Source organism: Paenibacillus sp. HB172176 (assembly GCF_011947265.1).
Classification (GTDB): Bacteria; Bacillota; Bacilli; order Paenibacillales; family Paenibacillaceae; genus Pristimantibacillus.
Genome location: NZ_JAATHD010000001.1, coordinates 115,343 through 230,685 on the forward strand (window position 1 = coordinate 115,343; position 115,343 = coordinate 230,685).

95 protein-coding genes (2 of these 95 running past the window's edge) are annotated in these 115,343 nt (G+C 52.2%); 77 read left to right on the forward strand and 18 right to left on the reverse strand.

Annotated features, from left to right (window positions below; translation table 11 throughout):
• Positions 1-571 carry the 5' portion of a TetR/AcrR family transcriptional regulator gene (locus HFP08_RS00505; protein ID WP_168118885.1) on the reverse strand. The gene continues 8 nt to the left of window position 1, outside the view, so 571 of the gene's 579 nt are visible here — the first part of the coding sequence; it begins with the start codon at positions 569-571; the stop codon falls past the left edge of the window.
• A gap of 171 nt (positions 572-742) precedes the next feature.
• On the opposite strand from HFP08_RS00505, the gene HFP08_RS00510 reads away from it, so the two are divergent.
• The 26 genes from HFP08_RS00510 to HFP08_RS00635 all read left to right on the forward strand — a co-directional run bounded on the left by HFP08_RS00510 (position 743) and on the right by HFP08_RS00635 (position 26,962).
• Positions 743-1,969 (forward strand): MFS transporter, encoded by a 1,227-nt coding sequence (locus HFP08_RS00510; RefSeq protein ID WP_168118559.1) that lies wholly within the window; start codon positions 743-745, stop codon positions 1,967-1,969.
• 315 nt (positions 1,970-2,284) lie between these two features.
• Complete coding sequence (locus tag HFP08_RS00515; protein ID WP_168118560.1) at positions 2,285-3,475, forward strand: MFS transporter; 1,191 nt, start codon at positions 2,285-2,287, stop codon at positions 3,473-3,475.
• A 31-nt stretch (positions 3,476-3,506) separates the two neighbouring features.
• Entirely contained in the window at positions 3,507-4,574 is a 1,068-nt protein-coding gene (locus tag HFP08_RS00520) for a serine hydrolase domain-containing protein (protein ID WP_168118561.1), read from the forward strand.
• Between the two features lie 150 nt (positions 4,575-4,724).
• Positions 4,725-5,435, forward strand: a complete 711-nt coding sequence (locus HFP08_RS00525) for a GntR family transcriptional regulator (RefSeq protein WP_240940980.1) — start codon at positions 4,725-4,727, stop codon at positions 5,433-5,435.
• A 134-nt stretch (positions 5,436-5,569) separates the two neighbouring features.
• Complete coding sequence (locus HFP08_RS00530; protein ID WP_168118563.1) at positions 5,570-6,316, forward strand: ABC transporter ATP-binding protein; 747 nt, start codon at positions 5,570-5,572, stop codon at positions 6,314-6,316.
• 14 nt (positions 6,317-6,330) lie between these two features.
• A complete protein-coding gene (locus HFP08_RS00535) occupies positions 6,331-7,224 on the forward strand; it encodes an ABC transporter permease (RefSeq protein WP_240940981.1) in 894 nt (297 codons plus the stop codon).
• A 48-nt stretch (positions 7,225-7,272) separates the two neighbouring features.
• A complete protein-coding gene (locus HFP08_RS00540; RefSeq protein ID WP_168118564.1) occupies positions 7,273-8,325 on the forward strand; it encodes an ABC transporter substrate-binding protein in 1,053 nt (350 codons plus the stop codon).
• A gap of 44 nt (positions 8,326-8,369) precedes the next feature.
• Complete coding sequence (gene allB / locus HFP08_RS00545) at positions 8,370-9,731, forward strand: allantoinase AllB (RefSeq protein ID WP_168118565.1); 1,362 nt, start codon at positions 8,370-8,372, stop codon at positions 9,729-9,731.
• Entirely contained in the window at positions 9,716-10,474 is a 759-nt protein-coding gene (locus tag HFP08_RS00550; RefSeq protein WP_168118566.1) for a maleate cis-trans isomerase family protein, read from the forward strand. Before allB ends, HFP08_RS00550 begins: the two co-directional genes overlap by 16 nt.
• Positions 10,475-10,791: 317 nt before the next feature.
• A complete protein-coding gene (locus HFP08_RS00555) occupies positions 10,792-11,862 on the forward strand; it encodes a HoxN/HupN/NixA family nickel/cobalt transporter (protein ID WP_168118567.1) in 1,071 nt (356 codons plus the stop codon).
• A gap of 216 nt (positions 11,863-12,078) precedes the next feature.
• A complete protein-coding gene (locus HFP08_RS00560) occupies positions 12,079-13,038 on the forward strand; it encodes a GNAT family N-acetyltransferase (protein WP_168118568.1) in 960 nt (319 codons plus the stop codon).
• Between the two features lie 160 nt (positions 13,039-13,198).
• Entirely contained in the window at positions 13,199-14,023 is an 825-nt protein-coding gene (locus HFP08_RS00565; protein ID WP_168118569.1) for a hypothetical protein, read from the forward strand.
• Positions 14,024-14,186: 163 nt separating this feature from the next.
• Positions 14,187-14,633 carry a plasmid pRiA4b ORF-3 family protein gene (locus HFP08_RS00570; protein ID WP_168118570.1) on the forward strand — a complete coding sequence of 149 codons (447 nt, stop codon included), beginning with the start codon at positions 14,187-14,189 and terminating at the stop codon, positions 14,631-14,633.
• A 91-nt stretch (positions 14,634-14,724) separates the two neighbouring features.
• A complete protein-coding gene (locus HFP08_RS00575) occupies positions 14,725-15,447 on the forward strand; it encodes a helix-turn-helix domain-containing protein (protein WP_168118571.1) in 723 nt (240 codons plus the stop codon).
• The gene (locus tag HFP08_RS00580; protein WP_168118572.1) at positions 15,444-15,755 is read left to right on the forward strand and encodes a hypothetical protein; all 312 of its coding nucleotides are present in this window, start codon (positions 15,444-15,446) and stop codon (positions 15,753-15,755) included. Before HFP08_RS00575 ends, HFP08_RS00580 begins: the two co-directional genes overlap by 4 nt.
• A 216-nt stretch (positions 15,756-15,971) precedes the next feature.
• Positions 15,972-16,160 carry a hypothetical protein gene (locus HFP08_RS00585; RefSeq protein WP_168118573.1) on the forward strand — a complete coding sequence of 63 codons (189 nt, stop codon included), beginning with the start codon at positions 15,972-15,974 and terminating at the stop codon, positions 16,158-16,160.
• 533 nt (positions 16,161-16,693) lie between these two features.
• A complete protein-coding gene (locus HFP08_RS00590; protein ID WP_168118574.1) occupies positions 16,694-17,419 on the forward strand; it encodes a Fic family protein in 726 nt (241 codons plus the stop codon).
• 281 nt (positions 17,420-17,700) lie between these two features.
• Positions 17,701-19,548: a sensor histidine kinase gene (locus HFP08_RS00595; RefSeq protein WP_168118575.1), complete on the forward strand. Its 1,848-nt coding sequence runs from the start codon at positions 17,701-17,703 to the stop codon at positions 19,546-19,548.
• On the forward strand, positions 19,526-21,019 hold the full coding sequence (locus HFP08_RS00600) for a response regulator transcription factor (protein ID WP_168118576.1): 1,494 nt from the start codon (positions 19,526-19,528) through the stop codon (positions 21,017-21,019). The genes HFP08_RS00595 and HFP08_RS00600 overlap by 23 nt, the downstream gene beginning before the upstream one ends.
• 117 nt (positions 21,020-21,136) lie before the next feature.
• Positions 21,137-22,495, forward strand: a complete 1,359-nt coding sequence (locus tag HFP08_RS00605) for an ABC transporter substrate-binding protein (RefSeq protein ID WP_240940982.1) — start codon at positions 21,137-21,139, stop codon at positions 22,493-22,495.
• An 85-nt stretch (positions 22,496-22,580) separates the two neighbouring features.
• Positions 22,581-23,462, forward strand: coding sequence for a carbohydrate ABC transporter permease (locus HFP08_RS00610; protein ID WP_168118577.1), 882 nt, complete (start codon positions 22,581-22,583; stop codon positions 23,460-23,462).
• A 69-nt stretch (positions 23,463-23,531) separates the two neighbouring features.
• A complete protein-coding gene (locus HFP08_RS00615) occupies positions 23,532-24,365 on the forward strand; it encodes a carbohydrate ABC transporter permease (RefSeq protein ID WP_168118888.1) in 834 nt (277 codons plus the stop codon).
• A gap of 152 nt (positions 24,366-24,517) precedes the next feature.
• Complete coding sequence (locus tag HFP08_RS00620; RefSeq protein ID WP_168118578.1) at positions 24,518-25,207, forward strand: 4'-phosphopantetheinyl transferase family protein; 690 nt, start codon at positions 24,518-24,520, stop codon at positions 25,205-25,207.
• Complete coding sequence (locus HFP08_RS00625) at positions 25,185-25,397, forward strand: hypothetical protein (RefSeq protein WP_168118579.1); 213 nt, start codon at positions 25,185-25,187, stop codon at positions 25,395-25,397. The genes HFP08_RS00620 and HFP08_RS00625 overlap by 23 nt, the downstream gene beginning before the upstream one ends.
• A gap of 18 nt (positions 25,398-25,415) precedes the next feature.
• A complete protein-coding gene (locus HFP08_RS00630; protein ID WP_168118580.1) occupies positions 25,416-26,252 on the forward strand; it encodes an HAD family hydrolase in 837 nt (278 codons plus the stop codon).
• A gap of 194 nt (positions 26,253-26,446) precedes the next feature.
• The gene (locus HFP08_RS00635) at positions 26,447-26,962 is read left to right on the forward strand and encodes a DinB family protein (RefSeq protein WP_168118581.1); all 516 of its coding nucleotides are present in this window, start codon (positions 26,447-26,449) and stop codon (positions 26,960-26,962) included.
• A 39-nt stretch (positions 26,963-27,001) separates the two neighbouring features.
• Here HFP08_RS00635 and HFP08_RS00640 read toward each other — a convergent pair whose 3' ends face one another.
• On the reverse strand, positions 27,002-27,805 hold the full coding sequence (locus HFP08_RS00640) for a WYL domain-containing protein (RefSeq protein WP_168118582.1): 804 nt from the start codon (positions 27,803-27,805) through the stop codon (positions 27,002-27,004).
• Entirely contained in the window at positions 27,792-29,105 is a 1,314-nt protein-coding gene (locus tag HFP08_RS00645) for a helix-turn-helix transcriptional regulator (protein WP_168118583.1), read from the reverse strand. Before HFP08_RS00645 ends, HFP08_RS00640 begins: the two co-directional genes overlap by 14 nt.
• A gap of 206 nt (positions 29,106-29,311) precedes the next feature.
• Here HFP08_RS00645 and HFP08_RS00650 point away from each other — a divergent pair, with 206 nt between their 5' ends.
• The 6 genes from HFP08_RS00650 to HFP08_RS00675 all read left to right on the forward strand — a co-directional run bounded on the left by HFP08_RS00650 (position 29,312) and on the right by HFP08_RS00675 (position 36,127).
• Positions 29,312-30,097, forward strand: coding sequence for a nucleotidyltransferase domain-containing protein (locus HFP08_RS00650; RefSeq protein ID WP_168118584.1), 786 nt, complete (start codon positions 29,312-29,314; stop codon positions 30,095-30,097).
• 228 nt (positions 30,098-30,325) lie between these two features.
• Positions 30,326-31,828 (forward strand): aminoacyl-histidine dipeptidase, encoded by a 1,503-nt coding sequence (locus HFP08_RS00655; protein WP_206109153.1) that lies wholly within the window; start codon positions 30,326-30,328, stop codon positions 31,826-31,828.
• A 13-nt stretch (positions 31,829-31,841) separates the two neighbouring features.
• A complete protein-coding gene (locus tag HFP08_RS00660) occupies positions 31,842-32,813 on the forward strand; it encodes an aldo/keto reductase (RefSeq protein ID WP_168118585.1) in 972 nt (323 codons plus the stop codon).
• A 337-nt stretch (positions 32,814-33,150) separates the two neighbouring features.
• A complete protein-coding gene (locus tag HFP08_RS00665) occupies positions 33,151-33,720 on the forward strand; it encodes a MarR family winged helix-turn-helix transcriptional regulator (RefSeq protein WP_240940983.1) in 570 nt (189 codons plus the stop codon).
• Positions 33,721-33,741: 21 nt separating this feature from the next.
• Positions 33,742-34,971 carry an MFS transporter gene (locus HFP08_RS00670; protein ID WP_168118586.1) on the forward strand — a complete coding sequence of 410 codons (1,230 nt, stop codon included), beginning with the start codon at positions 33,742-33,744 and terminating at the stop codon, positions 34,969-34,971.
• A 64-nt stretch (positions 34,972-35,035) separates the two neighbouring features.
• Positions 35,036-36,127, forward strand: a complete 1,092-nt coding sequence (locus tag HFP08_RS00675; protein WP_168118587.1) for an HD-GYP domain-containing protein — start codon at positions 35,036-35,038, stop codon at positions 36,125-36,127.
• Positions 36,128-36,176: 49 nt separating this feature from the next.
• On the opposite strand, the gene HFP08_RS00680 is transcribed toward HFP08_RS00675, so the two are convergent.
• A complete protein-coding gene (locus HFP08_RS00680) occupies positions 36,177-37,061 on the reverse strand; it encodes a TetR/AcrR family transcriptional regulator (protein ID WP_168118588.1) in 885 nt (294 codons plus the stop codon).
• Between the two features lie 155 nt (positions 37,062-37,216).
• Between HFP08_RS00680 and HFP08_RS00685 the strand changes: the two genes are divergently transcribed.
• The 3 genes from HFP08_RS00685 to HFP08_RS00695 all read left to right on the forward strand — a co-directional run bounded on the left by HFP08_RS00685 (position 37,217) and on the right by HFP08_RS00695 (position 42,374).
• Complete coding sequence (locus tag HFP08_RS00685; protein ID WP_168118589.1) at positions 37,217-37,960, forward strand: MBL fold metallo-hydrolase; 744 nt, start codon at positions 37,217-37,219, stop codon at positions 37,958-37,960.
• Positions 37,961-38,024: 64 nt separating this feature from the next.
• Positions 38,025-39,149: an AbrB family transcriptional regulator gene (locus tag HFP08_RS00690; protein WP_168118590.1), complete on the forward strand. Its 1,125-nt coding sequence runs from the start codon at positions 38,025-38,027 to the stop codon at positions 39,147-39,149.
• A gap of 45 nt (positions 39,150-39,194) precedes the next feature.
• Positions 39,195-42,374, forward strand: coding sequence for an ATP-binding response regulator (locus tag HFP08_RS00695; RefSeq protein WP_168118591.1), 3,180 nt, complete (start codon positions 39,195-39,197; stop codon positions 42,372-42,374).
• Here the strand turns inward: HFP08_RS00695 and HFP08_RS00700 are convergent.
• A complete protein-coding gene (locus tag HFP08_RS00700; protein ID WP_168118592.1) occupies positions 42,330-43,340 on the reverse strand; it encodes a bifunctional glycosyltransferase family 2/GtrA family protein in 1,011 nt (336 codons plus the stop codon). The genes HFP08_RS00695 and HFP08_RS00700 overlap by 45 nt on opposite strands.
• A 43-nt stretch (positions 43,341-43,383) precedes the next feature.
• Positions 43,384-44,379 (reverse strand): phosphodiester glycosidase family protein, encoded by a 996-nt coding sequence (locus HFP08_RS00705; RefSeq protein ID WP_168118593.1) that lies wholly within the window; start codon positions 44,377-44,379, stop codon positions 43,384-43,386.
• Between the two features lie 189 nt (positions 44,380-44,568).
• Between HFP08_RS00705 and HFP08_RS00710 the strand changes: the two genes are divergently transcribed.
• The 5 genes from HFP08_RS00710 to HFP08_RS00730 all read left to right on the forward strand — a co-directional run bounded on the left by HFP08_RS00710 (position 44,569) and on the right by HFP08_RS00730 (position 48,719).
• Positions 44,569-45,255, forward strand: a complete 687-nt coding sequence (locus HFP08_RS00710) for a response regulator transcription factor (protein ID WP_168118594.1) — start codon at positions 44,569-44,571, stop codon at positions 45,253-45,255.
• Positions 45,248-46,456, forward strand: coding sequence for a sensor histidine kinase (locus HFP08_RS00715; RefSeq protein ID WP_168118595.1), 1,209 nt, complete (start codon positions 45,248-45,250; stop codon positions 46,454-46,456). Before HFP08_RS00710 ends, HFP08_RS00715 begins: the two co-directional genes overlap by 8 nt.
• Before the next feature lie 259 nt (positions 46,457-46,715).
• Positions 46,716-47,129, forward strand: coding sequence for a hypothetical protein (locus tag HFP08_RS00720; RefSeq protein WP_168118596.1), 414 nt, complete (start codon positions 46,716-46,718; stop codon positions 47,127-47,129).
• An 8-nt stretch (positions 47,130-47,137) separates the two neighbouring features.
• A complete protein-coding gene (locus tag HFP08_RS00725) occupies positions 47,138-48,139 on the forward strand; it encodes an FAD:protein FMN transferase (RefSeq protein ID WP_168118597.1) in 1,002 nt (333 codons plus the stop codon).
• The gene (locus HFP08_RS00730) at positions 48,132-48,719 is read left to right on the forward strand and encodes a ferric reductase-like transmembrane domain-containing protein (RefSeq protein WP_168118598.1); all 588 of its coding nucleotides are present in this window, start codon (positions 48,132-48,134) and stop codon (positions 48,717-48,719) included. The genes HFP08_RS00725 and HFP08_RS00730 overlap by 8 nt, the downstream gene beginning before the upstream one ends.
• Before the next feature lie 115 nt (positions 48,720-48,834).
• Here HFP08_RS00730 and HFP08_RS00735 read toward each other — a convergent pair whose 3' ends face one another.
• Positions 48,835-49,014, reverse strand: a complete 180-nt coding sequence (locus HFP08_RS00735) for a hypothetical protein (RefSeq protein WP_168118599.1) — start codon at positions 49,012-49,014, stop codon at positions 48,835-48,837.
• Positions 49,015-49,124: 110 nt separating this feature from the next.
• On the opposite strand from HFP08_RS00735, the gene HFP08_RS00740 reads away from it, so the two are divergent.
• From HFP08_RS00740 to HFP08_RS00810, 15 genes are all read left to right on the forward strand, one after another.
• The gene (locus HFP08_RS00740; protein ID WP_168118600.1) at positions 49,125-50,912 is read left to right on the forward strand and encodes an SgrR family transcriptional regulator; all 1,788 of its coding nucleotides are present in this window, start codon (positions 49,125-49,127) and stop codon (positions 50,910-50,912) included.
• 1,059 nt (positions 50,913-51,971) lie between these two features.
• Positions 51,972-53,717, forward strand: a complete 1,746-nt coding sequence (locus tag HFP08_RS00745; protein ID WP_168118601.1) for a CocE/NonD family hydrolase — start codon at positions 51,972-51,974, stop codon at positions 53,715-53,717.
• Positions 53,678-54,457 (forward strand): cysteine hydrolase family protein, encoded by a 780-nt coding sequence (locus HFP08_RS00750; RefSeq protein WP_168118602.1) that lies wholly within the window; start codon positions 53,678-53,680, stop codon positions 54,455-54,457. The genes HFP08_RS00745 and HFP08_RS00750 overlap by 40 nt, the downstream gene beginning before the upstream one ends.
• 18 nt (positions 54,458-54,475) lie before the next feature.
• A complete protein-coding gene (locus HFP08_RS00755; RefSeq protein WP_168118603.1) occupies positions 54,476-54,910 on the forward strand; it encodes a cupin domain-containing protein in 435 nt (144 codons plus the stop codon).
• Between the two features lie 51 nt (positions 54,911-54,961).
• On the forward strand, positions 54,962-55,765 hold the full coding sequence (locus tag HFP08_RS00760) for a creatininase family protein (protein WP_240940984.1): 804 nt from the start codon (positions 54,962-54,964) through the stop codon (positions 55,763-55,765).
• A 130-nt stretch (positions 55,766-55,895) separates the two neighbouring features.
• Entirely contained in the window at positions 55,896-56,660 is a 765-nt protein-coding gene (locus HFP08_RS00765; protein WP_240941014.1) for an ABC transporter ATP-binding protein, read from the forward strand.
• A 70-nt stretch (positions 56,661-56,730) separates the two neighbouring features.
• Positions 56,731-58,089: an FAD-binding oxidoreductase gene (locus HFP08_RS00770; protein WP_168118605.1), complete on the forward strand. Its 1,359-nt coding sequence runs from the start codon at positions 56,731-56,733 to the stop codon at positions 58,087-58,089.
• Complete coding sequence (locus tag HFP08_RS00775; protein ID WP_168118606.1) at positions 58,082-58,948, forward strand: ABC transporter permease; 867 nt, start codon at positions 58,082-58,084, stop codon at positions 58,946-58,948. Before HFP08_RS00770 ends, HFP08_RS00775 begins: the two co-directional genes overlap by 8 nt.
• A 5-nt stretch (positions 58,949-58,953) precedes the next feature.
• Positions 58,954-60,264: an amidohydrolase family protein gene (locus tag HFP08_RS00780; RefSeq protein WP_168118607.1), complete on the forward strand. Its 1,311-nt coding sequence runs from the start codon at positions 58,954-58,956 to the stop codon at positions 60,262-60,264.
• A gap of 176 nt (positions 60,265-60,440) precedes the next feature.
• Positions 60,441-61,544 (forward strand): ABC transporter substrate-binding protein, encoded by a 1,104-nt coding sequence (locus tag HFP08_RS00785; RefSeq protein ID WP_168118608.1) that lies wholly within the window; start codon positions 60,441-60,443, stop codon positions 61,542-61,544.
• Between the two features lie 677 nt (positions 61,545-62,221).
• On the forward strand, positions 62,222-62,998 hold the full coding sequence (locus tag HFP08_RS00790; RefSeq protein ID WP_168118609.1) for a DeoR/GlpR family DNA-binding transcription regulator: 777 nt from the start codon (positions 62,222-62,224) through the stop codon (positions 62,996-62,998).
• Positions 62,999-63,155: 157 nt separating this feature from the next.
• Positions 63,156-66,194, forward strand: a complete 3,039-nt coding sequence (locus tag HFP08_RS00795; RefSeq protein ID WP_240941015.1) for an RCC1 domain-containing protein — start codon at positions 63,156-63,158, stop codon at positions 66,192-66,194.
• The gene (locus tag HFP08_RS00800) at positions 66,191-66,676 is read left to right on the forward strand and encodes a CcdC protein domain-containing protein (RefSeq protein ID WP_168118611.1); all 486 of its coding nucleotides are present in this window, start codon (positions 66,191-66,193) and stop codon (positions 66,674-66,676) included. The genes HFP08_RS00795 and HFP08_RS00800 overlap by 4 nt, the downstream gene beginning before the upstream one ends.
• 122 nt (positions 66,677-66,798) lie before the next feature.
• The gene (locus tag HFP08_RS00805) at positions 66,799-67,137 is read left to right on the forward strand and encodes a cupin domain-containing protein (RefSeq protein WP_168118612.1); all 339 of its coding nucleotides are present in this window, start codon (positions 66,799-66,801) and stop codon (positions 67,135-67,137) included.
• 391 nt (positions 67,138-67,528) lie between these two features.
• Positions 67,529-69,772, forward strand: a complete 2,244-nt coding sequence (locus HFP08_RS00810; protein ID WP_168118613.1) for an exo-rhamnogalacturonan lyase family protein — start codon at positions 67,529-67,531, stop codon at positions 69,770-69,772.
• Positions 69,773-69,809: 37 nt separating this feature from the next.
• Here HFP08_RS00810 and HFP08_RS00815 read toward each other — a convergent pair whose 3' ends face one another.
• The gene (locus HFP08_RS00815) at positions 69,810-70,688 is read right to left on the reverse strand and encodes an AraC family transcriptional regulator (RefSeq protein ID WP_168118614.1); all 879 of its coding nucleotides are present in this window, start codon (positions 70,686-70,688) and stop codon (positions 69,810-69,812) included.
• 133 nt (positions 70,689-70,821) lie between these two features.
• On the opposite strand from HFP08_RS00815, the gene HFP08_RS00820 reads away from it, so the two are divergent.
• Both HFP08_RS00820 and HFP08_RS00825 read left to right on the forward strand, forming a co-directional pair.
• A complete protein-coding gene (locus HFP08_RS00820) occupies positions 70,822-71,940 on the forward strand; it encodes a glycoside hydrolase family 88 protein (RefSeq protein WP_168118615.1) in 1,119 nt (372 codons plus the stop codon).
• Between the two features lie 168 nt (positions 71,941-72,108).
• On the forward strand, positions 72,109-74,049 hold the full coding sequence (locus HFP08_RS00825) for a PAS domain S-box protein (protein ID WP_168118616.1): 1,941 nt from the start codon (positions 72,109-72,111) through the stop codon (positions 74,047-74,049).
• Positions 74,050-74,057: 8 nt separating this feature from the next.
• Here the strand turns inward: HFP08_RS00825 and HFP08_RS00830 are convergent, their stop codons facing one another.
• Positions 74,058-75,515: a sensor histidine kinase gene (locus HFP08_RS00830; RefSeq protein ID WP_168118617.1), complete on the reverse strand. Its 1,458-nt coding sequence runs from the start codon at positions 75,513-75,515 to the stop codon at positions 74,058-74,060.
• Positions 75,512-76,201, reverse strand: coding sequence for a response regulator transcription factor (locus tag HFP08_RS00835; protein ID WP_168118618.1), 690 nt, complete (start codon positions 76,199-76,201; stop codon positions 75,512-75,514). The genes HFP08_RS00830 and HFP08_RS00835 overlap by 4 nt, the downstream gene beginning before the upstream one ends.
• A gap of 188 nt (positions 76,202-76,389) precedes the next feature.
• On the opposite strand from HFP08_RS00835, the gene HFP08_RS00840 reads away from it, so the two are divergent.
• Positions 76,390-81,159: an RCC1 domain-containing protein gene (locus HFP08_RS00840; protein WP_168118619.1), complete on the forward strand. Its 4,770-nt coding sequence runs from the start codon at positions 76,390-76,392 to the stop codon at positions 81,157-81,159.
• Positions 81,160-82,075: 916 nt separating this feature from the next.
• Here HFP08_RS00840 and HFP08_RS00845 read toward each other — a convergent pair.
• Positions 82,076-83,344 (reverse strand): carboxylate--amine ligase, encoded by a 1,269-nt coding sequence (locus HFP08_RS00845; protein WP_168118620.1) that lies wholly within the window; start codon positions 83,342-83,344, stop codon positions 82,076-82,078.
• A 150-nt stretch (positions 83,345-83,494) separates the two neighbouring features.
• Between HFP08_RS00845 and msrA the strand changes: the two genes are divergently transcribed.
• From msrA to HFP08_RS00860, 3 genes are all read left to right on the forward strand, one after another.
• Entirely contained in the window at positions 83,495-84,181 is a 687-nt protein-coding gene (msrA, locus tag HFP08_RS00850) for a peptide-methionine (S)-S-oxide reductase MsrA (protein WP_168118621.1), read from the forward strand.
• Between the two features lie 11 nt (positions 84,182-84,192).
• Positions 84,193-84,864, forward strand: a complete 672-nt coding sequence (locus HFP08_RS00855; protein ID WP_168118622.1) for a hypothetical protein — start codon at positions 84,193-84,195, stop codon at positions 84,862-84,864.
• A gap of 166 nt (positions 84,865-85,030) precedes the next feature.
• Entirely contained in the window at positions 85,031-86,482 is a 1,452-nt protein-coding gene (locus tag HFP08_RS00860) for an FAD/NAD(P)-binding protein (protein WP_168118623.1), read from the forward strand.
• Here the strand turns inward: HFP08_RS00860 and HFP08_RS00865 are convergent.
• Together HFP08_RS00865 and HFP08_RS00870 are read right to left on the reverse strand one after the other, a co-directional pair.
• Positions 86,479-87,006 carry a DinB family protein gene (locus HFP08_RS00865; protein ID WP_168118624.1) on the reverse strand — a complete coding sequence of 176 codons (528 nt, stop codon included), beginning with the start codon at positions 87,004-87,006 and terminating at the stop codon, positions 86,479-86,481. The genes HFP08_RS00860 and HFP08_RS00865 overlap by 4 nt on opposite strands.
• 70 nt (positions 87,007-87,076) lie before the next feature.
• Positions 87,077-88,024, reverse strand: a complete 948-nt coding sequence (locus HFP08_RS00870) for a helix-turn-helix transcriptional regulator (protein WP_168118625.1) — start codon at positions 88,022-88,024, stop codon at positions 87,077-87,079.
• 195 nt (positions 88,025-88,219) lie between these two features.
• Here HFP08_RS00870 and HFP08_RS00875 point away from each other — a divergent pair, with 195 nt between their 5' ends.
• The gene (locus HFP08_RS00875; RefSeq protein ID WP_168118626.1) at positions 88,220-90,535 is read left to right on the forward strand and encodes a carbohydrate-binding domain-containing protein; all 2,316 of its coding nucleotides are present in this window, start codon (positions 88,220-88,222) and stop codon (positions 90,533-90,535) included.
• Between the two features lie 134 nt (positions 90,536-90,669).
• Here the strand turns inward: HFP08_RS00875 and HFP08_RS00880 are convergent, their stop codons facing one another.
• Complete coding sequence (locus tag HFP08_RS00880; RefSeq protein ID WP_168118627.1) at positions 90,670-91,542, reverse strand: AraC family transcriptional regulator; 873 nt, start codon at positions 91,540-91,542, stop codon at positions 90,670-90,672.
• Between the two features lie 159 nt (positions 91,543-91,701).
• Here HFP08_RS00880 and HFP08_RS00885 point away from each other — a divergent pair, with 159 nt between their 5' ends.
• The 10 genes from HFP08_RS00885 (at position 91,702) to HFP08_RS00930 (ending at position 104,756) form a co-directional block, all read left to right on the forward strand.
• Positions 91,702-94,386, forward strand: coding sequence for an alpha-L-rhamnosidase (locus tag HFP08_RS00885; RefSeq protein ID WP_168118628.1), 2,685 nt, complete (start codon positions 91,702-91,704; stop codon positions 94,384-94,386).
• A gap of 341 nt (positions 94,387-94,727) precedes the next feature.
• Positions 94,728-96,044, forward strand: coding sequence for an extracellular solute-binding protein (locus HFP08_RS00890; protein WP_168118892.1), 1,317 nt, complete (start codon positions 94,728-94,730; stop codon positions 96,042-96,044).
• Between the two features lie 342 nt (positions 96,045-96,386).
• Positions 96,387-97,280, forward strand: coding sequence for a carbohydrate ABC transporter permease (locus HFP08_RS00895; protein WP_168118629.1), 894 nt, complete (start codon positions 96,387-96,389; stop codon positions 97,278-97,280).
• Positions 97,281-97,356: 76 nt separating this feature from the next.
• A complete protein-coding gene (locus tag HFP08_RS00900; protein WP_240941016.1) occupies positions 97,357-98,184 on the forward strand; it encodes a carbohydrate ABC transporter permease in 828 nt (275 codons plus the stop codon).
• A 9-nt stretch (positions 98,185-98,193) separates the two neighbouring features.
• Positions 98,194-99,990, forward strand: a complete 1,797-nt coding sequence (locus tag HFP08_RS00905; RefSeq protein ID WP_168118631.1) for a sensor histidine kinase — start codon at positions 98,194-98,196, stop codon at positions 99,988-99,990.
• Entirely contained in the window at positions 99,987-101,180 is a 1,194-nt protein-coding gene (locus HFP08_RS00910) for a response regulator (RefSeq protein ID WP_168118632.1), read from the forward strand. Before HFP08_RS00905 ends, HFP08_RS00910 begins: the two co-directional genes overlap by 4 nt.
• 538 nt (positions 101,181-101,718) lie before the next feature.
• Entirely contained in the window at positions 101,719-102,711 is a 993-nt protein-coding gene (locus HFP08_RS00915; RefSeq protein WP_168118893.1) for an alpha/beta hydrolase, read from the forward strand.
• A gap of 936 nt (positions 102,712-103,647) precedes the next feature.
• A complete protein-coding gene (locus HFP08_RS00920; RefSeq protein WP_168118633.1) occupies positions 103,648-103,878 on the forward strand; it encodes a hypothetical protein in 231 nt (76 codons plus the stop codon).
• A complete protein-coding gene (locus HFP08_RS00925; protein ID WP_168118634.1) occupies positions 103,878-104,171 on the forward strand; it encodes a hypothetical protein in 294 nt (97 codons plus the stop codon). Before HFP08_RS00920 ends, HFP08_RS00925 begins: the two co-directional genes overlap by 1 nt.
• Positions 104,172-104,219: 48 nt before the next feature.
• Entirely contained in the window at positions 104,220-104,756 is a 537-nt protein-coding gene (locus HFP08_RS00930) for a hypothetical protein (protein ID WP_168118635.1), read from the forward strand.
• 32 nt (positions 104,757-104,788) lie between these two features.
• On the opposite strand, the gene HFP08_RS00935 is transcribed toward HFP08_RS00930, so the two are convergent.
• The gene (locus tag HFP08_RS00935; RefSeq protein WP_168118636.1) at positions 104,789-105,217 is read right to left on the reverse strand and encodes a hypothetical protein; all 429 of its coding nucleotides are present in this window, start codon (positions 105,215-105,217) and stop codon (positions 104,789-104,791) included.
• Positions 105,218-105,313: 96 nt separating this feature from the next.
• Here HFP08_RS00935 and HFP08_RS00940 point away from each other — a divergent pair, with 96 nt between their 5' ends.
• The 4 genes from HFP08_RS00940 to HFP08_RS00955 all read left to right on the forward strand — a co-directional run bounded on the left by HFP08_RS00940 (position 105,314) and on the right by HFP08_RS00955 (position 110,258).
• On the forward strand, positions 105,314-106,396 hold the full coding sequence (locus HFP08_RS00940; protein WP_277345816.1) for a GerAB/ArcD/ProY family transporter: 1,083 nt from the start codon (positions 105,314-105,316) through the stop codon (positions 106,394-106,396).
• Positions 106,397-106,502: 106 nt separating this feature from the next.
• A complete protein-coding gene (locus tag HFP08_RS00945; protein WP_168118638.1) occupies positions 106,503-107,642 on the forward strand; it encodes a sugar ABC transporter substrate-binding protein in 1,140 nt (379 codons plus the stop codon).
• A gap of 94 nt (positions 107,643-107,736) precedes the next feature.
• Positions 107,737-109,269, forward strand: a complete 1,533-nt coding sequence (locus HFP08_RS00950; protein WP_240940987.1) for a sugar ABC transporter ATP-binding protein — start codon at positions 107,737-107,739, stop codon at positions 109,267-109,269.
• A complete protein-coding gene (locus tag HFP08_RS00955; protein ID WP_168118639.1) occupies positions 109,266-110,258 on the forward strand; it encodes an ABC transporter permease in 993 nt (330 codons plus the stop codon). The genes HFP08_RS00950 and HFP08_RS00955 overlap by 4 nt, the downstream gene beginning before the upstream one ends.
• Before the next feature lie 360 nt (positions 110,259-110,618).
• On the opposite strand, the gene HFP08_RS00960 is transcribed toward HFP08_RS00955, so the two are convergent.
• The 3 genes from HFP08_RS00960 to HFP08_RS00970 all read right to left on the reverse strand — a co-directional run bounded on the left by HFP08_RS00960 (position 110,619) and on the right by HFP08_RS00970 (position 113,266).
• Complete coding sequence (locus HFP08_RS00960) at positions 110,619-111,023, reverse strand: CHRD domain-containing protein (RefSeq protein ID WP_168118640.1); 405 nt, start codon at positions 111,021-111,023, stop codon at positions 110,619-110,621.
• A gap of 138 nt (positions 111,024-111,161) precedes the next feature.
• Complete coding sequence (locus HFP08_RS00965) at positions 111,162-112,565, reverse strand: HAMP domain-containing sensor histidine kinase (RefSeq protein ID WP_168118641.1); 1,404 nt, start codon at positions 112,563-112,565, stop codon at positions 111,162-111,164.
• Positions 112,562-113,266, reverse strand: a complete 705-nt coding sequence (locus HFP08_RS00970) for a response regulator transcription factor (protein ID WP_168118642.1) — start codon at positions 113,264-113,266, stop codon at positions 112,562-112,564. The genes HFP08_RS00965 and HFP08_RS00970 overlap by 4 nt, the downstream gene beginning before the upstream one ends.
• 229 nt (positions 113,267-113,495) lie before the next feature.
• Here HFP08_RS00970 and HFP08_RS00975 point away from each other — a divergent pair, with 229 nt between their 5' ends.
• A protein-coding gene (locus tag HFP08_RS00975; RefSeq protein WP_168118643.1) for an RCC1 domain-containing protein crosses the window boundary here: on the forward strand, positions 113,496-115,343 show its beginning. The gene runs 3,105 nt beyond the window's last position; the window shows 1,848 of its 4,953 coding nt (coding positions 1-1,848); it begins with the start codon at positions 113,496-113,498; the stop codon falls past the right edge of the window.

Below are 115,343 nucleotides of genomic sequence, written 5' to 3' on the forward strand. Positions count from 1 at the left end.
CTCGAATGCCCTCGAAAGCCGTATTCACAAGCTGCTCCATATAGGAGCGGTCAATAGTCTCTCCGGTTACTAGCATTCGATAGAAAATCGGACCGTAGATGAGATCGATGCAGACGGCAGGATCGACATCCGCCTTCAACTCTCCCCGCTGAATTCCCTGCTCCAGCAATCCCCTTGCTTCGACCCTTCTTGGCTGAAAATACCTTGTTCGATAAGCCTCCGCAAGTCCCGGGTCGAACTGACCTTCGCCGATAAGCTCCTTGATGACCATGCCTTCGCGGCTGTTGAGAAATAACGCGACATTCGTTGCATGAATAAGGATGTCCTCGTAGATAGATCCCGTATTCGGTACGGGCAGCCTCTCGGATGCGGCGCCGAGATATCCGTCCATGACGACCGCGGCCTTGTTGGGCCACCACTTGTAGATGGTCGCCTTGCTAACCTTGGCTTCTTCGGCTATTTTCTCCACCGTGACATTCCCAAAGCCTTCGCTGAGCAGCAGATCATACGCTGCTGTCAGTATCGCCTTCTGCGTCTCCATGTTGCGCGGTCTTCCTCGTTTGCCCATTATGCCACCTCCTGATACATAGATACGATACGTACAGTATACCTAAACCTGGATTCATTTGAAATTGCTTATTTACAAAACAATACGTTCAGTATATTATTAATTCATAATTACTGTCCGAAGCGTTCAGTAATTCACCCGAATGGTATTTTATTTTATGGAGGTTGTTAGCAGATGAGCGTACAAATAACGAAAGAAAGAGCGTTACCTCCCGGATTGACGTTGCTTCTTGCCGCCGCATGCGGAATGATCGCGGCCAATCTCTATTATGCGCAGCCATTGCTCGCTCTCATTAGCGAATCCATCGGCTTGTCTGCGGGGGGCTCGGGCTTGATTGTAACCTTAACTCAGCTGGGATATGTCATGGGATTATTATTCATCGTGCCGCTGGGAGATCGCGTGGAGAACCGCAGGCTAATCGTTGCGGCGCTGCTTCTCGATGCCGTGGCATTGGGCTTTGCCGCCTTCGCGCAGAACGCCGCATTCTTCCTGGCCGCCTCCTTCTTCATTGGCATCTGCTCGGTGGCCGCGCAAATTCTGGTGCCGTTTGCTTCCTATCTGGCAACGGATGCGACGCGCGGAGCGGTAGTCGGCAATGTGATGAGCGGACTTCTGCTTGGCATTATGCTCGCGAGACCCTTGTCGTCGCTTGTAGCCGATTGGCTGGGCTGGCAAGCGATGTTCGGGATATCCTCCGGAGCCATTATTGTACTGGCCTTCATGCTCAAGAGATCGCTTCCCGTCAGGAAGCCGCAGACTGGCACAACCTATGCAGCCTTGCTTGGATCGATGTGGCAGCTGCTGCGAGAGACGGCGATTCTTCGGCGCAGGGCCGCTTACCACGCATGTATGTTCGCGATGTTCAGCCTATTCTGGACCACAGTGCCGCTGCGATTATCGCAGCCGGACTATCATTTCTCGCAAACGGGAATTGCGCTGTTCGCTCTGGCGGGAGTCGCTGGCGCGATTGCCGCCCCCATCGCAGGCAGATTGGCGGATCGCGGATGGACGAAGGCCGCGACATGGATCTCGATGATTATCGTCATTGGATCAGGCTTGCTTCCGCTTATCTTTGAGAGCAGCTCGTCTGTCGGGATTGCGGTGCTGGTCGCCGCAGCCATTCTTATGGATGCGGGAGTTTCCGCGAATCTGGTGCTAAGTCAAAGAATGATTTACTCTCTGGGCACTGAGGCGCGCAGCAGGCTTAATGGCTTGTTCATGGCTATATTCTTCCTTGGAGGCGCGGTTGGATCGGCCGTTGGAGGATGGGTGTATGCCTCTGCGGGCTGGCATGAAACATTGGGAGTGGGAACAGCGTTTCCTGTCTTGGCACTGCTTTATTTTGCAACGGAGAGAAGAGCGGGGCGTCAGGAGGATCGCTTGACCGAATGCGAAGCATAAGGCAAGACTGGCTTGAGGATACAGATTGGAATTGGTCGAAGAGAGGCGCCCGGCGAGGCGTCTTTTTTTGCGAATGATCAATCCATGTCATTCTGTATGGAATCTGGAAGCTGTAAGCGTGAAAGGATAAAAGAAGGCTGCGCCGAAGCTAAATTCGGCGCAGCAGCTTTATTTCGTAAGCCCCAGCCTCCTTACTTAGCCGCTTGACTATTCATTCGGGCTGGTTTATTGTTAGGAATGTAAATTTACTAATTTACTAAATTACTAAGTTAGTAAACCAAAATTACATGATTCATGTGGAAATGAGGAATCAAAATGTGGTCAAACCGCTATGTGCGCGCGATTATGCTTTCAAGAACGCTGCTTCAGCTGGGCATATGGATTCGGAATTTTGCCGTTTTGCTATACGTAACCGACATTACGAATAATGATGCGTGGTATGTATCGCTTATTTCCGTGGCGGAATTCTCGCCAATATTCCTGTTCGCCTTAATAGGGGGGACGCTGGCAGACCGCTGGCAGCCGAAACGAACGATGACGGTTAGCGATCTCCTGTCGGGAATATCTGTTGCGGCAGTGCTTATCGCGGTGATGAACGGAGAATGGATCGCGCTTCTCATCGGTTCATTCGTCTCCGCTAGTCTATCTCAGTTGTCCCAGCCTTCGGCAATGAAGCTGTACAAGCGGCATGTGCCGGAAGAGCAGCTTCAGGGTGTAATGGCGATGTCCCAATCGCTCGTCGCCGTCTTCACTGTTCTCGGCCCGATGATTGGAACGTTTGTCTTCATGCAGCTTGGAATTCACAGCTCACTCATTCTGACGGGAATCATGTTTCTCGGCTCTTCGGTTGTTCTTGCGACGCTTCCGCGGGATGAGAAGGAAGCACGCTCCGGCGGCGGGGTCGGGTTCATGGCGGAATTGCTGGCCGGCATCCGTTATATCGGCTCGAACGCTTCCTTGAGCGCATTAAGTCGGGCCTTCGCGACGGCGGGGCTTGCTGCTGGCATGATTCAGCCGCTCGCCATCTTCATCGTGATCGAGAAGCTGGGACTCGACAAGCATGTCTTGCAATGGTTTCTAATGGCGAATGGAGCTGCGATGCTCGCGGGAGGAATGCTCGTTATGGGGATAGCGCGGAGAGTCAAACCTCAAGCGCTGCTCGCTGCCGGCTTGCTGGTAAGCGCCGTCTGCACGGCGGGAGTAGGCGCATCGTCGATCATAGGATTGACGGCGGCTCTGCAAGTGATCAGCGGATTGTTCTATCCGTGCATTCAGATTGGTATTCAAACGATGATTATGCGGGGCACGGAGGGCGCCTATATCGGCCGTGTCTCCGGAGCGATCACCCCTGTCTTCATGGGAATGATGGTTGCGGGAATGCTGATGTCGGGAGTGTTGAAGGAATTGCTTACCTTGACGGGAGTATATGCTTTAAGCGGCGGTCTGCTTATAGTCGGAGCGGCCCTTCTTGTCTGCAAGCCATCTTCAGCCTATACTAGCACCTAGACGAACAATCCAAGGGAAGGGGCTTGGCATCATGGGTACATGGCATCATGAGAAAATCAAGGCTTTCATTGAAGAGGAGATCGATCGGGGGCATCTGCCCGGAGCGGCGCTTCTTGTCTCCTGTGGCGGAGAGGAGCTGCTTCGGGAAGTCTACGGCAGCCGGGCGATATTCCCGGACAAAGCTCCTATGCGCATAGACACGGTGTTCGATCTTGCTTCGCTGACGAAGGTCGTCGCCACGCTGCCCGCGGCTCTTCGATTAATGGATCAGGGGAAAGTCACGCTCAGCGATGATATTTCAGCCTTCCTGAATGTGGATATGCAAATAGAGGGAGAACCGGTTCTTGTTCGCCACCTGCTCACGCATTCCTCAGGGCTGCGCGCGGATTTGCCGGGCATTCGTTCCGAGCCGGAGCTTTCAAGAGAGGAACTGCTGGGCCGAATAAGAAGCGAGCAGCTTGTTCATCGCCCTGGCACGAAGGTCGTTTACAGCGACATTGGCATGATTCTGCTTGGTCTTATTATTGAAGAGATAACGGGAGACACTCTCGATGCTTTCGTGAAGAAGGAACTTTACGAGCCTTTGGAGATGGCGGAAACAGGGTTTCGGCCCGCATTCGAGGAATCGCGTTATGCGGCAACCGAATATTCCGAGCTGCATAAGGCTTATAAGATAGGGCTTGTTCATGATGAGAAGGCGGGGATGATGGGCGGAGTCAGCGGTCATGCCGGTCTGTTCTCTACGATTGGAGATTTGGCGAATTACGCCGAGATGATTCGTCAGAAGGGTGAGTTCAAGGGCAGACGCGTTCTATCGCGAGCGGCGATCGAGCTGTCGTCTCGCTCCTTCACGCCTTCCGGGGAAGAAGGCCGGGGGCTTGGCTGGCAGCTCGCATCCGAAGCGGGCGGTTTCTTCTTCGGCGACTATGCTTCACGTCAAGCATTCGGACATACTGGTTTTACAGGGACCAGCCTGCTGTTCGATCCTGAGCGGGATGCGCAGATTATCCTTCTCACGAATCGCGTTCATTTCGGCAGAACGGATCATATCAGGCAATTCCGCCCTCGACTGCATAATTTGATTCTCTCGCAGCTATAGCTGCTGCAGCTCCCGATGCGGTTTTGTTCGAATTGCACAACGCTTGAAACGGCTCTTGTCATTACTGACGAAAATATAACGATCCATGTCATTATAGTTTACATGATTTAATCCGGACTATATAATGCAATTAGAATCGGGATGGAGGTCGTGAAATTGCAGCCAGCGAATGAAGTCGAAATCTACAATGCCATCAAGTCCGCAATCCTGGATGGGAAGCTAAGACCGAATATGCAATTGGTGGAGGAGGTTATCGCGGAATCGTTCGGGGTCAGCCGCACGCCGGTCAGACATGTGCTTCGAAAGCTGGCGGGGGAGAAGCTGCTTACGGTGATTCCTTATAAGGGAACCTTCGTCAGCCATCCGACCGTCGAGGAAGCCAAGCAGGTATTCGAGGCAAGGAGGCTGCTCGAGGTTTCCTCAATCAAGGAGGCTTGCCGGTATCGGAAGGTCGCCCAAATCGAGAAGCTTCGAGACATGCTGCGAGAGGAGAAGGAAGCCCACGGCAAGCAAGACGCGCTCGGCGTATTGCGGGTTACGGGCGATTTCCACGTAAAGCTTGCGGAGTTGACCGGAAATGGATTCATCGGCAAATATGTCGAGGAGCTTGTTTCCTTAACGTATGTCATTATCGCGCTTTACGGCGAGAAGTATCAGCGATGCTGTCACGATCATGAGCGGATTCTGACCGCTGTTGAGGAAGGCGACGCGGCCAAGGCTGCCTCATGGATGGAAGAGCATTTGAGGGAACTGGAAGCGGGCTTGAACTTTGCGGAGACGGGTTCGGCTGCGGCGCTTAGTGATATTTTCAAGCCGCGAGCGCCGCAAATGCAAATGCAAATGCAAATGCAAATGAAATAATTCTTTTTTTTACCCGTGGATTGTATACAATCTTGGATGCGATATGGAAGGCAATTCTTACGAGAGGAGCTGAGGCTGCAAGCAGAAGCTGGCATGGAAGAATGCGTTACATTTCTTGGATGGAGGTGCGCGGAATGTCGTTGGTCATTAACCATGTGTCAAAGTCTTACGGCGCGAAGCCGGTATTGAAGGATATCAGCTTCGCGGTGGAGCCGCATGAATTCGTATGCATTCTTGGTCACAGCGGTTGCGGGAAATCCACCTTGCTCAATCTGATCGCGGGGTATCTGAGGCCCGATGAAGGGACGATTCAGGTCAATGGGATGAATGTGTCGGGTCCGTCGAAGGAGAGAGGAGTGGTGTTCCAGGATCATGCGCTGTTCCCCTGGTACTCCGTTCTCGACAATGTGGCGTTCGGTCCCGAGGCGCAAGGAATTCCCAAGGAGGACGCGAAGCGCAAGGCGCGGCAGTATTTGAAGCTGGTTGGACTCGAGCGTTATGCGGAGCAATATCCTTCATCGCTGTCAGGCGGAATGAAGCAACGGGTCGGCATTGCCAGAGCTCTTGCCGGCGGACCGGACATTCTGCTGATGGATGAGCCGTTCGGCGCGCTCGATATATTGACAAGGGATACGATGAGACGGGAGCTGCAGCGGATATGGATGGAGCTGCGGACGATGGTCATCTTCATCACCCATAGCATCAGCGAAGCGATTCATCTCGGGAATAAGGTGATCGTGATGAAGGATGGCGATATCGCGGCGATGTATCAGCTCGATCTGCCGTTTCCCCGTTCGCATCAGGATTCCGAATTCTCGTCGCTGCTTGCCGAGATTGAAGCGATTCTGATCGAAGATTCCGTATCGGAACGTATAAGCTGAGGGGGGGGTCAAGCATGAATTCTTCGACGGGAAAAGGTTATGTCATGATTCACAAGCAGGCGCCCGAGATGGTCTCCGGCAACAGCAAGGCTCCTGCGACAGGAGCAGGAGGCCGCAATAAACGCGCCTACCCCTATATGTTCCCCTGGCTTCCCATCCTGTTGTTCTTCTTGTGTTGGGAAGGATTCAGCCGATGGAATGAAGGAGCGGAGTTCTTCAATCCGGTCTTCCTGCCGACGCCGTCAGCGACGATTGCGGAAGGCATCGAGCTGGCTAAGCAGGGCATTATTCTCAGCAGCGTCATTCACAGCACGGAGAGAATCTTAATCGGCTTTGTGATTGGCTGCGCGATTGCCATTCTGCTTGGCATGGTCATGAGCCGTTCGAGAGCTGTGGAGAATTGGATCAGTCCGATTTTGAATCTGGTGGGCCCCATTCCGGCGCTGGCGCTGCTGCCGTTCTTCATCATCTGGTTCGGCATAGGCGAATTCCCGAAAATTCTGCTCATCGCCTGGACCACCTTTATTCCGGTGCTCATGTATACGCTCGATGGACTGAAGTCGGTGAATGCGAATTATATTCGCTCCGCATTAAGTCTGGGAGCCTCGCAGGGCTTAATCTTCAGAAAGGTTATTCTGCCATCGGCGGTACCTCATATTTTGGTTGGCATGCAAGTCAGTCTCGGCCTTACGTTCTCTTCCCTGATTGTTTCCGAGATGATGGGGGCTCGCACGGGTCTGGGTTATATCATCGTGGATGCGAGGAATTACTTCAAGCTGACGAATATGTTCGTCGCCATCATCCTGATCGGGCTTGAATACAGCTTGTTTTCCTTATTGCTGAAGTGGGTGGAGAGGAGGCTTCTCTCGTGGAGAGAGAACGGGATTCACGGAGCTGTGGAGAAATAAAAGTCTGAATATTCTGTCATTACCTAAAAAGAGAGTGGAGGAGAAACGATGAAAACATGGAAAAGCATTGGCATTCTTTCTGTTATTCTACTTCTTGTGACGACAGCTCTGGGGGCTTGCAGCACGAATAATAAGGAGAACGACGAAGAGGGCGAGCTGGAGACAACGAAGCTTACGCTCGTAGGCGTACGCGACGCGCAAATTTCGTCCCAGCAAATTATTGCGGATAAGCTGGGCTATTTCAAGGACGAGGGGCTCGAGGTGACCAATCAGCTTATCGAGAGCGGTCCCGACATGCTCGGCATGATCGCGGGCGGAAGCGCGCCGGTCAGCTTCCAGACGAATTTCGGCGATTTCATTATGGCTTCGAACGGCGTGAAGGTGAAGATCGTTGCTCCTCTGGCGCAAATCGCGGGAACGCAGGCGGTTGTAGCCGGCAAGAACACGGTGGTGAACAGTCCGAAGGACTTTGAAGGGAAGACAATCGGTATCCCGAGCGGCGCCGACGTGATGATCGCCATCGATAATATGGCGAAGGAATACGGCGTGGATAAGGATAAAATCAAGCTGGTCAATATTGCGCCAAGCGATGCGGTTACTGCGCTCGACAAGGGACAGATCGACTTTATGGCATGCTGGGAGCCGTGGATTACGAAAGGGATCGCGATGGGCGGAAAATTCATGTTCAGCGGCACAAAAAGCGAGATTCCCGGCGCTGAGGGCGATGTGTCGTGGATGAGCGTGCATACGACGATTCAAGTGACCGACGATTATTTGAGCGAGAATCCAAATACGATCAAAGCTGTGCTGCGAGCGCTGGAGAAAGCGACGGATTACATTAACGAGCATCGGGAGGACGCGGTCAAGCTTCTGGCGCCTGAGCTGCATCTGGAGGAAGCCGAGTTGACGGAAATTATGAACCGAAATGCGTACAGCATGGAGGTTGACGACGCGTTCGTGAATCAGAGCAACGGGCAGGCGGTATTCGATTACGAGATGAAGCAGGGCAACATTAAGAGCATACCTCCATACAGCGATTATATCGATCTTAGCTTATTCAAGGAAATCAGTCCGGACAAGATTAAAGCGGAGTTCAAGTAATCGGAATGCGAGTTGAACTCGGGCTGGCAAAGGATGCGAACAAGATGAGCGAAACTTTCGATTTACTTGTAAAAGGCGGAGTTGTCGTCAGCGGCGGACAGGCGAGGGTGATGGATATCGGCGTTCGGAGCGGCGTAATCTGCGCGTTGGAAGATGAGCTTGCGTCCGAGGGAGCGGAAGAGCTGCTTCAGGCTGACGGAATGGTTGTCATGCCCGGCATGATCGATGTGCACACGCATTTCAACGAACCGGGCTTCGCGCATTGGGAAGGCTTCGCCTCCGGCTCGGCCTCCCTTGCCGCCGGCGGCGTGACGACCTATATTGACATGCCGCTTAACGGCGTTCCTCCGACGGTGAATGCGGATATTCTGATGCGCAAAGGGGAGCTCGGCGAGCGCGAGTCGATTGTCGACTTCCTGCTTTGGGGCGGACTTGTTCCCGGGAATGGAGAGCATCTGACTTCGCTCGCCGCAGGCGGCGTCGCGGGCTTCAAGGCGTTCATGTCCGCGCCAGCCTCTACCGGCGAGGACGAGTTTCGCAATGTGGAGGCGCTGGAGCTGTTTAACGGCATGAAGGAAATTGCGAAAACGGGCAAAATTCTGGCTTTGCACGCGGAGAAGCAGGAGCTGCTGGGGCCGCTCTATGAATTGAACTATGCGTACGGCTCGGCGCGGGCCTATTCGGAATCAAGACCGCCAATATGCGAGCTGGACGCGGTAGGTCAAGCGCTGCTCATGGCGGAACTAACCGGCTGCCGGCTTCATTTCGTTCATATCAGCACGGCGGAGGCTTGCGATATGATCATGCGCGCTCGCGAAAGGGGAATCGATGCTACGCTCGAGACCTGTCCGCATTATCTCGTTCTCAGCGAGGAGGATTTGGCGCGGCTCGGAGCTGTGGCCAAATGCGCTCCCCCGCTGCGCAGTTCCTCGGAGAGAGAGCGGCTTTGGGATGCTCTTGCCGCGGGGAAGATCGATATGATCAGCTCGGATCACTCGCCTTGTCCGATCGAGATGAAGCGGAAGGATAATATGTTCGATGCGTGGGGAGGGATAAGCGGCTGCCAGTTTTCTCTGGAGCTGATGCTTGATCACGGCCATATTCGCAGAGGCTTGCCGCTGTCGCGAATTGCCGAGTGGACAGCCGAGAATCCGGCCAAGCGCTTTGGGCTGTTTCCTCGAAAGGGTGTTATTGCGCTTGGCGGGGATGCGGATCTCGCTATCATAGATTTGAAGCATAAACGCAGCATTAGCGCGGAGGAGATTGCGTATAAGCATAAACACAGCCCCTATGTCGGGATGGAGGTTCAATCGCGCGTGATGGCTTCTGTCAGTCGGGGGCGAGTCGTCTATCGTCAATCGACGGGAGTGGAGCGGGAGGCTCGCGGCAAATGGATCAAGGTATAGAGACGCTGCTGAGGAGACGGCCGAAGCGAATCGGCTTGCTGCTTCCCTCCAGCAATACGGTGGCGGAGCCTCTGTTCGCTGCGATGCTCGCGCCGTACCGGGAGGAGCTTTGCCTGCATGTCAGCCGCTTCCGAGTGACGACCATAACATGGGATGCCGCAGATCAGTTCGACGAGAAGCCGATGCTTGAAGGCGCTTCGCTGCTGGCGGATGCCAAGGTGGATCTCATTCTGTACGCCGCGACTTCCGGAGCGTGGCTTCATGCAGAGGCGGATGCTCGCTTATGCGAGCGGATCGAGCAGGCGACGGGCATTGCCGCAACGACCTCGATCCTTGATCTTTATGCGGTATTGACCCGCTATAAGGCGCAACGGATTGCAATCCTTGCGGGCTATACGCCGGACTTGATGCACCGCGTGGAATCGGGCTTTCGCAAGAAGGGAATCGCTTGCGCAGGCTGGCGAACCTTTGCGATAGCGGACAATCATCAATTAAGCGGCATTACTCGCGAAGAGCTGCTGCGCGAAGCTCGATTGTTAGCGGGCGAATGGGAAGGTGAGTACGACGCCCTTGTCACGCTGGGTACGAATGTGCTGGCGGCGCCGCTAGCTGCCCGGCTTGAAGAGGAGGGTATTTCTCTCGTCATCGATACCGTATCGGCGTCGGTGCGGTCGCTTCTCGAGCGCTTCGGGCTGCCCCGGAGCTCCGGCATGGCTGCGAATTGGGGGCGGATATTCGACTAGTTCGTGTGAGCTTTATTCGGGCATGCAAGGTTGAGAGGAAGAGAATGCCGCACAGGTACAAAAGCATCAGAAGGCGACACAGGTACACGAGCGCCCATGGCTGAACACTTGAAGAAGTGTGCGGTCAGCGGGCGCTTTTTGCTTTGGCTGGAACGGCAACAAGGTCAGTAAGTCGTAAAAAGCGACTTGGAGCGTTCAATGTCATTTTCATAAAAAAAGATACACTTTGTCTCTGTAAAGTGCTACGATCATAAGCAAATGTGTTATGTAATTGGTGAGGCTTGCACAGATAAACAAAGGAGCGGGGGCTTGGGGAAATGAAAGAACAAGGCATAAGAAAACAAAGCAAGGGAGAACAAAGCAAGCGAGTACAGGATGCGAGGGTGAAAGGCAATTGGATAGGCTACGCGATCGCGGTCGCCGCGCTGCATATCGCCGGCATCCTGCTGTGGGTTATCTCGCTGCCAAGCTATCCGGAATTAATCGGACTAGGCATCGTTGCTTACACGCTGGGCATGAAGCATGCTTTCGATATTGATCATATCGCGGCGATCGACAACACGGTTCGGAAGCTTGTGCAGCAGAAAAGAAGCGCGACGGGAGTCGGCTTTTACTTTTCCTTGGGGCATTCCTCCGTCGTATTCTGCATGGCTGTTGCTACGGCATTCGCGGCCAAATGGGCGGCGGATAATCTGCCGATCATGGAGGAGATTGGCGGCGTAATCGGAGCATCGGTGTCAGGCGTATTCCTGGTGTTGATGGGAGTCTTGAATCTTGTCATCTTCATGAATATTTACAAAGTGTTTCGCGGCATGCGTCACAGCGAGCATAGCGAGGAGAAGCTGGAGGAGCTTCTGCATTCGCGCGGATTTTTCGCCCGCCTGCTGAGTCCGCTCTTCAAATTCGTTAACAAAAGCTGGCATGTGTATCCGATCGGCTTCCTGTTCGGGCTTGGCTTCGATACGGCCAGCGAGGTCGCGCTTATGGCGATTACGGCGGGCGCCGCGCAGAATGCCATACCAATCACGGGCATATTGGCGCTGCCGCTGCTGTTCACCGCGGGAATGAGCTTGTTCGATACCGCGGACGGCATCTTCATGACGACGGCATACAAGTGGGCGTTCCGCACGCCGCTTCGCAAGGTATACTATAACCTCAGCGTCACGGGCGTGTCCGTCATCGCCGCGCTGATCATCGGGGGAGTAGAGCTAGCTCAGGTGCTGTCGGAGAATTTTGATTTAAGCGGCGGCATTTGGAGCTGGGTGCAAGGCATTGATTTCGGCATTATCGGTTATTTGCTGGTTGGCGTATTCATGCTGTCATGGGCAGCTTCCTATGGCATCTGGAAATATATGAAGATCGAGACGAAGTGGACGCGTTCGGGATAAGTTTTCGATTGACGCGTTGAAGGGTTGAGGAGGGCCGGCTGCGGGGGTGCTTGGGCATCTGCTGGAGGCGGTCCTTTCATTGTAGTACAATGTTTCGTAGGCGCGTGAACGATGGCGTGTGGGAAATCGGCGTCTGTCTAGTGGCGCCAGAGAGAATTGCGTTAGCAAGAATAAACGACATCAAGAAGAATACGTATCATCAGGAGGAGATTTGCTATGCGTTATTTGCCATTGTCTCAAACGAAATTAACAGAAATTTGCGAGTTGTGGAATAAAGAGCTCGGAACCCAGTTCCCGATGCGCGAGCAATTATTCGAGCAAAACAGCTTCGAGGACAGCAATGTGCTGCAGGATGGCTCGTGGATGGCCGTCGATGAAGCGAGCGGCAAGCTCATCGGCTTTATCGTCGCAAAGCTGTGGCAAGAAGAGAGAGAGTTCGCTCTGGGAGCAGGCGCGGGATGGATTCAGGTGCTGCTGGTCGACCGCGATTATCGCGGTCGAGGCGTCGGAAGCGAGCTGCTGAAGCGGGCAGAGACGGCATTGAAGGAGCATGGCGCTGTCAAAATTCTGATCGGCCGCGATCCCTGGCATTATTTCCCCGGAGTGCCGACTGAATATGCGGATGTCAGCGACTGGCTGGAAGCTAAGGGGTATAAGAACGACGAACGCCTGGAGAACGATCTGCTTGCGGATTATGAGGAGAAGGAGGCAATCCAGCTCCCTGAGCATGAGGGCGTCATCTATCGCTTGCTGGAGAAAGAGGATAAGGACGGATTGCTGGAATTTCTGCATCGCTGCTTCCCCGGGCGCTGGGAATATGAGGCGATGTGTTACTTCGAACATGGAGGAACGGGGCGCGAATTCGCGGTTATTGAAGAGGAGGGCCGCATTATCGGCTTCTGCCGCATTAATGACGGCTCTTCGCCGGTTATTGCCCAGAACACCTATTGGGCGCCATTATTCGAGGAGGAGCTCGGGGGCGTCGGGCCGCTCGGCGTTGACCAGACCTGTCAAGGCAGGGGCTTCGGACTCGGCATCGTGCAAGCGGGCATTCATTTCCTCAGGGAGAGAGGCATTCGCCATATCGTCATTGACTGGACGACGCTGGTTGCTTTCTATGAGAAGCATGGATATCGCGTGTGGAAGTCGTATGAATCCTATTCGAAGGCGCTGTAAGCTTGCAGGGTAAACGGGCATAGCAGACCTGTTAATGGGATAGAGCTCGGTGAAGAAGCTTGTCACTATTTAATTGTGGCAGGCTTTTTCCGTTTGGGGATCCTGCGTCCCGAAGGCAGCTATGGTAAAATATGAAATAATGAAGAAAGGTGGTTTATGAATGGAACTCGCTTATGCTATAGAACCAATAGAATATACAGCCTTCGACACTGTCGAGGAACAAGTTGAAAAATGTCAGGCGTGGGGACTGCTGTCTCAGAAGGCAACCAAGTCGAAGACGTTCAGCTATAAGAAGGCAGGAGAAGCGCTTCCCTGCGAAATCGTTGGTTATGTGGATGGGGTGACGGCGGTCATTGCCTTCGAGAACGGCCAGCGGCATTGTATTCATCCCTCTTATTTGAAAGAGATGCAGGCCGCGGCCTTTGGGCGGCAATCGACGGATCCGTCGACTTCGGCGGCGGTATCGGAAGTTGCAGGCTCGGATGGGATTGAAGAGAAGTCCGGGGATGCCGGGCAGAAGAAGGAGGAGGCCGAGTCCGTGGCAAGCGCAGCGGCCGGCGCTTCGGTCGAGACCGCGGAGAAGAAAGAGGCTGAAGACGCAGCGGCGATGAGAACCGAAGCGAAGTCGGCGGCTAGTGCGGATACGGCTGCAAAGCCCAAGGCGGCGAAGAGCGGCAAGAAGCAGAAGCTCGAGCTTCCCGCGGATAAGGTTCGCATGACGGCTACCGTGAAGGAATTCACGAGTGTTCCTAATCATTTTACGGAGGAAGAGGATGAAGTGGTCATCTATGAAGCGGTCGCGATTGCGGACCCGGCCCTTGAAGTCGGCGTTGCCTGGTCGAGCCACAGCGCCACGCTTAAGAAGCTGGAGCTGGAGATCGGCGATACGCTGGAATTCGACGCCAAGATTGCAGCCAAGAAGCTGACGAAGCATCCGGTGCCTTACAAGATCAATAATCCGAGCAAGATACAGAAGCGGGATTGAAGGACGAATGCCCGGCGGAGGTCGTACAATGAAAACCGGATTGTATGAGCAAATCATGAATCATCTCACGCGCAGACAGCTTGCCGAGCTGGATCCTGCGTTATGCCACGGGGCATAGGTTAGAGATAGAATTGAGATTAGTCGAGAAGGAGGTTCAATCGAAATGGCAAAGCTATTTAAGGTTACAATGACAGATTGGAATGGAGGGGTGCGCGGCAAGCCTTACCGCAAGATTGCTATTGGAGAGCATGCGAGCTTGTATGATCTAGCGTCAATCGCATTGTCTGCGTTTGATTTTGGAATGGATCATTCCTTTGGCTTCTATGATAATTTGAAAGACTGGACTCGATCACAGGTTGGATACGAGCTGTTCGCTGATATGGGCGAAGAAATGAATTTTCCAGGCGTGAAGCAGGCGAAAGTAAGCAAAGTGTTTCATTCTACCAAGCAAAAGATGCTCCTGTTGTTCGATTATGGCGATGAGTGGAGATTTATCGTTCAATACTTGGAGGATAAAGACTTGGGAGGCAAGAAATTGCCTGTAATCTTGGAATCGAAAGGAGTTGCTCCTGATCAGTACGGTGGATTCGATGATGATGATGAGGATTGATGAACAGTCTGGATGTGACCATCCCGTCGCAGCAGTGCTGGGAGCAGACAGCAATTATTTATTGACTACTATTTTTTGAGGAATGTAGAACATGGCAGGAAGGAACGATCCTTGTCCTTGCGGAAGCGGGAAGAAATATAAGCAATGCTGTCTGGTGAAGCAATCGGAAGATCAGGCGAGACAGGTGAAGGAGCAGCATTTTTTCGATCGGAAATACAAATTGACAAGAGATCTGTATACGTTCTTGGCACAGAAAAATGGCGGAGAATGGGCTTTTGATCATCAAAAATATAACCTATTCGACTCTTCTATGGGCAATATGAAAGAAGGGCTCGGCAACATGAAAGAGTTTTTCTTCCGACAGTATGACAATGGTATGCGTGGAATTGACTGCTTTCTGGAAGAACGGGGCGCGAGGTATTCCGGCGCGGAGAGGGAAATGCTTGAAAAATGGAGCAAAATGAGGGTTTCATGCTTTCAGGTTGTCGATCTTTATGAGATGATTGAGCCATTCTTGGAGGACTGGTGCATACACGGGGCCATGATGTGGGGCCATCCGACTATTAAATTAATTGATATAGGTAAAGCGCTTGTTGCCTATAGAATTTATACTGGAATAAGCCAACAAGAGCTTGCCGCTCGATTAAATGTCTCTGAGGCTCAGGTTTCACGCGATGAACGTCATGAGTATTATGGTGCAACAAAGGAAAGGATACAAGAGGTCATGCAGGCGATGAATAGCCTTATGTGTCGGACGACATGGCGAAGGCGGAGCAAGCGCGGGATATGTGGACGGATCGCGCGGCCTAGATGATGCTGATGACGCATAAGCGGCAGCTTCGTCAGACGAGGATGTGGTCGGTGCTCATTCTTGACAATCCGTTCGAACAAGCGGTGTCGCCGCATATTCTCGATCCCATCTTCGCGATTGCCGAGAACCTGCATTTCCAGTGGATCGTGCTTGCGCCGCCGGAGCTGATCAAGCTGGATGTCAGCAGGCGGTTCCCGGTATTCTGGGAGCTGGAGCTGCAGCGGGAGCAGCAAGGCGAAAGGGCTGCTGAGCGGCTGCAGCACGTGGGCAGAACATTTGAAGGGGAGTTTGATCTATTTAGCTCATTCTAGGGTTTGCACAAATTCTGAAGGGAGCAGTTTGCATATAAGTCCTTGGCCTGGCCAAAGAAGTTAAAAACCGCAACCCCTGTCCGTCCTCTGCGTATTGAAGCGGTAGGAAGGAATTCGCAGGCGTGGGATGGTATACTGATAGAAAGCGATTGCAAGTAGATCGTAATTGGACAGTATCCAACAGCGTAGTGTGAATGGAAAGGGGTTTAATGGCATTTGAAAAGATATAATTTCATCCGTCCGATTTTGCTCATTGTCACGGCGTTTCTGGCCAAGAGCCTGGTGACCAATCTATGCATGGTCTTTGGCATGGAGAAGGCCTCGGCCGAGAATATCGGCTTCATCGCGATGATTCTTACCGCGCTGCTGATGTACACCCGCATCACCAAGAATCGCCGCAAGTAGGGAAAGCCGCCGTTGGCGGCTTTTTCTGCTTTCTTGCTGTTGCAGGGATTGCTGGATTGACGAATTGCTGAATTGCTGAATTGCTGGATTGACAAATTGCTGAATTGCTGAATTGCTGAATTGCCGATGACATTTGACCAGAATGCTAATGATGTTCATTTTTCAGCGAAAGGAACTGGAATTTCTCCAGCTTATTTCCTAGATCGAAGCCATTTTTACAAATGTACTGGAATTTGTCCTTCTTATTTCGTCTTACATGCCCAAATGATGTGATGAAGCAGCGATAAGCTGGAGTAATTCCAGTATAATTAAAAATTCAGCGAAATATTGAGGCATATACTGGAGAAAATCCAGTTCATCCACCGAAATTGAACTCTAAAGGAGAAAATCCTGCTCATACGAAGGTATCACACTCGCCCTCGAATGATGGATGCTTAGTTCTCAGGTGTTGTTCACATTTGAGAAGCCCTTCCTATGTGATATAATGGGCATTAATTCCAATAGTCTGACGTGAGAGGGACGGTGCAATCCCCATGTTCGATCCAATTGATAAGAAAAAGAGGATTCTTGACAGTAAGAGACCTTTCCCCGTACATACATTAAGAAGCATTCGCGAGAATTTGATTATTAACTGGACTTATCATTCCAATGCCATTGAAGGAAATACATTAACCTTATCTGAAACGAAAGTTGCGCTGGAAGGAATTACCGTAGGCGGAAAGACGATTGTTGAACATTTGGAAGCAATCAATCATAGAGAAGCTATTCTATATATTGAAGAAATCGTCAAGAATCAAGAACGTTTATCAGAGTGGCAAATTAAGAATATCCACCGGCTGATTCTGAAAGGCATTGCGGATGAATATGCGGGTGTTTATCGAAAAGAAAATGTGTTGATAAGCGGAGCTGTCCATGTCCCCCCCGATGCCATGCAGGTTGAGGTTGATATGGAGAAGTTAATGGCTTGGTACGAGGAAGAAGCTGAGCAGTTGCATCCAATTGAAAGAGCAGCTAGAGTTCATATTGAATTTGTGGGAATACATCCCTTTATTGACGGGAATGGAAGAACCTCGAGGTTATTGCTCAATTTCGAGCTTATGAAGAGCGGCTACCCGCCTATCGTCATTCGCAAAGAGAATCGCAGCGAATATTATACCGCCCTGGATCATGCGCACACAACTGGCGATCAACACTTGTTTGTCCAATTGATTGCCGAAACGATGGAACAGACGCTTGATCACTATTTGAAGCTCATCTAACATTCAGCCGCTTATTCGGAGAAATTTCACCTCATTTAGGGCAGAGAGATCTGCCCCTCAATCAGGAATGAAGGCAACTCTCGTCACCTGAGCTTCGCTGTTTTCTGCCTAGACAGTTCGCCAGCAGCCACTGCGCTTTACTTCTGTTCAGCACTTCCCCCAATAGAACAAATCTCCGCTCCCCTGTAACAAAACTACCCAATTCGAGCAAAGCCGTTTCCGCGCGAGGCGAGATGCTATAATGGAGACATTACATCACATCACGCAGCGGAGGTCATAGCATGAAGCCGATCTCGAGGAGCTTATTCCCTCAAACGCTTAGAAACCGATTATTCGCATCCTATATTTTGCTTATTCTCCTTCCCTTTGGCATTCTCAATATCTACTTGTTCCAGAAAATCGAGGTTATTATGCAGGACAAGATTGCCGAGCGCAGTCATGACCAGCTCGATCAAATGAATCAATCGCTGGAAGATATCATGGCGGTGGCGTTCAAGACACTGCTATGGCTGGAGCAGGATCAAGAAATTCAAACGATGCTGACACAGCCCCCGCCTCCGCAATCCTTGACCTATAAGCATCGCATGGAAGAGAAATTCCGAAGCATTACGAACAGCATGTTCATCACGGTTCCGCAGGTGTATTTCACCATGCTCGATTTTCAAGGGAATATCTATTCCTCCTTCATGCCGCGCGAGGGGCTGTCCTTCGAGAAGATAACGAGCGAGAGCTGGTACCAGGAGCTGATTCATGGCAATGTCAGCCGCAAGTGGGTTGATAATGATCCGAATTATGTGTCCCCGGATTTATCGACGAGTCCTTACTTTGTCTCGCTGTATGCGATTCTGTCCGACAGCGCCTACAAGCCCTATGGCGTCGCCCGCATCAGTCTGGATTATTCGCAGTGGCTGACGTCCATCGTACGCAGCAATCCAGAGGAGCAGAACTATACGCTGATCTCGAAGAGGGGCGAAGTGGTAGGCGGCACGGGCGGATCCGAGCTGTCGGAGAGAATCGTGAAGCGGGTCGCCTCCGAGGATAGCAGCGGCTTCTTCGTGGATCCGCAGAGCGAGACAATGATTAATTACAGCAAGATTGAGTCCGTCGATTGGTATATGGTGAAGCAGATTCCGCTTGATGTGCTCTATCATGAAATTAATGACCTTAAACAGCAGTTTTTCCTGATCTTCTGCGTGCTGACAGCAGCCTTTATCATGATTACCTTCATTATCTCCAAAAATATTACGAAGCCGCTCTCCCATCTGCAGACGAAGATGAGGGATGTAATATCGAAGAACTTCAAGGTGAAGGTTTCCGAAGGGAAGAAGCGGGGCGAGGTGCTGGAGCTGACCCGCACCTTCAATACGATGACTGATGATATGAACGATCTGCTGCAGCGGGTGAAGCAGGAGCAGCGCGAGCGTGAAGCCGTGCATGTGCAGATGCTGCTGTCGCAGCTTAATCCGCATTTTCTGTTAAACACATTAAATATTATTAAATGGCTGTCGATCCGCAAGGATGCGACGGATATCGCCGAAGTGTCGGTGGCGCTCGGCAGCTTGCTGGAAACGAGCCTGAATTCCGAGATCGATCTCATTCCGCTGCATGAGGAAATCAAGCTGATCGAGGCGTTCATGCATATTCAGAAGTATAAGCACAAGCAGCAGATTGAAGTGAATTACGCGTATTCCGAGTCGTTGCGCTATGCGCTCGTGCCGAAGCTCAGCCTGCAGCCGCTTGTTGAGAATGCGGTGAAGCATGCTTTTGCGAGTCTGAGCCCAGGTGCTGGCGTGAGCAATAGCGCCGGTTTCGGCGCAGACGGGAAGTCCAAGGGCGAGATTCAGATCCGAATTTCGGAAGGGAATGAACGTTTGCAGCTAATCGTCGCCGACAACGGTATGGGGATGGAGCAGTCTGCGATTCTGAAGAAGGGGAATCTGAAGCAGAAGTCGACGGGCATTGGCCTTCGCAACATTCGGGAGCGGCTGCAGCTTATTTATAAGGAGGACAGCAGCTTTGCGATTCAAAGCTCGGATAAGGGCACCCAGATCCGATTGGAAATTCCGCTGTTGATCGCAGAGCCATACGAGAAAGGGGGGACGCCTCATGTGGAAGGTGCTATTGGTTGAGGATGAGGTGTTCGTGCGAGAGTCGGTCAGGGAAACGATCAAATGGGAGGAATTCGGTTTTTCGGTTGTCGGCGAAGCGGGCGACGGAGCCGAAGCGCTGCCTCTCATGCATGAGCTTAAGCCCGATCTGGTTCTATGCGATATTATTATGCCGCAGATGGACGGCCTGACCCTGCTGAAGAAGGCCAGAGAAGACGGGCTGGACAGTCGGTTCGTCATGCTCACCTGCACGGGAGAATTCGATTATGTCCGACAAGCGATGGAATACGGCGCTTCGAATTATATCTTAAAGCTGTCCATGAGTCTTCAGACGTTGAAGGATACGCTGATGAAGGTCGATAAGGAGCTTCTGGAGCGCAGCGTCAAAACGATGCCGGCATTGGACGCCTACTATCAGGAGCAATGGGATCGGCTGTGGGGAGATGCTCCAGGCGTCGAAGAGCTCGCACCGCCATCTGAATATGGTCAATTGTCAGCGCGAATCACATGCTGCTTCGACAAAGAGGAGATCGCCGCCGCGGTTTCCGAAGCGAAACCCTCGGCGAAGGCGGTACACCGATGGAGCAAGCTGGGCCATACTTCGATCTTTCATTGGAACGCTGAACCTCATCCAGCCGAATCAGAAGCTCCTCTTTCCTTCGCGCAGAGCTGGCTAAAGGCGCTTCATGAGCTTGACTGCGAGTGGTATGAGGAGCGCTTCGAGCAAGGGGAGTATGGTCAAGCAGTAACCGAGCAAGCAGTAACCGAGCAAGCAGTGACCAAGCAAGCGGTGAGCGGTCAATCAGCGACTGAGCAAGCCATAAAGAAGCAAGCAGCGACCGAACCAGCGGGTTCCAGCCGCCGACAGGCCTCGGCCTACTGGAAGCAGGAACGCGAATGGCTGCGGCTAATCGATGCCGGCGATATGAGCCGGATCGAACGTTATGTGGACGAGACATGGGCGATGCTGGCGCGGGAGCGCGCGCCGATGCCGGTTGTCAAGCTGCTTACGGAGCGCTTCCTCCAGTTGTCGAGCACCGTGCTCGATCAGCCCTTCCCGAAAGCGTTCGTCGCCCAATCCAGGTATCACCGCGAGTTGAAGAGCCGTCTGAAGGACGCGATGCGCAAAGCGCTGAACCATTTCGAGCTGAAGGCCGTCAAGCAGACCGATCATCCCCAGGTGAACGCGATTATTACGTATCTTCACAAGCATTATCGCGAGGAAATTACGGTGAAAGCGATGGCGGATTACGTCATGATGCGAGAGAACTACGTCAGCGGCATCTTCAAGCGCAAGACGGGCGAGACCATGATTCACTATCTGCATCGCATACGCATTCAGAAGGCGCAGGAGCTGCTGGCGGACAAGGGCTTGTCCATATCCCAGATTGTGCAGCAGGTCGGCTTTGCGAACGATAATTATTTCAACAAAATTTTCAAAAGGGTAACAAATCTCACTCCCGGCGATTACCGCCGTTCGCTGCAGAAATAGAGCCGCGCAGATTTGTTCCACGAATCGGGGAGTTCTCTTCCTTATCAGAGGGAGGCTTCTTCATGTACGATGAAAGCGTCAACAAAAACAGAATTCATGAGGAGGTCGACAGATAAGATGAGAAAATGGACAGCAACAGCACTTATTCTTATGCTTTGCCTGCTGCTGGCGGCGGGCTGCGCAAGCAACGGCAACAATGGCAACAATGGAAATAAAGGAAGCTCGAATGCGACGAACGCGCCGAGCGAAGGAGCGGCAACCGATAAACCGGCGGATAAGCCCAAGGATCCCGTGAAATTGACGATGTGGGGCGGCGTTCCAGCCGAATCGGGACCGCAGGCGGTCGTGGATGCCTGGAATAAGGAGCATCCCGAGATTCAGGTGGAGTATGTTCGGTATGTGAACGATGACGCCGGCAATCTGAAGCTGGATACGGCGCTTATCTCCGGACAAAGCGCGGATCTGTTCGTCAACTATACGAGCACCGCGCTGCAGAAGCGTATTGAATCCGGCGCCGCGATGGACTTAAGCGTCTTCACCGATTACAGCATCGATGAGAAGATGGGCGCGGACGCGAAGGGTTGGCAGGTAGACGGCAAATATTACGGCGTTCCGACGACAAAGAGCGCGTTCTTCGTCGCCTTGAACAAGGAATTGCTGGATGAGGCGGGTCTTGAGATTCCGAAGTCCTGGACATGGGATGAGCTGCGCGAATATGCGAATAAGCTGAAGGGCGATGGACGTTACGGCTATGTGTCCCATATGGAACCGTTCTCCGACCCGCTCGACTCCGTGCTGGAGAAGGATGGTTACTTGAAGGCGGACGGGACATCGAATCTCGATGATCCGCTTGCCGTTGCATGGATGTCAACGATGAAAGCGATGATGGATGAGGATAAGAGCATGCCTAAGTACGGCGAGCAGCTTACCTCCAAGATGCCGGTCGACGCCGAGTTCCTGAAGGGCAACGCGGCAATCCTCAATATTGGCGCATGGCTGCTGAGAAGCTCGAACAACATGACAGACTATCCGCGCGACTTCACGATCGCATTCGCTCCGGTGCCGAGAATGACGGAGAATGAATCCGACTTTATCTCGCGCGGCGGCATTGGCGACATGATCTCGATCAATGCAAAGTCGAAGTATACGGCGGAAGCATGGGAATTCTTGAAATGGTACGCGGACGGCGGAATGGCGCCGATGGCGGCAGGCGGACGCTTGCCGGCGTCGAAGGATGCCGATGCGGATGCCGCGATGAAGGCGCTGCTGGGCGATCATGCCGATACCTATGATATTGATTCGCTTCAATACGTTCTGTTCGGCAACGACATTCCGACCTATGTCAGAAGCTTGCCGCAGCAAGTGATGGACATCCGCAGTGAGGAATACGAGAAATTCTTCCTCGGGGCTCAGACGGCTGAGCAGACGGCAGCGAACATGGTGAAGCGCCATAATGATTTCCTGAAGCAGAAGTAATCCGGCAGCGGAAGCAATAGCAACATCGCGGAAGGAGAAAGAGGCTCGCTCTTTCTCCTTCCGCCTTCAATAAGGAGTGAGACACTTGAAGAAGAGCTGGATGCAGAGACAGAGCTGGAATGGATATGTCTTTATTGCGCCGAATATGATTGGGGTACTGCTGTTTTTTATCCTGCCCGCCATTTATTCCTTCTATTTGATTTTTACGAACTATCAATTCTCGAAGCCGGATTATACCTTCGTCGGCTTGGATAATTTCACGCGGTTGTTCGACGATCCGACCTTCTACGCCTCGATCAAGAACACGCTGATCTTCCTGGCTTCCGTGCCGTTCTCCATCGGCCTTGCCTTTTTCGTGGCGGTGGCGCTGAACAAATCGGTTTATTTGAAAAGCTTGCTTCGTGCCTTCTATTTCATGCCTTACATTACAAGCGGAATCGCGATTGCGTTCGTCTGGATGCTGCTGTTTCAGCCAAGTCAAGGGCCGATCAACGGACTGCTGCGTTCTATTGGAATCGACAATCCGCCGGGCTGGCTGTCCTCGCTTGATACGTCGATGTACGCGATCGATATCATCTGGATCTGGTTCATGCTTGGCTACAATATGATTATTTACTTGGCGGCGTTGCAGGAAATCTCGCCGGAGCTTAGCGAAGCGGCGGAGATTGACGGGGCGAGAGCCTGGCATAAAATCAGACATGTCATCTGGCCGCTCGTCAGTCCGACCACCTTCCTGCTGCTCATTACAGGACTGATCATGACCATCAAGACCTTTGGCATTATTCAAGCGATTACGCAAGGCGGACCCGGCGACAGCACGACGATCATTTCCTTGTTCGTCTACAAGACGGCCTTCCGCTATTATGAGATGGGCTACGCTTCGGCGATTTCATGGGTATTGTTCGCGTTCGTCCTGGTCATTACGCTGCTGCAATGGTTTGGACAGAAGCGATGGGTTCATTATTAAGAGGAGGTGTTCCAATTGAACAGAACGACAACCGCACCGACACCGAAGCTTGGAGCATCCCCCAGGATCATGAAGGCGCCAATTCTCGACATTAAGAAGCTGCTGATGACGATCATGATGCTGTTCTTTGCAATCATCATGATCCTGCCGTTCCTATGGATGATCAGCACATCCTTCAAGACGCCTGCGGAGGTGTTCGTCTATCCGATCGAATGGATTCCGAAGCATTTCGTATGGGAGCATCATGTGAAGGTGTGGAGCGGCGAGAACAGCTTTGTGCATTATTACTGGAATTCGATCAAAATATCGCTAACATCCTCCATCTTCGCGACGCTGTTCGCTTCAATGGCGGGCTACGGCTTCTCCCGCATCGACTTCAAGGGGAAAAACGGATTATTCCTGCTCTACCTGTCGATGATGATGATTCCGCCTCAGGTGTTGTTCGTGCCCAAGTTCATCATGTTCAACTGGGCGGGCATCTACAATACGCATTGGGCGCTTATCCTGCCCGGCATGTTCACCATCTTCGGAGTGTTCATGATGCGGCAATTCCTGCTGCAGGTTCCGAAGGATATTTCTGAGTCGGCGTTCATTGACGGAGCGGGGCATTACCGCATCTTCTTCCGGTTGATGCTGCCTCTTGCCAAGCCTGCTCTTGCAACCCTGTTCATCATTGATTTCTCCTGGCATTGGAATGATTACGAGAACGCGCTCGTCCTCCTGCTGGATGATGATCTCTACACGGTTCCGCTCGGTTTGCAAAATTTTATTCTCGAATTCAACGTGGATTACAACGGCATGATGGCAGCCGCCACAGCCGGCATTCTGCCGATGCTGCTCATCTTCATCGTCGGTCAGCGCTTCATTATCGAAGGCGTGTCGAGCGCTGCGGTGAAGGGGTAGGACGGCGGATTAGAGGAGAAAATGTTCTTCTTTGCAGTGAATCAAAGGCATCTTATCTCGTATGAGATAGGATGCCTGTTTGCGCAGGCGCATGATACAATGGAGATGAATGCCATAGGTGAACGGCGATTAGAACGGTAGGATCGGGAGGAATGAACATCGAAATTCATACGGTTTGTTTGAAAGAGGGGCTGACGGAAGAGCAATTCGCGCGACTTTGCGGAAGCTTGCCGCTGGAGCGACAGCAGCGTCTGAAGAAATTCCGAAGGCGCGAGGACGCCGAGCGGACGCTGATAGGAGATATTCTCGTCCGGTATTTGCTGAGAGACAGATACGGAATTGATATGGCAGAGGTTGATTTCGCGCGAAACAGGTATGGAAAACCGTATGTGGACGGTCGGGAGGATGTACATTTTAACGTATCTCATTCGGGAGATTGGGTCGCTTGCGTTCTGCATAGCTCTGCTGCTGGCATTGATATTGAACAGATTAAGGCGATTAACCTTGATATTGCACAGCGTTATTTTGCCGAGGAAGAGGTTCAATTCTTATTCGGTCAGCCGGATGGGGAGCAGCTTGACTGGTTCTATCGGCTATGGACCTGCAAGGAAAGCGGCGTGAAGGAGGAAGGCATGGGCTTGTCGCGTTCGCTGCAATCATTCAGCATTGAATTTCACGGCGTTAATGAAGCTAGAGAAGCGGGGCGACGCTTCCGGTTATACCAGCCCGAAGAGGACTATGTCATGGCTGTATGCGCGAAGCAAGGCGACTTCCCGGATCGGCCGGAGCTCTGGACAGCCCAGGCGCTGGCGGAAGTCTATGCCGAATTTGCTGAAGGTTAACCTGTCGGAGCCGCATTATCCGTTCTCCGCAGAGCCGGAGAAGTTGCGTTATTATTTGAAACGCGTGAAGCCTAGAGGTATCCGGGCACAGCAAGCTCAGTCGGCGGCAGGCGAGGTCCGGAGTGGAAGCCTCCGAACGGGAAATTACGAGGGCGACCGCCGTTATTACGGAAGTGGATTTATTTTATAAAACGGGAGGGCTTAATGAGTGAAGACGCTTTATGTATCTGATCTGGACGGAACGCTGCTGAACAGCTCGTTGCGGGTGAGCGATGCGTCTGTGCAAATGATTAATGTTCTAATTGGCGAAGGTCTGCCTTTCACGATTGCAACTGCAAGATCCATCGAGTCTGCACGCGAACTGCTGTCTGGCATTCATCTGTCGCTGCCAGCCGTATTTATGAATGGCGTGTTTATTACGCATCCGCAGACCGGGGAGACAGTGAGGGAGCATTTCCTGCCCTGTTCAGTAGGTGAAGCTATAGTGGATGCTTATCTTCGGGAAGGTTTGAAGCCGGTTGTGTATACGATTGACGGGGAAGATGCGTCGCGCGTTTATTATCGCGGGGTGCATAATCGGAGCGAAGAGCTGTATATCGGGGATCGGCTTCAGACACAGAGCGAGCGTTTTAGAATAACCAGTGACTTCACAGCTTGTTTGCAAGAGAAGCTCATTACGGTGAATGCGATTGATCTGCCTGAGAAGCTGGAGCCTGTCTACAAGGCTTTCTCAGAACGAGAGGACTGCATCTGCCATTACGGTCCGGATGTGTATTGTCCAGGCTACTATTGGCTGGAGATTTCCAGCGCTCACGCAACCAAGAGCCGAGCGGTTCTGGAGGTGAAGGAGCGCTATGGCTATAATCGAGTGGTTGTATTCGGCGACAATCTCAATGATCTCTCCATGTTCGAGATTGCGGACGAGAGCTACGCGGTAGCAAATGCGCATGAGCTGGTGAAGCAGGCGGCTTCGCGGGTCATTGACAGCAACGACGATGATGGCGTTGCCAGGTTTCTCGCGGAGCGGAAGAGAAACGGAAAGTGAAGAGATATGTAATAAAGCTCCAGACGTTGATCGGGTATGCGATAGGCTGAAAGTGCGGGGAGTTAAGGTAGTGAATGGAGGGATAACGCGCCATTGGGAGGCGGTGGACGGCTTGTTTTGGGGATCCTGACGGGCATTTGTAGGAGATTTTGCAGGTGCTGTATTGAATGGAGATTAACGAGGAGGGAACTGTAATGGTGAACAATTCTTCGGCTGTTATTGAGCAATACATGCGGAACCTGGACAGCTATTCGATAGAGCAGCTGCGGTTTAAATGCAAAGATGACATATGGTCGGTCGGGCAAATGTATATCCACGTAATCGAAGTGGCGAAAGAGTACATCGGGCACATTGAAACATGCAGTAGGGCAACGGACGAAGAGCCTGAAGGCAAGACGGAAGACGGTACGAAGGCGCTTGGCGAAAATGAGTGGCCCAATATCCGCGTGAAACTTGAAGAATCGCCCAACGCGACAAGAAACCCCGAGAGCAAGGATGAAATTATAGCTGGCCTGGAGCAGGTGCTGGAGAAGTTAGACTACTGGGCGGGTTGCGTTGATGAGACGAATCCGGCTTGCAAAGTGCGCCATGGCTGGTTTGGCTGGCTGGACGCACGTGAGTGGTTTGAGTTGGTTGGCATGCACAGCAGACATCATTTGCGCCAGAAGGCGAGGCTGGACGAGAGTCTGGCGGAGGCTGGCATAAGATAGGCCGATGAAAGACTGTTGATAGTGATCTACGAATGCTCGTCATTCCTCTAAGGTGTACCTCGCCAGAGCCTTGGCTGCACTTTCACGCATGCGTCGCTTCAGCTTTTCGCCTTCGACAATCCTTACGCGCAAGCCGAGGAAGCGGATTTTGGATAGCAGAAATTCGCTTTCTCCCCCAAGATAAGTGACTCTAATTCGGTAAATCTCGGTTTCTTCATCGAAGCTAACCTTCTTATCAAAGCAAGAGAAGGCATACAGAATACGCGACAGCTCCTCGTTATAGCTCTTCACAATTTCAATGACGGCTTCTTCTTGCCGCTCTTTGAGAAGCCTCGCCACTCTGGCACGCAGCTTCTGGATACGATCGAGTGGAACCGCTATTTCTTCGAGGCTGATGATATGCGAGAGTCTCGTAGACATAAGGGCTCGGTTTCTTGTGTTGTACCACAGCAGATACCATTCACGCTTTACCATGCTGTATTCGAGCTTGATGGGAAGGCCGTTTTGATTTGACTTCGTTCCGCCATGCTTCAATCGAAGGGAGAGGCGAATGCCGCTATTATTCATAATCGCGCGTCGACATGGACGGATGAGAGGATGATAGACTTGCTTCTCTTTGCTTTTCGCTTTCTCTATGATGATCTCCTGACTCGAATGTGCTGCTTCCTGCTTCAGCATCGCTCGTAATTTGTTCAAGGTATCAGGTGTGAAAGCATCATTTGCTGCAGGATGCTCCAGCATGGTTCTAAGCCAAGCTCTCTCCCCGGAAGTAAGCGCAAGCGAATCCGTCTCTTCCAGGCGGTTCATCATCCCGACATTGAAGATTTTCTCAAATGGATTCATAATAGGTCGCAAGCTCCTTCCATTCTTCAATAAATTCCTTGCGAAGCCATGCGGGCTCGAGCACCTCGCAGCTTGAGCCGAAGCTGCGCAGCCAAGGCTTGATTTCATAAATGCCGTTGACATGTATTTCATAAAGGATGGTTTGCTCTGATTCTTCTGTGATTGTCCCCCATTGTCCTTGGGCTTCAACTCGCTCTCTAACGAAGTTAACGCCAGCGGGATCCGGGTGGAAGAAACGCGCAACTACCTTCAAGGGGCGCAGCGTGTCTATGACCCAGCTGTTCTGCAATTGCTGCTCTACCGAGCCCAGGCGCTGACCGAATTCCTCGACAGGAACCGATTCTCCCAGCTCAACTTGAGTCAAGCCCTCCATACGATATTTGATCATTCCCATCCTGGGATGGCTGCCGACCAAATACCATCTGCCATATTGATGATCATAAATGACGCGAAGAGGCAACGTCGTTTGCGCTTGTCCATTCGTTTCGCGCTCAAATAAGGGATTCGTGTTCTTCGAAGCGTAGTTCTTTCCCTTCTTGGGCGATAAGTAGAGAAATTCAATCTTTCTTCTCTCTCGAATGGCTTGAGATAGAATGGGGAGATGCGCTTCGTCGAGAATGCGTGAATGATAATGATATTTGTACGTCAAAACCTCGGTTGCTTCAAAATTCCATTGCCGTATTCGCAAAGCCTTCTTCAGCGTATCGCGCAGCAGATAGCCTTGGACGGACGGAACCTGCGTGTTCGCCATCACATCGACGAAATCATAAAGATCGAGCAGTTCGTCATCATATAATTCATTCATCAAATCATTGGCGGCTCGGTAGTGAATCGGCCTTGCTTCGCCGCAGCGCAGAATAACGCCGATTTCCTCCAAATACTTCAAATCTCCGCGCAATGTTTTCTCATCCGGACACGGGAAATCCGAGAGCATCTCGTCATTGCAGAGCTCGAGCAATTGCTTTACGGTCAGCTCTTGATCCTGCAATTGCATAATTAGGAACGATAAACGAGCGCACTCGGATTCCTTCATCGATTTCGTGCGAAAGAGAAAGAGGAGCAGCGGATCCGAGGATTCGTAATGATTGTAACGCAAGCCCTCTGACAGTTGAGATGCTTGCTCCGCAGCCAGCGCGAGCTGCAGATTGTTTCTCGTATCGTTCAAATATCGCAAGGTTTTGTCATAGGTATGAACGGAAATGCCGAGCCGCTCGGCGAACTGTTGCCGGTTATAGGCTCCGCCGGTAAGAGACAGCATGCGCAGGAATTGAATCTCTTTGTCAAAGCTTTCTTTTGCCATAGGGGATCGTCTCCTTGCCTTGTTGCATGGAATGGTTCCTCCTTATTGTACCAATTGTGAATGATGGAGAAAATGGGAAATAATCAAACTCGTCATACTTTCACCATGTTCGAATTGAGTTATATGAGCGAAGATAAGGGCAAGGAGTAGGCGGAATAAACCGGGAGCGAAGGCGTGGAGGGGAAGGGAAAGGGGGATATCCAGCGATGATACTAATCGATAAAGAAACGATAAGAGAGCAATTGGCAATTCTGGAGCAGGAGGAAGAGATACGAATCCTGTACGCTTGCGAATCAGGGAGCCGGGCGTGGGGGTTTCCTTCTCAGGACAGCGATTATGATGTGAGATTTATCTATATCCGAAAGCCGGAGTGGTATCTTTCCATTTTTGATAAGAGAGATGTCATAGAAAGGCCGATCAGCGATAGTCTGGACATAAGCGGCTGGGATTTGCGCAAGGCGCTGAAGCTGTATCGGAAGTCTAATCCCCCGTTGCTGGAGTGGCTGCAGTCGCCGATTCCTTATATGGAGAAGTTCAGTGTTGCCGAGCAGCTTCGAGCGATCTCTCCGTTGACCTTTTCTCCGAAAGCGTGCATGTTTCATTATTTGAATATGGCGCGAGGCAACTATCGGGACTATCTGCAAGGGGAGCGGGTGAGGATTAAGAAATACTTCTATGTGCTAAGGCCGGTGCTGGCATGCGAATGGATCGAGAGATACGGTGAGATGCCGCCGATGGCATTCGATGAGCTGGTTGAACGGTTGATTCCAGAATCGACTGAGCTTTGGGAGGTTGTCCAGCGTTTGCTTGCCCGGAAGAGAGCAGGCGAGGAACTGGATATGGAGCCTAAGCTAAACTCTATTAATGATTATCTCGAGGAACAATTAACGAGACTAAGCGAGGTTGCGAGTGTTCAGCAATCGGCCGGCGCGCGATTGGACGAACAATTAGATGATTTATTCCGTTCGGCTTTGAAGGAAGTATGGGGTTAGTTTTGTGGTAAAACTGAAATTTGGAAAGGAAGGTTAGCATGGCTATCATGCAAGTGAAATCAACAAATCCGCGATTTAGCTTTTTGATTTGAGGTTATGATGACAAAAGAAGACGAATTGCACGCTAATCCAGTCCCAGGGCTGGATTTTTTGTGTCCGCCATTTGGAATTCCCTCCCCTCATGCGATACACTGATTAGTAGAATATTGAATAGAGGAGGGCTTTACGATGAGCTTCGGCAACGACAATGTCTATATGGGAGATAATAAAGTGCTGCAGCATTTCGAGCAGCTGTCCAAGATTCCGCGGGGATCTGGCAATGAGAAGGCGGTCAGCGATTATGTGGCAGACTTCGCTAGAGCGCGAGGCTGCGAGGTGCTGCAGGACGAGCATGATAATCTCATCATACGCAAGCCTGCTTCGAAGGGCTGCGAAGCGGCTCCGACGGTTATTTTCCAGGGGCATCTGGATATGGTATGCGAGAAGAATAAGTCGACGGTGCATGATTTCACGAAGGACCCTATTCGCTTTCGTATCGAGGGAGATATAATCTATGCGGAAGGCACGACGCTTGGAGGCGATAACGGAATTGCCGTTGCAACGGCCTTGGCGATTATGGATTCCCCCGAGCTGCAGCATCCCGAGCTTGAGATTCTGATGACGACGGAGGAAGAGACGAGCATGGGAGGCGCGTTCCAGCTTGACGCCTCGCCGCTTAAGGGGAGAATGATGATTAATTTCGATTCCGATCGCGAAGGAATCCTGTTCGTGAGCAGCGCCGGCGGGGTGAATCTGTATCATGAGCTTCAGCTTGCTTGGGAGGGCAGGGAGGATGCGGAAAGCACCAGCCCGTATACCATCAGCGTGCAAGGCTTGATGGGCGGACATTCCGGCGACGACATTATTCATGAACGAGGCAACGCCAACAAGCTGCTGGGCAGAGTTCTCGATGATTTGCGCAGACATGTTGAATTCGAGCTTGCAGGCTTGACTGGTGGAATGAAGGTGAACGCGATTCCGCGCGAAGCGGAGGCGCTGGTCTACTTGAGCAAAGAGGGCAAGGAGACGGCGGCAGCAAGGATCGCGCAGTTAAATCACATTTTGCAGGATGAGTTTCAAGCAAGCGACCGTGATATCAAGGTCGTGCTTCAAGCAGGCTTTGAATCAGAAGGGGCAGCAGCGGAGGCGGCGCAAGCTAATGCAGGGAGACGATTGACGGAGGAGATCAAACAGAAGGTCATTTCCTTGCTGCTGCTCATTCCAAACGGCGTACTCAGCATGGACAAGCATATGGACAATTTGGTTCGGACATCGTCGAATCTCGGCGTTGTTGCGATGACGGAGAATCATATCGCGATGCGGAGTCTGGCAAGAAGCTCGGTTCGTTCGCAAATAGACGTAGTGGTGAATGAAATGGAGGCGCTGGCCGACGCTATAGGTTGCGAATTCCGGAAGGATCAATATTTCCCGGGCTGGCCTTATCGGGCGGAGTCCAGATTGCGCCCGATTTTCGAGGAGGTCTATGCCCGTCGCTTCGGCAAACCGCTTGAGATCAAGGCGATTCACGCGGGACTGGAATGCGGCGTGCTTATCGAGAAGCTGCCGGAGCTTGACGCGGTATCCTGCGGGCCCAATTTATTCGATATTCATACGCCGCAGGAGCATCTATCCATTTCTTCGGTGGAACGGACATGGGGGTTTCTCCAAGAGGTGCTTAAGGAGCTTAAATAAGGGAGATGGGGAAATGAGATTTCGTGAACTGCCTGGTACGGATTTGGAGTCTGCGGTCATCGGCCTCGGAACGGTTGGCTTTGGAAGCAAGCAGGATGAGGAATCCTCCTTTGCCTTGTTGGATCGGTATGTGGAGCTCGGAGGCAATTTCATTGATACGGCGAATATTTACGCCGATTTTCTTGGCGGAGAGAAAGGACTTAGCGAGAAGACGATTGGACGTTGGCTGAGCTCGCGCGGCTCGAGAAGTGATGTCATTCTATCGACCAAAGGAGCGCATCCTCCGTTCGACGGATCGAGCCGCAAACGGTTGGATGCAGCTTCAATAGCGAGTGATTTGCATGAAAGTTTGGAGAGGCTTCAGACGGATCGAATCGACCTGTATTTTCTGCATCGGGATGACCCGGATATGGAGGTGCGGAATATTATGGATGCTCTCCATGAGCATGTTGCAGCGGGGGAGATCCGCTATATCGGCGCTTCCAATTGGAAGCCTGCCCGAATCGAAGAGGCGAACCGGTATGCGCGAGAAATCGGCAAGACGCCCTTTGTTGCAAGCCAGCCCCATTGGAACCTGGCTTCCTTGAATCCGGGGGCGATGGCGGAGGACATGACTGCCGTAGATGATGAAGCGTACGCTTATTATGTGGGCGCGGGACTGGCGGTGTTCGCTTATTCCTCGCAAGCCGGAGGGTTTTTCAGCGGTCGTTACGGAAGGGGGACAAGACCGGATTCGGGCAGCGCGGGCCATGTGGAGAAGATGTATGCGAATGAGGAAAGCTACCGCAGGCTTGAACGGGTGCAGGAGCTGGCGGCAGAGCTGGGAGTGAGTCCATCTCAAGTTACGCTCGCCTATCTCACCTCGCAGCCTTTTCCGGTTATCGCGCTTGCCGGCGTGACGAAGCTTGCGTATCTCGAGGATAGCTGCAAGGCGGGGGATTTGAAGCTGACTGATGAGCAGTTATCTTATTTGGTCAATGGCTGAGGATTAATGCTCAATCAACGGGTAAGCAAACGATAGTCGGTTGAACTGCGTCGGAATTCCTATATGACGAATGCTCTTACGGACATTTTTGACTCTTACAGAGCGTAAAGCTAGAGTTTGAAATTGTAACGGACATTTTCGGCTGTTACAGATGATAGTAGTGGATGAAAAGGTAATTTTGTCGGTTTAAAGGTCAAAAATGTCCGCTAGAATCTGAAATCAGCTCAAACTTGCTTCTAAGGGTCGAAAATGTCCGTTGCGCTTCGTCATTGACATTTTTAGTTGTTGTGAATATAATTGCTTTAACAACTAAATTAACCTGAAGGAGATCATTCTGATGAATGAGAAGCATGACCAGCAGGAATCGCATGACCCGCAGATATCGCAGGAACCCCATGAACCGCAGGAATCGCATGCTCAACTAGATCAGCTAGATCAACATAATCAGCTTCGGCTCGCTGGGAAGCGGAAGTATAACGAAGTCATGGACAGCTCGGCAGGCTTTCTGATGGGCGTGACGTATCGCAAGATGTCGACCATGTTCATGCAGAAGCTGAAGCCGTTCAAGGTTACATCGGAGCAGTGGATCGTTTTGTATTGCATCAGCCAGAGGAATGGGATTATCCAGAAGGATATCGCGGAGCGGGTCGGGAAGGACCGGCCAACGGTCACGAGGATTCTGGATGTGCTCGCAGACAAAGGGCTTGTCTCCAAGAAAGCTGATGAAGCAGACAGAAGATCGTTCCTGGTGTATGCGACTGCGGAAGGCCGTCAACTGATCGAACAGACGATTGAACTGGAGCATCTCTCCATTGAAGAAGCGACGGCGGGAATAAGCCCGGAGGAGTATGATTTGCTGGTCAGACTTCTCAGGCGCATCGGCGATAATATCGACGGAAAATTTTGAGAGCGGAGGAATCCATGCATCATGACCAAACAGAATAAAACCATACAGCAGTCGCAATTACGACAAGATAATCGATTATGGACGAAATCGTTTATTATGATAACTTTATCCTATTTTCTCTTATTTCTAAGCTTGCAAATGCTGCTTTCGCCGTTTCCAAGCTACGCGAAGGATCGGTTCGATCCAAGCGACTTCATGGTGAGTTTAACGACAAGCTTGTTCGCGTTGTCGGCCATTGCAACAAGGTTCGCGACAGCCGCGCTGATGCGCAAGGTTCATCGCAATACGTTGCTGCTGATAGGACTGATGATTGCGACGGCGGCAACCTTGGCCTATTCCTATGTAGACAGCTTCGCAACTTTGCTTCTTCTGAGAGTATGCTTCGGAATCGGCTTCGGAATCGGGAGCACAGTAATGCCGACGATGGTTACGCAGCTTATTCCCGGCAGTCGTATCGGAGAAGGAATCGGTTATTTCGGTCTATCGACGAGCCTCGCGATGTCCTTCGGTCCGTTGATCGGACTCTCGATGCTGGAGCAATACGGCTTCGATCGCTTGACCTTCCTAGGGGCGGCGGCATCGATTCTGATCATTCCCTTGTTATTCGGCTCGCGTTCAATCCCGCCGCAGCCGATGAGAGCGGCGCATTCGACAGCAAGGGATGCAAAAGCGCCGTTTAATCGCAAGGTGTTCTTCCCTGCCTTGCTTAATGTTCTGCTTTCTGTCACTTACGGGGGGCTGCTCAGCTTTCTGGCCTTATTCGGAGAGGAAGAGCATCTGAAGCATGTAGGCTTATTCTTTCTCTTCAATGTGTTCTCCATTCTAATTATTCGTCCGATTTCAGGCAGATTGTTCGACAAGCATGGCCATGCGGCAGTACTGCTGCCGGGCGCAATATGCATCGTTGCGGGACTCACGCTTGTCTCTTATTCCACGCATTTGATTATGCTGCTTGCCGCCGCTTTATTGTATGGACTCGGCTTTGGCGCGATGCAGCCGACCCTCCAGGCGTGGATGCTCCGTGATTCGGCGCCTGTCCATCATGGCGCAGTGAATAGCTTGTTCTACAACTCGATTGATTTCGGCGTGGCGATAGGTTCGATGCTCCTTGGCATTATCGCCTCAATATACTCGTATGCCTTTATGTATCGCTGCTCTGTGGCCTTCATGCTGCTCTTCATTTTTGTTTACGGGCTGATGCTCGCGTCGAATAAAAAACGTCGAAATATACGTCCTGAGCTTGAGTATTGACAAAAAATAATAGGTTTTCAGATGGAAAGTAGCTATAATGAGTGTAAAACACTGCGAGGTAACGATGACAGAAAACACTCGGGATTGCATTCGCATCAAACGGTTGCTACTCATCGGACAGATTTCTGTATATTTCGGACTGCTTATTTTGACGCTGCGTCAACTATGGCTGTATCCGGCGCATCATTATCCATACGTTGTGGTCATTATGAGCATCGGTTTTTTGCCTTCGCTTCTTGCTCTGCGCTTCAAGCCGGCCGCTCAGCCTTATATTTTAGTCATTAACTCGCTTCTGCTCGTATCCTGCGTCTTTATCCTTTTGCAGGAATGGGCGTTGTCGGGGGTGTTTATCCTCGTACCCGTATACGCTTTGTTGTTCCAGCAACGACACATTTACCTGTTCTCCGCGATATGCTCCATTGTGTTGTACACGGCTTTGTCATCCCTAATTTTGTTCTCGGAAAATAAATCCAGCATGCAGTTTGTTGTTCTGCTCGATATGCTGACAATATTCCTTATTCTTGTCTTCATTATCTATTATGTATTCAAGGATCTGCGTTGGCGGAATATTCGGGAAGCCAGGCATGTGCAGACTATCTATACTTTATCTCTCAGTGTAGAGGCCAGGGACCCCTATACTCAGGGCCATTCCGAAAGAGTGGCGAGAATCGTAAGAATCATTGCGGATCGCTTGCCTCAACTGGATTCGGAGCTTGCCTATAACAGCGGTCTGGTGCATGATGTCGGCAAATTGTCCATTACGGATTCGGTTCTGCAGAAGGAGAATCGAATGACGGGGGGAGAATATGAGCTGATGAAGACCCATACGACAATCGGAGCCAAATTATGCAACAATCTGAATATTTCCGAGGAAATAGTCGAGGGTGTCCTTCATCATCATGAGCGATTCGACGGGACGGGCTATCCACATGGCCTTCAAGGGGAAGAAATTCCCTTGATCGCCAGAGTGCTCAGCATCGCGGACGCGATAGATGCAATGTGCTCGAATCGTTCCTACCGGAGCGCACTCGAGCTTAATCATGTGTACGCGGAGCTGGATCGTTGCAAAGGCTCGCAGTTCGATCCCGTGTTGGTCAAGCTCGTACAGGAGATATGGCGGGAAATTGAACTGCTGTACGAAGAAGAAGGCGAATAGCTGTCGGAACTTCAGCTCTCGCTCATCCGTCATTCATGTCTCGTGCCGGTCAGATCATGACTTGAAGCTGCTTCACATAGGATTGCAGTTCGGCATTTCTCTCCAAGAAGTTCTCATATACCCGCAGCAATGTCGGATTCGGTTCGGTTTTCATAAGCTCTTGCCGAAGCAAGGCGAAAACCTCCAGCAGTTGCTCGCGTTCTTTATTGGTCAGGTCGAGCTGTTCAATCTTGCGGGAGAAGGAGTCCAGATACTCGAAAAGCGTCTGCTTCTGCGTCTCCGGATCAGCTGGATTAATATGATTCGTGTAAATATTAACAGCATTCAGAACCGGCTTGGGCTGGCGGGCGAGCATATCCTTCACAATGGCATCCATGCGTTCCGCGATGAACGAGGCAAGCTCGGCCATCGGGAGCGAGACGGCTTTCTGAATGGCGTAGCCTGCATATTCCTTCATTATTCCTCTGTATATAGCCACAATATCCCAGATATATAGTCCAATGACATCTCCATACGCTTCGTCGAAGCATTCCCGATGCCAGGTTAGCAGCGCGGAGCGCTTCTTCTTCCATGCCACAATGAAGTTTTCGTTATGAGTAATGGGAAGCTCCTTGAATTCGCTTGCGAAATAATAATTTTCCAGCGTATGCTGCAGTTGAAACGCGATCTTGCGGCATAGTCTCTCCTTGGCAGAATGTTCCGAATGATGCTCGTCAAGCGCTCTGGCTTCTTCAAGCATCTTGCGATGAACATGAACGAATACGGCAGTGAATAAATCTTCTTTGGAAGGGAAGATCTTGTAGATGCTGCCCTTGGCCATGCCGCAAGCATCGGCGATATCCTTCATGGATGCGGCGAAATAACCTTTCTCGATAAAAACGGCCATTGCCGTTTGCAAAATTTGTTGTTTTCTCAACTCTTCCAGATCTTCCATTGCAATCACCCCCGTATATTCTGACATGCAAAAGGGAGGAGGTCAATATAGGATGAGATGCATGCGTTTGACAGTGAAAACTCACGGGTCATATAATGGACGTGAGGGTTTTGTTGAAAATAACGGGAGGTGACCAAAGCGTCAGCTTTGGAGAGATGAAAATTGCAGATGGAATTGAAGTGCTGGAAATCTCAATGGAAAAGCTCGGAAACCCAATGGTGCTCAACCTGACGGCGGTCTATGATGGGGATTCCGCCGTGTTGATTGATACGGCAATGCCTGGTTTTTATGGAGAAATTATGGCTTTGTTGCAGCAAATCGGCGTTCAGGAATCGGATCTGCGGGCAATTATTCTGACTCACCAGGATATCGATCATATCGGCGGTCTGCCGGAATTGCTTGCGGAGAGCGGCAATGAGTTGAAGATATACGCGCATGCGGAAGATAAACCTTATATCGACGGTGAAATTCCTTTCTTGAAATTCGGCGGAGAACGGAAAGAGGGGATGCTGCAAGCCATGCCGGAGAAGCGGCGCGAGCAATTCGTCGCGACATTCTCGGCCGACACGCCGTCGGTCATTACGGATGTTTTGAAGGATGGAGAAGAGCTGCCTTTCGGAGGAGGACTCTTAGTTGTTCATACCCCGGGCCATACGCCTGGTCATGCGTGTTTCTATCATAAGCGCAGCAAGACGCTTGTTGCGGCGGATGCGATGGTGGTCGCGAACGGCGAGCTGCACGGACCGAATCCGGCCAATACTCCGAACCGGGAGCAAGCGATCGAGTCGCTTAAGAAACTGAAAGCCTTTGATATCGATACCGTTATTTGCTATCACGGAGGCGTCTACAGAGGCGATGTGAGCAAACGCATAGATGAAATTATGGCAAGCACACCTTAGACGGCGAATCTTAGACGGCGAATGCTGATCGATGTACCCCAAGTGAAAGAAAAGAAGTGATGTTATGACAGCGATTTTCGGTTGGTTGAAAATAAATGGAGCAGCCTTTCTGTTTACAGCGGCGCTTGCTGTTGTCGGGGGACTGCTGTTCGAATGGATCGGCATTCCGATTCCTTGGCTGCTGGGGCCAATGATTCTCGTCCTGATCGGCTCAAAGCTGACCAAGAGCTTCCAGCCATGCTGGCCTTCCGAGCTGCGGAATACGGGGATGATCATTGTCGGATATATGATCGGGCTGTCATTCACGGCGAATACCTTCAAGGAGATCGGGAAGCAGCTTCCTTCCATGATGCTGCTTACGCTCCTGCTGCTGGTCTGTACGTATTTGATTGCTTTGCTGATTGCGAAGCTGTCAGGGATCGCCTTTCCGACAATATTGATGGGGAGCATCCCGGGCGGTCTAAGCCAGATGATTATTCTGGCTGAGGAGCTCAAGGGAATCGATCTGACAGTCGTCACCTTCCTGCAGGTTTCGCGGTTGATGATGATTATCTTCTTCGTTCCGATGCTTGTGTTCAGCCCGCTTGTCGGAGCTTCAATGGGAACGGAGCTGTCAGACTCAGCTGCGGCTGCGACGGCAATAGCTGCCGATTGGAGCGCCATGTTTCCGCATATCTGGCTTTATGCCGCCGCATGTCCGCTTCTTGCGCTTATTGGCAATCGCATCAAATTTCCAACGGCCTTCTTGCTTGGCCCGATGGTGGCGACCATTGTCATCCATCTGTCGGGATTTGCGGGACCGATGCTCCCGCCAGCGCTGGTTGATGTCTCGCAGCTGCTGATTGGCGGTTATCTGGGGCTGATGTTTAAGCCCGAGAAGCTGCAGAACAAGCTGAAAATCATCTCACTGGCTTGCTTAAGCGGAATCATTCTGATCCTTTGCTCTCTTGGACTCAGCTTGCTTCTGATGCATCTGCGAGATACGCCTCTGGCGACCAGCTTCCTCAGCCTGTCTCCAGGCGCAATGGATCAGATGGGCATTATCGCGCGAGAAGTCGATGCCGATCTCTCTTTCGTCATTTGCTATCAGTTGTTTCGAACGCTGTTCATCTTCCTTGTCGTGCCGCCATTGCTGAAGTTTCTGTTCCGTTCCATGCTGCGGAGGAAGGAAGAGAATCAAGCGGCGTAGAGGTTCGAGAGAGGGTTATGACGAAGTCTGTCGAATAGGAATGGTATGAAATATATAAAACCAATTGCGATTATGCTGTTCTTCTTAATGCTTCTGCTCTCACTGCGTTTGTTCTGGAACGAGCTGCATGCCGTTCCGGATCATCCTCGCGCCGTGCAAGGCGTTATCGACCTTAGAGGCTGGGATTTCGAGAGCTCGCATACCATTACTCTCGATGGAGAGTGGGCATTCTATCCTAATCAACTGCTAACAAATGAAGAGATAAACTCAGAGACGACCGCCGCCGCAGCATCTATTCAAGTGCCGGGAAATTGGGGGAATCCTTCCGGGAAGAGAGACGATAAGGCGATCGGCTACGGAACCTACCGGCTTCGTATTCTCGTCGATGGAGGGCTTGATCAGCCCTATGTCTTCTGGTTCCACCGAATCGAAAGCTCGTCGCTTGTTGAAATTAACGGCATTAAGGAGAAGCCGTTTGGCATTCCGGCAGAGGAAGAGAAAAATTACATGCCGCGGGTGAAGTCGTATACTGCCTCTTATCTGGATAGGGACGGGGATGTCCGCGAACTGGATTTGCTCATTCAAGCAGCCAATTATACGCATCCGTCCCAAGGAGGCATTCTAAGTCCGATTCGCTTCGGCTCGCAGGCTGCGGTCGATTCGGAGAGATGGTATTCCATCGGCTTTCAGTTTGTCGTGTTTACCATTCTTTTGCTGCATGCTCTTTATGCCTTGATTTTGTTTGTGTTCAGTCGCGGACAGAGCGTCTTTCTTGTCTTCTTCCTGCTGCTCCTGGCCGCAGGCTTAATTGTGGTTTCCGATCATGATCGTTTACTTCTGCAATGGCTGCCTTTGAATTATACCTGGGGGCTTAAAATCAGATTGCTGTCGTACATGTGGCTGTCCTTCTGGGTGCTGCAGCTCTCGAGAATGTTCTCGGGGCAATCGGGCCGGTCCAAGTGGTTCAATGCGTACGCGGCGGCGCACATCGGATACACGCTGTTTATTATCTCCGCTTCCGCCAAGCTTGTCTATTATAGCTACGACGGGCATATGTTTCTGTTGTTCTATGTGATGCCTTTTGCCGGTTTCCTTATTGTGCTCGGCAGAATGGTTCTGAGAAATCAGCAGGATGTATTCCTGCTTCTCTTCTCGGCTGCGAGCATTCTGTCGAGTGCGCTTGCGGGAATGTTCAATTCCCGCCAAGCTTACGGCAATGAATTTTATCCGATTGATATTCTGGCCGCGATTGTCGGTTTCTCCGCCTATTGGTTCAAGCGCTATTTCCGCAATGCGGCGGAGAGGGACGCTCTCAACGCCAGACTGGTAGAGACCGATCGATTGAAGGATCAATTCCTGGCCAATACTTCGCATGAGCTCCGAACGCCGCTTCATGGCATTATGAATATTGCGCTTGGATTGGCGGGGAATGAGACGGAACGGCTGGGCAGCGGGGGGAAGAAGGATCTCAACCTCTTAATTACAATCAGCCGGCGGATGTCCAGCATACTGGATGATCTTCTGGATTCAGCGCGGCTTCGGGAGAAGGGGATCGAGCTTAACAGAGAACCGGTCTTCTTGCAAGCCGTTGCCCAAGGCGTTATCGATATGCTTCGCTATATGCTCGAGGGTCGTTCCGTTCGCATGGAGATGCGAATTGCCGAGGATGCTCCGCCCGTCTGGGCCGATGAGAAGAGAATGGTGCAGATTCTTTACAACCTGCTGCATAACGCAGCCAAATTTACGGAGCGAGGCATTATTGCCGTATCGGCAGATGTGATGGATGAGTGGCTTATTGTTCGCGTAACGGATACTGGCCAGGGCATGGATGAGGCTGTGTTAGCCCGTGTATTCAAGCCTTATGAGCAAGGCGTGGAAGGCGCTCGGGACGGGCGAGGAATCGGGCTGGGTCTAAGTATCAGCAAGGAGCTGGCAGAGTTGCATGGAAGCGAATTGATGGTGAGCTCCAAACCGGGCCAGGGCTCCGAGTTCAGCCTCCTGTTGCCTCTTGCCGATACCGCGTCGCGTCAAGCTCCGCAAAAGACTGCCCTTGTGGAGCAGGAGCAGGAGATCGACAGTCTAGCCGCCTATGCCGCGGACCCAATCCATTCTGTTCATTCGGCGTTTCATCTCGACGCCTCTTCTTCCGACTTGTGGGATTCGATCCCGCTGCTTCATGGAAGCAAAGCGCGCATTCTCGCGGTGGACGACGATAGGGTCAATCTGACTGTGCTTGAAACCATCCTGTCCCGCACCGCTTACGAGCTTCATACGACCGCTACTGTCAAGGAAATGCTAGATTTGCTCGATCGGGAAGCATGGGATCTTCTTATCGTCGATGTGATGATGCCCGGCATGTCGGGCTACGAGTTGACCAAGCGGGTAAGGGAACGCTTCTCCTTGTCAGATTTGCCAATTTTGCTGCTGACGGCGCGGAGCCAACTGCAGGACATCTACATGGGCTTCTCCAGCGGCGCCAACGATTATGTTACCAAGCCGGTGGATGCTCTCGAGCTGCAATACCGCATCTGGTCGCTGACGACGCTTAAGCAATCTGTAGATGACGGTCTGCGCATGGAGGCCGCTTACCTGCAAGCGCAAATTCAGCCGCATTTTCTATTCAATGCGATGAATGCCATTCTGGCTTTGAGCAGTCTGGATACGGAACGGATGCATAAGCTTGGAGACGCCTTCACGACGTATCTTAGAATCAGCTATCATTTTCTTAACGCGGGCAAGCAGGTTATGCTCCATCATGAGCTCGAGCTGGTTCAAGCTTATCTCTATATCGAGCAAGAACGATTCGAGGACAGGCTGTCTGTCGTATGGGAAGGCGACCAAGCTCTGCAGGTGCTCATTCCGCCGCTGACGATTCAGCCAATTGTAGAGAACGCGGTGAAGCACGGGATATTAAGCCGCCAAATCGGCGGCACGGTCTATATCCGAACAGAGCGAAAGAACGAAGAGGTCTTGATAGAGGTGCGGGATAACGGACCGGGGATGAGCGAAGAGACAATTCGCCTGCTTCTGGAGCATCCCGGCCATCCGGAGAAGCAATCCGAGGGGATTGGATTGTACAATACGAACCGAAGACTGAAGCAAACGTATGGCCGAGGCTTGTCTATATGGAGTCGGCTCGGCGAAGGGTCGACGATATCGTTCGTTATTCCATTTCGGCAGTTAATAAACGAAGCGCCTCTGCATCCAGTAGCTGAACAGGAATAGAACGGCTTCCGTTGCAAGCTTGGTCGCAGCCAGCGGGATCCAGAGTCTCTCGTGCAGCGCGTACATGAGTCCATAATTCAGCATCATAATGATAGCTACCAATGTGAAATACCGGAGCAGCGAATTGCGATTGCCGCTGCTCTTCTTACTGTTGAAAACGAAGGTCCGATTCATCGTGTAGTTGAAGATGGAACTGGTGATCCTGGCCCCGAGCACAGAGACGAGCAGATTCCCGCAAAGCCATTGAAGCAGCAGCACCAGTACGAAATCAATAACGGCTGAGAAGCCGGAAGAGGTCATGAATTTCAGGAATGGCAGATAGATCAGGGCGGAATCGGCCAGCGGCCGGAAATGAGAGGATTTGTTGTCCTCAAGATAGACGGTGTCGATTTCGATTTCCAGAATTGGATAGCCGGCTGACTTGGCTTCGAGAAGCATGTTCATCTCATACTCGAAGCGCTCGCCCGGTATATCGCACAGCCAATTCAGCATATCTGCTGAATAGCCGCGAAGTCCGGTTTGCGTATCGCCGACTGTTTGGCCGGTAGCGTACGAATAGACAAGACGCGTTGCCGTGTTGCCGAACCGGCTTCGCATTGGAACCTTGCCGGTGAAGCGTCTGCTGCCGAGAACAATCGTATCGGGATGACCCTCTATGGCGTTAACGATTCGCATAATATCCTTGGGAAGATGCTGTCCGTCGCTGTCCGCACAGACGACTCCGCCCGTGTTCCCAAGCAGCTTCGCATGCATAAATCCAGTCTTCAGAGCCCGTCCCTTGCCCATATTCTTGCTGTGGGCAATGACGGTGCAGCCGGCTTCTTCCGCGGAATGGAAGATGGCGCGGTACGCTTCGCTGCTGCCGTCATCCACAACCAGTATGGAAGAGTTGCCGCTCTTCTTCAAATCATGAATTAACGCGATTAATCGTTCATCAGGTTCATAAGCGGGAATCAGAATCATCATCCTCGTCATCTGCCTTTCCATTGGGGTCATCGACTGCGATTCGTTATTCCGGGATGTAGATAATATCGCTGACACCGCGCTCCTGTCCTTTCCCCTGGGGATTATTGACGACTCTTCCATTGAAATACATCGTAGATGAACCTCCGCCGTCCAGGTTATAGGCTTCTGTCGCTCCCAAATCAACGAAGAGCTGAGAAAATTCAGTCAACGTCATGCCGCGGCTGTAACCGGTATCGCGTCCGTCCACGACGACGAATACATAATGATTCGGAGCGATCATGCCAATGCCCGTTCTGGGATTCGCGGCTTGAATGGACCGATTGCCGAAATTCGTGTCTATGGTGACTTTGCCGGTATAGGTGATTGCCTCTCCGTCCTGCACGAGCGCGGGGCCGAAAGAAAATGTGTTCGTCACGCCTGCCGCAATCAAATCAGATGTCGATTCCGTGTTCTCGTCATAGCTTCGCATCGTTCCGTCCTCGAAGGCAGCGAATCCCTCGCGAGCGGGTTCATCCCGGTAGACGGTGCCGTTCCGTACGACAACCCCGTCATCGCGGAAGCCGTAATAATCGCCATTGATGGCGAAAATCGCGTTATTGTTCTCGGCGATCGTCGAAGTGTCTTGCGTAATGTTCGTGCCGAAGGCGTTCTTGGCGAAGGCGGTGAGCAGGCTGGAGGCATCCTTCACCGTCACATCGGCGACAAAATAAGTAATCGTATCCTCTCCGGAGCCAGTCTGTTCCTTCTGGATGCTGATCGTCGCGTCCTCGCTCTTGTAATTCCAATCATCGGCGACAGCTTGACTATCGCTTCCGGCATCCTCCGATTGGTTGTCAGCACCCGCGCTTCCGCCGTCAGCCTCATTAACGGTAGAATCGGAAATCGAATCGTCTGACTTGTCGAGTGAGGGACTGGCGACAACCACCTCGACATGCTCGATCAGGTAGCGGTCGGCGAGCTTGTAGAGGACGGCGCCTATCAAAGCCAGGACAATGAAGGCTGCAAGGAATATTTTCTTCTTGCGGCTTAGTGATTGCATGGACTTCTCTCCTTGCTTAAACAATTTGTATGGCTGTTTTGCGATAGGCTTATTGTCGCTTGGTGAAATGAAATCGATATGAAAGTTATCTGAAAGTGTGCTGAATGGCAAGAAGCCTCGTTCCAAATGAATTCCAATAGAGATGTGTTAGAATAAGAGCCATAAGATTGCGGTTAGAGGTGGGGGACGATGAGATTATTGGTAGTGGAGGATGACCGGCATCTTCGCGAAGCGATCGTGGACGTGTTGGAGGATGAAGGCTATGAGACGGATTCGGAGGGTAATGGAGCGGACGGCTTACAGCAAGCGCAAGCGGAAATCTACGATTTGATCATTCTGGACATTATGCTTCCCGGTATGGACGGCATTTCGTTGCTTCGCAGCTTAAGGAAGGGGGGCAATGTGTCGCCGGTCATCTTTTTGACGGCGATGGATGAGGTCGCCTCCAGAATCAGCGGGTTGGACGCCGGCGGCGATGATTATCTCGTCAAACCGTTTGCGGTGGGCGAGTTGCTCGCGCGGGTCCGCGCATTGCTGAGGCGCAGCAAAGGCATTAATCCGGAAGGAGAGCTCGTATGCGGCGAAGTGGTCGTGCCCATTCAGGAGCATGAGGCTTACTGCAAGGGGCAGCCGCTTCATCTGACTGTGAAGGAGTATGAGTTGCTCCGTTATTTGATCGAGAATCAAGGCCGCATTCTGCAGCGGGAGCAGCTCTATGTCAGGGTGTGGGGACTTGATTCCGACGCGAGCGAATCCTCGGTGGATCTCTATGTCCATTATTTGCGCAAGAAGCTGGCTCCTTATGGGTGCGACGGCTATATTCGAACGATTCGCGGCGTCGGATACAAGGTGTCGGCGGAGCATGTCGATGTTTAGACGGACGCGGCTCCGCCTTGTGCTGTTGAACGCCGTCGTCTTCTTCGTCTTGTTCAATGCTTTCGGCGTAACGATCTACCTCTATACACAACATCGCTTATACGAGGATGCGGATCGAAAGCTTGATACGGATATGCAAAATTTGCTTTACCGCGGCAATCATGAATGGATGGAGCATCGCGAGCGGAATGGAAGCGACCTGATTCTATGGGATCGCGGCGGTAAAGCGTCAGCCCAGCTTCCCGATGTGCTGTTCGACTCGGACGAGCTTGAGAAGCTTTCGGCAGTCGTTGACAAACCAGGCTGCGTAACCGTTGAATTGAATGGTTCCACTTACCGTTCTTCATCGAAGAGCGTCGGCAACGGCGTTGTGCAATTGCTCTATAATCTGGATGCGGAACGATCGGTGCTGCGCAATTTGCTGATCATCCTGCTGTTATGTCTCGCGGGGAGTCTTATTCTTGCTGTGCTGGCGGGCTTCTTGCTCGCGGGAAGGGCTTTGGTGCCGATCCAGAGGGCATGGGACAAGCAGCAGCAATTCGTCTCTGACGCCTCGCATGAGCTAAGGACGCCGCTTGCGGTTATGCGGATTCATCTGGAGCGGTTCTTGCGCAATCCGGATCGTACGATCGAGAAAGAGAGCAAGAAGGTGGCGGTCATGCTTGACGAGACAGAACGGATGAGCCGTCTGGTGGCGAATCTGCTCACGCTTGCCCGCTCGGACACGCATGAGCTGCAATTAATGAAGGAAGATGTGAATTTAACCGAATGCATAGGTCGCATTACGGAATCGGCTGAGGGCTTGGCCGCGGCCAAGGGTTTAAGAGTCGAGGTGAGCGCTGAAGAAGAGTTGAAGCTGCAGGCGGATCGAGAGCGAATCAATCAATTGTTGCTAATCTTGCTGGATAATGCGATTCGGTATACGAGCGAAGGGGAGATTTCGTTGAGCGCGGAACGCAGAGGCCAGTCGATCAGGCTCTCCGTATCCGATACGGGAATCGGGATGAACGGAGAGGAGATGCCGCGGATCTTCGATCGCTTCTACCGCGCGGACAAAATGCGCAGTCGATCCGACGGGGGCGTAGGCCTCGGGCTTTCCATCGCGAAGTGGATTGTGGAAGCTCATGGCGGCGCGATTTCCGTGGAGAGCGAGCCGGGGAAGGGCTCGACCTTCCACGTCATGCTGCCTGTTTCTTCCTGAATGTCCGTCACGATCAGACAACGTCTCAGCAGCGCTGCTGCTCGTTCTTCTCGATCAGGCAACGTATCAATGGCGCTGATCCGCGCTGACCGTTATAAGGCTTTGTCAATAATGAGGGCTGTCTTGAGGTTGTTTTTCTTCAACCTTTCAGGACAGCTTTTTTTTTCTCCAATAAAAAACCAATCTTGATTTGTTTTAATGGATTTCAAGGGGAAGAAAACAAGGCAATTCCTCGAATTCGTACATTGAGGTGATAACTGTGAAGCCAACCAAAAAATCAAAATGGAATAAAAAAACGAAATGGACAAAATGGCAGATTGGCGCGGGGAGCGCTTTGCTGATCGCGTTGTTCTTCTCTCAGGTGAAGAGCAGCGATGCCTTTCAAGCCGCAACGGAAGGTGTTGCGGGCAATGATCAACCGCTGCCGGATCAGGAAAGCTCGCAATCCTACAACGATGATGAGCATGCCGATGCACCAAGCTTTGACGGCGAGGGCTTCACGGAACGGAGATCGCATGGAAGAGGGCGGCAGATGGAGCAAGGCTCCGAGGGTAGTCAATCGCAGGGCTCTGGCGGCAGTCAGTCTCAAGGATCCGGCGGTAGCCAGATGGCTCCCGAAGCGGGCGGAAACGGTTCCGGATCGAGCAGCCACTCCTCATCAGGCCGTTCTTAGAGGGCAGAATGATGAACAATCACATTCAATTTCGCGCGATGAATACGGATATATCGGCTATATTTCCCGCTATCGAGGAGAAACGCCTGGACAGCGTGCTGCGGGCGGCGAAGCAATTCTTCGAACGATCGGAGATTCAATTCAGCAGATTTCGGAAAACCAGCGAGCTATGCGATTTGAACCGAAAGGCCGGCAGCTTGTCCTTGATCAGCGATGACATGGCTGAAGTACTGGAGCTTGCGGAGCATTATTATGAGATGACAGAAGGCTGGTTCGATATTACGATTCTGAATGCGCTCGAAGCCGAAGGATACGATCAGACGTTTGAGCGACTGGCGTCGACATCGGCCAATGCGATTCAAGACAACGATGATAGCGATAGCGGCCGATCGGAAGCGACGCGCTCGACTCTTCATCTTTTCGCAGAAGATAACTGCCGGGAGACAAGCCCGAGCCTCTACCCGCTGAAGCTGAATCGCAGAATGCGATCCATGCAAATGCCGGAGGATTGCTCGATCGATCTGGGCGGACTCGTGAAGAGCTGGACGGTGAAGCGCTTGGCCGCGTATTTGCGCCGGGATTGGGGTGTGGCTCGAGGATTGATTAATGCGGGAGGCGATCTCATGGCATGGGGCGGCTATGGCGATGACGAGCCTTGGCGTGTTGGCTACGAGGATCCTTGGAATCCCGAGATGGAATTTGGGCAGGCGTCATTCCGCAACGGGGCCATGGCTACATCAAGCACGCTTGGCAGACGCTGGGCGACGGACGAGGGCGTGAAGCATCATCTGATTAATCCGCGAACGCGGTCATCCGGACAAAGCGATGTGGCGCAATGCACCGTAATCGGAGCCGACCCGGTAATATGCGAAGTGTGGGCGAAGACATTATGTCTCTGCGGCGGCGAGGCAGGAGCGGAGTTGCTCCTGAGGAATGCTCCTGATTACGAAGCGCAATTATTTACAAAATCGAAAGAAATGATTTGGTTGAGGAGGGCTGAATATGTTTGATTGGGTTATGGAGTGGCCGACGTGGTCGATAATTAGAGTGCTGGGCATCGTTTCCTATCTCTTGTTGGCGCTGGGTATGGCGCTTGGCATTACTTACAGCTACCGCTTCTGGACAAAGCCGCAGAAGCTGATGGTATACCGATGGCATTATCGATTGACGATCAGCGGGACGGCAATCGGCTTGCTGCACGGTGTTTTCCTCTACATTGACTCGTATATGCCGTTTTCGTGGAGGGAAATATTCGTGCCCTTCACGGCGAATGAGCATCCAGTATTGAACGGGATAGGCACAATTAGCGTATACGGAATGCTGCTGCTGATTTTAAGCACGGATCTTCGCAACAAATTGAACAAGGCGCTGTGGCTGGGCATTCATCTGCTTTCCTATCCCATATTCGTGTTATCTCTCATTCATGGGTTCTTTCTCGGGACGGACAGCAAGGCGGAGGGCATTCAATACATGTACGGGGGCACGGTGGTTGTCATTATCGTTCTTACTGCTTTGAGCTTCCTGCTGAAAGGAAATAAGGTGAAGAGTGCCAGACGAGTTGAAATCGTGGAAAGGGAAGTAAGGCAGTAGGGGTTGATCGGATGAATAAAATAGAACCGGCAGAGAATTGCTGAAACTGGAGAGGGTGCCCCGTATGTCATTTCAAATGACTGCAGAGCACCCTCAAGTTGGTTGTCGCCTCATATTATTTGACGATTCCTTTCATGATCCGAGCTGTTTGCAAGACCATCTGCGTCCAGAAGCCGAGCTTGCGCTTCCTGCTATCCTGAGCGAACTCTCCTCTGCGGTCTCGCTTGCTCCACTCGCGTTCTCTCTCTTCACGCATTTGCTGCATCACATAATGATCATCATACATGGTATTCATCTCCTTCTGTTCTCTTCCTTTATTATGCAGGGGAGAAAAGAGGATGAAAAGTGTATAATTCATTATAATCATTTCCCCTTTTAAAGAGGAGGGATATTGGAGGTGCGGACATGTTGAGCGATGAGCGATACCTGGCTCTCTATACGCGATTTGCCGAAGGCGAAGGAATTGATCTACCGATTGAGGTGACGCTGGAGCAGCTTGCGGAGGCGCTCTATTGCACCCAGCGGAATGTGAAGCTGATTCTGAGAAAGCTGGCAGAAGAGGGCGATATTCATTGGCAAGCCGGCCTGGGCCGAGGCAATCGATCCAGGCTGACATTCCTTGTCGCCAAGGAGAAAAAGCTGTTGGATATGGCGCAGCAGCATGCCCTCAAAGGAGAATATCAGTCGGCGTTCGAGCTTATCGGCCGCTATGGAGAGGGAACCTCCGCCCGTCAGCATTTCGTGGAATGGATGAACGGGCAATTCGGCTATCGCACGGTCAATATTAACGATATGGAAGCGGATGTGCTCCGGCTTCCCGTCTATCGGCCGATTCTCACCTTGGACCCGAAGGAGATCTATTATGCTTTCAGCGCCCATATGGTAAAGCAAATCTTTGATGGCCTCGTGCAATATGACCGGGAAACGCAGAGAGTCGTGCCGTCGCTTGCCCATGCATGGGAAGTGAATGATACGGGCATGGAATGGAGTTTCCATCTGCGCAGAGGCGTGCTCTTCCACCATGGCAGGGAGCTTGAAGCGGAGGATGTGCTGTATACATTCGAAAGGCTGCGAGGCAGCGCGGCATCGGGCTGGTTCGTCCGTCTGGTGGATCGCGTGGAGAAGCATGGTGCGAGGACGGTTGTTTTCCGATTGAAGCAGCCGAATTGGCTGTTCTTGCGATTTTTTTGTTCATCGGGTCTGGCGATCGTTCCTCATGAACTTGTCGAGCAGGATGAACACTTCTGGAGCCATCCGATTGGAACGGGGCCGTTCCGCTTTGTAGAGTGGTCCCAGAATCAATTCGTAATGGAGGCTAATCCTCATTATTTTCAAGGCAGGGCGCATCTGGACGGCGTTGTCATCGTCATGATGCCGGAGGATACGGCCATCTATTCGAAAACCTGGGAGCAACTGTTGGTTGATCACGATATGAAGGAGTTTTCGCTGGAGCAGGGCTGGCAGAAGATCGAATATGTATGCAAAGGCTGCAGTCTTCTAACCTGGAACCTGGGCAAGAGCGGACCTCAGCAGTCGGCCGCGTTCAGGAAGGCTGTCGATCTGCTGATTGATCGTGCGAGAATGATCAAGGAACTCGGCGAGGATCGCATCTTTCCCGCTAGAGGATTTTACCCTGATCAGCGCTCTCGGAATTATGAAGCGGATCGCGATGTTGAATCGGCTTTAGCGCTGCTTGCCGAATCCGGCTATAATGGCGAGCCCGTCAAGATTATCACTTACGGCATTCACGAGCATGACGCCAGGTGGCTGCAGAGGGAGCTTGCCGTTTATGGCATTGTGATCGAGCTGAATATTGAAACCTGGCTGACAATCAGGGAGCTTGAAGCGGTGCGGAGCTCCGACTGCATTCTGTACTGCGTTGTCTTCGCGGAGGATGAGGTCTGCATGATCGAGCTGTTCGAGCAAAGCGGCAACTTCCTGCGCGAGCATCTCGATCCCGGCTTGCTTGGCTGGGTGAAGGAGAGGATCGGCACCGCGCTGGGCTGTAAAGGGGAAGAGGATCGATGGCGGTATTTGATGGAAATCGAGAACAAGCTTCGCGATGAATGCCATGTTAGCTTTCTGCTGCATAAGAAGCTGAACACTTTCTATAACCCTAATATCAGGGGCGTCGGCATGAATTCGCTTGGTTGGATCGACTTCAAGGATATCTGGCTGGAGGCCAAAACTTAATTGTCGTCGGTCCAGTGGTGGCTGTTGGAGGCTAAATTGTAATTGTTTCGCGGTCCAGTGGCGGCTGCTGGAGTGTGACGGCGTGTTGTTTTGCGAAGAGTGAGCGAACCAGCGATGGTTCGCTTTATTTTGCATTATAGCGATTAATTTTGGAGGTGGGCCTCTTCCATCTAGCGTAGGTGACCAGCATTGGAGCGCGCTGCGGGTCAGTTTTCACTCTGCAGCGTAGGTGACCAGCATTGGAGTGCGCTGTGTGTCCGCTTTTCACTCTGCAACGTAGGTGAGCAGCGTTGGAGTGCGCTGTGTGTCCGCTTTTCAGTCTGCAGCGTTGGCGACCAGCGTTGGAGTGCGTTGTGTGTCCGCTTTTCACTCTGCAACGTAGGTGACCAGCTTTACAGCTTCCAAAACAGCACGTTCCGCGCTTATGCGCTGATTACCTTTGACAAGGACGCCGTTAGGCATCTTTCTCAATTTTGTTATCGCAACGGACCGTAGATGCACTATTTCGTCAATATGAGCCGTTTTTATGATTTCGCGGACAGAGATGACATTATTTTCGAAAAAGCGGCGTTTTTATTGGATTTTTGAGGAAATAGCGTCTCCAGTGTCCGCCAAAGTGAATAAACTCCGTATTTTTCTCTAATAGCGTCTCCTATGTCCTCTCACGCATAAAGTCGGATTTTATTATCTAATCGCGTCAATTGTATGTAACATAATAGTTAAATGTAACCGAAATCACAAAATGTTGTGCGTTTACATTATAAAAATAACACTAACAATCATAAAATCACATAATATTTGTTGACTAAATAACAAATGACGTTATAATAAGTGACATAAGCAAGGTGGTCTAGCACTAGCGCTTCACTCCTGTTTATGAGATGTCAGAAGGATTGATGAATTGCTCTAGTACTTTTAAGTCCGAATCAGAGTAAGTGATGGTAAATGTACAGTGGTTTTAAAATTCTGAATATTAAGTCTATTTAATGCTTATTTAGTCTATTCAATGCTTATTGAGTCAATTAAATGCTTGGAAATAATGACGAAGAGGGTGCATGCATGGGAATTATTCGATTTGGCGGTTGTACGGTCGAACGCAAACAAGCTTGTGTCATGCGCGACGGCGTTGTGTTATATGCGGATATTTATCGTCCCGGGGAAGCGGGCCTCTATCCTGTGCTGCTGATGAGACAGCCCTACGGCAGAATGATTGCTTCAACCATTACTCAGGCGCATCCGGTATGGTACGCGCGCCAAGGCTTCATTGTCATTATTCAGGATGTGAGAGGAAGAGGGGATTCCCAGGGCGAATTCGATCCCTTCATTCATGAAGCGGAGGACGGCTTCGATACGGTAGAATGGGCGGCCGCGCTTCCGCAATCAAACGGTCATGTAGGCATGTACGGGTTCTCCTACCAGGGCTGCACCCAATGGGCCGCGGCTTCGCAAAAGCCGCCTTCGCTCAAGGCGATCGCTCCCGGCATGTGCGGTGCGGATCTCTATCACGGAATGATCTATCCGCAAGGCCGTTTCGCGGCGGCCGAGCATGTGCCATGGGCTTTCCAACTGGCCCGAGACGCGGCAAGAAGAGCGGGAGATGCGGAGACGGAGAGATATTGCACGCTGGTTAGGAAACAAACGCCGGACGACCTCCTTTACCCGATAATGGAGAACGGTTCGCATCCGATCTTGCGAAAGTATTTTCCGGCTTATGAAGAATGGTTGCGGCATAGCGCTTACGATGAGTACTGGGAGAAGAGAAGCTGGGCCGAGAGCTTCCTGGAGCAGCCGATACCGGCTTTTCTGATCGGAGGCTGGTACGATGTGTTCCTGATGGGGACGCTCGGGGATTACGACATGCTGAAGAGTGTGCCGAGAACCGGAGATCTTGCTTTCAAGCTGAAGATTGGTCCATGGGATCATATTCCATGGGGCAGATATTCCGGTGGCGTCGATCACGGGGGCGAGGCGGACGGCAATATTCACGTAGAGCAGGCCGAATGGTTCAAATACTGGCTCGATCCGAAGCGCAAACCAATCGATGAAAGGAGTCGCGAGCCTGAGGTGAGCTATTACGAACGAGGCAGCTGCGAATGGATGACCTCCAGGCAGGGCTCGCCGCTCTCAAGCGCAGGCGAGCTTCGCGAGCAATGGTTGAACGGCTCGGAGAAGCCGGCGAACGGAAGCTCTGGCGGGGGAAGGTTGTTGGAGCATCGCTCTTCAGGCATCAACGCGATGCCCGATCTATTCGTCTACGATGCGCGGCTGCCGATGACTCTGGAGGGCTATCAGCCGAAGGATCGCAGAGTCGAGCAGGACCGGTATGAAGCGTTAGTCTACACAAGCGCACCGCTTGCTTATCCGACGAGCCTCTACGGCGCCCCGAAGGTGGCGGCTCAAGCCCAGACGATGGGCGGGCCGACAGATCTGGTAGCCATACTTAGCGTCGTCGGAGCGGATGGCGCAGTCACTTTCCTGACGGCGGGCGTCGCCGAGATAACGGCGGAGGCCGGCGAGCATGAGCTGTGGCAGAACCTGAGCATCGAGCTCAGACCGATTGCGATTGAATTGCAGGCCGGCGAAGCGATTCGCCTGGAATTGACGGGAAGCGCGTATCCCTTGTTCGCTCGTCACCCGAACGGTCGGAGCATCAGCAAGTCTGCTCAGGCCGGGCCGCAGGATCTGTTGATCGCCTCGGTAGCCGTCAACTACGAGAGCTCGAAGCTGCAGTTGCCTGTACGAGCGATTGAGAAGGAGGAGGATGTATGCATCGACTTGGCAATGGCCGAAATGACTGGTTTGTAAACGGAGTGGAAGCGAATCTGACGCGAAAGCATCATCAGAGCATCTTCATTACGCTTCAGGCGGAGCCGCAGCGCATCGCCATCAATCTGCATCGAACGGCGGTCATCGTCGTCGACATGCAGAATGATTTCTGCTCCGCCGGCGGCTGGGTGGACTATATCGGCGGCGATTACGCGACGCTCGGCGCGCTTGCGGACACGCAGAACGCCGCGCTGGAAGTTCTGAGAAGCGAAGGGGTCGCCGTCATCTGGCTGAACTGGGGCAATCGCGAGGATCGGCTTAATCTTAGTCCGTCCATCCTTCATGTCTACAATGGAGCAGGCACGGGAACGGGAATCGGCGAGCCGCTTCCGGAGAACGGGTCGAAGGTGCTCGAGAAGGGAAGCTGGGGAGCGGCGATTATCGATAACTTGAAGGTGGAGCCCTCGGACATTCATGTGGACAAATATCGGATGAGCGGCTTTTGGGATACGCCGCTGGATAGTATTCTGCGAAATTTGAGAGTGGACACGTTGTTGTTCATGGGCGTCAATCTGGATCAATGCGTCATGTCGACGCTGGAGGATGCGGTTCACGCCGGGTACGACGCCGTGCTCGTGAAGGATTGCTGCGCGACGAACTCTCCCCCTTATTGCATTGACGCAACTTACTATAATATCAAGCAATGCTACGGATTCATTACGGATTCTGGCGCGTTATATGAAGCGATTCAATCGAAGGAAATCATTTCATCCAACTAATCTATGGAGGTGCTTGTTATGACAAAGCCTGTATTGCTGGCAGGACGTTACGATCAAAGCCCGGTGTACAAAATTTCGCCAAAGGACAGCAACAAGTTCGTTCTCCTATGCGACGGGACGCAGGTTCCGTTCGTCTCGGTCGTCGAGATTTTCGACGTGGAGGGAAAGACGCCGCCGAATGAGCACGCGGAGGCGTTCGAATATTTCTACGTGCTGCATGGGGAAGGCATCGCCACCGTCGGCGACGAGAGCATGACGATCGGGCAAGGCGCTTATTTCATTGTCTATCCCGGACAGACGCACCAGGTCATCAATACGGGCAGCTCCAGATTGTATGTGCTGACGACGATGGTGCCGGACGAGAAGTTCTCCGATCTGATCAAATCCGGTATTGAAGCTTCGCTGGACGAAGAGGATTTGACGATTCTATCGTCGCTTTCCGCAGCGAGATAACGCGTGCAGCCAGCATAGAGAACGTTATTCATGGGATAGGGAGAGATGGAGATGAACAGATATACGGGCAAAGCATGGGATGCGCATTTCCTGCCCCGATTAAGCCGGAAGCAGGTAGTCGAGCTCGATAAGGAAAACGCTCTGGTCTTGCTTCCAGTCGCGGCCGTCGAACAGCATGGACCGCATTTGCCGACTTACACCGACACGCTCATTAATGAAACGATGCTGACGCACGCGTTCGAGCAGCTTCCCGACGACGCGCCGGTATGGCTCATACCGCCGCTAGCTTACGGGAAGAGCACCGAGCATTTGGGCATCCCGGGCACGATTACTTTATCGGCGACGACGCTCATGGCCGTGGTGATGGATATTGCGAGGAGCTTGCAAATCAGCGGCTTCAAGAAGCTGGCCTTCTATAATACGCATGGCGGCAATGTGGATCTGCTGTCGATGATGGCGAGGGAGATTCGAATCGAAACGGGGTTGGCCGTCTTCCAGGTGCAGTTCGACGGCTCCGCCGATCCCGAGGTGATCAAGCGGCAAGGCACGATCGATATTCATGGCGGCGATGTGGAGACATCCTTGATTCTCGCGTCGCGGGAGCATTGGGTCGATATGAAGGAAGCGCCGGATGAAATTCCGAATTTTCCTTCGTCGCCCAATCTGCAATTCAAGAATAAACCGTTCGCATGGGTGATGAACGACATTTCCGAATCCGGCATCGCGGGGAACGCGAAGCTTGCGTCGCTGGAGCTTGGCCGTCATCTGTACGAACGGGGCGGCAAGGCGATGGCGAGGACGCTGATGGAACTGGTCGAATTCGATATGGCGAGCTTGAAGAAGCGGCGGCAATAAGTCTTGGATGGTTCAGGGGTTAGGATGGTTTAGCGGCAATTAGATCAGGTCCGGAGCGAATGAGAAGGAGGCGGCTTTAATGGAAACGATGTGGAAAGAAGAGGTTGAGGCGGGCAAGGCTTGGGCTGACATGACGGATGACGCGGCATTCGTTCGTATGAATGGTCTATCAAAAACCTATCCGAACGGCACGGTCGCGTTAAGCGATGTGAACCTGACGATATCCGAAGGGGAATTCATCTCCTTCGTCGGTCCTTCGGGCTGCGGCAAGTCGACGATATTCAAGCTGATCACAGGTCTTAGCGGCCATACGTCCGGCGAGCTTACCGTGCTTGGCAAGACGCCGAAGGAAGCGCGCAAGGCGAACAACACCTCCTTCGTCTTCCAGGATCATACGCTGCTGCCATGGAGCTCGGTCATCGATAATGTGATGCTGCCGCTGTCGCTCCGGGGAGACTCGAAGAAGGAGAGCCGCAAGGAGGCGGAGCGCGTGCTCGAGATGGTCGGGCTGCGCGACTATACGAAGGCGCTGCCGAGAATGCTGTCAGGCGGAATGAAGATGCGCGTGTCGATTGCAAGGGCGCTGGTATCGAAGCCGAAGCTGCTTCTGATGGATGAGCCTTTCGCCGCTCTGGACGAAATTACGCGCCAGACGCTGCAGGATGAGCTGCTCTCGATCTGGCAGCAAGAGAAGAGGATGACGGTGCTGTTCGTCACTCACAATGTGTTCGAATCGGTATTCCTGTCGAGCAGGGTTGCCGTCATGACGCCGCGTCCGGGAAGGATTTCCGAGATTATCGACATCGACGTACCCTATCCGCGCAGTCAGGATTACCGCTCAACGGCGAAGTTCGGCGAGCTGGTGCGAAGCGTTTCGAACGTCTTGCAGCATTAATGCTTCACAGGATGAATCTGGCACAGGATTAGAGCCTTAACGATTTCATAATCAGGATGGAGGTGCAGCCATGAGCGCGGGGTGGCAAGCGGAGGTTGATGATTTGCTGGGGAAGGGCAAGGTTGTGGTGGAGCCTGCTGCAATCGAGAAGCTGTCGAAGGATTATTATTGGTATTCGCCGCTGCTGAAGGCGAAGCTGAAGGACAAGATCGCGGAAGGCGCGGTTAAGGTGCAGAGCGACGAGGATTTGCGGCAGACGTTGGCCTACGCTTATGCCCACAGCATTCCAGTCACGCCCAGAGGCGGCGGCACAGGCAATTATGGGCAGGCCGTTCCGCTTAGCGGCGGCATCGTTCTGGATTTGACGGGCATGAACGAGATTTTGGAGATCGGCGACGGTTATGCCAGATGTCAGGCGGGCGTGAAGCTTGGCGCGCTGGAGAAAGCGATTCGAGCTACGGGACAGGAGCTGAGAATTTATCCGAGCACGCTGATGATCGCCACTATCGGGGGCTTTATCGGAGGGGGCTCTGCCGGCATCGGCTCCATCACTTACGGCGGCCTATGGAACGGGAATGTGCTCGAGCTGGTGGTCTACACCATGGAAGAGCAGCCTCGGCGCTTGGTTATTCGGGGTGATGAGATGATTGACTATATTCACGGCTACGGCACGACCGGCATTGTGGCCGAGGTTGTTATTCCCTTGGCGCCGGCCAAGGAATGGCAGGAAGCGATCGGCCAATTCGAGAAGCTGGAGGATGCGCTGCGATTCGCCAATCGAGTGGCGGATGACCCGACTCTTGTCAAACGGGTCGTGAGTTTGCACGAGTGGCCGTTGCCGAGTTATTTTGCCCCCTTGGCTCGTCATCTTGAAGAAGGCTGTGCAGCGGTGCTGCTCGAGATGGAGAAGGGCTCGCTGGATAGGTTGCGGAAGATCGCCGGGGAAGAAGGCGGGCATATTGGCTATACGAAGGAGGATTCGCATACGCGAAAAGGCGTCAGCCTGACGGACTTCACCTTCAATCATACGACGCTGTGGGCGTTGAAGGCGGATGCCTCTTACACGTACCTGCAATGCGGCTTCTCTCCGACGGAGTATATAGCTCAGATCAGACAGGTGAAGGAGCGCTTCGGCGATGAGGTCATTATGCATATGGAATGGATGAAAGCGAGAGAAGGAAACGGCACGGTTCCCGCCAATCTGCCGCTGTTGAAATTCACTTCGGAGGAGCGGCTGAACGAAATTATCGACTTTCTTAATGAAATCGGCGTTCCCGTCAATAACCCGCATACCTGGAAGCTGGACAATAAGAACAAGACGTACGACGGCATGGTTGAACGAAAGAAGCTGAACGATCCCCGCAATTTGCTTAATCCAGGCAAGCTGTTCGGGGAACAAGAACAGGAAGAGGTGACTCAACATGAGTAAATCCTATGCGAGCGCAGGTACGCTCCCCGCGGAGAAAGCGGTTGTCGAAGGATCGTCCGTGTCGTTCGCGAAGAAGCTGAAGAAGCTAAGCGGCGTTTGGCCGCCGCTTGCCGCATTCGTCGTTGTGGTCGGCTTGTGGGAGCTGATCTGCCGACAGCTCGATGTGGCGATCTACCTGCTGCCGAAGCCATCGGATATTGTACAGGCCGCGGTAGAGAACGGGAGCTCTCTCTCCAATGCGCTGCTGACGACGGCAACGGAGACGGTTATCGGGTTCATCTTCAGCGTTCTGATCGGCGTAGGCTTCGCGATCATCCTCGCGAGCTCGAAGCTCGTAGAGAAAAGCGTCTACCCCTATGCCATCGTGCTGCAGACCATTCCGATTATCGCGATTGCTCCGATTATCGTCATCTGGTTCGGAGCGGGCACGAACGCTATTGTCTTCATTACCTTCCTGATCGGCTTCTTCCCGATGCTGTCGAATACGCTAATCGGACTCAACAGCACCGATCATAACATGAAGAATCTATTCTTCCTCTACAATGCGACGCCGCTGCAGACGATGTGGAGACTGCGCCTGCCGGCCGCGCTGCCCTATATTATCGCGGGCCTGAAAATCTCGGCCACGTTGTCCGTCATTGGCGCCATTGTCGGCGAATACATGGCGGGACTCGGCGGCGCGAACGGCGGTCTCGGCTATGCGATCACCGTTGCCGCCACTCGGCTGAGAACGCCGTATTTGTTCGCTTGCGGTCTGTCCGCTTCGATTCTCGGCATCGTGTTCTACTTGATTGTGAACAGGCTGTCGAGGCTTCTGCTCAGCTCCTGGCATGAATCCGAGCTGGCGAAGGAGAATTAGACGCAATGGCGAAGGGGGATTTGCATGTCATTAATGCAAAGCTGCCGCTGGGAGGCGACGCGGACAGCTGGCATGAGCTGATTGCGGAAGGCGGTTGCTGGAAGAGGATCATCGCTCATCCGCAGAGGCTGAGCCTGGACGACGCCGTCAGCATTAGGGATCGCCGTTCGCTCGAGCAAGGCGCGCCGGGCAGATTGCCGGCAATCGTTGATTTGGAAGGTAGAATCGCTTTGCCGGGCTTCGTGGATATGCATATGCATCTCGATAAGGCGCTTACGCTGGATCAAGTAGGCAATTCATCAGGCACCTTGCTTGAGGCGATAGCGAACTACAGCGGCAAGGCAGGAGAGTTCTCCAAGGCGAATATTCGCGAGCGGATGGTGAGAACGGCGCTGATGGGCCTTCGGCATGGGACGACCGCGATGCGGACGCATCTGGACATGCCGGCGCATCTCGGGCGCGAGGTGCTGTATCGCACGATCGAGGCTGCTCTCGAGGCCCGCGAGGAGTTGAAGGGCAGAGTGAAACTGCAGCTATTCCCGATGCTGAGCTTTGCGAGAGATCCTGAAGGCGCGAAGCGGCTGAGCACCGAGTTGATCGGACTCGGCATGGACGGAATCGGAGGTTGTCCCCATCTGATGGAGGATCCGTCGCTCGATGTCAAGCTGCTCTTCAAGCAAGCAGAGAAGCTTGGCGTGCCGGTCGATCTGCATGTCGACGAGACGGATAATCCGTCGATGCGCACAATCGAAACCATTTGCCATGCGACAATCGCGGCGGGCTATGAAGGAAAGGTGACCGCCGGCCATCTCTGCTCCTTGTCGAGCATGCCGAAGGATGAAGCTCGGCTGATTATCGAATTGATGGCGCAAGCGAAGGTAGGCGCGGTCACGCTGCCGGCAGTGAACTTGTATTTGCAGGGCAGGGGGGATGAAGGTCCGGTTCGCAGAGGCGTAACCCGAGTGAAAGAAATGCTGGAGGACGGCGTCGAAGTGGCGGCAGCGTCCGACAATATTCAAGATCCGTTCCATCCGTTTGGCAGAGGCGATCTGCTCCATATTGGGGCAATTGCCGCTTATGCCGCGCATATGGGCGCCGCGTCCGATGCCGAACGAATCTTGGACATGATCACGCAAACGCCGGCGGCGCTTATGGGACTTCGCGAATACGGGATGCGGCAAAATCATCAAGCGGATATCGTCGTCCTGGATGCAACGACTCCCGAGCAGCTTCTGCTCGAGGAATCGCCATCGCGCTGGGTGGCGGTGAACGGCACATGGGCAAGCGCCCATGTTCGGGAGGTCTGGCTGGATTAGATGATTTGCTTGGGCGACTGGCAAGAGAAAGAAGAGAAGAGAAGTCAAGTCAAGTGAAGTCAAGTGAAGTGAAGTGAAGTGGAGTGAGCCGCAAGTAATGAGCGTCAGCGACAGGTTGGTTAGCGAGAATTGCAGTCGAGAGAGTAACGAATAGAGACAAAGTGGAGGGAACAACCATGCCAATCCAAAAAAAGACAGTACGATTTAACGCCAAACGATCCGTTCTCATGCTTGCTATTATCGCCCTGATGGTTGTCGTGTCAGCCTGCTCTTCGGGCAATAATGCGAATAACAACGCGTCGTCTTCAACGCCAACGACTTCTTCGGACACTAGCGGAACAGCGACGGATGCTCCCCCGGCAACGGACGCTCCCAAGGAGCTGACGAAGATTACGCAAATAACGAACTGGTATGCGCAATCCGAGCATGGAGGCAATTATGCGGCGCTGGCGAAAGGCTACTATGAGGAAGCCGGTCTTGACATGACGATTACGCCGGGCGTCAACGTATCCGGCACGCAGCTGCTCGCATCCGGCAAAGCGCAATTCGCGATGAGCTCCAGCGACGAGGTGCTGGTCGCTCGCGAGAACGGCATTCCGTTGGTCGCGATTCTCGGAACCTTCCAAACGAGCCCGCAATCGCTGACCTTCCACAAGGGGCAGGATATTAAAGGAATCGAGGATTTGAACGGACGCGACGTGTATGTAAGCAGCGGCATCTCCTACTGGGAATATTTCAAGAAGGCTTACGATATCTCCAAAGCGCGCGAGCTGAAATATAACTATGAGCTCAGCAGCTTCATGGCAAACGAAACCTCGGTCGTGCAAAGCTATATTACCTCGGAGCCGTACACGCTCGGCCAACAAGGCATCGAAACCGAGAGCATGCTGATCGGCGACTTTGGCTATAACCCGTATGCGAATGTGATGGTGACAACGGAGGAGTATATCGAGAAGCATCCCGATATCGTGCAAGCGTTCGTCGAAGCGACGATGAAGGGTTGGTACTACTACAAGGACAACTATGAAGAGATCAATCCGACGATTCAAAAGGAAAATCCGGATGTTCCGCTTGACGCGTTCGCATACAGCGCGAAAGCCCTTCAGCCGCTTGTGTACGAGGGCGATGCGGCCGAGAACGGGGTTGGCCACATGCAGCAAGATCGCTGGGACGATATGAATAAGAAGCTGGTCGATCTAGGCGTGACGAAGAAGAGCCAGGACGTAACTGAAGCGTTCACGAACGAATTCGTAGACAAGGCTTTTGCTGATTTGAAGTAAGAAGTTTTGGGAAGATGGAAGGCATATAAGCAGGCATGGGGGGCGGCGATGCGAGCCGCTCTTTCATCCTGCAGGCGATATTAATCAAGGGATGAAAGCTAACGGCTGCCGATGAGGCTGTCGATTCATGGTGGAGCCATGAGCGAGTGGCCATTTGATCAAGGAGTGAAGCCTTACGGTCACAAGTGACCGTAAGAAGCCATTATTACTCCTTTCTCGGTTTTAACGGACACGGATGAGGCTGTCGATTAACTGTGGATCACCTACTTGTGGAACACCTCAGCCCGTTCCGCATTTGAAGCTCTAGCGCTGAAAATCAGCGCTAGAGCGCCAGTCGGAGCGACATCCAAAGCTGCAGCGCTGAAAATCAGCATTGCAGCCCAGTCCACAGTTAATCGACAGCCTCATCTGCGACCCTTGCATCCTGTAAATCGTTGATATCGTCGCGTAACGGTCGCGTTTGACCGTAAGGGAGGATAATGAAAGGCTTAATCCGTTATTTCTGTCTTTATAACAATAGCAAGAGCGCGGCTGGAGTTTTCACTTACCTCTTGGAGAGGGAGATAAATCGCAAAAGTAACCCAACGGAGCTTCGATTTGTGATACGATTGGAAAATAATGAGTGAGAAGCTTGTGGAGCTTGTAATTTGCGGAGCTTGTGATGGGGGAGAAGGCTTATGCTTGTAGGCACAAGACGGCATGAAATTATGAAGCTGCTCGATCAGAAGCAGCAAGTGACGATAAACGAATTGTCGGATTTGTTCAGCGTGTCGCAAATGACCATTCGAAGAGACTTGGATTTGCTGGAGTCGGAGGGGAAAATTCAGCGTTCCCACGGCGGAGCGGTGAAGGTTCAGCGTTATATGGGCGCGAACTACGAGCAGCGCTCCAGCGAGCATCCGGTTGAGAAAGCGGCGATCGCGAACGAAGCGGCGAAGCATATCCGCGATGGGATGAGCATTATTCTGGATGCGGGAACCACGACTGCGGCGATGGTGAACGAGCTTGAGCGTTTTCGCAATCTGAAGGTTATCACGCGGGATCTGCATATCGCGCTCCTGCTCTCCAACGAGGAGCGTTTCGGCAGTCTGGATGTGTATTGCACGGGAGGCCGAGTGAGCAAATGGGCTTACAGCATGGACGGCATCTACGCCGAACGCATGATGGCTTCGATCACGGTCGATATCGCCTTTATGACCTGCGAAGCCGTATCGCATGACAAAGGCGCGATGGCTTGGTCGCCCGTGCTCGTCGGAGCCAGACAGAATAGCATGAAGGCGGCGAACACGCGGATCTTGCTAGCCGATGCGACCAAATTCAGTTATACCTCGCTTGCGATATTTTCCGATCTGGAGGCGTTCGACGAGATCATTACGGATGATCGGATGGACCCGCGTGAGATAGAGATTTTCCGAAGCTCCGGTTATGCGTTGAACGTCGTTTCTGTCAAATAAGCCTTTGCGCACAAAATGCATACTATAGTAGAATCGCAGCTCTTCTTACACAGGCTGCGGTTTTTTGCGCTGTAAATCTACTATGCCAGGGACTATTGCACTATAATAGAGAAATGTGGAAAAGGAAAAAGCATACAAACAGGGAGCGATAGGATTGATGAATGCTAGAGTGACAGTCAGACTATTATTCAGTGTGATTGCGATTGTCGTATTATTTTCAAATTATGTGGTAGAGCTCGCATGGGGGGATGCAGCGGATAAAGAACCGTATATCGTAGCTGTAGAGCAGGGCAATGGGATTTCAGGTTATAATTTCATAAGCTTGTTAATGAGCGATGGAACGGTTCGAGCGACGGGGAATAATAGCCTCGGGCAATTAGGGAATGGAACAAGGGAATCAATCAGCTATCAACGTTCTACGGAAGTTCTTATCGATAGAGATACGCGGTTGAAGAATATTCAGGCAATCGCTGCGGGCGATAATTTCACCATCGCCTTGGATCATAATGGTCAAGTCTGGTCGTGGGGCTTCAACCAGTATGGCGCGCTTGGCCATAGAACGGAAAATACGGAGAGTGTCTATGCGACGATGATCAACGGCTTGAACGATATTCAATCGATCTCCGCCGATTATCAAAATGTTCTTGCTTTGGATAAGAGCGGTCAGGTCTGGCAATGGGGAACCTACGTCAGTCCTTATGCCGGCGTGGATTCAGAGGCAATCTCGTCTCCTATCAAAGTGCGAACAGAGGGAGCTCCCTTGAATCATATCGAGAAAATTTCGGCAGGCGCGTTGACGAATTTGGCTCTTGACGAGAACGGTAGAGTATGGGGATGGGGAATTAATCGATATGGGACATTAGGGTTTGGGGAAGAAGGATTAGTTGCGTACATGATGAAAGCCGCTCAAAAGGAGTCGCTGTCCGAGGATGAAATTGAAGAAGTTAAAGGTAATTTGAACCATATCAAATTTTGGGATTTCGTAGCCTTCACGCACGGACTGCGTGACGATGATCCCGATGTCTATGAATGGAAGCTTGCCAGGCCTGTGACGTCAGAAGACGAGAGCTATATCGCTATGGCGGCAGGAGTAGTGAATAGTTTGTTCGTGAAAGATAATAATGATATCTATGCGCGAGGTCTTGTGACCGAAATGGTAGATTCAAGTGCTGGTATGGATTGGGAAGCCGGGAAAGGCAAGTTTTTCGACAATGAAAAGCTGGAGCTGAGCGCGTCGACATCCATTGCGTCGGTATCTCTCGATTTATCAGGTTATATTAAACAAAGCGATGGTTCAACCTGGTGCTGGGGAGCGGCTTGCCTGGGGGCTCAGCCTGCTCAACAACCGGTTCGAATGAAGGAGCTGGATGATTTCCAGGCTTTGAACGGCAAAGAGGAGACCGTCGTTGGCTTGAAGGAGGACGGCACGGTATGGATTTGGGACAATTCTCTATCCCGTGCTTTCAGCGCTCCACAGAGATCATTGCTTGCTGATTCCAAGCAAGCTGCGTTAGGAAGCTTTTTTAGTGTTGTGCTGAAGAAGGACGGAACCGTATGGAGTGCCGGCGATAATGATTATGGTCAGTTAGGCGATAGGAGCAACGATGATAGAGATAAACCTGTGCAGGTTGTTGTCGGAGATGGCTCGGCTTTGACGAATATCGTGTCTGTTGCAAATGGAAAAACGCATGCTATAGCTCTGGGCCGAGATGGAACAGTTTGGGCATGGGGTTCTAATTTTCTCGGAGAATTGGGCAACGGGACGCGCGAAGAAGCCAATTATGCTGCACAAGTTCATACGAGCGATGGCATTTTGAACGATGTTATCGCAATAGCCGCGGGCGGCAATTATAGTCAGGCTTTGAAAAAGGATGGAACCGTATGGGAGTGGGGCGTCCATGATTTGTATTATACCGGCCCTTTGAATGCTGTGCAGGTCTTCAGGCGTAATGGTCCGTTAACCGGAATTGTCGCCATAGCAACGGGAGATTCGCATAGTCTTGCGGTCGACGGGAAAGGGGAGGTGTATTCCTGGGGGTCTAATGATGATGATCAGCTCGGAGTGGATACGCAATCGGTCAATTATGCTATTCCTGTAGATCTTGGAGCAATTTCTTCTCCAATCGTGTCTGTATCCGCGGGGGAAAGCCATAGTCTGGCACTCGCGCAAGACGGCACGGTTTGGGGCTGGGGGAGTAATCAATACGGACGATTGGGAGATGCGGACACAGCATATTCGACTCTATCGCCCGTTCAAGTTATGATAGAGAATGGCCAGCCATTAACGGGGATAACAACAATCGATGCCGGTTTGGGCCATAATCTTGCTATTGACGTCAATCATAAGGTTTGGGTCTGGGGAGACAACAGCTTCGGGGAGCTGGGAATCGCAGATGATTCCATAGCAGCTGTGCAGGCACGTATGCTGAACGGACTGTCAAATGTACAATCCGTATCAGCGGGCTTCTTCTCCAGTATGGTTGTGCAGAAGGACGGAACGGTATGGGGATTCGGATCTAATGAATATGGTCAACTGATGCTTTCGACGAAATATAGACCAATAAAGCAGGAGCAGCTAGTCCTTACTTTAGAGGAGAGAAGGGACGACGCGCTGGAGTTGCCAATAGAAAGCGCCGGAAATGACCAATTCAATGATAAAGTTGAGCGTTATTCGGATATCGAAGCGCATTGGGCTGAGCGGGCGATTATGGCTGCCGCCGACCTGGGCATTGTGACAGGCTACGAAGGAGGCAGTTTCAGGCCGGAGGCTGCTATAACCCGCGCTGAATTCACCGTCATGCTTATGCGCGCTTTGAAGCTTGAGGGAGAAGGAACTGTCCTCAGCTTCAACGATGCGATACCGACATGGGCGCAAGATTCGGTCGCGCAGGCGGTTAAGAACGGAATTGTTGCCGGCTATGAGGACGGGACGTTCCAGCCGGGAGCGAACATTACGCGCGCGGAGCTGGCGGTCATGGCCGCGAGAGCGGCGGGCGCGGATTTATCGATAAGGGAAGAGACGGATTTCAGGGATAATGGAGATATTCCAGTTTGGGCAAGAGGAGCTGTTGCCAATATGAAGCTCGCGGATATTATCCATGGTCGAGACAGCAACGAGTTCGCTCCCGGAGCCAAGACGACCAGAGCGGAAGCGGTGACGATTATTATGAACTTGTTGGGAGCGATATCGGAATGAAACCAGAAGCATTAATCGGCTATGCCTTTATGGCAGTGATTATTATCCTTGTTATTTGGCTGAGAACAAAGGGACGCCGCAGACCTATACGCAACAAAGGCTTCGGGATGCTCATCCCGGTCATGATTTTGCCGATCGTATTCGCGTTGACGATTTATTCACTGGCGATTGCACCCGATCAGGAATTTCATGTGCCTGTCTGGTGGGAGTTCCTCTGCGCGATCGTTCTAGGCGCCGGCCTCGGCAGCATTATGCTGTATCATACGGGCTATGAACGCCGCGAAGACGGACAGGTCTATTCCAAGCCGAACAAAAATTTCAAGTATGTGCTGATCGCGATTATCGTGCTGCGCGTTGGGCTATCCGAATATTTCAAGGGTCTGGATTATTCCGAATTTACGATACTTACAATGGTGCTCGCGTTTGTCTATATCGGTGTATGGCGGGTCGGCAGCTTTGTGAAGTACCGCAGAACGGTCTAGCGGCTTGCTCGGCAAGCTGCGATGATAAGAGATGGCACAAGACATGCGCCGTTTCGTCAATTGCCGTATACTGGAGACAGCACTCTAGTTGACTATATGAATGCATAGGAGGCAGACCCAAAATGACTGAACGTATTTGGCAGCCTGCGGAGCCGGGCGTGAAACGCAGAATTCTTCCTCCGGGGAAATCCGTCATGATGATGGAGGTTCAATTCGAGCAAGGCGCGGAGGGCTATGAGCATTCCCATGTGCATGAACAGATGAGCTATTGTCTGAAGGGACGGATCGCATTCCGCATTGAAGGGGAGGAAACGATTATCGAGCAAGGCGAGACGATCGTCATCCCGAGCGGGGCGCGCCACGGCGTGACGGCGCTTGAGGAAAGCGCGCTGCTGGATTGCTTTACCCCGCTGCGCGAGGACTTGCTGTCATCTTGGAGGGCGTTCGAAAACGAGCAGTAATGGTTGGGAGGGGGTGTGCGCATTATGGGCATGATGGGGCAGGCTCTCAAGCCTTTTGGAAAGAGAATTCGCACGCCGCAGAGCGGTCCCGGACTATTCCCGGTCGTGCAACGCAGATTTTCAGCGCTGCAGTTAGTCGACAGTCTTCGCAATGTCCGCTACTGCAGCTTGTTGACTTCATGGAGCCTTCAGTCAGGACCTTGTCGGTCTGACCAAAGGCTCTTTTTGCATTCCCTCATATACATCTCATGAAAGCTGAAATAGATCATTCCCTCCAAGGGGCAGTGGCGTTAGACTGGAAGCGTTATTTGTCGCGGTGACTGTTCTTAATAATCACCATCGTGCGCATTCATGCAAAATCTACTAACTCTCAACCTTGGAGGAGAATCAAATGAGACTGCCTGTTATATTCGAGAAGCTGTCCATGTTCGATAGATGGGAGGAGCCTTGCTCGATCGCATTGCCGTTTGCGGAAGGCGAGCTGAAGGACTCGAGCCGTATTACGATGCTTGATGCTGAGAAACCGATACCCTCCCAAACACAGATCACATCGCTCTGGCCGGACGGCTCAATCAAATGGCTGATGATGCATTTCCTGGCGGACCTGCCGGGCGGTGCGGGCAAAAGCTTCGAGTGCTGCACGGAAACGGCGAGCGTCGATCCCCGCCAGAAGATGACGGTGAAACTGGGCGACGGAGCCTGCTCTATCGATACTTCAGCTGTAACTGTTCATCTAAGCGCGCCGGGAGAGCGAGGCGTCTTCCGCTCCGTAGCCTCTTTGGAAGGCTTCAAGACCGATGAAGTGCGAGGCCCGGTCATACAGGACGAGTCTGGCATGGCGTTCGATTGCGTGATTGGTCCCGAGGGCTGGGAGGTGCTGGAGGAAGGTCCGATTCGCGCCGTTGTTCAGGCGAGGGGCAAGCATGCGGGCGAAAGCGGCGGAGAATGGTTCGATTATGTCGTCAGAGTATACGCCTATGCGGGCAAGCCTTGGATGCGCGTGGATTATCAGATCATTAACCGGGAGAAAGAAGCTGAGCAGCTCGTGAGCTCGCTAAACATGCAGATTGACACCACAGGCAACATGACCTCTGAGAAAGCTGTAGAAACGGGGATCGGCATATCCAACTACATTACAACCATGGAGCGGGGCGGCTACAACAAGTCGCTTGCTTACACAATTACGGCGGAGAAGCTGAAGCTGGAGGGAAATGAGCATTTTCCGGAAAGCTTCTATGGCACCTTCTTCGGCCATTGGTCGGATGCGGAGAAGGGCGGCGTTACGCTGACACTCTATCAGGCGCAGCAGAATTTCCCCAAGTCACTCCATGTGACGGGGCACTCCGTCACAGCCGGCATCATCCCGGAAGGAACAAACCTGGCTATGATTCAAGGCGTCGCGAAGACGCATCGCATGCTTCTCCATGTGCATGGCCCCAAAGAAAGCATTGAAGATGCGAATATTCGCAGCCTGCAATTCCAGATGCCGGATCGGCCGATATTGCCCGCAGCCTATTATGATCGAGCAGGCGTCATGGAGCCGCTGCATGTCGAGAACAAGCTCGGCAATGCGGAGCTTGGCTTCACGGTTCTGGCCGATTATCGGGCAAGAGCCTACGGCATTCTGCACTGGGGAGACGGCCCGGACCGGGGCTACTCCGAGCAAGGCAGAGGCAAGGGCGATTGGGTATGGACGAACAATGAATACGATATGCCCCATGCGCTCATGCATCTCTACGCGAGAAAGGGCCAGCGTCGGTTCATGGACTATCTGCTGGTTGCCGCGGAGCATTGGATGGATGTGGATATTTGTCATTACAGCGATAATCCGCTCCGCTTTCAAGGGCAGATTCCGCATTCGCCTCGTCATGTCACGGACAATCCGGTTGTCTGCCATGAATGGGTGGAGGGCCTGCTGGATTATTATCACCTGACCGGCGAGAGATGCGCGCTGGAGGCTGCTGTCGGCATTGGCGAGAATGTGCTTCGGTTGCTGGCGACGCCGCGCTATCAAGGCGCTCCCGGCGGCATTCAGGCGCGCGAAAGCGGCTGGGCGCTGCGCAGCTTGGGAGCTTTGTATGTGGAAACGGGAGACGGGAAATGGCTGGCTTACGCCGACCGAATTGTCGACCAGTTCGAGGAGTGGATGAACAAGTACGGCACATGGCTGTCGCCGTATACCGACCATACGGTCATCCGCGTGCCGTTCATGATTGCCATAGCGGTGAACTCGCTTATGCGTTATTACAAATTCAATCCTCAGGATCGAATCAAGAGAATGATCGTGCATGCGGTGAGCGATGCGCTCGAGCATACGTACATGGAGGATGAAGGAGTCTTCATGTACAAGGATCTGCCGAGCATTGTCAAGCTGGAAACCGGCAATCCGCTCATTCTTGAGGCGCTCTCGTATGCATATGAATTCACGGGAGAGAAGAAGTTCCTCCTCGCCGGACGCGTGCTGTTCAATCAAATTCTTGCGCGCATCGATAGAGAGAATGGCGGACAAGGGAAGGAAATATCCGGCGATGCGGTCATTCTGTGGCAAGGCATGGGACCGAAGATGCTCGCACAATATTACTATCCCATGTTCTATTATTACCGCACGGCCAGCGGCGCGGGAATTGAGCTGTAGGTGAAACGGCGAAAGCGGCGCGGGAATCGAACTGTAGTTAAAGCGCCGAATGCCATTTCCGGTATTGCAGAGGCGTGCTTCCGATCGATTTCTTGAACTGCTGAATGAAATGGGAAGGCAGGGGCCAGCCTACCCGGTGGCCGATCTCAGCGACGGGAAGATCGGTCGCGGTGAGCAGGAAGCAGGCTTCCTTCGCCCGCCGCGCCAGCAAATAATCGGTAATCGTGCTGCCGGTCTCCTGCTTGAAGAGATGGGACACATGATATTTCGATAGATGCATATCCTGTGCGAGCTGATCAAGCTCGAACGGCTCGGCGTAATGAGCTTCAATCCAGTTCATGACAAGCTCGATATGCGACAGTGTTCGCGGGAGCGAATGTTCCTCGTCGACTGAGACAGCCGCTTGGTAGCGATGCTGCAGAAATTGAAGCAATTGCATGATTAATTGCGCGAACAGCTCCAGCTTGACTACGGGTTTCTCCGCAGGAATTCGATAGTTGTAATACCGAAGCAGCGGCTCTATGGGATAATCGTCGCAGAATCGGGGAAATGACTGCATGCGCAACTGGTCCCTCCATGCCTGCCGAAAGAACGGACCCAGGCTCTTGCAAGGCGAGATGTAGGGCGTAAGCGCCTGCGGGTCGAAATGAATCGTGGAACGCACATAAGGCGTATTTTGGGATAATTTGCCTAGCACATGATGCAGTTGGAACGGCTGGAACAAGAACAGACTCCCCGCTTCGAGCGCATGAATCTGTCGGTCGATGACAACGGTGCCGCTGCCCTCGAACACATACAGAAGCTCCATCCCCTCATGGCAATGGAAATAGCCCTTGTAGTTTTCGTCGGCTACATCCACGAGCTTCGAGTGAAAGGGAGTCTTCCTGAAATTCATTGAATTCTGCAAACGCTTCATTTGTTGCTCCTCCTGATTTGGAAAACCGCAATATAATGATATTTTAGCACAAATCAGCTTTACTTCCATCACTGCAAAATTGTTACCCTATAGCTAGGACATTTCATTCTAAACAAGGGAGTGCGACGCGATCATGTGGAAACAAGCAATCGAAGACGCAGTAGCGAAAACAAGAGCGAATATTGAACGTTTCGGGGATCAGTTCCCCCATGTCAGCACGAATGATGTATACCACTTGAATCCGAACATGGATTGGACGGACGGCTTCTGGACAGGCATGCTGTGGCTTTGCTATGAATATACAGGCGATGATGTATTCAAAAGAGCGGCGGAAAACAACGTAGCAAGCTTCCGCAAGCGCCTCGATACGCTTGATCATCTGGATCATCACGACATCGGCTTCCTCTACTCCCTGTCCTCGAAGGCGCAGTGGATCATTGAGAAGGACGAAGCCGCGAAACAATTGACGCTGGAGGCGGCGAATGTGCTGCTGAAGCGTTGGAGACCGAAATCCGGCATCATTCAAGCCTGGGGCAAAGAGGGCGATGAGCATAACGGCGGACGTATCATTATCGATTGCCTGATGAATCTGCCGCTGCTCTACTGGGCGTACGAGACGACCGGCGACAAGAAGTATTACGACGTGGCCGTTCAGCATGCGGACAAGAGCCGCCGCTTTCTGGTCAGAGGCGACGATTCCTCCTATCATACCTTCTACTTCGATCCGGAGAACGGCAACGCGATCCGAGGGGGCACGCATCAAGGCTATGAGGACGGCTCGACATGGACGCGCGGCCAGGCTTGGGGCGTTTATGGCTTCGCGCTGTCCTATCGCTATACGAAGAACCCGCTTTATCTCGAAACATCGCTTAGAATGGCCCAATACTTCCTGGAGCGTCTTCCCGAGGATCATGTCGTATACTGGGATTTCGACGCGGAGATTAACGCCGATACGAAACGCGACAGCTCGGCGTCGGCTATTACGTCCTGCGGCATTCTGGAGCTGCTGAGTCACCTGCCGGAGGATCATGAGGATCGCGCCGAGCTTGAAGCGGGCTTGCAGCGCTCGATGAAAGGACTGGTAGCCTACTCGACCATGAACGAGCAGGATGCGCAGGGACTTATCAAGCGCGGTTCCTACAGCGTGCGCGCCGGCAATTCGCCCGACGATTTCGTCATCTGGGGCGACTACTACTACCTTGAGGCATTGATGCGCCTTGAGAAAGGCCACAAAGGCTATTGGTACGAGTAGAAGGATAAGCAAGAATAGAGCAGCGAATGAAGAGCCTTCCCGCATGGGGAGGCTCTTTCCTTGTTCTGCGTCACAAATGGACAGGCTTTGTGGTAAGATAGCTGTAATTGCCTAACGAGAAGTAAGTGAAGTTGCTTTCGCGTTAATTCAGAAGGAGGAACGGGTGGGATGCAGAATTTAAAGCTATTTGACTCCGAAGCTTTATTTGAACATATATACATGAACGCGCCGATCGGAATCGCTCTGGTCACCCTGGACCGGAAGTGGATGAATGTGAATCCGGCCATTTGCAGGATTTTCGGTTACTCCGAAGAGGAATTGAAAAGCTTGACTATAGATGAAATGCGTCATCCCGATGACCGGGACAATTCCAGCGTTCTGCTGGAAAATTTATTGGAGGGCGTCATCCCGTCATTTGAATTGGAAAATCGATATTTTAATAAGAACGGCCATGTCGTCTGGACTTCCGTTCATGTGTCGTTGGCTCGCGACGAAAATGATGGAAAGCCCTTGTATTTTATTTGCCAATTCATCGATGTAACCAAGAACAAGCTTGCCGAGCTGAGGCTGCAGGAAAGCATCGAACGTTATACATCGCTCAAAAAGTACAATCATGACGCCATTATTTCGTTCGGTCTGGACGGCATTATTATCAATGGCAACAATATGGTGCGGCAGATGACCGGATATCTTATCGAGGAGCTGATCGGAAGCGACATGTCTGTCTTGATCGGCGAACAGAAAGCAAAAGTTTTGCTGTCGGCTTTAAACAATGATGGCGCAATTGACAAGGTTGAAAAGGATATCTCGTTCATTCGGCATAAGGATGGTCGTTTCGTTGAAGTCTTGGTTACGCTGGCACCCATTATTATCCAATCCAAGACAATGGGCTTCTACATTATCGCCAAGGATATGACGGAGCAGAAGAAGCTCATAATCGAGAAAGAAGCCGCGGAGAAAACGAATAAGGCGAAGAGCGATTTTCTCGCGATGATGAGCCATGAGATTCGTACGCCCATGAATGGAGTAGTAGGCATGACGGACGTGCTTCTGGAGACGGAGCTCGATGCCGAGCAGATGGAATACGTGCAAATTATTAAGAAGAGCGGAGATACGCTTCTCGCCATCATTAACGATATTCTGGATTTCTCCAAAATCGAATCCGGAAAAACCGAGTTGATGGAAGAGCTGCTGAATGTGCGGATCTTGTTGTCGGAAACGCTCTATATGATTATGCCCAAAGCGCTTGAGAAGGATTTGGAAATTACGACATCCGTCTCTCCTCAGGTCCCGAACCTGGTGCACGGAGACAGTACGAAGCTAAGGCAGATTCTAATGAATTTGCTCAGCAATGCCATCAAATTTACTTCGAGCGGAGCGATTTCGATCGCCGTCGACACCATTTCGCAGGAAGAGGAGAAGATGCGCCTTCAATTCGCCGTTCGGGATACGGGATCGGGGGTGCCGAAGGAACAAGCGAAGCATTTGTTCGAGCCCTTCTATCAAGTCGATCATTTTATGACGAGGAAAACAGAAGGCACGGGCCTTGGACTCGCAATCTGCAAGAAGCTTGTCGAGCTTATGGACGGCCAAATCTGGCATGAAACCCCTGAGAATCAAACAGGGTCGGCTTTCTTGTTCACAGCCAGCTTTCGCGTCGAACCGACTGATTCGGACTCCTCTGGATATGAAATAGGATTCGATTCGGACAATAGCGAGGAGCATTCGTCCCAGCCACTGCTGAAGCTCCTTATTGCCGAGGACAATGAAGTGAATCAACTCGTATTGAAGAAAATGATAGAGAAGCTGGGACATCAAGCCACCGTGGTGAGAAACGGTATTGAGGCCGTGGAGGCGGCCAAGCGCGAGCCTTACGATATTATCTTCATGGATATCCAGATGCCCGAAATGGACGGCTTGACGGCTGCGGAATTCATTCATGAAATGTCGGATGGAGAGAATCGGCCTTATATTGTTGCCGTCACGGCTAATGCTATTAAAGGCGACAGGGAGAAATATTTGTCCGAGGGCATGGACGCCTATATCAGCAAGCCGATCAGCTTGAACGAGGTAGCAGAGATCTTGGAGAAATTCGAAAAGACAAGCTGAACGACTGATCAGGCAGGATGATCAGCAAGAAATTTCGGAATTACGATTGTAAACTTCGTTTGAACGCCAGGCCTGCTCTCCAGCCGTACGCTTCCCTTATGAATAGCGGCCACCTCCTTCACGATGGATAATCCGATGCCGAGCCCCTCCCCTTCTCTTGCGTCGGATCCCCGGATAAAGCGCTCGAAGACGACCTCTTGCTTCTCGACAGGAATGCCGGGACCGTGATCCGTAACGCTAATCTCAATTACCGCACCTCCCTCCGCCGCACTGAGCATGCGCAAGGCAAGTCCAAGGTATCCGCCAGCACGGCCGTATTGAATCGCATTCTCTATCAGATTGCGGACAGCTCGTTCAATCAGAGGGGGGTCGATCAGGGCCGTAATGGATGTATCGGGAATTTCAATATCAAAGGACATGCAATGATTTTCCAGTATCGAAATGTAATCCGCCGCCAATTTTCGGAGCTGCTCGGACAGGTTGGTCTCTTGCATACGGATAGGAGCAGGATGCATGTCCAAGCGGGATATCTCCAGGAGCTTTTGCAGCAGGTCATTCATATAGCGGGAGCGGCGCAATACAATTTCGGTATACATCCGCATTTCTTTTTCATTCTGATATAATCCGTCGTGAAGCGTCTCCGCATACCCTTGAATCATGGTAAGGGGCGTTCTCAGATCATGGGAAAGATTCGCAATCAGCGTCTGCCGCTTGCGCTCATTGTCTTGAATTTGCGCCACTTGATTCAGAATGCGCTCAGACATGTGATTAAGATGGCGATTCAACTGCATGATTTCATCGTTACCGCGATCCTCAAGCACGATTCGGGTACTTCGCGCGTCGAATTCCTGCACAGCTATGTTCATCGCCTTCAGCCTGCGATTAATGCGGGTGAAAAAGATCAGCGAGAAAAAAATCGGCGTAATAAAAAAGATGCCGAGCGGAATTAACAAGGTAAAGAGCAGCCAGGAATTTCGTACGTAGATAAAAAGTTGAGTTCCCCGCATTTCCGTGCTCGGCACAGATAGAATCAGATACTGGGAATCGTTGTCGAGCGCCCATTGATACACTAAAGTCACCTCTTCGTTATCAAAGCCCCAGAGCTTTTCAGGCATGCCCGAAAATCTTCTCATCATCTCGTCAAACGAATAGGCTTTCTTTCGATGATCGGTTGCATAAAGCAACGCGCCGTCCTTGGAAAACCACTCGAATCTCATTTTCGGATGTTCATTCCGAGTGAGGTTCATAAGCGTTTCGACTCGCGTTTTCGCCTGTTCGGGACCGCCGGCTTCCTCTGCCTGTTGGCCCGCTTCTTCTGCCAATTGAGACCCTATTTGATTCAGCATTTCATGGGTATAACCGCGCGCGTTCATTGAACCCATGATTGCCAGACTGGCAACAAACAAGACAAGTCCGGTAAAGCTGGCCGTAAAGACCATGAGCCATAATTTTGTCCTGAGATTCATGCTGTCTCCTCCACAAATCGGTAGCCAACGCCGCGTATCGTTTCAATATAACGGGGGTTGGCGGGGTCCTCCTCTATTTTTTTGCGCAGGAAATTGATATACACATTGACGGAATTGGCATCGAATTGATTCAGCTTCCAGACATACTTGAACAGCTCTTGCTTGGTAAATATGCGACCAGGCTCGCGCATGAACAGCTCCAGCATAGTGCCTTCTATTGGCGAGAGGGAAATCGCTCCGGTTGATTTCTCGAGCTGCTGGGCGGCTCGATCGTAGATGAGCCCGCCGCAGCAAATTCTGTTCCCGTGCATAGCGGGCTTGTAACGGCGCAGCAAGGCTTTGATTCGAGCGGTCAGTTCTCCCGGACTGAACGGTTTGGTGACATAATCGTCTGCGCCCAGGCCGAGCGTTTCGATTTTATCTTCCTCCAGGTGTCTGGCGCTAAGGATAATGACGGGCGTATCCAACTGGCGGGACTGCAAATGGCGCAACACCTCCCAGCCATTCCCGTTCTCCATCATCAAGTCCAGCACGATCAGATCGATCGTGTAATGCTCCAGGATGGCAACGGCTTCTCGCCCGGAATAGGCTTCAGAAGTATACATCTCCGCATTACGCAGATGCAGCTTGACCAGCCCTGCAATTTCTGGCTCGTTATCGACAATCAATACGTGTGGTTTGTTCATATTCACGGCACTCTCTCTTCTGGTGATGTTTGTTTCCTTATTCCATGCGGCCAAGTGTTTTTCCTTCCTTGCATCAAATCCTTTAATAATCCTTTAAGACAATAGCCCTATCACCGGTGATAGGATGAAAAATGGAATAGAATGTCGATGAATAGGATCAGTTGGCAAAGGAAAGGGATGTTCTGAATATGTTCAAAAATAGACTGTATTCAAAAAAATGCTCGCAGCTGATGACGGTTGCTCTGGCGCTCCTTCTACTCTGGACATGCGCGGTCCCTGCTGTCGCATTGGCGGCAGAGCGGTCCTCGGGCAGCAGCGGGAGCGTGGGATCGTTCCAGATGATCGCTGCCGGACGCAACCATTCTCTGGCGTTGAAATCGGATGGCAGCGTAGTGGCTTGGGGTTCTAACAATAAGAACCAATTGGATGTTCCTGAAGCTGCCCAAAGCGGCGTGGTGTCCATAGCTGCTGGATCTTATCATTCCTTGGCGCTGAAAGCGGACGGCAGCGTAGTGGCATGGGGAAATAATGATTACGGTCAAACGACGTTGCCGGCAGCTGCTCAAAGCGGAGTGGTGGCGATTGCTGCGGGAAAAAATCATTCTCTTGCCTTGAAAGCGGACGGCAGCGTCGTCGCATGGGGTCTTAATACGAACGGTCAATCAACCGTTCCGGCAGAGGCCCAAAGCGACGTGACGGCTATCGCTGGCGGATATCTTCATTCGCTTGCCTTGAAAGCGGATGGAGGCGTAGTGGCATGGGGGTCGAATAGCAAGGATCAAACGACAGTGCCGACAGCCGCCCAAAGCAGAGTTGTGGCCATAGCTGCGGGAGATACGCATTCGCTCGCCCTGAAAGTGGATGGCAGCGTCGTCGCATGGGGATCCAATACGAACGGTGAAGGGAATGTTCCGGTTGAGGCGCAAAGCGGTGTCGTGTCCATTGCCGCAACCGATTATAATTCTCTTGCCTTGAAGGCGGACGGAGGCGTCATCGCATGGGGAGCGAATAGTCAAGGTCAAAGGGATGTGCCCCAGGAGGCGCAAAGCGGCGTGGTGTCCATTGCTGCGGGGAGTTCTCATGCCTTGGCGCTGAAAGCGGACGGGAGCGTCATTTCGTGGGGGTTGTACGATCAATCGACCGTGCCGGCAGAGCTGAATTCGCCCACCAAAGCGATTGCCGTTGCTGCGGGATATAGTCATTCGCTGGCGCTGAAAGCGGACGGAGGCGTAGTCGCATGGGGCAGGAACAATTACAATCAAATCAATGTGCCGGAAGCAGCCCAAAGCGGCGTGGTGTCCATTTCAACAGGATGGCATCATTCGCTGGCGCTGAAAGCGGACGGCAGTGTCGTCGCATGGGGGAAGAATGATAAAGGTCAAACGAATGTCCCCGTTGAAGCGCAGAGCGGCATCGTAGCCATAGCGGCTGGAGCCAACCACTCCATGGCGCTGAAATCGGATGGCAGCGTCGTAGCTTGGGGATACAATTATTGGGGACAATCGGACGTCCCACTCGATGCGCAGAGCGGCATCGTAGCCATAGCGGCAGGATACGGCCATTCCTTGGCATTGAAGTCGGATGGCAGCGTCGTAGCTTGGGGAAATAATGCTGACGGTGAAGCGACCGTCCCAACCGCAGCGCAAAGCGGTGTTGTGGCGATTGCGGCTGGAGGCTATCATTCCCTGGCGTTAAAGGCAGACGGCAGCGTCGTGGCATGGGGATATAATTTAGATGGTCAGGTCTCCGTACCAACCGCAGCGCAAAATGGGATCGTGGCGATTGAAGGGGGAACACATTTCTCTATGGCATTGAAAATGGACGGCACAGTCGTTTCTTGGGGGAGAAGCAGTGAAGGTCAAAGGAGTATCCCCGCCAATGCGCAGAGCGGCGTCGTATCTCTTGCAGGAGGGGAGCTCCATTCGGAAGCGTTGAAGGCGGACGGCAGCATCGTCGCATGGGGAAATAATAAATACGGTCAATCGACCGTACCGGGGAGCACGGATCTGATCACTCTTGCGATCGATGCCGGCGATCTGAGCCCTTCCTTTGAATCTTCCGTTACGGCTTATACCTATGAGCTTGTGGGTTCGACTGCTGCGAGCCTCGATATAACGGCGACGTTGACCGATGGGGATAACGCCGTATTGCTGGTAAATGCCGAGGAGCAGCCAAGCGGCGCGCCTGTTGCCGTTGGATTAACCGGAGACATGACGGAGATCTTGATCAGGGTAGAGCCGTATTTCTTGCCGGGCAAGACGTATACAATCAATGTGTCGCAGCGTTATAACGTCACGTATGACGGTAATGGCAGCGATGGCGGCAGCGCGCCGGCAGACGGGCAAGCGTATAGCCCGGATGACAGTGTGGAGGTGTTAGGCAATACGGGCAGCCTGAGGAAGACCGGCTATACGTTCGCGGGCTGGAACACGGCAGTGGACGGCAGCGGCACAAGCTGCACGCCGGGCGAAGCCGTCACGATAGGCATGGACAATGTGACGTTATATGCGCAGTGGCTGGACAACATCAATCCAGAGGTTACCGTGCAGATGAAAGACGAGGATGAATCGCCGTACGCGAACGATACGTGGACGAATCGAAGCGTGACAGTCCATGCAAGTGCAACGGATGATGGCAGCGGGCTGGCAACGTTCCAGTACTCGGAAGACGGGGGGAATTCCTGGCTGCCGGTTACCGGAGCGTTGACCTATAGCGAGGAAGGCGTTCATACCTTGACTTTTAGAGCAATCGATGAGAAAGGGAATGAAGAGCAAGAATCCAGAATCGTGAAAATCAATCAAAATGGGCTGGTTGTCACAATTAACGCAAGCAAACAGGATGGAGCTCCGTACGTTTCCGGAGACTGGACGAACCAGCCCGTGAGGGCGGAGATATCTGCCTCCCATCTCCAAGAGCTTACGGTCACCTCTGTAACCTACTCGTTGGACGACGGTGCGCATTGGTTCACTTACACGGAACCGCTTGCCGTTTCGGCAGCGGGAACGCAGTTCGTCAAGGTCAAGGCCGCAGATGAAGCGGGCAATGAATTGGAGGATGCTCTGACGGTTAAGATCGATCGAACCAGCCCGAGCATCGACTTTGACACGAACGGCAATGAAACGTGGAGCGCAGGCGGCACGACTGTCGTAACGGCGAACGATGCGGAGAGCGGCTTGTCGACAGCTTCTCTTGCTTACGCATGGTCGCAAAGCGACACGACGCCGGCAGAAGGCTGGTCACCGTTCACGAGCGGTGATAATCTGGCAAAAAGCGGAGTGGACGGGGACTGGTACTTGCACGTTCGGGCGCAGGATACGGTCGGCAATGCGGCGGGCGCTGTATCCCAGCGGTATAGACTGGATACGTCTGCGGCGGAATTGAACGGACTTGCGCTTTCGGCGGGAATGCTGAATAGCGAGTTCAACGCCTCCACTATGGCTTATAGGGTAAACGTTGCGAACAGTGTAAAGAGCATCGCTATAACGCCGGCTGCCCAGGACAAAACGGATCTCATCACCGTAAGCGTCAACGGAGGAACGCCGTTATCAGTGACCACCGGCATGGCGAGCGAAGCGCTTGCGTTGCATACAGGAGAGAATCTGATCGAGATTGGGGTAACAGCGTTGAACGGGGCAAGGAAGACCTATACCGTCTATGTGCAGCGTGCTCCTGGCTACTCACCTGAGCCGCAGAGACATGCGAGCTTGTTAATCGGTTCGATGGTCATGAGTAGCGTGGCGGTTGAGAAAGCAGCCCGACCGGACGGTACTGTCATGGAGCAAGTCATGCTCGATCAAGCGACGCTGGATGGCGCGCTGACGCGATTGGCAGAGGCAGGGCAATCGATTCTTACGATTCAAGTGGACGATTCCGAGCGCGTCGTGCGAGTGCAGCTTCCCGCAGCTTCGATTGCTGCGGCTGCTGAATTGATGCCGAATGCGATTATCGAGGCGCAACTGAACGGGGCCAGCTATCAGCTCGTCATTAGCGTGCTTGATCTTGCGGGCTTGGCGGAGGAGCTCGGCGTCGACCTGCAAGACCTGAAGGTGAACATCATCCTGGAGCGTGCGGACGAAGCGGTTGAGACACAGGTTCTGCAGCTCGCGGTAAGCAAAGGGTTTGATCTGGCTAGTGCGGTCATCGATTTCAAAGTGACGGTAGAAGCGAACGGTCAAACGGTGGAGATTCGTGATTTCGGTGGAACCTATATGGCGAGGGCAATTGTAACGGGGGAAGACGCCGTGAATCGTAACCTGACAGGCGTTTTATATGATCAGGGGGACATGAGGTTCACGTTTGTGCCTTCGCAAGCGGGCAGCCGTCCGGATGGTACGCCGGAGACTGTGATTAAGGTGCCGCATAACAGCATGTACGCTGTCCTGGCATCAGCGGGCAAGACATTCGACGATCTGGAAGGGCATTGGGCACAGGGGAATGTGGAGCTGTTGGCGTCGAAGCTGATCGTCAATGGCGTCACAGACACCCTCTTCATGCCGGACGCGGACATTACGCGCGCCGAGTTTACAGCGCTGCTCGTTCGCGCGCTGGGGCTATCGTTGAACGCTGACGATCAAGCTTCCGGCTTCCCAGATGTGGCGGCGGATGCGTGGTACAGGCCTGTCATACAGGCAGCGGTGAATGCGGGACTGGCGAGCGGTATGACGCAGGAGCGATTTGCGCCGGATGAGCCAATGACTCGCGAGCAAATGGCTGTGATGCTTGCGTCGGCGATGGTTTTCGCAGGGGACCGGGATGAAGGAAGTTTGCAATCGTTAACGAAGCTCTCCGATCGATGGACCATTTCTAGTTGGGCGACAGCTTCGGTTGCCAAGGTCGTGGCTGCAGGTATTATTGAGGGAATGCCTGGCAGTATGTTTATGCCTTTCGAACACGCGACCCGCGCTCAAGCGACGGCTATGCTGGCACGCTTTCTTCGAGAAGTTGGATTTATCGACTAGCAAATGCAATAGAATTTGGCGTTAAACCTAACGAAACGGGATAACGTTAAGGGCATAAAAAGGCATTCTAATCGAATCTAACGAAGATTGATCGTCTTATTTCATGGTTATGGGTTGCTTTTATGCTCAATTTGATGAAATAACGATGTGATTCTTCGTTAGATTCACGCAGGCCTGAGATTCAGGCGTTTAACGTTTTGAGTCTTCGTTAGGATCTGATGGTCGGAGAGAAGCAAATGTGATTAAGGAAACGGAATGAGCGAGAGGCTACTCAGCTTGCAACTGTAACGGACTTTTTCGATCCCTAGAAGCTCCTTTTAGCTAAACCGGATTTTTAACGGACCTTTTCGCTTCTTAGCTGGTTAATCCTGTTGTTTTTTCACTCGTATGGTTGGCTAAGGTTCAGGAGTGTATCTGAAATTGCACACTAAAAAAGGCCATCCTCGGATGACCAGCAATTTAGGTGCAATTTCTTGAAGTGAGCCGCGTTCTGCACGCTCTATGGGATTCAATCTTTTCGGCCCCCTTATGGGTATTCATTCGCTCTAAGCAACTCTCATTAACATACAGATTTAACCAGTTAGCTCGAACAATAAACCTGTATATTGTGTTTGGGGGCCAATTATTTTATACAACCGCGGCTTGCGGTTTAGTTCAAGAGGACAATATGAGGCTGTCGATTAACTGTGAACTGCTAATTTCAGCATAAGACCCGACAACGCGCTGCAACGTGGAAAATCCGCTTTAAAGGACTGAAAAGAGCTCGACAACGCGCTGCAACGCTGGAAACAAGGGTTGCAGCCTCGGTCGCCCTGTCGACTGAGTTATTCTATGCGTTGGTAATCCACAGTTAATTGACAGCCTCCAAAAAGTCCGTTAGAGGAGCTGCTTTTAAAGGACGCCGCAAGGCGTTTTCTTAATTCTCAGAGCTTTGCGCCTCCGCAAACGATCCCTGCCCCTTGTCGAAATAGAAGCGGCGATAGTTGTTGACATGGCCGAAGAAATAGCGCGATACGCGAAGAAGCCGTTTCACGTTCAAATCCTTCTTGTAATAGAGCGAGCGTATTACTTTCTTCTGCTTATAGAGTTGATTGATCTCGGCTGACAGAGCCGGTTCGGTAACATAACGCTTCAGCACCATGCGGGGCACATTCGTCCACAGCGCGGTAGAGCTGCCGTAAACGCAAGGCTTGTCCTTGCCGTATACGACCCGATCGATGAGCGCCGCGATCAGATTCAGACCCGCCGCCCGGACGAACAAGCTGCTTCTGCCCATTCGCGGATTAATCTCGAACATCATGTATTTGCCCGATCTGCTGTCGAATTTCATGTCAATGTTGGAATAACCCACATAACCGATATTCTCGAGAAAGGCTTGCACCTTCTCGTAGATAGCTTTGTCTGACCGGCTGATGATGGCGGCATAGTTGCCGAGCGTCTTCGGCGCGTATTCTTCGAGCACAGGCTGGCCAAGACACATCAGACTTACCTTGCCCTGATCGTCGGAATAGCTGTTCATAACGCGCATCGCGCTGTCGCCGCCCGGTATGAACTCCTGCAGAATCAGCTTGCCCTTATAATCGGAAGCGTTCATACTGCGAACCATAGCGAGATATTGTTCCCGAGTATCGAAGAAGAATACCTTCTTCTTGCCTTCGAAGTCGCAATGCAGATACTCGTAGGCGTTGCTGTTCTCGGGCTTGACGACAATCGGGAACTGGAAGGCCATGCGTTCCACGGCGATTTCTCTCTCATGGGGCTCGCATACGAGCGTCTTCGGATAGTCCAGACCGAAGCGTTCGCACAGCTCATAGAACTTGTCCTTCGTGTCGAGCGTATCCAGCAAGGCATCCGAGATGAAATGGTTGGCGATCAATCCATTGAATTTCTCATAGTGACGCGAAAGCAAGCCTGCATAATAATCCGAGCACGGAATGACGATGAGCTTCTTGCCCGGAGCGGCTTGTTGCTCGAGAACCGACATTAAGGCCCCGGGAAATACGTCATCATGGTCGAAGCGGTCGATCTGTACGAGGTCGAACAATTTGCTGTGCATCGTTGGAATGAGCAGTCTGGTGCACAGCAGAAGCGGTCTGATTCCGTAGGTTTCATGAATAATTCTGACATTGCCGTAGGCGTTCTCGTCGCTGCCAAGTATGATGGGTACAAAATCGTTAGGGTCCATACAATCTCCTTTGGTTATTCGACAATCGAAGTCTATTATAGTTATTATAGTCGTGAAGATCCTTTTCGTAAAATGGCGAATGCAAACCGCAGCGGCAGCGGGAAGCTGATAAACTGCGGAGCATGTTTCCGAATGGAAGGAGCAACAGCAATGAAGCTTGAGCGAGAAACAAACAAAGGGCCGGCCTCAAAGCCGATAACAGCGTTTGACCTGGTCAGCAAGACGGCCACCTTCGGCATGGGCTGCTTCTGGGGACCGGAAGCGTTGTTCGGACAACTTCCCGGCGTCATTCGAACGCGAACCGGCTATGCGGGCGGAACAACCGGGCAGCCGACTTATCGCGAGCTGGGCGATCATACGGAGACCGTGCAGATTGACTATAACGAGAAGCTGATTGCCTATGACGAAATCCTTGCGATGTTTTGGGACAATCATAATCCCTATAATATAAACGGCTACAAAGGCAGGCAGTATCAATCGCTGCTCTTCTTCCACGACGAGGCGCAGGAAGCGGGGATTCATGCCTTTCTCGCGGAGCGGGAGGCAAGCGGATTGCCGGCGCCGGATACGGAAGTTGCGGCTTTTGACGGGTTTTATCCCGCCGAGGCCAGACATCAGAAGTATTATTTGAAGCGATACCCGGATGCGCTGGAGAAGCTAATGACGCTGTTCGATTCGAAGGAAGAGTTGGAGCAGTCGACGATTGCGGCAAGGCTGAACGGGCTTGCGAAGGGGTATACGAGCCTGGAGCGCATCAAGAACGAGCTGGACAGATGGACAATAAGTGCGGAAGAGCGCTTTGAGCTCGGGCGTGTGCTGACCGCAATAAAGTGGTAGGAGGGAATGGGATGCGACTCTTTCAGATGAAGGCGGAAGTGCACGGGCGGAACCGGATTGAGGATTTTCTTGAACATAACTATGTCTGTCTCGGACCTGCCGGTATTGGGGATCTGGAGCGGCTCAGCGAGACGGATTTGATGCGCAGGCTTGCGGCAATCGAGCGCAATGAACAACTGGCCGAACTGTATAAGGAAATGCATCTATTCGTGCTGGAGATGCGGGATGGCGATTATATTCTGCTGCAAGATAATGGAACGGTATATCTCGGCGATCTTGGCGACTATTATTATGTCGAGAGCTATGATTCGGAGGAGGAGGCGAGCTCCCATCGTCGCGGAGTGACGTGGCTGACGGCTGTCCCTGAAGCAGGAATCAGCAATGAACTGCGAAGCCTGCTGGAAACAAGTGACAGCGTATCCATGTTGGAGAAGCAGATTACCCGTGCCGAGCTTGAGCGAACACTATTGGCGGGAGACGCTCCTAACATTGGATCAAATGATGCAAACGTAAAGGTTGAAGCGGATTTCAGCGATGCCTGCCTCGTTCCAAAAGCGATGATTCTTGAAGCTCTCTCGATTCTGCAAGAGGCGATGCGCAGCAATGATGCGGAGCGCAGGGAGCGCGCCGCCATTGCGGTGCTGGGGTATGTTAGCGGCAGAGGAAATATGCCAATTTCATAATTCGAATACTTACTCAGCCTGGAGAGATGTTCTCTGCAGGCTATTTGGTTATGTTGCACATACCCTTTCGAATCGATTAGTCGCAATGCCAGTTTTGATGGGAGCGGCTAGGAATGGCAGGCGGATCGCGTTAGAATAAACTTAAAAATCGAAAGGTATGATCTCCATGAGTATAGAGATGTTGAACGAGCGAGTGATGACGGATTTGGCTTATCTGGCTTACGGAGGGGCGGATTGGGTGAGTCCGAGGAAGCATCCCGACGGGCATGTCTACGATGCAGTCATCGTCGGCGGAGGACAGAGCGGGCTCGGACTTGCGTTCGGTCTGCTTCGCGAGCGAATATCGAATATTCTCGTGATCGACGAGAATCCGGAGGGCTTCGAGGGTCCGTGGGATACTTACGCCCGTATGATGACGCTTCGTACGCCGAAGCATCTGATTTCGGTTGATCTTGGCGTTCCTTCGCTGACATTCCGTTCATGGTGGGAAGCGCAATTCGGACAGGAAGGCTGGGAGGCTCTTGACAAAATACCGCGAGGAGACTGGATGAATTATCTCCGCTGGTATCGCAAAGCGCTGAAGCTCCCTGTTGTTAACGAGGTTAAGCTTAAGCTGATCGAGCCTGCTGCGGATGGCATTCATAAGCTGCATATTGAGGGAGCAAGAGCGAAGGTAGGCGAGCTGCGGGCTCGGAAGATCGTACTTGCTACGGGCATTCAGGGAGGAGGAGAGTGGTATGTGCCGCCAATGATTAAAGAGAAGCTGACCCGGCAATTCTATGCGCATACCTCTGAGCGGATCGACTTTAACCGGTTGAAAGGGAAGAGGGTTGCCGTGCTCGGAGGCGGCGCTTCCGCTTTTGATAATGCCAACTTTGCGTTGTCGGAAGGCGTAGCTGAAGCGCATGTTTTCGTCAGACGCAAGGAGCTGCCACGCGTCAATCCGATTCGACAGATGGAGAGCTCGGGCATGATCGAGAGATACCCCGCTTTGTCGGACGCGGACAAATACGCGGTCATGTCTCATTTTTTTGCTTTCAATCAGCCGCCGACGAATGATACGTTCGCGAGGGCGGCGGAGCGGTCCGGCTTTCGGCTGCATTTGGGCTCATCTTGGCTCGATGTGGAGGCGCGTGGAGATCAGGCCGTTGTCACGACCGGGAAGGGAAGCTTCGAGTTCGATTTTCTTATTATCAGCACGGGGCTCGTGTCCGATCCCGCACTTCGGCCGGAATTGCGCCTGTTGGAGTCCGACATTGTCAGATGGTCGGATCGCTACACGGCTCCCGCAGAGCTCGCCAATCCCTTGCTGGACGCTCATCCTTATCTGACACCCGGCTTTGCCTTCACCGGCAGGAATGAAGAGGGAGAGAGACGGCTGCACGGGCTGTTCGCCTTCAATTATTCGGTCATGGTAAGCTGCGGCTTGTCCGCTTCGGCCATCTCGGGAATGCGCTTCGCGGTTCCGAGGCTGGCTGCCGCGATCGCGGATCAGCTGTTCATGGATGACCGCGAGGCGATCTTAAGCGGCTTCTTCGCGTACGATGAGCCGGAATTCGTCGGAGAATGGAATCCGGCGGACCGAGGTCGGAAGGATTCGAAAAGCGTGACGGGTTAACCGTTTTTCAATCGCTCGAGCTGTGATAAATGATGTCTGTAATGCATTTCGATAAGCAAAAACCACTCTTGGGCATTTAGCGCTCCAAATCCGGGATGAACCATTTTCCTGCTTACGGGCACTTTACTCACAGCGGCTTCGGTGCGCTTCATCCGCTCCACGACACGGAGGAAACCATCCGTCAGCTGCTTCTTGCTCTCCGGCTGTTTCGGAGTATATTGCGGTGAAGCGGGAACTCGAATCCGCACGGGAGGAAAGCTTCCCAGCTCGAAAGCCCCCTTGCCCCTCTCCGTTTTTTCCTCCGCAGCGTCTACTGTTACTTCGCTTCCTGCCAAGCATTGATCAACATTGTGCAAATGCAGGAATTGCGCGGATTGAATGAGATGCATATACATTTGACCGATCGACCAGTCCTCCTCGTTCGGCTTTTTCATCAGCCGCTCCATATCAAAGCTTTCCAATTCGATTGAATAACGTTCTACTACTGTCTCAAATGCTTGTAATGCTTCTGCTGTATTTCGCATGAATGAAACAACTCCTCATTGTTTTTTGGATCTAATCGCACTATAACAAAACGCTGCTGACAATAGCATGTCAGCAGCGTTTTAATATTTTTTCGGCCTCTTCCCGAATTCGCTGTCGGAGAGACTGAGGTTCCAGCACCTCGACATCCCCACCCCAGCTGAGAATAGATGACAACAGCTCCTCCGGCCGTCGTACAACAAAGGTGACGATAAGTCCATCCTTGGAGTCGCTAGTCGATTCCATATAAAAATGACAGGTTTCGGCGATTTTGTCCGCAATTTCAGGATTCGCCAGAACCAGCACCCGTTCGTTGCGGTCGTCCGACGGACGGTAGCTGTTAAGGTTAAATTCGTCTGGAATGAGAAAGCGATCTTCCAATACAATTAGACCCGTCATCCTCGATAGTCGGAAATGCCGAATATCTTGACGCAGGTCGCAACGCGCAATCAAAACCCAATTTCCCTGAATAAACGCCAATCCATATGGAGCGACCTCACGCGCGCTCTTCCGATTGCCGTCCGGTTCCGGCATCTTTTTCAGATACGTCATACGTAATTTGCGGCGCTCCATAATGGCTCGCCGCGCTTGTCCGAGATATTCCTTTTCTCTCAAGCCGGTTACAGGCTCCCCGACCCCGAGAATCCGCATCGTTTCCCGAACGCGCGCCGACTCGTCACGTACGGCTTCAGGCAGTATCGCTTCAATTTTGCGTCGGGCCGCCTTTGCTTTGTGTGCATAATCGCCATCCAGCCTCTGTTCGATAAAGTCAGCTCCCATAAGCAGCGCTACTGCCTCTTCAGCGGAAAAACCGATCGGCGGAAGAAAATAGCCTTCCATTAGGGAATAACCATGCCCGGGAGCTCCAATAATCGGAACGCCCATCTCACTAAGCGCTTGTATGTCCCGATAGATGGTCCGCACGCTGGTCTCGAATAGAGATGCCAGATCTTCTGCTCTCAACACTTTACTCCGTTGCAGCTCAAGCATGATGGCGAGCTGACGATCGGTCTTGTTCATTTAGCTTCCCCCGCTATCCTGTTATTTCGTCTGCTTATTCTATCACAGAAAACGATGCGCCAGCCGTCCCGCACATTCAGAAAAGATTCAGATAAGTTTCAGAGATCGTTAAGGTAGGGTTGTTACAGTAGGGATGTGGATATGAAGGGTTTGTAAAGAAGAAAATTCAAGGTGGATAAGGGAGAGGATTCCAAGATGAATAAGGACAAGCTGACCAGCTCGCATAGAAGCAAGAAAAACGCAAAGAGGCAATTTAAAATAGCGGTTGTGGCGCTCAGCACAGTATGGCTTGCGGCGTGCACCAATAATAATGGCGCGGTTAATAGCAATGCTGCGGCGACTGCAGCGGCGAATAATGCGGTGGAAACCGCTAACTTGTCAACTACGAGCGATAGCGATGTTGCACTGAACACTGCAACATATGCCGAGGAGGACGCCTACTCGGACTGGAAGAATGAGAATCCGAATTATATTGCATTGACCGGAACGTCTGCAACGCTAGACGGAACTGGAGCGGAAATAGAGGACAGCCTCATTACCATCGTATCTCCCGGCGTCTACGTGATTAGCGGTAAGCTGGATGAAGGGCAATTGAAAGTTGATCTGGCGGAAGAGGGCAATGTTCGCATTGTGATGAACGGAGCGGAAATTTACAATTCAAACGAAGCGGCGATCTATGTTTCGAATGCGGATAAAGTGATTCTATCCTTGGAAGAGGGCACGGAGAATATCATCTCTGACGGAGAGCACGAAGTGAATGATGAGGCAGACGAGACGAAGACGGCAATCTACGTGAAGAATGACTTGACAATTAACGGAACAGGGAAGCTGACGGTTACCGGTAACACGGGCGACGCCATTACGGCGAAGGATGATCTGATCATTACAGGAGGCACTCTGGCTGTTCAAGCCGTGGATGACGGCATTGTGGGCAAGGACATGGTTGCGGTGCAGATGACGGACCTTACCGTTGAAGCGGGAGGCGACGGCGTGAAGTCCACTAACGACACGGATGCCGCGAAGGGGTTTATCGAGATTGATGGAGGTACGTTCAATATTAAAGCTGGAGCAGACGGCATCCAGGCAGAGACAACGCTGCTTGTGAAGGACGGCGAGTTCAACATTGTGACGGGAGGCGGCAGCGCGAACGCGCCGGTGAAGACGGATAATGGCGGCTTTGGAGGCGGCATGGGCGGTATGCAAGGCGGCGGCTTCGGCAGAGGCGGCGCAGATGAATCAACAGGAACTGCGCCGACAGATGGCGCGACGAGCGGTGCTGACAGTGGCGCATCCAGCACATCCAGCGCAGCAGCAGGCTCAAGCGCGGCTAACGCCGGAATAACGGCTGCTGCAGCTGACGCGAAGAGTGACTCGGCGATCGTAACGGCTGCGGCAACGACAGATGACACGACAACGGAATCAGACAGCGCGAAAGCATTGAAGGCAGGAAGCTATATCCAAGTTGACGGGGGCATGATTGCCATCGACTCCATGGATGACGGGGTGCACAGCAACAACGCCGTAACGATTGCGGGCGGCACGTTGTCAATCTCCGCAGGAGACGACGGCATGCATGCGGACAATGCGATGACCATTGACGGAGGAACAATCGATATTGCGAAGTCCTATGAAGGCATTGAAGGCAAAGTAATTACAATTAATGACGGAGAGGTGCACGTGACAGCATCCGATGATGGCATTAATGTTTCGGATGGCAGTGGAGAATCGGGATTTGGCGGAGGACAGCCAGGACAGGCTGCTAGTACGGATAACGGTCTGGCTATGCATATTAACGGCGGTTATGTCTATGTGGATGCGAGAGGAGACGGACTTGATTCGAATGGTTCGATTTACATCACTGGCGGAACTGTGCTGGTGAACGGACCGACGGAGAACATGAACGGAGCGCTGGACTATGACGGCGTATTCGAAAACAGCGGCGGATTGCTGATCGCGGCGGGCAGCGCGGGCATGGCTCAAGCTCCATCCGACAGCTCCTCGCAGAATTCGATTCATATGCAGTTTCCTTCGACGCAATCGGCGAATACGATTGTGCATGTCGAGGACAGCGACGGCAACGAGATTGCGACCTTCGCGCCGAATCACGAATTCCAGACCATTGTCGTCTCTTCGCCGGATCTGAGCAAGGATAAGGAATATGCCATCTATACCGGCGGCAACTATACAGGCGAAGAGAAAGACGGATTGTATACCGGCGGCGAGTATACCGGAGGAACGAAGGTTGTCAGCGCAACAATCTCGGATACGATTACGTACCTGAATGAATCCGGTATTACAACCGGCCAGACAGAAGGTCCTGGCGGTATGGGCGGAGGTCAAGGAGGCTTTGGCGGCGGAGGCCGCGGTCAAGGCGGGCGTCCCGGCGGCCAAGGTATGGAAGACGGACAGGCGCCTCCGGACGGATTCACGCCGCCGGATGGACAGACGTCGCCGCAGATGCCGGAAGGCGGGCAGGGGCAAGGACAAGGCACAACATCAGATAGTCAATAATGCGGCGCAGTAGTTGACTTGCAGCCCCGGTACAGTTGAACTGTGCCGGGGCTGCCATTGTTACAGCGCTGGAAATCAGCGCTGCAAGTCGCCCGTCCGCCGAAATTGGAGCTGCAGCGCTGGAAATCAGCTCCTCAACTCCGACTCCGTTTGCGGAATTGACCGGGCGGACAGCCGATGATTCGTTTGAAGATGCGGCTGAAGGAGCCAAGATCCTGATAGCCGACCTGCTCCGCCACGCAGCTAAGCTTCATGCTAGTCGTCGCCAGCAACTGGCAGCTTCTCTCAATGCGAGCATGCTGCAGATAAGCGGTGAAGGATTGCTCCGTATGGGCCTTCAGCAAGCGATGCAGATGTCGCTCGCTCAGGCCGCTTTTTGCGGCGAGAGCGTGCAGAGTTATATTTTCGCCCAAATTCCGATTCATATAGTCTAACACTTCATCCAGTTGTTCCGCGCCATTGCCTCGGTGATGAGGCTCGGCGAGTCTCATTCGATCAATGCGGGCGAGAAGCTGAAGAAACTGCGCGAACAGCATGAGAGGCATATGCGGATCATCCCGGCGGTTATATTCGTAGTGCATTTGCCTGAACAAATAATCTAATTCGCCATACTGATCGACCATCTTGAACCACTCCGGGCGACGCAACGTCTCGATGAAATAGAACATTTCCTCAGAAATGAGCGACTTGTCCGCCAGGAGAGCCATCGTGTTCAGCATCTCTTCGCGGAACAAGCAGTTGTACACAATCAGCCCATGATTTTTCGCGTCCGAGGGGCGGAACACATGGGATACGCCGACAGGCAGCACGAACAGATCGCCTTTGGATACGGGAAGCGTCTCCGAGCCTACATGGTGATACCCCTTGCCCTCGGCCACATACGCGATTTCATAGAAGTCATGCGAATGATAGGACATGCCGAAGCTCTCCTCGCTTCTGTTCACGTATACATCCATCTTCTCGCTGAAAAACCATTCTCCCGTCAACTCTTCGCTTCGTTGCTTCATCGTCTTGCTAGCACGCTCCTCTCGTATAGATTATTCGTTGTTCGCTCCAAATTCCCTGCCGAAATTGTCTGATTCAACTATGGATTAAGTCATATTCACCTATATTCCCCTGCTTCGAAAGCGGATACACTGAATGCAAATGATGAAGGAGGCAGAGCAATGGGAAGCATGCAAGCAACGCAAATCACGGTAGAATACCGCAGCCTCGGCAACGCGCTGGGTCTTGATGTGAAAAGGCCGAGAATCAGCTGGAAGCTGCAAGGAGAAGGAAGAGGGATAAGACAGCAAGCGTATCAGATTCAAGTCGCGCCGTCGGAGGCAGGCTTTGATGGCAGCTTAAGCTGGGATACAGGGAAGATCCTCTCGGAGAAATCCGTCCATATTGCTTACGAAGGAGCAGAGCTGTTGCCGCGCACCGCCTACGCGGTTCGAGTGAAGGTATGGGATCGTCTGGGCGCCGAAGGCGATTGGAGCGAGACTGGCGGCTGGGAAACCGGGCTGATGATGCCCGAGAACTGGACGGCGTCGTGGATCAGCGCGCATAAGCCTGCGAGCGAATGGAGCGAGGAGTCGGCGCATTATATGCGCACGGAATTCCCGGTGAACGGCGAAATCCGCAGAGCGAGAATCTATGCGACCGCTCAGGGCGTCTATGAGCTGAGCTTGAACGGCGCGCGGGTAGGCGATCTCTATCTCACGCCGGGCTGGACCTCCTATGAGACGCGTCTCCAGTATCAGACCTATGATGTGACGCATTCGCTTCGGAACGGGAATAATGCGCTCGGAATGACGCTTGGCAACGGATGGTTCAAGGGCAACCTGGGCTGGGAGAACAGTCGGAATCATTACGGCAACCAGCTTGCTGGCCTGCTGCAGCTGCATATTGATTATGCTGACGGACGCAGCGAGGTCATAACGTCAGACGGGAGCTGGAAGGCGTCGATAGCCGGGCCTATCATTATGAATGAGCTCTATCATGGCGAAACCTACGACGCGCAGCTCGCAATGGACGGCTGGAACAAGCCGGACTTCGAGGATAGCGCCTGGCGGAATGTCCAGACGCTTGACATTGGCAAGGAAGCGCTGATCGCTCAAGAGAACGAGGGCACGCAGGTGATGGAAGAGCTTGATCCGATTGCGGTATTCAAGACGCCTCGCGGCGAAACCGTGCTTGATTTTGGCCAAAATATGGTCGGTTGGGTTCGCTTTGAGGTGGAAGGCGCGAAACGGGGACAGGTGATTCGTCTCCTTCATGCCGAGGTGCTGGACGGCAAGGGCAACTTCTATATCGGCAATCTTCGCCGTGCGAAGCAGACGATTACGTATGTGTGCAAGGGCGATACGAAGGAGCAATTCGAGCCCCATTTCACCTTCCAAGGGTTCCGCTATGTGAAGGTTGAAGGATATCCGGGAGAGCTTGATTTGTCGCGCTTTAAAGGCAGAGTGCTGTTCACCGGCATGGAGACGACCGGTCGCTTCGAATGCTCGAATCCGCTCTTGAATAAGCTGCAGGACAATATTGTATGGGGGCAGCGAGGCAATTTCCTTGATGTGCCGACAGATTGCCCGCAGCGCGATGAACGGCTGGGCTGGACGGGCGACGCGCAGGTGTTCATTCGTACGGCGAACTTCAATATGGGAACGGCAAGCTTTTTTACCAAATGGCTCAAAGATTTGAAGGCTGATCAGCGGGAGGACGGAGCGGTTCCGCATGTTATTCCGAATGTTCTCGGCGAGGGCTCGGCGGGTTCGGCGGCTTGGGGCGACGCTTCCACGGTATGTCCTTGGACGGTGTATCTCAGCTATGGGGATACCCTTATTCTGGAGGAGCAGTTCGAGAGCATGAAAGCCTGGGTCGGCTATATGCGGAGCCAGGGCGAGAATGAATTCCTGTGGAATACCGGCTTTCACTTCGGCGACTGGCTGGGCCTGGACGCCAAGGAGAACAGCTATATCGGAGCGACGCCGCGCGATCTGATCGCGACCGCCTTCTACGCCTATTCGACAGAGCTGGTGGCGAAGGCCGCCGAGGTGCTTGGCCGGGAGGGGGATCGGGCAACCTACAGCGAGCTCTATTCAAGCGTTAAGAAGCATTTCCAGGATGAGTTCGTGACGAAGACCGGAAGAGTGGCAGCTACAACTCAAACGGCGCAAATTCTGGCGCTTATGTTCGGTTTGATCGAAGGAGACGCAGCCGAGCGGGCTGCGAAGACATTGGCGAATTCGATTGAGGAAGAGCGAATTCACTTGACGACGGGCTTTGTCGGCACGCCATATATCGCTCATGTGCTTACGAAATACGGCTACAATGAACTTGCTTATCGATTGCTGCAGCAGACAAGTTATCCTTCCTGGCTGTATTCGGTCGAGAAGGGAGCGACGACGATCTGGGAGCACTGGGACGGCATCAAGGAGGACGGAACGTTCTGGAGCGACGATATGAACTCCTTCAATCACTATGCATACGGGGCGATTGGCGATTGGATGTATCGGGTAATGGCCGGGCTGGATCTGGATGAAGAGAGCGGCGCAGGCTATCGCAAGCTTCGCATCGCACCGCAGCCGGGACCGGGCATCTCGCATGCTTCCGCTTCTTACGAATCGATGTATGGCAAATGCGCTTCCGGCTGGAAGCTGGGGGAGGGCCGCATCGAGATTACGGCCACGGTTGCGCCGAACACGACGGCATCCATTACGCTGCCGAAGGCGAGAGTTGACGATTTGCTCCTGGATGGGGTGTCAGCCGCTGAGGGCGACGGCGTACTCCGCATCGAACAAAGCTCGGATACAGTCGTATTCGAGGTTGAATCCGGCACGTACAGCTTCAGTTATCCTTGGAGCTGAAGCTTTACGCCATAATTCGACAAGAACTAGAGTCGTATTCCCGTTGATCAAGCGGGAGAATAAGCAGTGCAACGCGCGGGAATCGGCCTCCTCCTTATCATGAAAAGGAGGGGGCCTTTCTTTGTATTGAAAGGGTGGAAGATGAGGAAGCGGCACCTGAGCCCATCCTCTAATCTAAAGAAAATAAACCCCGAATATTGAAAAATTCTACCTAGAAAAAACAAACATCACCCCTTAAGAAATTTTATTGTTCGCTCCCTTAATGTGGCGCATAATAAGCCCATATCCAATTAAGGGGGACGCACAAAGTGGCTAAAACAACGAAAATACTTAGCACGGTCATGGTCGGAGCGCTGGCGGTAAGCTTGGCGGCTTGCGGCAACAACAGCAACGGCAACACTTCCAATAACACGAACAACAACACAGGCGGCAATGCCAATTCCGGGAGCGGCGCAGAGAAGGTAACGATTACCTTCCAGAACATCTATCCTGACTCTACAGATCCGAAATACGGCATGCTTCACAAAATCGTGGACGATTACGAAAACGCGCATCCAAATGTGCATATCGAGCTGGATTCCTTGAATACGGACCAGCAGAAGCAGAAGCTGAAGACGCAAGCGGCTTCCAACGAAGTGCCGGATATTACAATCGTTAACCCGGCCGCGCAAATGCAGCCATTCGTTGACGCGGACCTGTTCGCTCCGCTGAATGACATGGTTGAAAAAAATGGGCTGAAGGATTCGTTCCAAGAAGGCATTCTGGACTATTACACCTTTGATAATAACTTGTACGCATTGCCAGACGGCAACAACATCGGTCTTGTCTACTATAACAAAGCATTATTCGCTCAAGCGGGTGTAGAGGTCCCGACAACCTTCGAGGAAATGGTTGATGCATCGAAGAAGCTGCGCGCGGCCGGAATTACGCCAATCGCGATCGGCGAGAAGGACTCTTGGACCGGTTCATTCCTGTTCATGAACATTCTGCTTCGGACGAACGAAGGTCCCGGCTTCCTGCAGGATGTCGTAGACGGCAACAAAACATTCGAAGATCCGGCGTTCAAGGAAGCTGTTGACGCGTTCGAGAAGCTGGTTGACGCGAAAGCCTTCCAGGACGGAGCGACATCCTTCGACTACAACTCCGGCGAGAATCTGTTCAAGACAGGTCAATCCGCCATGTACTACATGGGAAGCTGGGCAACGGGCGGCATCGAAACCTCCGATGCGAACAAAGACGACAACATTGGTGTATTCAAGTTCCCTACCGTTAACGGAAAAGGCGATCCAAACGAATTCATGCTTGCTCCAGGCAGCGCGTTCGCGGTATCCAAGAACAGCAAGCACCTGGACGAAACACTCGATTTCTTGAACTACTTCATGATTAACTATCCGAAGGAAGCGTTCGCGGTGAAAGGCGCGGTCGGCGTAGCGCAAACGGTTGACGGCGACTTCGCGGCAGCGGGCTACTCCAACATGGCGATGCAAGTTCTGGATATGTTCAAGGATGTGAAGGGCGGAGACATCTCCTTCGACAACACCATGAACCCCGGCACAGCTCAAGTTCACTTGTCCAGCATTCAAAGCTTGTTCGTATCGAAGAAGAGCGCGGACGCTATTGCCAAAGAGCATCAAACGGCGTACGAAGAGAATAAATAAAAGCGGTTGAAGAGGATGAGGGGAAGCCTGTCGCTTCCCCTGCCCTCATCTCTGACTGCGTTTTTAATGAAAGTTCAAGTGGTCCGGTTTTCAGCACAATAGCAAATGCTTACGAAGCAGCGTTTTTCCAAAACGCTTCAGAAGGTTGCATAAAGCTAGAAAGTGAGTAGCGGAGCGTAGTGAATGCTACGTGAGCAACTGAAATGTTTCCGTAGGAAACATCGCTTCGAAAGCATACGCTCATTTCGGCTGAATGCAAGATTCGATGTCGAATAAGCTTCTTGGAATACTTCGTGATCAAAAGTGGACTTCTTGAACAACCTCTTTAAGGAGTGGGATGCCATGAACGTATTGAAAGTATCGAAATGGACTATTACGGCATTCGTGCTGCCTTGTTTGCTGCTCTACACTTGTTTGGTTTTCGTTCCGATACTCGTTTCGGTTTACAGCGGCATGCTGGAGTGGAACGGCTTCGGAGCCTCCACCTTTATCGGTCTTGATAATTTCACGAAAATGCTTACGAATGATCCCGAATTCTGGCCTTCTGTAGGCAGAACCTTCATGCTGTCGGGCTTCTCCATGTTCGTGCAGTTGCCGGTCGCGTTGTTCGTGGCCATCTTGATCAGCCGCTACATCAAGAAGCCAAGCTTCCTCGTTTCAAGTTATTTCTTGCCCGTTATCCTGTCGGTTGTTATTATCGGACAGCTATGGAAGACGATCTACAATCCGGCCTCGATGGGCGGGATGATTAATCAGCTCTTGATCAAGCTGGGACAGGGCAGTTGGTCCCATGCATGGCTCTCTGAACCGAAATATGCGATGTACGCCGTTATTCTCGTCAGCCTGTGGCAGTATGTCGGCTATCACATTCTCATTCAGTTCACAGGAATTCAGAACATTCCGGCCGATATTTATGAAGCAGCCAAGATTGACGGCGCCAGTGGCTTTAAGGCCGATCGATATATAACCTTACCGATGATTGTTCCTATCTTCAAAATATCCGTTGTGCTTTCCTTCATCGGCTCCTTGCAATCCTTCGACCTGATTATGGTTATGACGGGCGGCGGCCCTGCGCATGCAACGGATGTTATTTCGAGCTACATGTACAATATGTCGTTCTTATCCCAGAAATACGGCTACGGCAGCGCCATCGCAACCTTCCTGGTTGTTGTTTGCTTGCTCGCTACCGTTATCATCAACTTTATCTTCAACCGCATAGAGAAGAGATACAGCTAAGAAAGGAGGAGGCCTCATGAGCAGATCCGCTACCTTGCATGCCGCGACGCAGCCTGCTGCTGCGAAGAAAACGCGAATGCGCGTCTCGATACCGCAGCTCATCATCTATATCATTCTTGCCGCGCTCCTGATTACGCAGCTCTACCCGCTGCTGTGGCTATTGTTTTACTCCTTCAAGACGAACGAGGAAATCCTGTCCGGAAACTTCTTCGCGCTGCCGGCGCATTGGCAATGGCATAACTATTCATCCGCAGTAGACGGAGGTCATTACTGGAAGTATCTGTCGAACAGCTTGATCGTGACCTCGATTACGATGGCGGGTATCATCCTGCTGTCCTCCTTGACGGCATTCGCGATAACGCGTTTTCGCTGGAAATACGGGCAGTTGGTGCTTCTCGTCTTCTTGCTCGGCATGATGATTCCGATGCAGGGGACGCTGCTTCCGCTTATGATTATTTTCAAGAACATTCATATTCTGAACACGCATCTGTCGCTGATTCTGCCTTATATCGCGTTCCAAACGCCAATCGCCGTATTCATTCTTAGCGGCTTTATGAAGACTATTCCTGCCGAGATCGAGGAGTCGGCAATTATGGACGGCGCGAACGTATTCCGCATTTTCTGGAATATTATCCTGCCTGTCTCCGTTCCTCCGATCGTAACGGTCTGTATCCTCACCTTCATTAATATCTGGAATGAATACATTCTGGCGGCAACGTTCATCTCATCTACCAACCTGAAGACATTGCCGTTCGGCGTATACAGCTTCGTCAGCCAGTATTCGGTCAATTACGGCTCCATCGGCGCATTCTTGGTGCTCGGCGCATTGCCGGTTATTCTCGTCTACTTCCTGCTTGCCGGCAAGATTACGAAGGGTATGGTAGCAGGGGCGGTTAAAGGGTAAGATGTAAGAATGAAAACCTTACAGACGATACCGGGCCGCCTGTTCCTGATCTTCCTGCTCAGCATGGTTTTGCTTCTCATTATCGTGAATGTGGTGTATTACAACCGTGCGGCAGATCAGATCAGGGACAAGGTCGGCGTTATTTCGGAAAAAAATATTTCACAAACAGTCGGCTTGTTCGACTTGCTCCTTCAAGGCTATGACAGCGTCACGAAGACGCTGAACAGCAATGTGGAGCTCGTGCGGCTTCTTCAGCAGCATGCCGCCGCAGACTCGGCTGCGAAGCCGGATATCGAACGGCGCATCTCAGAGAGCCTGGGCGCGATCTTCTATTCGCGAAGAGACATCGTCGGCATCCATATTGTATCCAACAATGGCAAGGTGTTCGGCTTCGATCGATCCTCCGGCGCAACGACGAGCAATTATACGCCTTCCGATTGGCTTATGACCTTAATGCAATCGACCGGCGAGATGAAATGGTTAGGTGTATTCCCGCAATCGTTGATCAGCAAGGGAATTAACCAGCCTGTTTTTGCATTCGGAAGGCAATTGTTCGAGCTGCAGACCCTGAAGTCGACGGGAATTGTGTACATAGAGACGGACGCCAATGCGATTGTGTCGGCCCTGTCTAACGCAAGCCTGGGGCCGGGCAGTCTGGTCATGATCAGGGACAATAACGGCGAGGAGATTGTACGCACCAATACGAATGTGGAAGGCCTGCCCGCAGTGCCAAAGGATTGGGCCGACAATTTGCGTCCGAATGAAGTGTTCGTGCGGAAGCTGGATAATACAATGGTGACGGCGGCGCGAATCGGAATGGCGGATTGGACGATGATCAGCGTGACGCCGAACCGGGAGCTGCAGCTTGAGCTTAAGGAAACGCAGCAGTTCCTTGCGACCTTCATACTCATTCTGGTCGCTGTCGCAATCATCATCGCAACGCTGGTATCGCGCTCATTTTCCAAGCCGTTCAAGCGATTGATTCAACAGATGAAGCAAGTGGAGCTTGGCAACTTCAAAGGCGAGGTGAAGGTGCAGTCTTATCAGGAGCTGAATGTGCTGGTCAATTCCTTCAACCGCATGGTGCTGCAGATGGATGATCTCATCGAGCGAATCAAGCTGGCTTCGATCAGCGAGAAGCAGGCGCAGCTTCAAGCGCTGCAATCGCAGGTGAATCCGCATTTCCTGTTCAACACGCTCGATATGATCTATTGGATGCTGGATGAGCGAGAGAATGATCGGCTTGGCGGCGTTATCCTGGCGCTGTCCCGTATCTTCCGCTACAGCAGCGATTGGGAAGAAGCCTCTCTGGCGGCGCTTGAGCTGGAGCTGGAGCAGTTCAGGCATTATTTTACGATCATTGAAACCAGGCTTGGCGGCCGCGTGAGCACCTCGATCGAAGTGGGGAAGCGCTGGCTGGATGTGCAGGTGCCGAAGATGATTCTTCAGCCCATCGTGGAGAATGCGGTGAAATACGGGCTTGAGCCGATGAATCGACCAGGCACTTTGCGGGTATATTCACAAGAGGCGGCAGGCAAGCTCGAGATCGTGGTGGAAGACGACGGTGTCGGTGTTGATGAGGACACGCTGCAACGCATTCAAAGTGTATTGCAGAGCAACGAGGATGCAGGGCTTGCGGTGCCGGATTTGAAGGGTCGCAGGGGTATCGGCCTCCTGAATGTGCATCGGCGGATAAAGCTGATGTTCGGCGATGGATACGGCTTGCGTTTTGAAAGCAGGCAGAATGAAGGGACGAAGGTTATCGCATCATTTCCCATCCAGCATAGAGAGGATGAGCAGGCGTGAATATACTTGTCGTGGATGATGAAGCCGTCATTCGGAACGGAATTGAACGAACGATCCGAGTGAATTTCCCCCAGCACCAGGTCTATACGGCTGCGAGTCCGGAGGAAGCGGTCGAGCTTCTGAGACAGAAGGCGATCGACCTGGTGCTGACGGATGTGCTAATGCCGGGAATGACGGGACTTGAGTTGATTGAGTTTTCCCAGAGGAGCCATTCGCATATCAGATGGGTCGTTATTTCGGCTCATTCGGAGTTCGCTTATGCGCAGGAGGCGCTTAGGCTTGGAGCGAAGGATTATTTGCTCAAGCCGATCGGCAAGGAAATTCTGATCGGGAAGCTTCAAGCGCTTTGCGATGAAATTTCCGAAGAAGCGGCTCAGGAGAATGAGCGTACGAAGGAAGCGCGGTTGCTTGCTGGCAACCTGCGCTTTCTGCGTGAGGCGGTGGTGGCAAGATGGGCTTCGGATCTTGATCTGGGCGGCATTGATCTGAAGCCGTTTATCGGCAATTATCCGCATTTTCATCTGCTGCTGCTTTGCATGGAGAGCGATTCGGATTTGCGATTGGAGCATTTCATTATCGAGAATGTGATGTCGGAGCTGATTGAGACGGAAGGCAAGGGCTTCGTCGCAAGCGTGGACGCCAAGAGTCTGCTTGGACTAGTCACGCTGCAGGAGGAGGAGGGGCTTGGACGGCTCATCTCCCAGCTGCGCACGCATCTCAAGCGGTATTTGAAAATTCCGTTCCAAATTCTGCATACGGATCGCATCACCGATGTCGAATCGGTTCCCGAGCAGGTGAGGCGCATGAGAAAGTCGTCTGAGTCGCAGGTGTTCGACCATTATTCGAGCGGCGGCGAGAAGGCAGTCGAGGTGGCTATGCAATATATTCAGGCCAATCTGGGCTCGGAGCTGACGCTCGAGAAGGTGGCATCGGTCGTGTTTCTTAACCCGGTGTATTTCAGCCAGTTGTTCAAGCAGAAGACCGGCAACGGCTTCAAGGAAAGCATCACCCAGCTCCGATTGGAGCGCGCGATGGAGCTGCTTGTGAAATCTGAGCTGAAGATTGGGGAGATCTCCGAGCGGGTGGGTTATCCCGATGTGCGGCATTTTTCACAGATTTTCAGGAAGAAGACTGGCTGCACGCCGTCCGAGTATCGGCTGAAGGAAGCTGCGGCTATGGGCAAGTCGTAGAAGGCTCTGGACAGATCTTGACGGACTTAAGATCATAGCCGGCTGAGATTGAATTGTAATGGCAGAGTGTGAGTGGCTTGAAGTGGATTGGAATAGGAATCAGAATAGGAATCAGCTATGCCGGGCATTTGCACCTCGTTCAGGGACGGGTGCGGTTGCCCGTTTTTTTGCTGCAGGGTTGGGAAATTGCGTCTGCAGGGTTACTTTTTACGCTTGCAGCGGGGTAGGAGCGTGAAATTGGGTTAGCAGATTTACTATTTACGCTTGGCGCGGGGGAGGATCGAATTAGTTGCTATTCAGTCCAGGAGTTGTGTTAACAAACCTTCAATTAGGGGTATAAGAACAATATAACCGACGGAGTTAGGAGAAGAACTCTACCCTCGGCCTTCCCAAGGTGAACGACCAAAGCTTTGTTGGGCAAATCAGCTTTGGAAGCAAGAGGGAGGTTGTAACGCCTATAAGTATTTTAAATTTAGAATCATCGTAATTTTAAAATACTTATTCGGCAACAAAAACGAAAAGGAGGGGTGAATTTATGATGAATCATAGGCTAGGCGTGAAGCTGGAGAAAGCGGCGCAGGAGTTTGTAGAAGCAACTGCTAAGCCGCCATATCTGCATGAGCTTGGACCGGAGAAGGGCAGAGCCGAAGTGGACAAGACGCAGGCAGGCGATGTCGACAAACCGGACGCGGATATCGAGACGAAGAAAGTGACTGGCAGCCCCGGCGGCCCTTTGACTGTGCGAATTGTCCGTCCGAAGCATGCTTCAGAGCAACTTCCCGTCATTCTGTACACTCATGGAGCAGGATGGGTATTTGGCAACGCGCACACGCATGATCGGTTGATTCGCGAGCTTGCCGTACGTACCGGAGCGGTCGTTGTATTCCCGGAATACAGCCTGTCGCCGGAAGCGAAGTACCCGGTTGCAATTGAAGAAATCTACGCCGTGTTGAAGTGGATATCGGACAAGGGGAGCTATTACGGACTCGATTCGACGCGAATTGCCGTTGCGGGCGACAGTGTAGGAGGCAACATGACGGCGGCGATTACGCTTATGGCGAAGGAACGCGAAGGTCCGAAAATCACGAGACAGCTTCTATTCTACCCGGTGACGAATGCATCGTTCGACACTGATTCCTATCATCAGTTTGCGGAGGGTTACTTCCTGCGCAGGGATGCGATGAAATGGTTCTGGAATCAGTACACAAGTGACGAGAAGGAACGGGCGGAGATTACAGCGTCGCCGCTGCGAGCGACGAAGAATCAGCTAAGCGGCTTGCCGCAAGCCATGGTTATAACGGCGGAAGCGGATGTACTGCGCGATGAAGGCGAGGCTTATGCAGCCAAGCTGCAGGAAGCGGGGGTGCAGGTTGCGACGGCGAGATACAACGGTATCATTCATGATTTTTTGATGCTGAACGCGCTTAAGGATACGGAAGCTGCTAAGAGCGCGCTCGCTCTCGCCAGCTCATGGCTGAAGGTGGGCTTCCATCAGAAGCTGGAGGATATCGACATCGCAGCACAGGGGTAAGCTGCTTGAATGGCCTCTTACTTGCGTGTATTTGGTCAGATGGCAGGAGCTTGCAATGAGGAAAAGTTTGGAGACAAGGCTGCCGGGATGTTCTCGGCAGTCTTTGTTGTGCGGCGTGAATCCTCTGCGCGGTTACTTCTAAGTCGATAATATCGACTTGGGGAGCGCGAAGTGAGCGGATAGTCAGCTGCAAGTCGATAATATCGACTTGGGGAGCGCGAAGTGAGCGGAGAGACAGCTGTAAGTCGATAATATCGACTTGGGGAGCACGAAGTGAGCGGAGAGGCAGCTGCAAGTCGATAATATCGACTTGGGGAGCACGAAGTGAGCGGATAGTCAGCTGTAAGTCGATAATATCGACTTGGAGAGCGCGAAGTGAGCGGATAGTCAGCTGCAAGTCGATAATATCGACTTGGGGAGCGCGAAGTGAGCGGAGAGGCAGTTGCAAGTCGATAATATCGACTTGGGGAGCGCGAAGTGAGCGGAGAGACAGCTGTAAGTCGATAATATCGACTTGGGGAGCGCGAAGTGAGCGGAGAGGCAGCTGTAAGTCGATAATATCGACTTGGGGAGCGCGAAGTGAGCGGGGAGGCAACTGTAAGTCGATAATATCGACTTGGGGAGCGCGAAGTGAGCGGAGAGGCAGCTGTAAGTCGATAATATCGACTTGGGGAGCGCGAAGTGAGCGGAGAGGCAGCTGTAAGTCGATAATATCGACTTGGGGAGCGCGAAGTGAGCGGATAGGCAGCTGTATGTCGATAATATCGACTTGGGGAGCGCGAAGTGAGCGGAGAGGCAGCTGTAAGTCGATAATATCGACTTGGAGAGCGCGAACCGAGCTTTCCGAACTGGTGCAACAAAACGCAATGAGGCTTCGTTTATAATATGGGAAATTGTGTAACAAGAAACAATTTTAACTCAGAAGGAGAGGCGCATATGGAAAACAAGAATCACAAGAATCTACCGTTTAGAATCACATGGATTATCCCGAATGTATTCATGTATACGCTCTTCATTTGGGTTGCGTTCTTCATCTTCCGGAACATCGATGGCCTGAGAGATATTAATCGATTGGGCATTTACGTCCTATTTTGGATGCTTACATTAGGTGTGGCGCTGTTCGGTTCCTATCGAATTTGGTCATGGATTAAGCAGGGGAGGCTGTAATGAGGAGAAAGCGAGTATGGATTCCATTGCTGGTTGTCGCACTCTTGACCATCGTAAACATGTCAACGAACTATGTGGAGAAAAAAGCAGCCATTATCTCGTCTTATATGTACGTTCAATTGCATTACTCCGATAAACATCTTAGCTATGAGACTATAGAATACAGTCCGCAATTCGGCAATTATTTCGTGAGATACAGGGGAAATGACGGCAAGGCTGTGAGCTTGGAAATGACGCCAAAACCATTTCCCGTGCTGGTGGTAGACGATCCTCTTGACGAGGACCGACTGTAGCGGATTGTTCAACCAAGGAAGTAGATCATTCCTCCAGGAGGGTTGATATTGAAGCGTTTTAGTAAATTTGCATGGATAGCATTGGCGGCGGTTTGTGTTGTGTTGGTTCTCGGCGTGATAGCGGCAATCCTATGGTATCAACGCGCTGATCCCTTGCTCAACAATGGATTGACCACATTTAGCAGTCCAGAGGGCAAGAAGATATATACCATTGAATTGGTCAATGCCAGCGACTCGGATATCGATATTCGAAGCATATCGGTTAACGGAGGCAAGCAACCTGATTTCGCGAAGCTGGGCATTACATATGACTCGGAGCAAACTGTGCAATATTTTGGTGATCAAACGGATCCGGCTACAGAAATCATGGAGTTACATGAAGCAGCCATCGAACCACAATTGTCACGAGAAGAGAAACAAGCAGTGTTTGCAAGCAACGCTACTTCTAAGCAACACACACCTATCCATTATGGAGTCGTCGTTCAGTACGACAAAGAACCGATTAGGGAAGTGACCATTCGGTATACGTATTTAGGATTTACCAAAGAGAAACGAATTACAAATTGGTTTGATTCCGATAGGTAGGTAAAGTGAAAAACCATAAGTATATATGAAGTTCAACCCGCATCGTTAAAATAACGTCTCCTCAGGAATAGCTCATAAACGCCAACAAAAATAATGCATCCCGATAACGGAAGCCATAAGGAATATGATGCTGAATGGCGGCTGCTGAACAGAAAATCAGCGGCCATTTCATAAAGCCAAACAAAGGCTGCCGAATAGGCGATATAGAGGATAGCGACTCCATAACCATTGGCCAACTTTGATCGAATCCACAGAAAGAGTGTATTTACCGAGAGAATACCAACGTAGATAAAGACAGCATACATGAGCAGCAATAGCGCAATTTCAAAGGAAGACAGCTTCATCTCATCCTCAGGTTTATTCTGATACAGTCCCGCCTCCAAAACGACGAAATATAGCATAATGAATGCGTTAAGCAGCAAATAGGATAGAAATCCTGTGCCCGCGTATCTCCTCGTCATAAACCCGCCCCCTTTGTTTACAGCCATCCCTTGCAGGCAATACTTTTACCATACTAACATTGCAAGAAGGGATTTGGCGACATCGATAAGCAAACCATCAGTTCAACGCAATTGAGCGTGCTGTTCTTTGTCTATATGACGGGCTCCGCGATCATCTTCAACCCGACACCGTTGATCGAGCGATCCGGGAACGCGGCGTGGCTGTCACTTCTGCTAGCTGGAGCGATTGGATATGCCATCCTTGCGATGCTGCTACATCTTCACCGAAGATTTCCCGGGATGAGCTATGTGGATATAAGCCGCGCTTTAATCGGCAGTGTGCTCACCGTTATGATCGGATTTGCAACCTTGACCTATTTGCTTCAAATGCAAGCCGCGATTGTCGTAGGGGTAGGATTGTTCATGATCAATTCGATGATGCGGGAGACGCCGATCTATGCGTTCACATTCCTGATCTTCCTTATCTCAGCTATGACGGCGAGAGCAGGTATTGAGGTTATGGCGCGCATGTTCACGCTTCTCCTGATCATCACATCCTTGTTCACATTTATCGTGCTCTTGCTTGCTTTGCCCAATTATGAGCCTTCGTCGCTTTTCCCGATGTTTCCGAAAGGTATCAAGCCAGTATTTCATGGTGCCTATTACAGCTTCGGCTTTCCTTATTCAGAGGTGTTCCTCTGCGGCATGTTTCTGCCTTACGCAGCGAAGCGAATGCGGGGGAGCTTGCCGAAGAAGATGTATATCGCGCTAAGCTGCAACATCGTCCTTCTCATGCTGACTACGGTATGCTCGATTATGGTGTTCGGCCCGTATGCGGCCGAGGTGCCTTATTTGCTGTTCTCCATAGCCAGAGTGGTGGAGTTTCAAGATATCATTCAGCGGATCGAATCGGTCATTGGCATTTCCTTGATTCTCGGCTCTTATATGAAGACAACGATAAGCTTATTCTTCATCAGCATATTCGTAAGCAAGCTGTTCGGATTGCGGGAGAGCTCGGCCATTGTTATGCCGATTGCCTTGGTCGGCTTTCTGATGGGACTGGCTACCTATAAAAGCGCAACGCAGTGGTTATTCATCATTAACAGCATCCATCCGCTCTGGACGGGAGCTGTCTTTCTTGCGCCGCTGTTGCTGCTAACTTTAGTTGCCTTCTTCCGAAAAAAATCACCTTCTGCATGATTTGCTCCCCGATTTGTCACAATCTATCCATTGACGATTTTTTGTAATTCCGATAAGATAGCTTGTATTAAACTTTTTTCGACAGAGATAGGGGAGAATCGACAAAATGTTCAACTTGAAGGCTCAAAAATTATTGTTGCTGACGATCGCTGCCGTATTGGTGCTGGCGGGCTGCGGCAACAACGGCAAGAGCGGCAATGCTGAGAATAACGGCAATAATGGCGCAGGCGGCAATAACGCAGCGGCTGAGATAGAGATTCCTGCAGCGCTTGCGGACAAAGGCGATATCAAGATTAAAGTGATCCGCAAAATCGGCGGAGACGACAATACCGCTCAGTTCCTGGCCGGCGCGAAGCAAGAAGGCACATCGATGGGCTTCGATGTCGATACGTTCTCGGCGAACGGCGACACCACGAAATTTCTGGACGCGCTCGATCAAGCGGCGAACAGCGATGTAGATGCTGTTGTCGTATCGCATGGCGATGACGAAGCAACGGTTGCTGCGGTTCAGAAGCTGAGAGACAAGGGCATCGAAGTGGTTGCCTTCGACTCGAACGATGGACTGGCTAACATTGACGGCGTGACGCTGACCTCGCAGGATGACGAGGCTTTGGCGCAATTAACGCTGGATCAGCTCGTGAAGGAACAGGGTGAGGACGCGAAAATTTTGTACCTGTGGGTAGACGGCTTCCCGCCAATGGTGCGCCGCAACAAGGTGTATCAAGAGACGCTTGCGAAATATCCGAATATCGAGGAGCTTGACCGTTTCGGCGTGGCGAATGACAACACTTCGGTGGATACGCAGAATGCAGTAGCCGCTTTGCTCGCGAAATATCCGAAGGGCGAGATCGACGCGATCTTCGCCACATGGGACGCGTTCGCGCAAGGCGCGGCTCGCGCGCTGCAAGAGGCTGGCCGCACGGAGATCAAGATCTATGGCATTGACGTAGCGAACAACGACCTGCAGATGATGCAGGAAGAGAACAGCCCTTGGGTATCGACGGCTGCTGTGGACGCGAAGATGATCGGCGCCGTGAACGTGCGAATTGCCGTGAACAAGCTGGCTGGCATCGAGACGCCTGCCACCTATGGACTTGAAGCGGCTCTAATCACGCAAGAGGATTTGAAGGCTTCGAGCGATCCGGTGAACATTACGACGCTTGAGAACATCGTTCCAGGCTGGGGCAAGACCGACGCGTTCGAGACCGACTGGATGGACGCGCTCAAGGAAAAGAATAAGAAATAAGAATGCTTTTGTGCTAAAATAGGACGATATGGAGGCGCCCTTATCCGTTATAGGATAAGGGCGCTGAATCCTGTTCAGAGAGGGAGTGCGACTCATGACCATGACTAAGACTTCGACCGCCGGAGAGCGGCTGGAGATGCGCGGAATAACAATCACATTCCCGGGCGTGAAGGCGCTGACGAGTGTGGATTTCGAAGTCGAGCCTGGCAGGGCGCATGCTCTGATCGGGGCGAACGGCGCAGGTAAGTCCACGCTTATGAAGGTGCTCGCCGGGGCATATACGCATTATACTGGCGAGATTAAGGTGGGCGGGAAGCCGGTCACGATAAGATCGCCGAAGGATGCGAAGGCGCAGGGCATTCAGGTGGTTTATCAAGAGGTGGATACCGCCTTGATTCCTAACCTGAGCGTCGGCGAGAACATTATGCTGGAGCAGACGGTCAGCGGCATGAAGGGGCGTCATTTCATTGGCTGGCGCAAGCTGCATCAAGCGGCGGCGGCAGTACTGCAGCGGCTCCAAGTGCAGATTCCAACGAAGAAGCTGGTGCAGGAGTTGACGCTGGCCGAGAAGCAGATGGTGCTGATCGCTCGTTCGGTCATTCTCGAATGCCGATTCCTCGTGCTGGACGAGCCGACCGCTCCGCTTAGTCATAGCGAGACCGAGCAGCTATTCCGGCTCATCCGCATGCTGAAGCAGGATGGCGTCGGTATTATCTTCATTTCGCATCGGCTGCCGGAGCTTTATGAAATCTGCGAGGACATTACGATTATGCGCGACGGTGAACGGGTCGCGAACGGCTCACTGGAGAAGATGGAGCAGCAGCAAGTGGTGGAATATATGCTGGGAGCGAGACTGGAAGGACAGTTCCCGAATCGCGTCCCGAAGATTGGCGTACATGGCTTCGAAGCCAGACATATTCGGGATCGCGACAAGGTGAATGACGTGACGCTCCGTGTTCACAAGGGCGAGATCGTGGGCATTGGCGGCCTGGTAGGAGCGGGCAAGACGGAGTTGTGCCGCGCGTTGTTCGGCGCTTCGCCGTCGGCGACCGGCGAGATCTATGTGGGCGGCAAGAAGCTGAAGCTCGGCTCGCCGCATGCCGCGGTGCAAGGCGGCATTGCGCTTGTGCCCGAGGAGCGGCGGCGCGAAGGCGTATTCGTCGAGGAGTCGGTCGTGACGAATTTGACGGTCGCGGGCTTATCCCGATTCACCGGCTTCGGCTCCTGGCTCAGCCGTTCGAAGGAGAAGGGGGCTGCTGCCGAGATGATTCGCAGTCTTGGCGTGAAGACGCCGAATGATCAGGCGAAGGTGCGGAATTTGTCCGGCGGCAATCAGCAGAAGATCGCGATCGGGAAGTGGCTTCTTGTGGATGCTGACGTGTATATTTTCGATGAACCTACCAAGGGGGTAGATGTCGGCGCGAAGCGGGATATCTATGAGCTTGTCGCCGCGCTCGCGGATCGCGGGAAGTGCATTCTGTACGCCTCGAGCGAGATGTCCGAGATGATGGGCATTACGGATCGCATCTACGTGATGTACGACGGGGCGGTTGCGAAGGAGCTTCATACCGCGGAGACGAACGAAGAAGAAATGATGCTATATAGCACAGGGGGCGTAATCGAATGAAGGCGGCGGAAATTCCTAGGAAGAAGCCGGGGTTCAGCTTGGTGGAATGGCTGTACAAGTATGGAACGTTATTGACCGTTCTGGCGCTGATTGCCGTATTCGGGACAATGGCGGACAACTTCTTGAACTATTCGAACATCATAAATATTTTGCGGTCGATCTCAATTGTAACCATTATCGCGACGGGACTTACGGTATCGCTGGCGGTGGGGGGCTTCGATCTCTCGGTCGGCTCCACGGCATCGCTCGCGAACGCGCTCGTTATCTCGATGTTCGTCTGGCATGGCTTGAACACGGGCCTCGGCATCGTCATTACGCTCGCAATCTGTCTTGCGGTCGGACTCGTGAACGCCTTCCTCGTCATCAAGTTCAAGATTCAGGATATGCTGATGACTTTGGCCACGATGTTCGTGTTCCAAGGAGTGGCCATGACCTATACCCGAGGCGCCACCGTCTCGCAAAATATGATCATGCCAAGCGGCGACTACGCCACAGGCGTCATTCCTTCGATCTTCAGCAAGCTGGGCAAGGCGCCCTGGATTATTATCGTGATGGTCGTCGTCGTGCTTCTCGTTCATCTCTTCCTGACCTACACGAAGCATGGCCGGTTCATGTACATGATCGGCGGTAACTCGGAGGCGGCCAAGCTGTCCGGCATCGCCGTCAGCAAATATCGGCTGATTGCCTATCTGCTCTCCGCCTTCTTCGCGAGCGTCGGCGGCATCATTCTCGCCGCGCGCGTCATGAACGCCGAGGTGAACTCCGGCGGCGGTTATCTCATGGACGCCGTTGCGGCGGCGTTCATCGGTTATTCCGTGTTCGGCGCGGGCAAGCCGAACGCGTTCGGCACGTTCGTCGGCGCGGTGCTGATCGGCCTCTTGCAGAACGGTCTCGTCATGCTCTCCGTGCCGTATTACGCGATGGACATCGTGAAGGGCGGCGTGCTGGCGCTCGCGCTGGCGATTACGTATTACCGGCGGAATCATTAACGAAGTATAGATTGAGTCGCAATAAGAAGCAGGCTGGCGCGAGGCGCCGGCCTGCTTCTTTGTTGGCATTTTGATTCCGAGTAACGAAACGGACCAGCAGACAGCGAACTAGCAGACAGCGGACTAACGGACCGTAGATGCGCTATTTTAGCGAATTTAGCCGTTTTTAAAATTTCGCGGACACAGATAACGTTATTTTCGAAAATGCGGCGGTTTTATTGATTTTTGGAGGAAATAGCGGCTCCTGTGTCCGCCAAAATAAATAATTCCAGCATTTTGCTCCAATAAGGGCTTTCTTGTCCGCATAGTGCTGTGGAATCGTCTCTTGCCATTGCGATAGCCCAGGTTAGTTTCTGCAAATTAACGAATTTGGCCGCGAATCTGGCCATTCGGGTATTGCGCCGTATGAACATCCACGTAGGCGTTTCCACGATTGATTTCGCGAATGAGCGATCGAAGGGATAAGCCTTGCAGCGGCCCCTGCAGGTCACTGCGGGTCAACGTACCGGTCACAATGCCCCGTCTAACCGATATGCCGAATTTGGATGGTCCGAATAATGTGGCTACGATGGGTCCATTCGCACCGGGTTGTCCCAAATGAATATGCGCCTGAGTCACCTGATTAATGTTGCGGATGGACAAGCTGAAGCGCAATGCCCTGACATTGTTGTTGCCGACCGTGCTGAAGCTCGCCGTTCCCCTAGCGAAGGTTTGAACCGGCGGAACCACATTTCGTCCTCTTAGATTCGCTTGGAAGGTTGCCATTCAACATCACTCCTTTGAAGGTTATGCTCCATGTTATGCAGCAAATTTCAGAGTGCTTGTACGATTGTCGGACAAGATGTTCTCACTAATCTTGTGAAAGAGCAATCGGGCGGCGGGCTCTCAGGAGATGTCTCTTGTTCATTTCGATACGGTTGGCAAAGTCATTGTGAAGCGTGTTTCTACGCTAGGTTCACTAGTTACGGATACCTTGCCCCCGTGAGCTTGGGCGATTTTTTTCACAATGGAGAGTCCGATGCCGAAGCCTTCGCTGCTGCGATTCTGGCTTCCTTGATAGAAACGGTCGAAGAGATGCGGCAGCTGCTCTGAGGAAATGCCGGCGCCGCGATCGATGACCGAGAAGGATGCCGACGCCTCATCCTCTTCATAGGCAACGCCGAGATAATGACCCCCTGCCCCGTATTTGATCGCATTATCGACCAGATTGCGTATGGCTCGTTCTAACAAATGCGCGTCGAGCATTAAGGTTAGGCTAACCTCTGGAATCGAAAAATCCGTTTGAATATTCTTGGACTCCAGAACCGGAACATATTCAGCGAGAATCTTTCGCAATATTTTGGCAAGCTGAACAGGGGATTTCCGAATTTGGGTGCTATATAAATCAAGCTGGGAAATCTGAAATAAGGTGTTGATTAATTTCTCCATATATAATGACCGGCTTAGGATGACTTCGGCATGGGCTCCGAGCTCTTCTTCATTCTTATAGATGCCCTTCTGAATGGTCTGGGCATAGCCGAGAATATTGGTGAGCGGTGTTCTTAAATCATGCGACAGATTGGAGATTAATGTCTTTCGGTTGTGCTCTTGCTCCTGAATCTGCTTGACCTGTTCGCGAATGCGCACCGACATGGCGTTGATATGCTGAGTGAGCTGGCCGATTTCATCCTTAGAGTTATCGATAATTTCTCTGCGCTGATCAATCGATATTTCCGACAGAGCGTTGTTAATCTTCTTCAAACGTCTGCGTATGGAATTAAAGAATCGATAGGTGAAGAAGTAAGGCGTTAAGATAAAGACAAGAAAAGGAATGATCAATGAAAAGAATGAGGTCCACGAACGGAAATAGAGCAGGACTTGCGATGCTTTCATAGCTTCAGGGGGGACTACCAGATGCAGGTAGTATTCCTGTCCCGAAATAGCAGCCGGATACATCATGCTGACGGGATGCTCAAGGTTCCAGTAGCTGTCCGATTCATTCGCCAACGCTTGCATGACCTCGGACACGCTGTATGGCTCTGATCTTCCGTTGGTTGCGTACAAAACCTCGCCGTCCGCATCCAGCCAGTCAAATTCATAGTCGGGATAATCGAACTGGTAGCGTTTCATGATTTCCAACAGCGATGCTTCTGCAACTCCGGTCTGGTTCACCTCGCCGATCAGATCGTAGCCTATGGCTTTCAAGGATTCATAGGTTTGGCCGGGCTGCAAGATTTTTCCCGTCGTCAGCGCAATCGTCACGGACAAGACAAGAGCGACGATGCTGCTGATAATGAAGTACATCCATAATTTCAACGAGAGCTTCATAATTCGGCCTGAGCCTCCATAAAGCGATAGCCGATTCCTCGTATGGTCTGAATATACTTGGGGGATCTCGGATCGACTTCGATTTTCTTCCGCAGGAAATTGATATAGACGCTCAAGCTGTTCGCATCGTATTGATCATGATTCCATACAGCCTGATAGAGCTCGTCCTTAGTGAATGTATGACCAGGCTTGCGCATGAATGCTGCCAGCAAATCACATTCCGTCTGAGACACATTCTCGTTTGCTCCGTTCTTCTCGATCGTAAGCGAGTCGATGTGAAGGATGATCGAACCAAGCTGCAGACGATTGGCCGTCTGGCTGGTCAACGGGCTGCGGCTCCTCCGAATATTGGCCGTCACTCTAGCAATAAGCTCGCTAGGGATAAAGGGTTTGGTGACATAGTCGTCCGCTCCCAGGCCTAATGCATTGATTTTCTTCTCCGTGTCGCCCGATGCGCTCACAATAATAACCGGCGTATAATTATGCGCGGACCGCACAAGCTTCAGCGCTTCCATCCCATCCGTATCGTCCATCATCAAATCAAGCAGGATCAAATCAAAGGTGTCGCGTTGCAGCCATTGCAAGGCTTCCTTGCCGCTTCGCGCCTCGTTGCAAGCCATGCCTTCCTCTTGCAGATGAATACCGATCAAATGACGAATATCCGGATCATCATCTACGACAAGGATACGGGAATCTGTCACGTTTCTTCCTCCTCCTGCGTCCATTTCATAAATCTAGTATAGTACAAATTTCACAGAATTGCCGAGCGCTTTGAGCAGAGATAGGGAATAGATTTTAAGAATGTTTTAAGATTCGACCATTTTTGGTGTGCCAAAATAAACATAGTTGAATGTTTTTGCCGGAATAGACATGGAATAGAGCGGATAGATTCAGCAATTTATGATTGCAATGAAAGAGGAGAATGATGGGATGGAGAGAAGGGTTCAAAGAAGACTGGCAATCGTGATGATTATGACACTAATAATGGAATTAATTGGGTTTTCCGGTGCGAAAACGGCGGATGCGGCGGAAGCAGTGGGATCGCGAGGAATCACGGCGATAGCGGCGGGTTACTATCATTCGCTTGCGATCAATGCGAAAGGCGGCGTTATCGCATGGGGCGGTAATGATGATCTGCAAAGCACCGTACCGGAGGAAGCGAAAAGCGACGTGATCGCCGTTGCTGCAGGAGGTTCGCATTCCTTGGCGTTGAAATCCGATGGCAGCGTCATCGCATGGGGGGATAATACGTTTAAGAAAGCCGAGGTGCCTGCCGATGCACAAAGCCAAGTCGTGGCGATTGCGGCAGGCAATAATCATTCCCTGGCTCTGCGGTCGGATGGTACAGTCGTAGGTTGGGGCTACAATTATTACAGCCAAGCTTCTCTGTATTCTGACGCGCGAAGCGATGTCATTGCCATTGCCGCGTGTGGCAATACATCCGTGGTGTTAAAGTCAGAAGGTCGTGTGGTCGTTTCGGGGAATGCCAAATTCTATACAATCCCCGATGATGCGCTGAGCGAGGTTACGGCAATTGCTTGTGGGGGCGATCATATCTTGGCTTTACGGTCGGACGGACGTGTCGTCGCATGGGGAGCAAATAACTACGGACAAGCTACAGTTCCCGATGATGCGCTTAGCGATATTGTTGCGATTTCGGCTGGTTATCTTCACTCCGTTGCCTTGAAATCCAATGGAAGAGTCATCGCATGGGGGAATTATTATGATAGTCAAACGACGATCCCGAATGATGCGAAGAGTGATGTCATTGCCATTAGCGGCGGCGCTTACCATAACTTGGCCTTGCGATCGGACGGCCGTGTGGTTGCGTGGGGGAGGAATGCCAATTATCAATCGGAGGTTCCGGAAGAACCAGTACAGCCTGTGAAGGCTGCGCGAATCGCGGCGGGGCAATTTCACTCGCTAGCCCTGAAGTCGAACGGGAGCGTGGAGGCGTGGGGAAGGGACGATGAAGGCCAGGTCACTGTCCCGAATGAAGCGCAGAGCGGTGTAACCGCGATCGCAGCCGGCGCCTTGCATTCCTTAGCTTTGAACTCGGAGGGCCGTGTCTTCGCTTGGGGAGAGGACGACGACCATCAGTCGACCGTGCCGGATGAAGCGAAGAGCGGCGTAGAGGCGATCGCGGCCGGCGACTACTTCTCTCTGGCGCTGAAGACGGAGGGCCGCGTGCTGGCTTGGGGGAAGAATGACGATGATCAAGCGACGGTGCCGGATGAAGCGAAGAGCGGCGTCAAGGCGATTGCCGGCGGAGACCGCTATGCGATGGCGTTGAAATCCGACGGAAGCGTTGCGGCGTGGGGATACAACGGGGACGGAGAAGCCACTGTCCCGGATGAGGCGAAGAGCGGCGTCGCCGCAATCGCAAGCGGATCGAATTTCGCCATGGCGTTGAAATCCGACGGCCGCGTGCTAGCGTGGGGGAACAATGACGATGGGCGATCGACCGTGCCGGACGAATCGCTAAGCGGCGTCGCCGCGATCGCTGCCGGAGCGGGACATGCCTTGGCGTTGAAATCCGACGGCAGCGTCATGGCATGGGGCAATAACGACGACGGTCAAAGCACAGTTCCGGCTGAGGCGCTGAGCGGCGTTGTGGCGATTGCGGCTAGCCATAATCATTCGCTCGCTTTGAAGGCGGACGGCAGCATTGTGGCATGGGGGGCGCATGATGCAGCCCAAGATGAGGTTCCGGGCGATGCGAATTTGAGCGGGCTTGTGATTGATGCGGCTGGCATCAGTCCTGATTTCGACGCCGAC

Coding starts and splice junctions, on each gene's coding strand:
- HFP08_RS00510 (WP_168118559.1), top strand. CDS start 743: ATGAGCGTACAAATAACGAAAGAAAGAGCGTTACCTCCCGGATTGACG.
- HFP08_RS00515 (WP_168118560.1), top strand. CDS start 2,285: ATGTGGTCAAACCGCTATGTGCGCGCGATTATGCTTTCAAGAACGCTG.
- HFP08_RS00520 (WP_168118561.1), top strand. CDS start 3,507: ATGGGTACATGGCATCATGAGAAAATCAAGGCTTTCATTGAAGAGGAG.
- HFP08_RS00530 (WP_168118563.1), top strand. CDS start 5,570: ATGTCGTTGGTCATTAACCATGTGTCAAAGTCTTACGGCGCGAAGCCG.
- HFP08_RS00535 (WP_240940981.1), top strand. CDS start 6,331: ATGAATTCTTCGACGGGAAAAGGTTATGTCATGATTCACAAGCAGGCG.
- HFP08_RS00540 (WP_168118564.1), top strand. CDS start 7,273: ATGAAAACATGGAAAAGCATTGGCATTCTTTCTGTTATTCTACTTCTT.
- allB (WP_168118565.1), top strand. CDS start 8,370: ATGAGCGAAACTTTCGATTTACTTGTAAAAGGCGGAGTTGTCGTCAGC.
- HFP08_RS00550 (WP_168118566.1), top strand. CDS start 9,716: ATGGATCAAGGTATAGAGACGCTGCTGAGGAGACGGCCGAAGCGAATC.
- HFP08_RS00555 (WP_168118567.1), top strand. CDS start 10,792: ATGAAAGAACAAGGCATAAGAAAACAAAGCAAGGGAGAACAAAGCAAG.
- HFP08_RS00560 (WP_168118568.1), top strand. CDS start 12,079: ATGCGTTATTTGCCATTGTCTCAAACGAAATTAACAGAAATTTGCGAG.
- HFP08_RS00565 (WP_168118569.1), top strand. CDS start 13,199: ATGGAACTCGCTTATGCTATAGAACCAATAGAATATACAGCCTTCGAC.
- HFP08_RS00570 (WP_168118570.1), top strand. CDS start 14,187: ATGGCAAAGCTATTTAAGGTTACAATGACAGATTGGAATGGAGGGGTG.
- HFP08_RS00575 (WP_168118571.1), top strand. CDS start 14,725: ATGGCAGGAAGGAACGATCCTTGTCCTTGCGGAAGCGGGAAGAAATAT.
- HFP08_RS00580 (WP_168118572.1), top strand. CDS start 15,444: ATGATGCTGATGACGCATAAGCGGCAGCTTCGTCAGACGAGGATGTGG.
- HFP08_RS00590 (WP_168118574.1), top strand. CDS start 16,694: ATGTTCGATCCAATTGATAAGAAAAAGAGGATTCTTGACAGTAAGAGA.
- HFP08_RS00595 (WP_168118575.1), top strand. CDS start 17,701: ATGAAGCCGATCTCGAGGAGCTTATTCCCTCAAACGCTTAGAAACCGA.
- HFP08_RS00600 (WP_168118576.1), top strand. CDS start 19,526: ATGTGGAAGGTGCTATTGGTTGAGGATGAGGTGTTCGTGCGAGAGTCG.
- HFP08_RS00605 (WP_240940982.1), top strand. CDS start 21,137: ATGAGAAAATGGACAGCAACAGCACTTATTCTTATGCTTTGCCTGCTG.
- HFP08_RS00615 (WP_168118888.1), top strand. CDS start 23,532: ATGAAGGCGCCAATTCTCGACATTAAGAAGCTGCTGATGACGATCATG.
- HFP08_RS00620 (WP_168118578.1), top strand. CDS start 24,518: ATGAACATCGAAATTCATACGGTTTGTTTGAAAGAGGGGCTGACGGAA.
- HFP08_RS00625 (WP_168118579.1), top strand. CDS start 25,185: ATGCCGAATTTGCTGAAGGTTAACCTGTCGGAGCCGCATTATCCGTTC.
- HFP08_RS00635 (WP_168118581.1), top strand. CDS start 26,447: ATGGTGAACAATTCTTCGGCTGTTATTGAGCAATACATGCGGAACCTG.
- HFP08_RS00640 (WP_168118582.1), bottom strand. CDS start 27,805: ATGAATCCATTTGAGAAAATCTTCAATGTCGGGATGATGAACCGCCTG.
- HFP08_RS00645 (WP_168118583.1), bottom strand. CDS start 29,105: ATGGCAAAAGAAAGCTTTGACAAAGAGATTCAATTCCTGCGCATGCTG.
- HFP08_RS00650 (WP_168118584.1), top strand. CDS start 29,312: ATGATACTAATCGATAAAGAAACGATAAGAGAGCAATTGGCAATTCTG.
- HFP08_RS00655 (WP_206109153.1), top strand. CDS start 30,326: ATGAGCTTCGGCAACGACAATGTCTATATGGGAGATAATAAAGTGCTG.
- HFP08_RS00660 (WP_168118585.1), top strand. CDS start 31,842: ATGAGATTTCGTGAACTGCCTGGTACGGATTTGGAGTCTGCGGTCATC.
- HFP08_RS00665 (WP_240940983.1), top strand. CDS start 33,151: ATGAATGAGAAGCATGACCAGCAGGAATCGCATGACCCGCAGATATCG.
- HFP08_RS00670 (WP_168118586.1), top strand. CDS start 33,742: ATGACCAAACAGAATAAAACCATACAGCAGTCGCAATTACGACAAGAT.
- HFP08_RS00675 (WP_168118587.1), top strand. CDS start 35,036: ATGACAGAAAACACTCGGGATTGCATTCGCATCAAACGGTTGCTACTC.
- HFP08_RS00680 (WP_168118588.1), bottom strand. CDS start 37,061: ATGGAAGATCTGGAAGAGTTGAGAAAACAACAAATTTTGCAAACGGCA.
- HFP08_RS00685 (WP_168118589.1), top strand. CDS start 37,217: ATGAAAATTGCAGATGGAATTGAAGTGCTGGAAATCTCAATGGAAAAG.
- HFP08_RS00690 (WP_168118590.1), top strand. CDS start 38,025: ATGACAGCGATTTTCGGTTGGTTGAAAATAAATGGAGCAGCCTTTCTG.
- HFP08_RS00695 (WP_168118591.1), top strand. CDS start 39,195: ATGAAATATATAAAACCAATTGCGATTATGCTGTTCTTCTTAATGCTT.
- HFP08_RS00700 (WP_168118592.1), bottom strand. CDS start 43,340: ATGATGATTCTGATTCCCGCTTATGAACCTGATGAACGATTAATCGCG.
- HFP08_RS00705 (WP_168118593.1), bottom strand. CDS start 44,379: ATGCAATCACTAAGCCGCAAGAAGAAAATATTCCTTGCAGCCTTCATT.
- HFP08_RS00710 (WP_168118594.1), top strand. CDS start 44,569: ATGAGATTATTGGTAGTGGAGGATGACCGGCATCTTCGCGAAGCGATC.
- HFP08_RS00715 (WP_168118595.1), top strand. CDS start 45,248: ATGTTTAGACGGACGCGGCTCCGCCTTGTGCTGTTGAACGCCGTCGTC.
- HFP08_RS00725 (WP_168118597.1), top strand. CDS start 47,138: ATGATGAACAATCACATTCAATTTCGCGCGATGAATACGGATATATCG.
- HFP08_RS00730 (WP_168118598.1), top strand. CDS start 48,132: ATGTTTGATTGGGTTATGGAGTGGCCGACGTGGTCGATAATTAGAGTG.
- HFP08_RS00735 (WP_168118599.1), bottom strand. CDS start 49,014: ATGAATACCATGTATGATGATCATTATGTGATGCAGCAAATGCGTGAA.
- HFP08_RS00740 (WP_168118600.1), top strand. CDS start 49,125: ATGTTGAGCGATGAGCGATACCTGGCTCTCTATACGCGATTTGCCGAA.
- HFP08_RS00745 (WP_168118601.1), top strand. CDS start 51,972: ATGGGAATTATTCGATTTGGCGGTTGTACGGTCGAACGCAAACAAGCT.
- HFP08_RS00750 (WP_168118602.1), top strand. CDS start 53,678: ATGCATCGACTTGGCAATGGCCGAAATGACTGGTTTGTAAACGGAGTG.
- HFP08_RS00755 (WP_168118603.1), top strand. CDS start 54,476: ATGACAAAGCCTGTATTGCTGGCAGGACGTTACGATCAAAGCCCGGTG.
- HFP08_RS00760 (WP_240940984.1), top strand. CDS start 54,962: ATGAACAGATATACGGGCAAAGCATGGGATGCGCATTTCCTGCCCCGA.
- HFP08_RS00765 (WP_240941014.1), top strand. CDS start 55,896: ATGACGGATGACGCGGCATTCGTTCGTATGAATGGTCTATCAAAAACC.
- HFP08_RS00770 (WP_168118605.1), top strand. CDS start 56,731: ATGAGCGCGGGGTGGCAAGCGGAGGTTGATGATTTGCTGGGGAAGGGC.
- HFP08_RS00775 (WP_168118606.1), top strand. CDS start 58,082: ATGAGTAAATCCTATGCGAGCGCAGGTACGCTCCCCGCGGAGAAAGCG.
- HFP08_RS00780 (WP_168118607.1), top strand. CDS start 58,954: ATGGCGAAGGGGGATTTGCATGTCATTAATGCAAAGCTGCCGCTGGGA.
- HFP08_RS00785 (WP_168118608.1), top strand. CDS start 60,441: ATGCCAATCCAAAAAAAGACAGTACGATTTAACGCCAAACGATCCGTT.
- HFP08_RS00790 (WP_168118609.1), top strand. CDS start 62,222: ATGCTTGTAGGCACAAGACGGCATGAAATTATGAAGCTGCTCGATCAG.
- HFP08_RS00795 (WP_240941015.1), top strand. CDS start 63,156: ATGAATGCTAGAGTGACAGTCAGACTATTATTCAGTGTGATTGCGATT.
- HFP08_RS00800 (WP_168118611.1), top strand. CDS start 66,191: ATGAAACCAGAAGCATTAATCGGCTATGCCTTTATGGCAGTGATTATT.
- HFP08_RS00805 (WP_168118612.1), top strand. CDS start 66,799: ATGACTGAACGTATTTGGCAGCCTGCGGAGCCGGGCGTGAAACGCAGA.
- HFP08_RS00810 (WP_168118613.1), top strand. CDS start 67,529: ATGAGACTGCCTGTTATATTCGAGAAGCTGTCCATGTTCGATAGATGG.
- HFP08_RS00815 (WP_168118614.1), bottom strand. CDS start 70,688: ATGAAGCGTTTGCAGAATTCAATGAATTTCAGGAAGACTCCCTTTCAC.
- HFP08_RS00820 (WP_168118615.1), top strand. CDS start 70,822: ATGTGGAAACAAGCAATCGAAGACGCAGTAGCGAAAACAAGAGCGAAT.
- HFP08_RS00825 (WP_168118616.1), top strand. CDS start 72,109: ATGCAGAATTTAAAGCTATTTGACTCCGAAGCTTTATTTGAACATATA.
- HFP08_RS00830 (WP_168118617.1), bottom strand. CDS start 75,515: ATGAATCTCAGGACAAAATTATGGCTCATGGTCTTTACGGCCAGCTTT.
- HFP08_RS00835 (WP_168118618.1), bottom strand. CDS start 76,201: ATGAACAAACCACACGTATTGATTGTCGATAACGAGCCAGAAATTGCA.
- HFP08_RS00840 (WP_168118619.1), top strand. CDS start 76,390: ATGTTCAAAAATAGACTGTATTCAAAAAAATGCTCGCAGCTGATGACG.
- HFP08_RS00845 (WP_168118620.1), bottom strand. CDS start 83,344: ATGGACCCTAACGATTTTGTACCCATCATACTTGGCAGCGACGAGAAC.
- msrA (WP_168118621.1), top strand. CDS start 83,495: ATGAAGCTTGAGCGAGAAACAAACAAAGGGCCGGCCTCAAAGCCGATA.
- HFP08_RS00855 (WP_168118622.1), top strand. CDS start 84,193: ATGCGACTCTTTCAGATGAAGGCGGAAGTGCACGGGCGGAACCGGATT.
- HFP08_RS00860 (WP_168118623.1), top strand. CDS start 85,031: ATGAGTATAGAGATGTTGAACGAGCGAGTGATGACGGATTTGGCTTAT.
- HFP08_RS00865 (WP_168118624.1), bottom strand. CDS start 87,006: ATGCGAAATACAGCAGAAGCATTACAAGCATTTGAGACAGTAGTAGAA.
- HFP08_RS00870 (WP_168118625.1), bottom strand. CDS start 88,024: ATGAACAAGACCGATCGTCAGCTCGCCATCATGCTTGAGCTGCAACGG.
- HFP08_RS00875 (WP_168118626.1), top strand. CDS start 88,220: ATGAATAAGGACAAGCTGACCAGCTCGCATAGAAGCAAGAAAAACGCA.
- HFP08_RS00880 (WP_168118627.1), bottom strand. CDS start 91,542: ATGAAGCAACGAAGCGAAGAGTTGACGGGAGAATGGTTTTTCAGCGAG.
- HFP08_RS00885 (WP_168118628.1), top strand. CDS start 91,702: ATGGGAAGCATGCAAGCAACGCAAATCACGGTAGAATACCGCAGCCTC.
- HFP08_RS00890 (WP_168118892.1), top strand. CDS start 94,728: ATGGTCGGAGCGCTGGCGGTAAGCTTGGCGGCTTGCGGCAACAACAGC.
- HFP08_RS00895 (WP_168118629.1), top strand. CDS start 96,387: ATGAACGTATTGAAAGTATCGAAATGGACTATTACGGCATTCGTGCTG.
- HFP08_RS00900 (WP_240941016.1), top strand. CDS start 97,357: ATGCGCGTCTCGATACCGCAGCTCATCATCTATATCATTCTTGCCGCG.
- HFP08_RS00905 (WP_168118631.1), top strand. CDS start 98,194: ATGAAAACCTTACAGACGATACCGGGCCGCCTGTTCCTGATCTTCCTG.
- HFP08_RS00915 (WP_168118893.1), top strand. CDS start 101,719: ATGAATCATAGGCTAGGCGTGAAGCTGGAGAAAGCGGCGCAGGAGTTT.
- HFP08_RS00920 (WP_168118633.1), top strand. CDS start 103,648: ATGGAAAACAAGAATCACAAGAATCTACCGTTTAGAATCACATGGATT.
- HFP08_RS00925 (WP_168118634.1), top strand. CDS start 103,878: ATGAGGAGAAAGCGAGTATGGATTCCATTGCTGGTTGTCGCACTCTTG.
- HFP08_RS00935 (WP_168118636.1), bottom strand. CDS start 105,217: ATGACGAGGAGATACGCGGGCACAGGATTTCTATCCTATTTGCTGCTT.
- HFP08_RS00945 (WP_168118638.1), top strand. CDS start 106,503: ATGTTCAACTTGAAGGCTCAAAAATTATTGTTGCTGACGATCGCTGCC.
- HFP08_RS00950 (WP_240940987.1), top strand. CDS start 107,737: ATGACCATGACTAAGACTTCGACCGCCGGAGAGCGGCTGGAGATGCGC.
- HFP08_RS00955 (WP_168118639.1), top strand. CDS start 109,266: ATGAAGGCGGCGGAAATTCCTAGGAAGAAGCCGGGGTTCAGCTTGGTG.
- HFP08_RS00960 (WP_168118640.1), bottom strand. CDS start 111,023: ATGGCAACCTTCCAAGCGAATCTAAGAGGACGAAATGTGGTTCCGCCG.
- HFP08_RS00965 (WP_168118641.1), bottom strand. CDS start 112,565: ATGAAGCTCTCGTTGAAATTATGGATGTACTTCATTATCAGCAGCATC.